Source organism: Ensifer sp. VA4, assembly GCF_055710065.1.
The window spans coordinates 223804-338869 of record NZ_JBVQPO010000008.1; the positions used below are offsets into that span (position 1 = coordinate 223804).

Annotated in this window: 98 protein-coding genes, 1 tRNA gene and 1 pseudogene (1 of these 100 cut by a window edge); 47 read left to right on the plus strand and 53 right to left on the minus strand. The window is 63.4% G+C overall.

Translation table 11 applies throughout. The features are described from left to right. Positions 1-874, minus strand: the 5' portion of a protein-coding gene (locus AC0C6X_RS16120; RefSeq protein WP_247959793.1) for a glutamate synthase subunit beta. 584 nt of this gene lie to the left of the window's left edge; the window shows 874 of its 1458 coding nt (coding positions 1-874); the start codon lies at positions 872-874; the stop codon falls past the left edge of the window. A gap of 108 nt (positions 875-982) precedes the next feature. Continuing rightward, the gene (gene gltB / locus AC0C6X_RS16125) at positions 983-5707 is read right to left on the minus strand and encodes a glutamate synthase large subunit (RefSeq protein ID WP_472953998.1); all 4725 of its coding nucleotides are present in this window, start codon (positions 5705-5707) and stop codon (positions 983-985) included. Positions 5708-6261: 554 nt separating this feature from the next. Between gltB and AC0C6X_RS16130 the strand changes: the two genes are divergently transcribed. Further along, a complete protein-coding gene (locus AC0C6X_RS16130; protein WP_173520380.1) occupies positions 6262-7308 on the plus strand; it encodes a threonine aldolase family protein in 1047 nt (348 codons plus the stop codon). 94 nt (positions 7309-7402) lie between these two features. On the opposite strand, the gene AC0C6X_RS16135 is transcribed toward AC0C6X_RS16130, so the two are convergent. Further along, positions 7403-8260, minus strand: coding sequence for a LysR substrate-binding domain-containing protein (locus AC0C6X_RS16135; protein ID WP_173520379.1), 858 nt, complete (start codon positions 8258-8260; stop codon positions 7403-7405). A 95-nt stretch (positions 8261-8355) separates the two neighbouring features. Between AC0C6X_RS16135 and AC0C6X_RS16140 the strand changes: the two genes are divergently transcribed. Beyond that, positions 8356-9345 carry a bile acid:sodium symporter family protein gene (locus tag AC0C6X_RS16140; protein ID WP_173520378.1) on the plus strand — a complete coding sequence of 330 codons (990 nt, stop codon included), beginning with the start codon at positions 8356-8358 and terminating at the stop codon, positions 9343-9345. A gap of 205 nt (positions 9346-9550) precedes the next feature. Here AC0C6X_RS16140 and AC0C6X_RS16145 read toward each other — a convergent pair whose 3' ends face one another. Beyond that, entirely contained in the window at positions 9551-10012 is a 462-nt protein-coding gene (locus tag AC0C6X_RS16145) for an Hsp20 family protein (protein WP_173520377.1), read from the minus strand. Between the two features lie 389 nt (positions 10013-10401). Here AC0C6X_RS16145 and AC0C6X_RS16150 point away from each other — a divergent pair, with 389 nt between their 5' ends. Then, entirely contained in the window at positions 10402-11367 is a 966-nt protein-coding gene (locus AC0C6X_RS16150) for an alpha/beta fold hydrolase (protein WP_472954003.1), read from the plus strand. A 67-nt stretch (positions 11368-11434) separates the two neighbouring features. On the opposite strand, the gene hisN is transcribed toward AC0C6X_RS16150, so the two are convergent. After that, complete coding sequence (gene hisN / locus AC0C6X_RS16155; protein WP_472954005.1) at positions 11435-12208, minus strand: histidinol-phosphatase; 774 nt, start codon at positions 12206-12208, stop codon at positions 11435-11437. Positions 12209-12594: 386 nt separating this feature from the next. Further along, a complete protein-coding gene (locus tag AC0C6X_RS16160; protein WP_472954007.1) occupies positions 12595-13476 on the minus strand; it encodes an N-formylglutamate amidohydrolase in 882 nt (293 codons plus the stop codon). A 199-nt stretch (positions 13477-13675) separates the two neighbouring features. Here AC0C6X_RS16160 and cpdR1 point away from each other — a divergent pair, with 199 nt between their 5' ends. From cpdR1 to AC0C6X_RS16175, 3 genes are all read left to right on the plus strand, one after another. Beyond that, a complete protein-coding gene (gene cpdR1, locus AC0C6X_RS16165; protein ID WP_173520373.1) occupies positions 13676-14041 on the plus strand; it encodes a response regulator CpdR1 in 366 nt (121 codons plus the stop codon). A 262-nt stretch (positions 14042-14303) separates the two neighbouring features. Beyond that, a tRNA-Val gene (locus AC0C6X_RS16170) sits at positions 14304-14378 on the plus strand. Between the two features lie 269 nt (positions 14379-14647). Then, positions 14648-15346 carry an alpha/beta hydrolase gene (locus AC0C6X_RS16175; RefSeq protein WP_246304730.1) on the plus strand — a complete coding sequence of 233 codons (699 nt, stop codon included), beginning with the start codon at positions 14648-14650 and terminating at the stop codon, positions 15344-15346. A 115-nt stretch (positions 15347-15461) separates the two neighbouring features. On the opposite strand, the gene AC0C6X_RS16180 is transcribed toward AC0C6X_RS16175, so the two are convergent. The 6 genes from AC0C6X_RS16180 to AC0C6X_RS16205 form a co-directional block, all read right to left on the minus strand. After that, entirely contained in the window at positions 15462-16142 is a 681-nt protein-coding gene (locus tag AC0C6X_RS16180; protein WP_173520371.1) for a peroxiredoxin-like family protein, read from the minus strand. Positions 16143-16265: 123 nt separating this feature from the next. Beyond that, positions 16266-19547 carry an adenylate/guanylate cyclase domain-containing protein gene (locus AC0C6X_RS16185; protein ID WP_247959798.1) on the minus strand — a complete coding sequence of 1094 codons (3282 nt, stop codon included), beginning with the start codon at positions 19545-19547 and terminating at the stop codon, positions 16266-16268. 252 nt (positions 19548-19799) lie between these two features. Further along, on the minus strand, positions 19800-20060 hold the full coding sequence (locus tag AC0C6X_RS16190) for a hypothetical protein (protein WP_173520369.1): 261 nt from the start codon (positions 20058-20060) through the stop codon (positions 19800-19802). Between the two features lie 33 nt (positions 20061-20093). Continuing rightward, complete coding sequence (locus tag AC0C6X_RS16195) at positions 20094-20288, minus strand: hypothetical protein (protein WP_173520368.1); 195 nt, start codon at positions 20286-20288, stop codon at positions 20094-20096. 81 nt (positions 20289-20369) lie between these two features. After that, positions 20370-21320 (minus strand): 4-hydroxy-tetrahydrodipicolinate synthase, encoded by a 951-nt coding sequence (gene dapA / locus AC0C6X_RS16200; protein WP_472954011.1) that lies wholly within the window; start codon positions 21318-21320, stop codon positions 20370-20372. A 12-nt stretch (positions 21321-21332) separates the two neighbouring features. Beyond that, a complete protein-coding gene (locus tag AC0C6X_RS16205) occupies positions 21333-21827 on the minus strand; it encodes a hypothetical protein (protein ID WP_472954014.1) in 495 nt (164 codons plus the stop codon). A gap of 301 nt (positions 21828-22128) precedes the next feature. On the opposite strand from AC0C6X_RS16205, the gene ilvD reads away from it, so the two are divergent. Next, the gene (gene ilvD, locus AC0C6X_RS16210) at positions 22129-23967 is read left to right on the plus strand and encodes a dihydroxy-acid dehydratase (protein WP_173520365.1); all 1839 of its coding nucleotides are present in this window, start codon (positions 22129-22131) and stop codon (positions 23965-23967) included. 160 nt (positions 23968-24127) lie between these two features. Beyond that, on the plus strand, positions 24128-24556 hold the full coding sequence (locus AC0C6X_RS16215) for a lipocalin-like domain-containing protein (RefSeq protein ID WP_247959802.1): 429 nt from the start codon (positions 24128-24130) through the stop codon (positions 24554-24556). A 21-nt stretch (positions 24557-24577) separates the two neighbouring features. On the opposite strand, the gene AC0C6X_RS16220 is transcribed toward AC0C6X_RS16215, so the two are convergent. Then, positions 24578-24982, minus strand: a complete 405-nt coding sequence (locus AC0C6X_RS16220; protein ID WP_173520363.1) for a GFA family protein — start codon at positions 24980-24982, stop codon at positions 24578-24580. A gap of 327 nt (positions 24983-25309) precedes the next feature. Between AC0C6X_RS16220 and AC0C6X_RS16225 the strand changes: the two genes are divergently transcribed. Next, complete coding sequence (locus AC0C6X_RS16225) at positions 25310-25774, plus strand: MarR family winged helix-turn-helix transcriptional regulator (protein WP_173520362.1); 465 nt, start codon at positions 25310-25312, stop codon at positions 25772-25774. A gap of 17 nt (positions 25775-25791) precedes the next feature. Here the strand turns inward: AC0C6X_RS16225 and AC0C6X_RS16230 are convergent, their stop codons facing one another. Next, positions 25792-26238 (minus strand): MarR family transcriptional regulator, encoded by a 447-nt coding sequence (locus tag AC0C6X_RS16230; protein WP_472954017.1) that lies wholly within the window; start codon positions 26236-26238, stop codon positions 25792-25794. Between the two features lie 61 nt (positions 26239-26299). Here AC0C6X_RS16230 and AC0C6X_RS16235 point away from each other — a divergent pair, with 61 nt between their 5' ends. From AC0C6X_RS16235 to AC0C6X_RS16250, 4 genes are all read left to right on the plus strand, one after another. Then, positions 26300-27022: a DUF899 domain-containing protein gene (locus tag AC0C6X_RS16235; RefSeq protein WP_472954019.1), complete on the plus strand. Its 723-nt coding sequence runs from the start codon at positions 26300-26302 to the stop codon at positions 27020-27022. Between the two features lie 126 nt (positions 27023-27148). Further along, entirely contained in the window at positions 27149-27625 is a 477-nt protein-coding gene (locus AC0C6X_RS16240) for a DUF1579 domain-containing protein (protein WP_472954021.1), read from the plus strand. Between the two features lie 128 nt (positions 27626-27753). Continuing rightward, positions 27754-28521: a VOC family protein gene (locus tag AC0C6X_RS16245; RefSeq protein WP_472954023.1), complete on the plus strand. Its 768-nt coding sequence runs from the start codon at positions 27754-27756 to the stop codon at positions 28519-28521. A gap of 304 nt (positions 28522-28825) precedes the next feature. Then, complete coding sequence (locus AC0C6X_RS16250; RefSeq protein WP_472954025.1) at positions 28826-30637, plus strand: diguanylate cyclase; 1812 nt, start codon at positions 28826-28828, stop codon at positions 30635-30637. Here the strand turns inward: AC0C6X_RS16250 and AC0C6X_RS16255 are convergent. After that, the gene (locus tag AC0C6X_RS16255; RefSeq protein ID WP_173520356.1) at positions 30609-31520 is read right to left on the minus strand and encodes a LysR family transcriptional regulator; all 912 of its coding nucleotides are present in this window, start codon (positions 31518-31520) and stop codon (positions 30609-30611) included. The two genes, AC0C6X_RS16250 and AC0C6X_RS16255, sit on opposite strands and share 29 nt — an antisense overlap. A gap of 132 nt (positions 31521-31652) precedes the next feature. Between AC0C6X_RS16255 and AC0C6X_RS16260 the strand changes: the two genes are divergently transcribed. The 12 genes from AC0C6X_RS16260 to AC0C6X_RS16315 all read left to right on the plus strand — a co-directional run bounded on the left by AC0C6X_RS16260 (position 31653) and on the right by AC0C6X_RS16315 (position 53076). Further along, on the plus strand, positions 31653-32687 hold the full coding sequence (locus tag AC0C6X_RS16260) for an aldo/keto reductase (protein WP_247959807.1): 1035 nt from the start codon (positions 31653-31655) through the stop codon (positions 32685-32687). A gap of 163 nt (positions 32688-32850) precedes the next feature. Continuing rightward, positions 32851-36177, plus strand: coding sequence for a transglutaminase family protein (locus AC0C6X_RS16265; protein ID WP_472954027.1), 3327 nt, complete (start codon positions 32851-32853; stop codon positions 36175-36177). Next, on the plus strand, positions 36178-38586 hold the full coding sequence (locus AC0C6X_RS16270; RefSeq protein ID WP_472954029.1) for a circularly permuted type 2 ATP-grasp protein: 2409 nt from the start codon (positions 36178-36180) through the stop codon (positions 38584-38586). A gap of 12 nt (positions 38587-38598) precedes the next feature. Continuing rightward, the gene (locus tag AC0C6X_RS16275) at positions 38599-39477 is read left to right on the plus strand and encodes a transglutaminase family protein (RefSeq protein WP_173520352.1); all 879 of its coding nucleotides are present in this window, start codon (positions 38599-38601) and stop codon (positions 39475-39477) included. A 176-nt stretch (positions 39478-39653) separates the two neighbouring features. After that, entirely contained in the window at positions 39654-40895 is a 1242-nt protein-coding gene (locus AC0C6X_RS16280; protein ID WP_173520351.1) for a VWA domain-containing protein, read from the plus strand. 222 nt (positions 40896-41117) lie between these two features. Continuing rightward, entirely contained in the window at positions 41118-43580 is a 2463-nt protein-coding gene (locus AC0C6X_RS16285; RefSeq protein ID WP_173520659.1) for a glycogen/starch/alpha-glucan phosphorylase, read from the plus strand. Further along, positions 43577-45787: a 1,4-alpha-glucan branching protein GlgB gene (gene glgB / locus AC0C6X_RS16290; RefSeq protein ID WP_173520350.1), complete on the plus strand. Its 2211-nt coding sequence runs from the start codon at positions 43577-43579 to the stop codon at positions 45785-45787. Before AC0C6X_RS16285 ends, glgB begins: the two co-directional genes overlap by 4 nt. Positions 45788-45907: 120 nt before the next feature. Next, positions 45908-47170, plus strand: a complete 1263-nt coding sequence (gene glgC, locus AC0C6X_RS16295) for a glucose-1-phosphate adenylyltransferase (protein ID WP_173520349.1) — start codon at positions 45908-45910, stop codon at positions 47168-47170. A gap of 11 nt (positions 47171-47181) precedes the next feature. Next, positions 47182-48624, plus strand: coding sequence for a glycogen synthase GlgA (glgA, locus tag AC0C6X_RS16300; protein WP_173520348.1), 1443 nt, complete (start codon positions 47182-47184; stop codon positions 48622-48624). Positions 48625-48630: 6 nt separating this feature from the next. Next, complete coding sequence (locus tag AC0C6X_RS16305; protein ID WP_173520347.1) at positions 48631-50259, plus strand: alpha-D-glucose phosphate-specific phosphoglucomutase; 1629 nt, start codon at positions 48631-48633, stop codon at positions 50257-50259. Positions 50260-50549: 290 nt separating this feature from the next. Then, complete coding sequence (glgX, locus tag AC0C6X_RS16310; protein WP_173520346.1) at positions 50550-52514, plus strand: glycogen debranching protein GlgX; 1965 nt, start codon at positions 50550-50552, stop codon at positions 52512-52514. Positions 52515-52587: 73 nt separating this feature from the next. Then, a complete protein-coding gene (locus AC0C6X_RS16315; RefSeq protein ID WP_173520345.1) occupies positions 52588-53076 on the plus strand; it encodes a MaoC family dehydratase in 489 nt (162 codons plus the stop codon). A gap of 104 nt (positions 53077-53180) precedes the next feature. On the opposite strand, the gene soxG is transcribed toward AC0C6X_RS16315, so the two are convergent. Genes soxG through AC0C6X_RS16335 form a run of 4 tightly spaced genes read right to left on the minus strand, consistent with a single transcriptional unit; the run spans position 53181 to position 58299 of the window. After that, positions 53181-53732, minus strand: coding sequence for a sarcosine oxidase subunit gamma family protein (gene soxG / locus AC0C6X_RS16320; protein WP_173520344.1), 552 nt, complete (start codon positions 53730-53732; stop codon positions 53181-53183). After that, entirely contained in the window at positions 53725-56718 is a 2994-nt protein-coding gene (locus AC0C6X_RS16325; protein WP_472954033.1) for a sarcosine oxidase subunit alpha, read from the minus strand. Before AC0C6X_RS16325 ends, soxG begins: the two co-directional genes overlap by 8 nt. Next, on the minus strand, positions 56715-57035 hold the full coding sequence (locus tag AC0C6X_RS16330) for a sarcosine oxidase subunit delta (RefSeq protein ID WP_173520342.1): 321 nt from the start codon (positions 57033-57035) through the stop codon (positions 56715-56717). Before AC0C6X_RS16330 ends, AC0C6X_RS16325 begins: the two co-directional genes overlap by 4 nt. A 10-nt stretch (positions 57036-57045) precedes the next feature. Then, the gene (locus tag AC0C6X_RS16335) at positions 57046-58299 is read right to left on the minus strand and encodes a sarcosine oxidase subunit beta family protein (protein WP_173520341.1); all 1254 of its coding nucleotides are present in this window, start codon (positions 58297-58299) and stop codon (positions 57046-57048) included. A gap of 327 nt (positions 58300-58626) precedes the next feature. Here AC0C6X_RS16335 and rpsU point away from each other — a divergent pair, with 327 nt between their 5' ends. The 3 genes from rpsU (at position 58627) to AC0C6X_RS16350 (ending at position 60727) form a co-directional block, all read left to right on the plus strand. After that, a complete protein-coding gene (rpsU, locus tag AC0C6X_RS16340; protein ID WP_034786884.1) occupies positions 58627-58839 on the plus strand; it encodes a 30S ribosomal protein S21 in 213 nt (70 codons plus the stop codon). A 365-nt stretch (positions 58840-59204) separates the two neighbouring features. After that, positions 59205-60092, plus strand: coding sequence for a tetratricopeptide repeat protein (locus AC0C6X_RS16345; RefSeq protein ID WP_173520340.1), 888 nt, complete (start codon positions 59205-59207; stop codon positions 60090-60092). A gap of 158 nt (positions 60093-60250) precedes the next feature. Then, the gene (locus tag AC0C6X_RS16350; RefSeq protein ID WP_173520339.1) at positions 60251-60727 is read left to right on the plus strand and encodes a DUF992 domain-containing protein; all 477 of its coding nucleotides are present in this window, start codon (positions 60251-60253) and stop codon (positions 60725-60727) included. 169 nt (positions 60728-60896) lie between these two features. Here the strand turns inward: AC0C6X_RS16350 and AC0C6X_RS16355 are convergent, their stop codons facing one another. From AC0C6X_RS16355 to AC0C6X_RS16380, 6 genes are all read right to left on the minus strand, one after another. Beyond that, positions 60897-62297, minus strand: coding sequence for an NAD(P)(+) transhydrogenase (Re/Si-specific) subunit beta (locus AC0C6X_RS16355; RefSeq protein WP_173520338.1), 1401 nt, complete (start codon positions 62295-62297; stop codon positions 60897-60899). Positions 62298-62307: 10 nt separating this feature from the next. Then, positions 62308-62718: an NAD(P) transhydrogenase subunit alpha part 2 gene (locus AC0C6X_RS16360; RefSeq protein ID WP_173520337.1), complete on the minus strand. Its 411-nt coding sequence runs from the start codon at positions 62716-62718 to the stop codon at positions 62308-62310. Further along, the gene (locus AC0C6X_RS16365; protein WP_247959817.1) at positions 62718-63863 is read right to left on the minus strand and encodes a Re/Si-specific NAD(P)(+) transhydrogenase subunit alpha; all 1146 of its coding nucleotides are present in this window, start codon (positions 63861-63863) and stop codon (positions 62718-62720) included. The genes AC0C6X_RS16360 and AC0C6X_RS16365 overlap by 1 nt, the downstream gene beginning before the upstream one ends. 454 nt (positions 63864-64317) lie before the next feature. After that, on the minus strand, positions 64318-64542 hold the full coding sequence (locus AC0C6X_RS16370) for an aa3-type cytochrome c oxidase subunit IV (RefSeq protein WP_173520335.1): 225 nt from the start codon (positions 64540-64542) through the stop codon (positions 64318-64320). A 236-nt stretch (positions 64543-64778) separates the two neighbouring features. Continuing rightward, positions 64779-65552 (minus strand): N-acyl amino acid synthase FeeM domain-containing protein, encoded by a 774-nt coding sequence (locus AC0C6X_RS16375; protein ID WP_173520334.1) that lies wholly within the window; start codon positions 65550-65552, stop codon positions 64779-64781. Positions 65553-65782: 230 nt separating this feature from the next. After that, entirely contained in the window at positions 65783-68092 is a 2310-nt protein-coding gene (locus AC0C6X_RS16380) for a putative bifunctional diguanylate cyclase/phosphodiesterase (protein ID WP_472954040.1), read from the minus strand. Between the two features lie 430 nt (positions 68093-68522). On the opposite strand from AC0C6X_RS16380, the gene AC0C6X_RS16385 reads away from it, so the two are divergent. Continuing rightward, positions 68523-69281 (plus strand): gamma-glutamyl-gamma-aminobutyrate hydrolase family protein, encoded by a 759-nt coding sequence (locus tag AC0C6X_RS16385; RefSeq protein ID WP_472954042.1) that lies wholly within the window; start codon positions 68523-68525, stop codon positions 69279-69281. A 44-nt stretch (positions 69282-69325) separates the two neighbouring features. Here AC0C6X_RS16385 and AC0C6X_RS16390 read toward each other — a convergent pair whose 3' ends face one another. The 3 genes from AC0C6X_RS16390 to AC0C6X_RS16400 all read right to left on the minus strand — a co-directional run bounded on the left by AC0C6X_RS16390 (position 69326) and on the right by AC0C6X_RS16400 (position 72024). Continuing rightward, positions 69326-70294 carry a 2-hydroxyacid dehydrogenase gene (locus AC0C6X_RS16390; protein ID WP_472954044.1) on the minus strand — a complete coding sequence of 323 codons (969 nt, stop codon included), beginning with the start codon at positions 70292-70294 and terminating at the stop codon, positions 69326-69328. 24 nt (positions 70295-70318) lie between these two features. Next, positions 70319-71341 (minus strand): LacI family DNA-binding transcriptional regulator, encoded by a 1023-nt coding sequence (locus AC0C6X_RS16395; protein WP_057254582.1) that lies wholly within the window; start codon positions 71339-71341, stop codon positions 70319-70321. A gap of 185 nt (positions 71342-71526) precedes the next feature. Further along, entirely contained in the window at positions 71527-72024 is a 498-nt protein-coding gene (locus tag AC0C6X_RS16400) for a MarR family winged helix-turn-helix transcriptional regulator (RefSeq protein ID WP_173520329.1), read from the minus strand. 114 nt (positions 72025-72138) lie between these two features. Here AC0C6X_RS16400 and AC0C6X_RS16405 point away from each other — a divergent pair, with 114 nt between their 5' ends. From AC0C6X_RS16405 to AC0C6X_RS16415, 3 genes are all read left to right on the plus strand, one after another. Next, positions 72139-72930, plus strand: coding sequence for a creatininase family protein (locus AC0C6X_RS16405; RefSeq protein ID WP_472954046.1), 792 nt, complete (start codon positions 72139-72141; stop codon positions 72928-72930). A 79-nt stretch (positions 72931-73009) separates the two neighbouring features. Next, complete coding sequence (locus AC0C6X_RS16410) at positions 73010-74413, plus strand: polysaccharide biosynthesis protein (protein ID WP_173520327.1); 1404 nt, start codon at positions 73010-73012, stop codon at positions 74411-74413. 78 nt (positions 74414-74491) lie between these two features. Continuing rightward, positions 74492-75370 carry a glycosyltransferase family 2 protein gene (locus AC0C6X_RS16415; protein ID WP_472954048.1) on the plus strand — a complete coding sequence of 293 codons (879 nt, stop codon included), beginning with the start codon at positions 74492-74494 and terminating at the stop codon, positions 75368-75370. A 24-nt stretch (positions 75371-75394) separates the two neighbouring features. Here the strand turns inward: AC0C6X_RS16415 and AC0C6X_RS16420 are convergent, their stop codons facing one another. Then, positions 75395-76486 (minus strand): glycosyltransferase family 4 protein, encoded by a 1092-nt coding sequence (locus AC0C6X_RS16420; protein WP_472954051.1) that lies wholly within the window; start codon positions 76484-76486, stop codon positions 75395-75397. 281 nt (positions 76487-76767) lie between these two features. Here AC0C6X_RS16420 and AC0C6X_RS16425 point away from each other — a divergent pair, with 281 nt between their 5' ends. Genes AC0C6X_RS16425 through cysE form a run of 3 tightly spaced genes read left to right on the plus strand, consistent with a single transcriptional unit; the run spans position 76768 to position 79695 of the window. After that, positions 76768-77868 carry a CobW family GTP-binding protein gene (locus AC0C6X_RS16425; RefSeq protein ID WP_173520324.1) on the plus strand — a complete coding sequence of 367 codons (1101 nt, stop codon included), beginning with the start codon at positions 76768-76770 and terminating at the stop codon, positions 77866-77868. Beyond that, positions 77868-78857 carry a WD40 repeat domain-containing protein gene (locus tag AC0C6X_RS16430; RefSeq protein WP_173520323.1) on the plus strand — a complete coding sequence of 330 codons (990 nt, stop codon included), beginning with the start codon at positions 77868-77870 and terminating at the stop codon, positions 78855-78857. Before AC0C6X_RS16425 ends, AC0C6X_RS16430 begins: the two co-directional genes overlap by 1 nt. Positions 78858-78867: 10 nt before the next feature. Next, on the plus strand, positions 78868-79695 hold the full coding sequence (gene cysE, locus AC0C6X_RS16435; protein ID WP_472954054.1) for a serine O-acetyltransferase: 828 nt from the start codon (positions 78868-78870) through the stop codon (positions 79693-79695). Here cysE and AC0C6X_RS16440 read toward each other — a convergent pair. Together AC0C6X_RS16440 and AC0C6X_RS16445 are read right to left on the minus strand one after the other, a co-directional pair. After that, complete coding sequence (locus AC0C6X_RS16440) at positions 79644-79844, minus strand: hypothetical protein (RefSeq protein WP_173520321.1); 201 nt, start codon at positions 79842-79844, stop codon at positions 79644-79646. The genes cysE and AC0C6X_RS16440 overlap by 52 nt on opposite strands. Positions 79845-79930: 86 nt before the next feature. Continuing rightward, positions 79931-80377, minus strand: a complete 447-nt coding sequence (locus AC0C6X_RS16445; protein WP_173520320.1) for a glyoxalase superfamily protein — start codon at positions 80375-80377, stop codon at positions 79931-79933. Positions 80378-80656: 279 nt separating this feature from the next. On the opposite strand from AC0C6X_RS16445, the gene AC0C6X_RS16450 reads away from it, so the two are divergent. Continuing rightward, entirely contained in the window at positions 80657-81292 is a 636-nt protein-coding gene (locus AC0C6X_RS16450) for a LysE family translocator (RefSeq protein WP_173520319.1), read from the plus strand. A 341-nt stretch (positions 81293-81633) separates the two neighbouring features. Here AC0C6X_RS16450 and AC0C6X_RS16455 read toward each other — a convergent pair whose 3' ends face one another. Both AC0C6X_RS16455 and odc2 read right to left on the minus strand, forming a co-directional pair. Continuing rightward, a complete protein-coding gene (locus AC0C6X_RS16455) occupies positions 81634-82224 on the minus strand; it encodes a GNAT family N-acetyltransferase (protein ID WP_472954057.1) in 591 nt (196 codons plus the stop codon). An 88-nt stretch (positions 82225-82312) separates the two neighbouring features. After that, complete coding sequence (gene odc2 / locus AC0C6X_RS16460; protein ID WP_246304729.1) at positions 82313-83452, minus strand: ornithine/lysine decarboxylase; 1140 nt, start codon at positions 83450-83452, stop codon at positions 82313-82315. Between the two features lie 693 nt (positions 83453-84145). Between odc2 and AC0C6X_RS16465 the strand changes: the two genes are divergently transcribed. The 3 genes from AC0C6X_RS16465 to AC0C6X_RS16475 all read left to right on the plus strand — a co-directional run bounded on the left by AC0C6X_RS16465 (position 84146) and on the right by AC0C6X_RS16475 (position 86850). Next, the gene (locus AC0C6X_RS16465; protein ID WP_173520316.1) at positions 84146-85039 is read left to right on the plus strand and encodes a LysR family transcriptional regulator; all 894 of its coding nucleotides are present in this window, start codon (positions 84146-84148) and stop codon (positions 85037-85039) included. A 117-nt stretch (positions 85040-85156) separates the two neighbouring features. Continuing rightward, complete coding sequence (locus AC0C6X_RS16470; RefSeq protein ID WP_173520315.1) at positions 85157-85801, plus strand: DUF1007 family protein; 645 nt, start codon at positions 85157-85159, stop codon at positions 85799-85801. Next, entirely contained in the window at positions 85795-86850 is a 1056-nt protein-coding gene (locus AC0C6X_RS16475) for a nickel/cobalt transporter (RefSeq protein ID WP_472954059.1), read from the plus strand. The genes AC0C6X_RS16470 and AC0C6X_RS16475 overlap by 7 nt, the downstream gene beginning before the upstream one ends. 83 nt (positions 86851-86933) lie before the next feature. On the opposite strand, the gene AC0C6X_RS16480 is transcribed toward AC0C6X_RS16475, so the two are convergent. The 4 genes from AC0C6X_RS16480 to AC0C6X_RS16495 form a co-directional block, all read right to left on the minus strand. After that, positions 86934-87140 carry a hypothetical protein gene (locus AC0C6X_RS16480; RefSeq protein ID WP_173520313.1) on the minus strand — a complete coding sequence of 69 codons (207 nt, stop codon included), beginning with the start codon at positions 87138-87140 and terminating at the stop codon, positions 86934-86936. Positions 87141-87180: 40 nt separating this feature from the next. Next, complete coding sequence (locus AC0C6X_RS16485) at positions 87181-87876, minus strand: GNAT family N-acetyltransferase (RefSeq protein WP_173520312.1); 696 nt, start codon at positions 87874-87876, stop codon at positions 87181-87183. Positions 87877-88127: 251 nt separating this feature from the next. Further along, a complete protein-coding gene (locus tag AC0C6X_RS16490; RefSeq protein ID WP_173520311.1) occupies positions 88128-88841 on the minus strand; it encodes a tellurite resistance TerB family protein in 714 nt (237 codons plus the stop codon). A gap of 204 nt (positions 88842-89045) precedes the next feature. Next, positions 89046-89684: a 2-dehydro-3-deoxy-phosphogluconate aldolase gene (locus tag AC0C6X_RS16495; RefSeq protein WP_472954061.1), complete on the minus strand. Its 639-nt coding sequence runs from the start codon at positions 89682-89684 to the stop codon at positions 89046-89048. Positions 89685-89886: 202 nt separating this feature from the next. Between AC0C6X_RS16495 and AC0C6X_RS16500 the strand changes: the two genes are divergently transcribed. From AC0C6X_RS16500 to trhO, 3 genes are all read left to right on the plus strand, one after another. Continuing rightward, on the plus strand, positions 89887-90360 hold the full coding sequence (locus tag AC0C6X_RS16500; RefSeq protein WP_173520309.1) for a CYTH domain-containing protein: 474 nt from the start codon (positions 89887-89889) through the stop codon (positions 90358-90360). Next, positions 90357-91265, plus strand: a complete 909-nt coding sequence (locus AC0C6X_RS16505) for a CHAD domain-containing protein (protein WP_173520308.1) — start codon at positions 90357-90359, stop codon at positions 91263-91265. The genes AC0C6X_RS16500 and AC0C6X_RS16505 overlap by 4 nt, the downstream gene beginning before the upstream one ends. 96 nt (positions 91266-91361) lie before the next feature. Further along, positions 91362-92306 (plus strand): oxygen-dependent tRNA uridine(34) hydroxylase TrhO, encoded by a 945-nt coding sequence (gene trhO, locus AC0C6X_RS16510; RefSeq protein ID WP_247959833.1) that lies wholly within the window; start codon positions 91362-91364, stop codon positions 92304-92306. Positions 92307-92509: 203 nt separating this feature from the next. Here trhO and AC0C6X_RS16515 read toward each other — a convergent pair whose 3' ends face one another. The 4 genes from AC0C6X_RS16515 to AC0C6X_RS16530 all read right to left on the minus strand — a co-directional run bounded on the left by AC0C6X_RS16515 (position 92510) and on the right by AC0C6X_RS16530 (position 95579). Further along, entirely contained in the window at positions 92510-92917 is a 408-nt protein-coding gene (locus tag AC0C6X_RS16515) for a GFA family protein (protein ID WP_472954063.1), read from the minus strand. Between the two features lie 110 nt (positions 92918-93027). Beyond that, a complete protein-coding gene (locus AC0C6X_RS16520; protein WP_247959835.1) occupies positions 93028-93804 on the minus strand; it encodes a MetQ/NlpA family ABC transporter substrate-binding protein in 777 nt (258 codons plus the stop codon). Positions 93805-93841: 37 nt separating this feature from the next. Further along, positions 93842-94507 (minus strand): methionine ABC transporter permease, encoded by a 666-nt coding sequence (locus AC0C6X_RS16525; protein ID WP_247959836.1) that lies wholly within the window; start codon positions 94505-94507, stop codon positions 93842-93844. Beyond that, positions 94497-95579 carry a methionine ABC transporter ATP-binding protein gene (locus AC0C6X_RS16530; RefSeq protein WP_173520304.1) on the minus strand — a complete coding sequence of 361 codons (1083 nt, stop codon included), beginning with the start codon at positions 95577-95579 and terminating at the stop codon, positions 94497-94499. Before AC0C6X_RS16530 ends, AC0C6X_RS16525 begins: the two co-directional genes overlap by 11 nt. Before the next feature lie 415 nt (positions 95580-95994). Here AC0C6X_RS16530 and AC0C6X_RS16535 point away from each other — a divergent pair, with 415 nt between their 5' ends. After that, entirely contained in the window at positions 95995-96864 is an 870-nt protein-coding gene (locus AC0C6X_RS16535; protein ID WP_247959838.1) for an NAD-dependent epimerase/dehydratase family protein, read from the plus strand. Positions 96865-96924: 60 nt separating this feature from the next. Here AC0C6X_RS16535 and AC0C6X_RS16540 read toward each other — a convergent pair whose 3' ends face one another. The 5 genes from AC0C6X_RS16540 to xylA form a co-directional block, all read right to left on the minus strand. Then, a complete protein-coding gene (locus AC0C6X_RS16540; RefSeq protein WP_173520301.1) occupies positions 96925-98292 on the minus strand; it encodes a GH1 family beta-glucosidase in 1368 nt (455 codons plus the stop codon). A gap of 147 nt (positions 98293-98439) precedes the next feature. Then, positions 98440-99621, minus strand: coding sequence for a Gfo/Idh/MocA family protein (locus AC0C6X_RS16545; RefSeq protein ID WP_247959839.1), 1182 nt, complete (start codon positions 99619-99621; stop codon positions 98440-98442). Positions 99622-99919: 298 nt separating this feature from the next. Beyond that, complete coding sequence (locus AC0C6X_RS16550; protein WP_472954067.1) at positions 99920-100972, minus strand: sugar phosphate isomerase/epimerase family protein; 1053 nt, start codon at positions 100970-100972, stop codon at positions 99920-99922. A 315-nt stretch (positions 100973-101287) separates the two neighbouring features. After that, positions 101288-102799, minus strand: coding sequence for a globin-coupled sensor protein (locus AC0C6X_RS16555; protein ID WP_173520298.1), 1512 nt, complete (start codon positions 102797-102799; stop codon positions 101288-101290). Positions 102800-103179: 380 nt separating this feature from the next. Further along, complete coding sequence (gene xylA / locus AC0C6X_RS16560; protein WP_173520297.1) at positions 103180-104490, minus strand: xylose isomerase; 1311 nt, start codon at positions 104488-104490, stop codon at positions 103180-103182. 142 nt (positions 104491-104632) lie between these two features. On the opposite strand from xylA, the gene AC0C6X_RS16565 reads away from it, so the two are divergent. Continuing rightward, positions 104633-104995, plus strand: coding sequence for a nuclear transport factor 2 family protein (locus AC0C6X_RS16565; protein WP_173520296.1), 363 nt, complete (start codon positions 104633-104635; stop codon positions 104993-104995). 38 nt (positions 104996-105033) lie between these two features. On the opposite strand, the gene xylB is transcribed toward AC0C6X_RS16565, so the two are convergent. The 5 genes and pseudogenes from xylB to AC0C6X_RS16590 all read right to left on the minus strand — a co-directional run bounded on the left by xylB (position 105034) and on the right by AC0C6X_RS16590 (position 110851). Further along, positions 105034-106488, minus strand: a complete 1455-nt coding sequence (gene xylB / locus AC0C6X_RS16570; RefSeq protein WP_472954071.1) for a xylulokinase — start codon at positions 106486-106488, stop codon at positions 105034-105036. A gap of 62 nt (positions 106489-106550) precedes the next feature. Next, a complete protein-coding gene (locus AC0C6X_RS16575) occupies positions 106551-107588 on the minus strand; it encodes a LacI family DNA-binding transcriptional regulator (protein WP_472954073.1) in 1038 nt (345 codons plus the stop codon). Positions 107589-107733: 145 nt separating this feature from the next. After that, positions 107734-107892: pseudogene (locus AC0C6X_RS16580) on the minus strand (metallophosphoesterase); the annotation flags it as partial. A 10-nt stretch (positions 107893-107902) separates the two neighbouring features. Then, a complete protein-coding gene (locus AC0C6X_RS16585; RefSeq protein ID WP_173520293.1) occupies positions 107903-109492 on the minus strand; it encodes a DHA2 family efflux MFS transporter permease subunit in 1590 nt (529 codons plus the stop codon). A 150-nt stretch (positions 109493-109642) separates the two neighbouring features. Continuing rightward, positions 109643-110851 (minus strand): HlyD family secretion protein, encoded by a 1209-nt coding sequence (locus tag AC0C6X_RS16590; protein WP_173520292.1) that lies wholly within the window; start codon positions 110849-110851, stop codon positions 109643-109645. Between the two features lie 209 nt (positions 110852-111060). Between AC0C6X_RS16590 and AC0C6X_RS16595 the strand changes: the two genes are divergently transcribed. The 3 genes from AC0C6X_RS16595 (at position 111061) to AC0C6X_RS16605 (ending at position 113623) form a co-directional block, all read left to right on the plus strand. Next, on the plus strand, positions 111061-111708 hold the full coding sequence (locus tag AC0C6X_RS16595; RefSeq protein WP_376741738.1) for a TetR/AcrR family transcriptional regulator: 648 nt from the start codon (positions 111061-111063) through the stop codon (positions 111706-111708). 111 nt (positions 111709-111819) lie between these two features. After that, positions 111820-112659, plus strand: coding sequence for an AraC family transcriptional regulator (locus AC0C6X_RS16600; protein ID WP_472954076.1), 840 nt, complete (start codon positions 111820-111822; stop codon positions 112657-112659). 214 nt (positions 112660-112873) lie between these two features. Next, on the plus strand, positions 112874-113623 hold the full coding sequence (locus AC0C6X_RS16605) for a TerC family protein (protein WP_247959845.1): 750 nt from the start codon (positions 112874-112876) through the stop codon (positions 113621-113623). A gap of 266 nt (positions 113624-113889) precedes the next feature. Here AC0C6X_RS16605 and AC0C6X_RS16610 read toward each other — a convergent pair whose 3' ends face one another. Next, positions 113890-114270 carry a VOC family protein gene (locus tag AC0C6X_RS16610; protein WP_173520288.1) on the minus strand — a complete coding sequence of 127 codons (381 nt, stop codon included), beginning with the start codon at positions 114268-114270 and terminating at the stop codon, positions 113890-113892. Between the two features lie 224 nt (positions 114271-114494). Then, entirely contained in the window at positions 114495-114842 is a 348-nt protein-coding gene (locus tag AC0C6X_RS16615; RefSeq protein WP_472954078.1) for an ArsR/SmtB family transcription factor, read from the minus strand. Positions 114843-115066: the final 224 nt, after the last annotated feature.

The following is a 115066-nucleotide window of genomic DNA, read 5'->3' on the forward strand; positions in this document are numbered from 1 at the left end:
CGTGCTTGCCGCCGGCAAGGATCGGTTGGGACGGCCAGCCGACGCTGTCGATGTTTTCGCGGCCGACGCGGCGGTTCTGCTGCACGAGATAGGGCATCGCGTCATGCACGCCGGCGAATTCGACACCGGGGATGCCCGCATCACGCGGCGTCTCCGAACCGCCGCAGTAGAGCACGGCATCGTAGTCGTCGAGCAGACGCTGCATCGGCAGGTCGACGCCGACATTGATGCCGCAGTGGAAGGTGACGCCTTCGCCCTTCATCTGTTCGACGCGGCGATCGATGAAGTTCTTCTCCATCTTGAAGTCCGGGATGCCGTAGCGCAGCAGGCCGCCTGGCTTCGTTTCACGCTCATAGACGTGGACCTCATGGCCGGCGCGGGCAAGCTGCTGGCCTGCCGCCATGCCGGCCGGGCCGGAGCCAATGATCGCAACCCTCTTGCCGGTCTTGATGACGGCCGGCTGCGGTACGATGTAGCCCATCTCGTAGGCCTTGTCGGCGATCGCCTGTTCGATGGTCTTGATCGCCACCGGCATGTCTTCGAGGTTCAGCGTGCAGGCCTCCTCGCACGGCGCCGGGCAGACGCGGCCGGTGAATTCCGGGAAATTGTTCGTCGAATGCAGGTTGCGGATCGCCTCGTCCCAGTTGCCGTTGTAGACGAGGTCGTTCCAGTCCGGGATCTGATTGTGCACCGGGCAGCCGGTCGGCCCGTGGCAATAGGGAATGCCACAGTCCATGCAGCGAGCGGCCTGCTTCTGCACTTCCGGCTCTGACATCGGAATGGTGAATTCGCGGAAATGGCGGATGCGGTCAGATGCCGGCTGGTACTTTGCCACTTGCCGGTCGATCTCGAGAAATCCAGTTACCTTACCCATCGTACTATCCTGAAAGCTTTGCGTCTGAACAGGCGCTTTTCCCAAGCGCGCGTGAGGGGCCCCCGAACCAGTCTGTGATGAATCGGGAGCCTTGGTCACCGGGGCCTCCTATTCGGCCGCCTCTGCCATTTTCATCCGTTCCATATCCTCGAGCGCACGGCGGTATTCGACCGGCATGACCTTGCGGAATTTCGGCCGGTAATCCGTCCAGCGATCGAGGATCTCCTTCGCCCGGGGCGAACCCGTGTGGTGAAGGTGGTTGGAGATCAGCTGATAGAGCCGCTCCTCGTCGTGGCGCGTCATGTCGCCGGAGACGTCGACCATGCCCTTGTGCATGATGTCGCCGCCGTGGTGATGCAGCTTCTCGAGCATGTCGTCCTCTTCCGGAACCGGCTGCAGCTCGACCATCGCCATGTTGCAGCGACGGGCGAAATCGCCTTCCTCGTCGAGCACGTAGGCAACGCCGCCCGACATGCCGGCCGCGAAGTTGCGGCCCGTGCCGCCGAGCACGACGACGACGCCGCCGGTCATGTATTCGCAGCCATGGTCGCCCACGCCTTCGACGACTGCGACCGCGCCGGAGTTGCGCACGGCGAAGCGCTCGCCGGCGACGCCGTTGAAGTAGCACTCGCCCGAGATCGCGCCGTAGAGCACGGTATTGCCGACGATGATCGATTCCTGCGCGACGATCTTCGCGTTTTCCGGCGGCCGGACGATGATGCGCCCGCCCGAAAGCCCCTTGCCGACATAGTCGTTGCCGTCACCCACCAGATCGAAGGTGATGCCGCGCGCGAGGAACGCGCCGAAGGATTGACCGGCCGTGCCCCTGAGGGTGACATGGATGGTGTCGTCCTTCAGGCCCTTGTGGCCCCAGCGCTTGGCAAGCGCGCCCGAGAGCATGGCGCCGGCCGAACGGTCGACGTTCTTGATCTCGGTGTCGATCTTGACCGGCGCCTTGGTTTCCAGCGCGACCTTGGCCTCCTCGATCAGCTTGCGGTCGAGAATGTCGTCGATCGGATGCTTTTGACGCGTGGTCCAGTAGGTCTCTTCCTTCTTGGCTTCCACCTTGTGGAAGATCTTCGAGAAGTCGAGGCCGTTGGCCTTCCAATGGGCAATCGCACCGTCCTTTTCCAGCAGCTCGGATGCGCCAATGATCTCGTCGAGCTTCCTGACGCCGAGCGAGGCGAGGATCTCGCGCACTTCTTCCGCAACGAAGAAGAAGTAGTTGATCACATGCTCGGCCGTGCCCTTGAAGCGCTTGCGCAGCACCGGATCCTGCGTCGCAACGCCGACGGGACAGGTGTTGAGATGGCACTTGCGCATCATGATGCAGCCGGCGGCGATCAGCGGCGCGGTGGCGAAGCCGAACTCGTCGGCACCGAGCAGCGCACCGATGATGACGTCGCGGCCGGTCTTGAGACCGCCATCGACCTGCAGCGCGACGCGCGAGCGCAGGCCGTTCAGCACCAGCGTCTGCTGGGTTTCGGCCAGGCCGATTTCCCACGGGCTGCCCGCATGTTTCAGCGAGGTGAGCGGCGAAGCGCCAGTACCGCCGTCGAAACCGGCAACGGTGATGTGGTCGGCACGCGCCTTGGCAACGCCGGCGGCAACCGTGCCGACGCCGACTTCCGAGACGAGCTTGACCGAAACGTCCGCTTCCGGATTGACGTTCTTCAGGTCGTAGATCAGCTGCGCCAGATCTTCGATCGAATAGATGTCATGGTGCGGCGGCGGCGAGATGAGGCCGACGCCAGGCGTCGAGTGGCGGGTCTTGGCAACCGTCGCGTCGACCTTGTGGCCGGGCAACTGGCCGCCTTCGCCGGGCTTGGCGCCCTGCGCCACCTTGATCTGCAGCATGTCGGCATTGACCAGGTACTCGGTGGTCACGCCGAAGCGGCCGGAGGCGATCTGCTTGATCGCCGAACGCTCGGGGTTCATCGAACCATCCGGCAGCGGCAGGTAGCGGTCGCTTTCCTCACCGCCTTCGCCGGTGTTCGACTTGCCGCCGATCCGGTTCATGGCGATCGCCAGCGTCGTATGCGCCTCGCGGCTGATCGAGCCGAAGGACATGGCCCCGGTCGAGAAGCGCTTGACGATGTCGGCGGCCGGCTCGACCTCGTCGACCGAGATCGGCTTGCGGCCGACAGCCTCGGCGCTCTTCACCGTGAAGAGGCCGCGGATGGTGTTCATGCGCAGCGCCGAGTTGTTCACCATCGCGGCGAATTCGCGATAACGGTCCTGGGCGTTGCCGCGAACCGCATGCTGCAGCGAGGCGATCGCATCCGGCGTCCAGGCGTGGCTCTCGCCGCGCATGCGGAAAGCATATTCGCCGCCGATGTCGAGCGTGTTGGCCAGAACCGGATCGGCACCGAAGGCCGCCTTGTGACGGGCGACGGTCTCGGCGGCGATCTCTTCGAGGCCGATGCCCTCGATCGTCGTCGCGGTGCCGAAGAAGAACTGGTTGACGAACTTCGACGACAGGCCGACCGCGTCGAAGATCTGGGCGCCGCAATAGGACTGGTAGGTCGAGATGCCCATCTTGGACATGACCTTGAGGATGCCCTTTCCGACGGCCTTGATGTAGCGATAGACGACCTCGCTCGCATCGACCTCCTTCGGGAAGTCGCCGCGCTTGTGCATGTCGATCAGCGTGTCGAAGGCGAGATAGGGGTTGATCGCCTCGGCACCGTAGCCGGCGAGCAGGCAGAAATGGTGCACTTCGCGCGGCTCGCCGGACTCGAGCACGATGCCGACCGAAGTGCGCAGGCCCTTGCGGATCAGGTGGTGGTGCACCGCGGCGGTCGCGAGCAGCGCGGGAATAGCCACGCGGTCCGGACCGACCTGACGGTCGGAGAGCACGATGATGTTGTAGCCGCCCTTCACCGCCGCTTCCGCGCGCTCGCAGAGCCGATCGAGCATTTCCGGCATGCCTTCGGCGCCGCGTGAAATGTCATAGGTGAAGTCGAGCGTCTTGGTGTCGAAGCGGTCCTCCGTGTGACCGATCGAGCGGATCTTTTCGAGATCGCCATTGGTCAGGATCGGCTGGCGCACTTCGAGGCGCTTGGCATGCGCCATGCCCTCGTGGTCGAGGATGTTCGGACGCGGGCCGATGAAGGAGACGAGGCTCATCACCAACTCTTCGCGGATCGGGTCGATCGGCGGGTTGGTGACCTGCGCAAAGTTCTGCTTGAAATAGGTATAGAGCAGCTTGCGCTTGTCCGACATCGCCGAGATCGGCGTATCGGTGCCCATCGAGCCGATCGCTTCCTGACCGGTCGTCGCCATCGGCGACATCAGGATCTTGGTGTCTTCGAGCGTGTAGCCGAAGGCCTGCTGGCGGTCGATCAGCGACACGTCGCGGCGCAGCGCGCGCGGTTCCACCGGCTTCAGCTCTTCGAGAATGAGCTGGGTGTCTTCGAGCCACTTGCTGTAGGGGTGCTTCTGGGCGAGCGAGGACTTCACCTCCTCGTCGGAGATGATGCGGCCCTGCTCCATGTCGATCAGCAGCATCTTGCCGGGCTGCAGACGCCACTTCTTGACGATCTTGTCTTCATCGACCGGCAGCACGCCGGCTTCCGAAGCGAGGATGACGCGGTCGTCGGAGGTGACGATATAGCGGGCCGGGCGCAGACCGTTGCGGTCGAGCGTCGCGCCGATCTGGCGGCCATCGGTGAAGGCGACGGCGGCCGGGCCGTCCCATGGCTCCATCAGGGCTGCATGGTATTCGTAGAAGGCCTTGCGTTCCGGCGACATCAACTGGTTGCCGGCCCAGGCTTCCGGGATCAGCATCATCACTGCATGCGACAGTGAATAGCCGCCCTGCACCAGGAACTCGAGCGCGTTGTCGAAACAGGCCGTGTCCGACTGGCCCTCGTAGGAGATCGGCCAGAGCTTGGAGATGTCCTCGCCGAAGAGCGGCGACGAGACCGAGGCCTGGCGAGCCGCCATCCAGTTGACGTTGCCGCGCAGCGTGTTGATTTCGCCGTTGTGGGCGACCATGCGGTAGGGATGCGCGAGCTTCCACGACGGGAAGGTGTTGGTGGAGAAGCGCTGGTGCACGAGTGCCACCGCCGTCTCGAAGCGCGGGTCGGACAGGTCCTTGTAATAGGCGCCGACTTGGTAGGCGAGGAACATGCCCTTGTAGACGATCGTCGAGGACGACAGCGAGACAGGGTAGAAGTTGCTCTCCTCGCCCTTGTATTCGTCATAGATACGGTTGGAAATCACCTTGCGCAGCGTGAAGAGGCGACGCTCGAACTCGGGGTTCGTGGCGGCATCGCGGCCGGCACCGATGAAGACCTGGATGTGGCGCGGCTCGGTCGCGGCGATTTCCGGCGCCTTCGAGAGCGACGAATTGTCGACCGGCACGTCGCGGTAGCCGAGCAGCACTTGGCCTTCCTCGGCGACAACGTCCTTGATCACCCGCTTGAAATGTTCGACCAGCGCATCGTCCTGCGGCATGAAGATATGGCCGACGGCATATTCGCCGGCCTTCGGCAGGGTGACGCCTTGCTTGGCCATTTCCTCGCGGAAGAAGCGGTCGGGAATCTGCACGAGAATGCCCGCGCCATCGCCCATCAGCGGGTCGGCGCCGACGGCACCACGGTGCGTCAGGTTTTCGAGCATGAAGAGGCCGTCTTGCACGATCTGGTGCGACTTCTGGCCCTTCATATGCGCGACGAAGCCGACGCCGCAGGCGTCATGCTCGTTGCGCGGATCGTAGAGACCCTGTTTTCGCGGCAGGCCAGTCGGGAATACGGGCGTTTTTTCAGCCGTCGCAACGCTGTGTGCGAGGTTGAGCCCAGATTGCTGTGATGGCGAATGATCCGTCATCGGTTTCCCTCCTGTTAAACCCGGCACCGCCGGGCATGGCACCGCCCGCACATAGCTCTTCGTTGCGCGCAAAGGCACGCCAAGAAGCCGGGGCACTCATCGTCTCATGATCCTGATCAGGTCGCAAATAAGCACGACATCATCAGGCACTGATGTCTGCGACCATCCTGACGGCAGGCGATAACAACCGGATGAAATCCGGCAAATCCCCCTGCTTCGCACGCCGGCTGCCGTTTTTTTAGGCACTCTCGGCGATTGTTCCGGTCCCTAGACCGAAATAGGACAGCAAACCTGTCCTATTTCATGTGCTCTATGCCAGAAACTACCCCCCTCCGCAAGGGGCATATCAGCAAATAATAGAGAAGATTTTGCCGAACATTGCCGGAAATTTCCGGCTTTTATAATTAAATTACGGCTTTCAAGCCTTTTCTTCCTTTTGGTTTCAAACTGGTCTCCTGTTGGCCTCTCGACCGCTGACCGTGATTGATCCGGCAGAGAACTCGGCTAAGGTCGGCAAAATCCGTCGAAAAGACTGTAATACGGGGTGGAAAGTGATGATTTTTTCGTCTGACAACTGGGCTGGCGCCCATCCAGTGATTGCCGAAAGCCTGACGGCGCATGCCGGCGGCTATGCGTCCGCCTATGGCACCAGCGATCTCGACCGGAAGGTGGAAAAGAAGTTCGCCGAGATCTTCGAAAGGGATGTCGCGGTCTTTTTCGTCGGCACCGGAACCGCCGCCAATTCGCTGGCGCTTGCGACCGCCAACCGCGCAGGCGGCATCACCTTCTGCCATCGTGAGGCGCACGTCATCGCCGACGAATGCGGCGCACCGGAATTCTTCTCGCACGGCGCCAGGCTGAAGCCCGTCGATGGACCATGGGGCAAGATGGAGGCGGTGCGGCTCGAAACCGAGATCCGGCGCTATCCGCTGGACAACGTTCATGGCGGCCAGCCGGCCGCGGTGACGCTGACCCAGGCGACGGAAAGCGGCACGGTCTATTCGCTCGCCGAGATCGAGGCGCTCACCGCCGTTGCCAAGGCGCATAAGTTGCCGGTGCATATGGATGGCGCCCGCTTCGCCAATGCACTTGTCAGCCTCGGCACGACGCCCGCCGAAATGACCTGGAAGCGCGGTGTCGATCTCGTCTCCTTCGGCGGCACCAAGAACGGCTGCTGGTGCGCCGAAGCGTTGGTGCTGTTCGATCTCTCCAAGGCGCACGAGATGCATTTCCTGCGCAAGCGCTCGGCTCAACTCTTCTCCAAGTCGCGCTTCGTCTCGGCCCAGTTCGACGCCTACTTTGCCGGCGATCTCTGGCTGAACCTCGCACGCCATGCCAATGCGATGGCCGCCCGCCTTGCCGAGGGCATTGCCGCCTCGAAGACGAGCCGGCTCGCCTGGCAGGCGGACGCCAATGAGGTCTTCCCCATCCTGCGGAAGGATGTGGCAGCGAAGCTTAGACAGCAGGGCGCCGTCTTCTATGACTGGCCCGTGCCGCACGACCTCGACGGCAGCCTCGCGGAGAATGAAGGCCTCTATCGTCTCGTCACCAGCTTCGCGACGAAGGCCGAGGACGTCCAGCGCTTCGTTGCCGCCTGCTGAGGGAGTTCAGGCAAACGGCAACGCTTTTCCGTCGGCAGTTGCGTTCTCGCAAGAAACTGGATCATCCCGCCGCCTGGGCGGGATGGTCTCCGCCTCAAGCCTGCCCCTGCAACGTCCGCACATTGGAGAGGATCTCCGCCGAAAGTGCTGCACTCAGCTTGCGGTCGGCGCCTTTGCTCGGCACCAGCACGAATTCAACGTCTTCGAGCGGCGGCAGGATACCGGCCGGTATCTCCTTCAGTCCCGGCGGCACCATGCTGCGCGGCTGCACGAGCACGCCCATGCCGGCGCGCGCGGCTGCCGTCAGCCCGCTGAGACTGCCGCAAGTGCAGACGATGCGCCACGGCAGGCGGTGCCGGTCGAGCACCTCGAGAGCGACGCTGCGGGTGATGCTCGGCGGCGGAAAGGCGATCAGCGGCAGGACCTTGTCACGCCTGATCCTTTCGGGATCGCGCGCCAGCCAGACGAGCGGTTCACGGTAGACGAGCTCGCCTCTGACATCGCCAAGCCTTCGTTTGGCAAGCACGAGATCGATCTCGCCATTATCCTGCATCTGATAGAGCACGCCGCTCAAGGCGACGGTCAGTTCGAGATCGACCGACGGGTGCGCCCGCACGAAATCTTCCAGCACCGCCGGCAACCGGCTCATGACGAAGTCCTCGGAAACGCCGAGACGCAGGCGCCCGCGCAGGCTGCTTTCGGCAAAGAGCGCCCGCACCTCGCCGTCGATCGCCAGCATCGACCGGGCATGGGCAAGCAGCGCCAGCCCATCCGCCGTCAGGGCCACCCGGTGCGTATCGCGGGCAACCAGGGTCCGCCCGAGCGAGGCCTCAAGCCTCTGAATGTGCTGGCTGACGGTCGATTGTCCGAGCGACAGTTTTTCCGCCGCCAGCGTGAAGCTGCCCATCTGCTCGAGGGCGACGAAGCTGCGCAACTGCACGAGATCCAGCATAACGCATCCCAAATCGCGATAACTGTTATTCCTTGCATCCTGCTTCATAATGAGCGATCCCGGCAAGACGTTTGATGACGAGCAAGTGACCTAATATGCGCCGCTACCTTCCCGATACCTTCACCATCCTGCTTCTGGCGACGGTGCTTTTGGCATCCGTCCTGCCGATCCATGGTGATGCCGCCGTCTGGTTCGGCATGGCGACGAAGGTGGCCGTCGGTATGGTCTTCTTCCTGCATGGCGCGCGGTTGTCGCGCGAGGTGGTGATCGCCGGCATCCTGCACTGGCGGCTGCACCTGACGATCCTTGCTTCAACCTTCGCGCTCTTCCCCCTGATCGGTCTTGCGATCGGCTTCGTCCCGAACTCGGTCCTGCCGTCGACGCTCTATACCGGCATCCTGTTCCTCTGCGTGCTGCCCTCGACGGTGCAATCGTCGATCGCCTTCACCGCGATGGCCGGCGGCAACGTGCCAGCGGCGATCTGCTCGGCTTCCGCTTCCAATATCTTCGGCATGTTCCTGACGCCGCTGCTCGTCGGGCTGCTTTTTTCCGCCGGCGGGCATGGCGGCGTGACGCTCGATGCGCTGGAGCAGATCCTGCTGCAATTGCTTGCACCCTTCATCGCCGGGCAATTGCTGCAACCCTGGATCGGCGGCTGGATCCGGGCGCGCAAGGGCCTGCTGGCCCCCGTCGATCGCGGTTCGATCCTGATGGTCGTCTATCTCGCCTTCAGCCAGGCAGTGACGTCCGGCCTCTGGCAGACCTACTCGCTGACCGATCTCGGCATCTTGGTCGCCATCGAGATCCTCATGCTGGCGCTCGTCCTCGCCATCACCATGTTCGGCAGCCGCCTGCTTGGCTTCGACAAGGCGGACGAGATCGCCATCACCTTCTGCGGCTCGAAGAAAAGCCTCGCAAGCGGCGTCCCCATGGCGAGCGCCATCTTCGCCGGGCAGAACATCGGCGCAATCGTGTTGCCTGTCATGCTGTTCCACCAGATCCAGCTAATGGCCTGCGCTGTCATCGCACAGCGCTACGCCGCCAAGAAGCAGGCGTCGGCAATGCCCGCACCGGCCAGATCCTAGAGCGCCCCGGCTTCAGGTGACATCACTGGAGCGGAAAGATACTCCAGAAACAAAGGGCTAGGGCGACTTAGTGCGTTCATCTGAACGCACGGCGCTCTGCCAGCAAAGTGGCGCGATTTCCGTCCGGAATCCGCATGATTGCCAAGAGCCAATAAAAAAGCGGCGCCCCTGGGGACGCCGCCTGTCTTGGGAGATGTCTTCGCGGTTAAAGGCTCTGAGCCTCGATCTGCTTCGGCTGCGAGCCGACGGACGAAATCTCGATCCGGCGGGGCTTGGCTGCTTCCGGGATCTCACGGGTGAGGTCGATGTGCAGCAAGCCGTTCTTCAGCGAAGCGGACTTGATCTCCACGTGATCGGCGAGCTGGAAGCGGCGCTCGAAGGCGCGCTTGGCAATGCCGCGATGGAGAAACTGGCTTTCTTCGCCCTTTTCCTCGGCCTTTTCGCCCTTGACCGTCAGCGTATGCTCACGGGCCTCGATCGAAAGCTCGCTCTCGTCAAAGCCGGCAACGGCCATGGTGATGCGGTAGGCGTTTTCGCCAGTGCGTTCGATGTTGTAGGGCGGATAGGTCTGAGCCTGATCCGGCTGGCCGAGGCTGTCGAGCATCGTGAACAGGCGATCGAAGCCGACGGTGGAACGGTAGAGGGGAGAGAAATCGAAGTGACGCATTGTGTCCTCCTTGGAGCAACGGTTTGCGATGTCTGGTCGGCCACCCCATTTTGGCAGCGGCAGGACCGGTGAACGGACCCGTCTTCGGCGCCCGTGACCCTGATTTGGGGAGGCGAAATCGCGACTTCAAGACGTGAGCGCTCACGATTTTCCCGTGAACCGGACATGAATGGTTGCTTTGGCTTCCGTTCAGCCGCGGGAGGCTAGAAGGAAACCCTGGGCGGCAACTCCCAGGCTGAAGTGATACGTCCCTTCCCCTTCAGCGGCCGGAAACGGTGATCGTCCGGATTTCACCCACCGTTTCCGGCCTTTTTTCTTTGACGGCGAAGACCCTGCCGCCTATCCCTTGATGATATCGATCAACCGCTCTTCTTGGCCGCTATGACGTCATGAGTTCGATCCTGCACTCGACACCGGACAATCCGATCCCGGAAAATTACGTGGCGGGCTTCTTCGATGGCGTCGGCGGCCGCAAGATCCGCTACGCGATCTTCAAAACGAAGCAGCCGGTCGCGCGCGGCACGGTCGTCCTGCTGCAGGGGCGCAACGAATCGATCGAGAAATATTTCGAGACGATCGCCGAACTCATGGCCGCCGGCCTCTGGGTCGCGACCTTCGACTGGCGCGGCCAGGCCGGCTCCGAGCGGCTCTTGCCGAACCCCGGACGCGGTTACGTCGAGCACTTCTCCGACTATGAGCGCGACCTCAGCACCTTCCTGGAACAGATCGTGCTGCCGGACACGCGCCTGCCCTTCTCGATCGTCGCCCACTCCATGGGTGCGCTCGTTGCCCTCTCGCTGGCACCGATGCTGGCAAGCCGGATCGATCGGCTGGTGGTGCTGGCGCCCTTCGTCGGTCTCGGCGGCCAGGCGCTCGGCGAGCGCAGCATCGCCACGGTTGCGACCCTTATGCGCTGCATCGGCCTCGGCACGCTGCCGGTGCATCCGGACAAGGGCAACCGCCCGTTCGAGAACAACGTGCTGACGGCGGACCGGCGCCGCTACCTGCGCAACATCGCGCTGACCGACACACATCCGGAACTGCGGCTTGGCCCGCCGACGGCGCGCTGGCTGAGCGAGGCCTTCCGTGCCATGCGCCGGGTCAACCGCCGCGAGCATCTGACCCAGATCACCCTGCCGACGATCATCCTTGCGCCGACTGCGGACCGTCTGGTGCCGCATCTCGCCGTTGAGTGGCTGGCGCGCAATTTCCGCGCCGCCCACATGATCCCGATCGATGGCGCCCGCCATGAACTGCTGCATGAAGCGGATCGTTATCGCGCCCAGGCGATGGCCGCGATCCTCGCCTTCGTCATCCCCGAAGAGGGCGACGAACGAGAAAATACCGCCGCCTGATACAGGCTTTCGCTATTCGTTTGATTTACGGGACTCTTCCGCACCGGCGCGAAAGTGCGTGGCGGCTTCAGCCTTTCAGGATTTCCAGCGCCTGCGCATGCAGTTCGGCACTGCCGGCAGCGATGACTTCGCCGCCCATTTCCGCCGGTCCGCCCTGCCAGTTGGTGATGATGCCGCCGGCCTGCTCGATCAGCGGGATGAGGCCGCCGACGTCATAGGGCTTCAGCCCGCATTCGATCACCAGGTCGACATGACCGGCGGCGAGAAGCGCGAAGGCGTAGCAGTCGCAGCCATAGCGGAAGAGCCGGACCTTGCTCTGCAGCGCCTCGTAGCGGGTCTTGAAATCGCCGGTATAGAGATGCGGCGACGTCGTGAAGAGCACCGCGTCCGAAAGCGATTTGCAGGCGCGCGTCGAAAGCACCTGCTCACCACCGGGCCCGCGGTAAACGGTCTCTCGGCCATCGGCGAAATAGCGCTCACCGGTAAACGGCTGGTCCATCAGGCCCATGACCGCCTCGCCATTGCGGTAGAGGCCGATCAGCGTGCCCCAGACCGGCAGGCCCGAAATGAAGGCGCGGGTACCGTCGATCGGGTCGATGACCCAGACATGTTCCCGGTCAAGCCCGACATTGCCATGCTCTTCGCCGAGGATGCCATGTTCTGGGAAATGCCTTTCGATCAGCGCACGGATCGCCGCTTCCGCCGACTGGTCCGCCTCCGTTACCGGATCGAAGCCGCCTTCGAGCTTGTTGGCCACGCTGGTGCCGATCCGGAATCGCGGCAGGGTCTCTGCCTTGGCAGCTTCGGCAAGGCGGTCGAAGAAGGCGCGGTCAGGCAGCATGGCTCTCTCTCAGGGAAGCATGGAGGAAGGTACGTCCTGCATAGCCGAAATTCACCGAAAGGCAAACGACCTGAACACGGCAAGCTGCTCGCTGTCGCTGGTGTCAAGGCTGCGACGAAGCCGCGAGCCCTTGGGCGCCGCAAGATCTCACTTCGCCCCGATCGCCGTTTTGGCGATTTCAATCGGTTGAGATGGTGCTTCGACTGAAAAACTTTTGATGCACCGCAAAAGTTTTCAGCGAAAAAACTTGACATTTGTGCAGTGCAAAATTAAGGTTTGGGTACAGTCACCTGTGACTGTAAATACCCTCCTTGGGTGTTTCCTCCCTAGACTTGACCGCGCCGATGGCGCGGTTTTTTTTGAAGCGCCCCGACAGAAATTCGATGTCATTCCGCTGCGAGCGGGAGGTAGGCGCCGTAGTCTTCGACATGGCGGGAAAGCGACGCGACGAAGGTCGTGAGATCCGCGACCAGCGCGCCGAAGCCGGGCTTGCGCACCAGCGTCGTCTCATCGACATAGAGCGCCCTATTGATCTCGATCTGCAGCGCATGCAGCCCGCGCGTCGGGCGGCCATAATGCTCGGTGATGAAGCCGCCGGCATAGGGCTTGTTGCGCACGACGCTGTAGCCGAGTTGCTGCAAGAGATCGACCGCGGCGCGCGAGAGTTCGCCCGCGGCACTCGTCCCATAGCGGTCGCCGATGATGAAATCGGGACGCTGGGCGCTGCCGGGCAGATGCATGTTCCCGGGCATCGAATGACAGTCGATCAGCACCGACAGGCCGAACTGGACGTGGGTGCGCGCGATCAGCTTGCGCAAGGTGGCATGGTAGGGCTTGTAGATCGTCTCGATCCGCGCCAGCGCATCCGCCACCGGGAACCGTCCGCGATAGATTTCCATGTTCTCGGCGACGAGCCGCGGTATCGTGCCGAGGCCGCCGGCGACGCGCATCGAACTGATGTTGGCATGGGGCGGCAACGGACCGTCGAACATGCGCGGGTCGAGCTCGTAGGGCTCGCGGTTGACGTCGAGGAAGGCGCGCGGGAAATGCGCCAGCAGCATCGGCGCTCCGAGAAAAGTCGCGTTCTGGAACAGCTCGTCGACATAATGGTCTTCGGACCGGCGAATTGAAACGGCGTCGAGCCGCGATTGATCGAGAAAGCTCTGGGGATAGGAACGGCCGCTATGCGGTGAATTGAACACAAAGGGAATGCGCTGGATTGGAGGTTCCAGGACCTCGAACAATTCCCTCTCCGCAATTTCCCCCATCTGAACCCTTTTTTACCATATGCGGTTCGTACAATTGTCATCATGTTGCCAGTTGGTCCGCTCTGTGTCCATAGTGACCAATCACAGCCCCCGGGGAATTGACGTCCCGCGTTCACGAGATATTTACCGCGTTGCGGTTTGGATAAACCGCCGCAATCTACGCGCAATGAACTGAAAAAAGAGAAGCACGGCCGAATTCATGACTGCGAAAATCCTTCTTGCCGAAGACGACAACGATATGCGCCGGTTCCTGGTGAAGGCGCTCGAAAAGGCCGGCTACAAGGTCATGTCCTACGACAACGGCGCCAGCGCCTATGACCGGCTTCGTGAGGAGCCCTTCTCACTTCTCCTCACCGACATCGTCATGCCCGAGATGGACGGCATCGAGCTGGCGCGCCGCGCGACAGAACTCGATCCGGACCTCAAGGTCATGTTCATCACCGGATTTGCCGCTGTCGCGCTCAACCCGGACTCCAGGGCGCCAAAGGATGCTAAGGTGCTTTCGAAGCCCTTCCACCTCCGCGACCTCGTCGACGAGGTCAACAAGATGCTGGCCGCCGCCTGAGCCACGACGGTTTTCCACAGCCTCTGCCGCTCGCGGCACGCAGTAGGAAGATTTCCGATCGACCGCCGCGATCCACAAGGGATCTGCGGCGGTCTTTTCGTTTCAAGGCCTTAGCGGGAATCCCGGAAATTCGGGCACTCGCTGGCTCGCCGCGACCGACCCTCGGACGGAAAAAACAGGCCTTCGAAATTTCTGTCAAAAAACCTTCGAAAACCCTATTGACGCGGCAACGGGTTTTGTGGTCTATGCGCCGACATCGGATGGGCGTGTAGCTCAGCGGGAGAGCACTACGTTGACATCGTAGGGGTCACAAGTTCGATCCTTGTCACGCCCACCATTCGAATTCCAAGGGCCTTTCGAGAAATCGAGAGGCCCTTTTCGTTTGCCCGTGACTCGCCGGCTGGCGACGTCTCCACTCGTTCCGATTCTCTACGAAGTTTAATGTCGTCCATCATGGAATGGCCGGGCTCCACGCCCTAGTTTGCATTCGCAATCTGATCGTATCCGCAGTCCATCGCATCCGTAGACCAACGGGCGGCAGCGCAACTCGCGCCCTGATGCGCGACGGCGACGTCGCCGGCCACATCTTCTCAGAATGAGAAAGGAATGGACAATGCCTGCCGTCAAAAACATCCTGCTCGTACACGGCGCCTGGGGCGATGCATCCCATTGGCGTCATGTGATCCCGCCGCTCCACGCCAAGGGCTACAGGATCGTCGCAGTGCAGAACCCGCTGACCTCGCTTGCCGACGACGTCGAGCGCACGCGCAAGCTGGCGGAGGCGCTCAAGGGCCCGACCCTGCCGTCGGCCACTCCTATGGCGGCGCGGTGATCAGCGGCGCTGGCCACGCATCCAATGTCGTCGGCCTCGTCTATATCGCGGCCTTCGCACCCGATGAAGGCGACAGCCTCGGCAGCATCTTTGCACGGCGCGACCCGCCCTCCGGTGCCGCCAGCATCCGACCCGACAAGGACGGGTTTCTCTGGCTGGCGCAGGACACCTTCCGCCAGAGCTTCGGCCAGGATTTGAACGAGACCGATGCACTGGTCATGGCGGTGGCGCAGAAGCCGATTGCCGGGCGTTGCTTCGAAGACAAGGCCGGGCCGCCGGCCTGGAAGACGAAGCCGAGCTGGTATCAGGTATCGCGCCACGACAACATGATCCCGCCGGAAACCGAACAGTGGATGGCCGAACGCATCAAGGCGAAGAAGATCATCACGCTCGACGCCAGCCACGCTTCGCTTGCATCGCATCCAAAGGAGATCGTCGCGCTGATCGACGAGGCGATCGCGTCGCTCGGCTAAAGCCTGAGGTGCAAAAGTGACGAAAAACCCCGTCGATCGCCGCATCGACGGGGTTCGTTCCAAGGCCGCCGCCGACGCCAACCGACGTCGACGCCAGCCATCCGAGGTCGGCGCCTCAATGCACCATGGCGGAGGCGACGGACATCAATTCGTCACGACGGGGAACGCCGAACAGGTTCTTGCCGCCATCCGGCACTTCCGTGAAGCTCCAGCGCACGACGCCGTCGCGATCGAGCAGGAATTCGCCGACGAGCTGCCCGGCCCCCGTCGCCATCATGCGTTCGTCCGCTTCCGTGACCTCATAGCCATCAGCCTTGTCGAGGAAGACCATCGCCGCCATCGGGTCCATCGGCTCCGGCATTTCGCCCGGCAGCTTCACCTTCATCGCCATCAACGTCGATTGCGCGATCTTGCGCGGCCACTCGTCCTCATCCGCCGTGAATTCGAGGTTGGGCAGCCCGAAGGCCCGATGCGAGACCCGCTCGGGATCGGAAGCGGCCAGCAGGTTCGGCACGGGATGATAGCGGAAATAGAGGCGGGCCCGCTCGATCGGCGTGTTGACCACCGTCAGGCTCTCGATGCCCCTCTCCCGCAAGGCGCCGTCGAGTTGCGCCATGGCAGCGATCTGCCGTCTGCAGAACGGACAATGCAGGCCGCGGAACAGGCCGACCAGGACCGGCTTGCGGCCACGAAAATCATCAAGTGCGATCTGACCTTCCTGCGTGATTGCGTCGAGCACCACATTCGGCGCCCGGTCACCCGGCTGCAACGGCCGTCCACTCATCGGCTCAACCATGTCTCGTCTCCTCATCCCGGCCGGAACGCTCCCGGTACGCCTGTGGCAGGGCGGGCGCTTTCTCTCCGGCAAGCCATGCGCGGCAACGCAAAGGCGGACGCTGCGCCCCACGCAACGGAAATGTCAGTCAAGAAACGGCAGAATCATCAACGCCTCAGGATCGAGACCATGTTGCGCACATATGTCTCGCGCCAAGGCGAAGTACCTTTCCGCTGCATCGAGATCGCCGGCGTCTAGGCAGAGCGTCGCCAAGCCATCATAACACGGAAACAGGAGCTGCGCCTCTTGCGTTTCTCCGCAAAGATCGAGCGCTTCCTGATAAAGGCTGCGGGCGACATCCGGCCGGCCATGACACTGATGGATCTGGCCGAGCACCAGCAGCGACACCGGCAGATGGTCGCGCTGGTCGAGTTCCCGGTCGATCGCGATCGCGCGCTCGGCTGCCGGCATTCCATCCGGCGCACAGCGGTCGGTGAAGGTGCAATAGGCGACCGCAAGGTTGGCGAGCAGACGCGCCTGGAAACCAAGGTCGCCGATGCGCCTGGCCATGTCGAAACCACAGCGGCATACCTCGATTGCACGTTTCGGATCGGTGATCGCGTAAAGCACCGCCAAATTGGTGTAGCCGCGACAGGCGGCATTCAACAGGTTCGCGCCTTCCGCCACCGCGACACTTCGCTCGACGATACCGATCGCTTCGGCGCTGCGGCCAAGGCGGGCCAGCGTCACGCCCTTGGTGTTCAGCGCTTCGGCCTTGACCCGCATCGCCTCCCGCTCGGTCTCCGGGTTGTCCGGGGTATAGGCCGCAATGCGATCCAGAGCGTCGTCCGCCGCCTTGAGGGCGCCGGCATAGTCGCCCATGCGGAAGGCGAGGTGGCCGCATTCCTGTGAAAGATGCGCACCTTCAATCGGCGCGTTCGCGCCTTCGAGCAGTTCGGCGGCTGCGGCGAAGGAAGCCAACGCCTCGTCACGCCGCCCGGCTTCCCACAGATGATGACCGAATTTGCGCCGGATCCGTGCCGATGCAACCCGGTCGCCCGTGGCGCCGTAAATCTCAAGAAGCGCGCCATAGTGCTGAACCGCCGCCTCGCGCTTCCCGGTCGGCCCCAGGAGATCGGCGACGCGTTCGCGTGCGGCCAGCCATTCAGGCCCCTCCTCGCCGGTGGCCGCCAGCGCCGCCATGGCCTGTTCGTAGAGCCGGATGGCATCGTCATTGGCGTAGAGCGCCCGCGCCCGGTCTCCGGCCGCGATCAGGTAACGAGCGCCCTTGGCCTTGTGTTCGGAGAGGCCGAAATGGTGGCCGAGCAGCGCCATTTCCTCGAGCCGTTCGGTATCCTCGCCGAACCGGCGCTCCAGCACTTTGCCGATCAACGCGTGCTCGTCCGTGCGCCGGCTGAGCAGCAGGTTGTTGTAGACCACCTCCTGCAACAGCGTCTGGGTAAACCGATAGGTCTGCGTGCCCATAAACCCGCCGCCGTTGCTGGTCTCTTCGATGATCTCCGCGTCGCAAAGCAGATCGAGAACCGCGTCCACCGGCGTGGGCCCCGAAACCGTTTGCAGCAGATCCGCATCGAAACGCGGCCCGATCACCGCAGCATGATGCAGCAATCGGCGGGCGTCCGGCGGCAGCCGATCGACGCGGCCGAGCAGCATCGCCTCGATGGTTACCGGAATCTCGGCCGCCACCTCGCGCTCCACCACCCGCCAGGCCGAGCCGACCTGCTGCATGGCGGAAACATCGATCAGGCCACGCACGATTTCCTCGATGAACAGAGGATTGCCGCCGGCCCGCGCCAATATGCGGCCGGCGAGCGCGTGATGCAGCCCGTCCCCGCCGAAGAAGGCCGCAAGCAGCCGTCGCCCGTCGGCTTCTGAAAGTGGCGCGAGGCGCAGCGCGGTCAAGCTTGTACGGCCCGGCTTCAGCCGATCGGCATCGGCGTCGGGCCGCTGGGTGGTCAACAGCATCAACGGGCTGGCTTCCATCCGGTCGAGGACGAAGGACACGGCCTCGAGCGAGGCAGCGTCGGCCCAATGCAAGTCCTCGATGACGAGCAGCAAGGGCGTTCGTGACAGGCGCCGTTCAAATATCGCCCTCACCGCCGCAAAAAGCTGCCGGCGCATCTGTTCCGGCTCCACATGGCGCAACAGCTCATCCTGGGAACTCATGCCCAGAATCCGCAGGAACAGCGGCACCAGCTGTTCGAGCTTATCCTGCGCAAAGCCGATCTCGGCCAGTCCGGCGGCAAGCAGCTCTGTCGTCCGCTGCAGGCTGTCACTCATCGAGATCCCATAGGCACCGCGCAACACCGCCGCGAGAACGCCATAGGACGGTTCTCCGAGCGAGGAACTGACGGCGCGGCGAACGACGACGTTCGAAAAGCGCGGATCGGCGGCCACCCGTTCGAGAAATTCGTTGACCAGCCGCGACTTTCCGAGCCCAGCCTCTCCCGTCAGCCGCACGAGTTGCGCCGCCCCGCCGCAGGCGAGCTCAAGGCAATCAGCGAGGCGCTTCATCTCCGTCTCGCGCCCGATCAGCGGCGCGCCGAGCCCCAGCGCCTCGAGACCACGTGCCCGGCGCGGCGCCTCCAGCGACTGCGTCAGCCTGTAGACCTCGACGCTGCCCGCCTTGCCGCGCAGCGTCATCGCGCCAAGCGCCTCGTAGACAAAGGCGTGGCAGGTCAACCGATAGGTCACCGGTCCGACGAGGATCTCCCCGGGGCCCGCCAGCGACTGCAGCCGCTGCGCCGTATTGACTGCGTCGCCGGTCACCGAATAGCCCTTGCCCTCCCCGGCGCCCAAATGCCCCGCCACGACCGTTCCGGTGTTCAGCCCGATATGGAGGTCCAGTGGCTCGCCGATCCGCCGCTGCCAGCGCTCGCCGACCCGCCTTGCCCGGCCAGCCATGTCGAGCGCGGCACGAAGCGCCCTCTCGGGGTCGTCCTCGTGCGCCACCGGCGCGCCGAAGAGGGCAAGCAGCGCGTCGCCGATGAATTTATCTACGAAGCCGCCGTAAGCCTCGACCGCTTCGGTCAGTTCTTCGAAGAGTTCGTTCTGGAATGCCCTGAGGACTTCCGGGTCCACCTGTTCGCTGAGACCGGTAAAGCCACAGAGGTCGGCGAAGAGAATGGTGGCGGTGCGGCGGTCGGCGCCCGCCTCCTCCGGCAAAAGCGGTGCGAGCGCCTCTCTGCCGGATCGCCCCGGAGGCGTCTGCACCGCCGCCGGTCGCGAAACCGTCGGCTTTACCGGGGCCGGGGCTGCAAGCCTGGTGCCGCAGGTGGGGCAAAACGAGAAGTGTGGCGGACAGAGTGCGCCGCAACCGGGGCACGGGCTATGCTGCTTGGCACCGCAATTCGGGCAAAACGCAAACCCGTCTTGAATCTCACAACCGCACTCGTGGCAGTTCATCGAGGGCGAACCTTCGGACGAGCCCCGGATCGCACGGCAAGCGCTGTGCCAACCGGGGCATGGTGGCTTCAAAAGAATGAACCTGCGCCAACTGCTTTGCAAGCAACAGCAAAAATCTCGGTGGAAGACCGCCGATGCCGCCTCGTCCAAGGCTCTGCCACGCCTCGTCTCCGACGGCAGTTTCCCGATCGGTCAGTTGGGGCTTACGGATGAGCGACGATGCATCATCGGCAATGTCAGTCTCGGGCGCGGTCAAGAATGGACGCGGCCCGCCTTTGGTGGGCGTGAAAACGTATCGAGATCGATGGCTGCACCTTCCGGCGCGCGGCATACCTCTTCCGGATGCCTGTCGCTGGCCTCGACCGCGAAGTGGATGGCCGCCGTCTCGCTGGTGAAGAGGCCGCCGACGACCCCTTTGCGATCGGAAACGACCCACCAGCCGTGCCGGTCACGGCCGACGACGAAACGTGCGCGTGCGCGAAGACCGCGCCGGATCTGCTGCGTACTGCCCATGATGGAATGATCCTCGTTGATGGGAAGGAAGACTTAACCGGCAATCCACGAAATGGCGGCCTGAATGCCATAGGCGAGGCCAAGGACGATACCGAGGCGGATGCCGATGCCGAGAAAGGCGTCGCGGACCGCGCCGTCGTTATCGCGGCGGTTCTCGATGTTTTCGTTGGCTTGGGCGCGTCGGCGCGATTCGGCCTGAGCGGCCAGATGCGGCAAGCGTGAAATCATCTGTCTCCTTTAGACGTAATTTCCGGCCGCCCGCTGATCCCCCATTGCGGGAGCGCCACAGACGGAAATCGTTCAGGGAACTCAGCTCGCGAGCGTGATGCGGACGCCACGGCGGACGCCACGGCCGATGTGAGTGGAGGACGGAAATTCGGTGAGCGGCTCGAGAGCCGCACGAATCTCCGCCGCCGTTTCAGGCGCAACCGGGGTCAGCGGCAACCGCACATCCGGGCGGAGCGCGCGCACCAGATGCAGCGCATATTTGATCGGTCCCGGATTGGTCTCGCGCTCCAGCGCCACCAGCAACGGCCTTAGCCGTTCATGGATGCCAAGCGCAGCGCCTGCGTTCCCGGTTTTGATCGCCTGATGCATCCCCACCACCAGCCGCGGAACGACATTGGACGCGACCGAAATGGTGCCGTGACCGCCACAGAGATTGAACGGCAGCGCCGTCTGGTCATGGCCGGAGAACGGGTGAAGGCGGCTCTTCAGCGCAGCAGGCAGGGACAGGATCCGCCCGATGTCGCCGGTTGCATCCTTGATGCCGATAATGCCCGGAAGCTCTGCCAGCCGTTCGAGCGTGCGCGGCATGAGATCGACGCCGGTGCGCGAAGGGACGTTATAGACGATGACGGGCAGGTCGACCGCCTTCGCGACTGCCTCGAAGTGGCGGTAGAGCCCCTCCTGCGACGGCTTGCTGTAATAGGGCGCAACGATGAGCGCCGCATCGGCGCCAAGCGCCTTGGCTTCCGCCGTCAGCGCGATCGTCGTCTCGGTGCTGTTGGTGCCGGTTCCGGCGATGACCGGCACCTTCCCCTCGGCGACCTCGACGCAGCGCTCGATCACCACGGCCCGCTCGGTGCGCGACAGCGTCGGCGCCTCGCCGGTGGTACCGCAAGCGACGAGGCCGGAGATGCCGTGGCGAATCTGCCATTCGACCAGCGACATCAGGCCGGCGGTATCGATCTTGCCGTCACGAAACGGCGTGATGAGCGCCGTGATCGCCCCTTCGAGGCGCAGCGAATGCATGCTCATGAATGTAATCCTTCAGGTGGGAAACTGGCCGCGCCCGGCGGCACCGGCGGCAAGCTGGTAGCAGCGGCAGGAACGCAGGAAGGCGCCAAGGATCGCAGTTGCCAGATCGGGATGCCGTGCCTTGAACGTGACCCGGCCGGCACCCGGTGGCTGATAGCGCAGCGTACAGGTCCAGAGCCCGAGTTCATGGCTGAGCCTGCGCAGGCAAAGTTTTGCCTCGGTCGTGGACGTCAGGTGGATGACCGCATCGACCAGGGCATCGGCCGCCATCAAATCGCGGAACCGGCGCGACGGCCACTCGTCGACGGCGAGACCGGGCAGTTCCCGGATTACTCGGACAGCTTCCCAGACGTGATGCTCACGCAGCCGGCGAACGGCCGTCAACCGCAGCAGCAGCCCCTCCAGTTCATCCGCATTCGCTTCGACAGTATCGGGCCGCTGACGCAAACCTGGCCCGGGCAGGAGGCTCCGAGCATGACGGCGCAGGCTGAAATCATGAAGAGACATGGAACTCATCCGCATTCGATGAGGAGAGCCTAGCTGCACCAGACGTCCAGATTCGATTCCGACTTCGGGCGCCTGGCATAAGATTTCCGTAAAGCTTCCCGATCGGCGCTGTCCAAGACATCCATGCGCGGCTAGATTGACCTTCGGAGGGACTAAAACCCCGTGAAACGCAGGCGCGCAGCGTCGAAATAATCTGACGCAAAAGATGACGTGCACGCAATTTTGCGCTAGGTAGCCCCTTCTGTGGCGATAAGGATCGCCATATTTCGAGCAATGCCCCCTGTCCGTGAAGGAACATGCCATGCCTGCCTATCGCTCACGTACCACCACCCACGGCCGTAACATGGCCGGTGCCCGCGGCCTCTGGCGCGCGACGGGCATGAAGGACAGCGATTTTGGCAAGCCGATTATTGCGGTGGTGAACTCGTTCACCCAGTTCGTGCCGGGCCACGTGCACCTCAAGGATCTCGGCCAGCTCGTCGCCCGCGAAATCGAGGCGGCCGGCGGCGTCGCCAAGGAATTCAATACGATCGCCGTCGACGACGGCATCGCCATGGGTCACGACGGCATGCTCTACTCGCTGCCGTCGCGCGAGATCATCGCCGACTCGGTCGAATACATGGTGAATGCCCACTGCGCCGACGCCATGGTCTGCATCTCGAACTGCGACAAGATCACGCCCGGCATGCTGATGGCGGCGCTCCGCCTCAACATCCCCGCGGTCTTCGTCTCCGGCGGCCCGATGGAAGCCGGCAAGGTCGTGCTGCATGGCAAGACGCATGCGCTCGATCTGGTCGATGCCATGGTCGCCGCGGCCGACGACAACGTCACCGACGAGGACGTCAAGGTCATCGAGCGCTCCGCCTGCCCGACCTGCGGCTCCTGCTCCGGCATGTTCACCGCCAATTCGATGAACTGTCTCACCGAAGCACTGGGCCTGTCGCTCCCCGGCAACGGCTCGACGCTGGCAACCCATGCCGACCGCAAGCGCCTCTTCGTCGAAGCCGGCCATCTGATCGTCGATATCGCCCGCCGCTACTACGAGCAGGAAGATGAAAACGTCCTGCCGCGCAGGATCGCCTCCAAGCAGGCGTTCGAAAACGCCATGGCGCTCGATATCGCCATGGGCGGCTCGACCAATACCGTGTTGCACATCCTCGCCGCCGCCTACGAAGGCGAGGTCGATTTCACCATGGACGATATCGACCGGCTCTCGCGCAAGGTTCCGTGCCTGTCGAAGGTCGCGCCCGCCAAGAGCGACGTGCACATGGAAGACGTGCACCGCGCTGGCGGCATCATGTCGATCCTCGGTGAGCTGGACAAGGGCGGGCTCATCAACCGTGATTGCCCGACGGTTCACAGCACCACGATCGGCGACGCCATCGACCGCTGGGACATCACCCGCACGACGAGCGAAACGGTGCGCAACTTCTTCCGCGCGGCTCCTGGCGGCATTCCGACCCAGGTCGCCTTCAGCCAGGAGGCGCGCTGGGACGAACTGGACACCGACCGCGAAAAGGGCGTCATCCGCTCCGTCGAACATCCCTTCTCCAAGGACGGCGGCCTCGCCGTCCTGAAGGGCAACATCGCGATCGACGGCTGCATCGTGAAGACCGCCGGGGTCGACGAGAGCATCCTGAAATTCTCCGGTCCGGCGCGCGTCTTCGAAAGCCAGGACGCATCGGTGAAGGCGATTCTCGGCAACGAGATCAAGGCCGGCGACGTCGTCGTCATCCGCTATGAAGGCCCGAAGGGCGGCCCGGGCATGCAGGAAATGCTCTATCCGACGAGCTACCTGAAATCGAAGGGCCTCGGCAAGGCTTGCGCCCTGATCACCGACGGCCGCTTCTCCGGCGGCACCTCCGGTCTTTCGATCGGCCACGTTTCGCCGGAAGCGGCCAACGGCGGCACGATCGGCCTGGTGCGCGAAGGCGACATGATCGACATCGACATCCCGAACCGTACCATCAGCCTGCGCGTCGACGAGGCGGAGCTTGCCAGCCGCCGCGCCGAACAGGATGCCAAGGGCTGGAAGCCGGCCGAACAGCGCAAGCGCAAGGTGACGACGGCGCTCAAGGCCTACGCCGCCTTTGCAACCTCCGCCGACCGCGGCGCGGTGCGCGACCTCGGCGAACGCTGAGCCGTAAGCAAGCTACGACGCCAAAAGGCTCCCGCGCTCCGGGAGCCTTTTTTCTTGGGCTGGTTTTGCGCTCGCCCGGCCGCGTTCAATACTGCGGCCTCCTTTGCCGGATGAAGTGTATCTGCTACTTTAGCCAACCCTAAGGTTAAGGGGGTGGATCATGGCAAGCACATCCGAACTGCTCGGCACGTGGAAGATGCTCTCCTGGAAGCGCGAGGTTGTCGCCACCGGCGAAACCAGCGACGCCATGGGCGCCGATCCGATCGGCTACCTCTCCTACAACCGGGATGGCCGCGTCAGCGCCGTCGTGGTGAAGCGCGACCGCCCGAAACTGAAGGGGCCCGTGCCGACGGACGACGAAAAGGCGGCGCTCTTCGATACGATGCTCGCCTATGCGGGAACCTACACGCTGGAAGACGGTCGGATCATCCACCACCTGGATGCGAGCTGGAATCCGGCATGGGGCATGTCCGATCTCATCCGCCCCTTTTTCGTGGAGGGCGACAAGCTGGTGATCTACGGCGCACCGGCCATCGACCCCAGGACCGGCGAGGAGGTCACATACCATCTCGAATTTCGCAGGCTTTGACCGACGACCGATTTCCAGGCGTCAGAGATGGCGCGTCTCAGCGGGCGCGTGGAACCAGTTGTTGTTGCGTCCGTCCATGTATTGCACCGGCGCCTCGGCGAGCACCGCCGGATCGAGGTCGTCGAGGCAGGCGACGTTGACCGAGTAGTAAGCACCACCGATTTCCTCGATATAGCCATGGCCGAAAGCGGCAACGCCGCAGGTCTTGCAGAAGCGGTGATGCACGCTATCGCTGCCGAACTGGTAATCGGCGATATTGGCCTCGTCGCATTGCAGGCGAAAATCGTCGGGCTTGACGACCGCGCCCCAGTAGCGCCGCTTCCAGCAGATCGAGCAGTTGCACTTGCCGGTGCCGGCATCGAGGTCGACATCGGCCTCATAGCGGATATTTCCACAGTGGCAGCTTCCCTTATAGGTCAGTTTCATCGCCGTTCCTCCTGCTTGCCGAACCCCGATGGGTCTGTTTAGCGCCTGTCCAGAATGACAGCATGCTGTCATGACGGGCCTGCTCAGTGCATTTGCCATATTGACAATATGTTGTCAATATCGAATGAGATCCGGATCCACCGATCAGCAATGGCCGAACCTCTGCAGACCGCAGATCTCAATCCACTGTAAACCGAAGCATGGCAAGTTCCCTCCATGTACGCTTGCCGCGCTCACCTCTCCTTTGCTGAGACGGCTTGTCGACATCAACGTAAACTGACAATATAATGTCATATTAGTGCATCCAGAAAGAGGTGACGTGTCAACATGAAGGACCCTGAACGGACGCCCGCCGGCGACGCCTTTGCCGAGTTTTCGATAACGGCGCTGCGGCTTGCCGGTCCGCTGACGCAAGCGGGTGACGCGCTTGCCAAACCTTCCGGACAGACGAGCGCGCGCTGGCAGGTGCTGGCCGCAGCAAACCATGCGCCCATGTCGGTCGCCGATGCGGCACGCGCACTCGGGCTCGCACGCCAGGGCGTGCAGCGCATCGCCGACCTGTTGGAAGCGGACGGCCTGATTACCTACAGGGACAATCCGACCCACCAGAGGGCAAAGCTCATGGTCCTGACGGCGGCCGGCGAAACGGCACTGCACGAGATCAAGGAGCGGCAGGCAGCCTGGGCAGACAGGCTCGGCGCCGAGTTGGGCGAAAGACGCCTGCGACAGGCCTCGGCCCTGATGGCGGAGATCATCGAAGTCCTCAGGGAACGATCCTCAGCCGCAGATTAGCCCCTCAGCAACCCCGTTCAAGCCAGCGCCAGGAGATCCGCGCGCAGCCGGTCCGGCCCCCCTTCGCCAAGCACCGGATCGAGCGCCTCATGCAATGCCTTCCAGATGGGAAGGGCACGCGAAAGCAGCGCTTCGCCCTCCTGCGTCAGCCGCAATCGCCGTGTCCGCCGGTCCTCCGGGTCAGGAAAGCTCTCGACCAGGCCGCGCCGTTCCAGGGGCTTCAGCGCCGCGGTCAGTGTCGTCCGATCCATGGCAAGCAGCGACGCAACCGACCCCATGTTCGGCGGCGCCGGACGGTTGAGCGACATCAGCAGGGAGAACTGCCCGTTGGTGATATCGAGGGGCCGCAGCGCCTCATCGAATCGGCGGGCTATGGCGCGAGCGGCACGCTGCACATGCAGACAGAGGCAGGTATCTTTCACATGCAGGGTGGTCTCGAACGGAATTGACGGCATCTTTGACATAGTTGATTAATGTTGATATCAACGTAATTAGTCAAGTGCAACGTTGGAAGGAGGAACGGGCATGAGACAGGACCACGCAGTCGTATCGCCTCAGGAGTGGTTGAAAGCGCGCAGGGAACTGCTCGCGCAGGAAAAGGAACACACCCACGCACGCGACAAGGTCAATGCTGCCCGGCTGGCGCTGCCCTGGGTGAAGATGGAAAAGACCTATGTTTTCGACACTTTGGCCGGGCGCAAGTCGCTGTCCGAACTCTTCGACGGCCGTAGTCAATTGATCGTCTACCATTTCATGTTCGGCCCCACCTGGGAGGCCGGCTGCCCCGGCTGCTCCTTCCTGGCCGATCACTTCGCCGGCATGCGGCCGCATCTCAACCACCATGACGTGACGCTGATCGCCGCATCGAATGCACCGCTTGCGAAGATCGAAGCTTATAGAAAGCGCATGGACTGGCACTTCCCATGGGTATCGGCGGCGGGCAACGGATTCAACCATGACTTCCACGTCGCCTTTTCTCCCGACGAACTCGCAAGCGGCAAGGTCGCCTACAATTTCACCGAGATCGACAGCGCCAACGCGCATGAAGAACTGCCGGGACTGAGCGCTTTCCAGAAAAGCGAAGATGGCGCGATCTATCACACCTATTCGTCCTATGCCCGCGGTCTCGAGGAACTGATCGGCACGCTGATGCTGCTCGATCGCGCGCCGAAGGGCCGCAACGAAGACGGGACGATGAGCTTCGTCCGGCGCCACGACGAGTACGAACAGGAACGCAAGGCAGGCTAGACGGGCGACATTCGCGCAGGCGGAACCTTTCGCCTGCGAAAGCGTTTCGTGAGCGCTCGCGCGTCAAGCCGATGATCTGCGCCCGCCAAAAATGATCTGCGCCCACCACAAAGGACAAGCAAAACTGTGAGAGCAGAACCGGAAGAAGCGCATCGCTGGCTCGAACAAATGCTGGGCGACTGGCAGGTTCGCACCTCTGGGCCGGGCAACGAAGCCGATGGAAGCGGCCCCTGGAGCGAACATGTTCGCTCGCTTCAGGGCCTCTGGATCGTCTGCGAAGGTCAGGGAACGATGCCGGGCGGCAACTTTGGCGAGACGCTCATGACGCTCGGCTACAATCCCGAGACAAAACGCTACGTCGGCACCTGGGTCGGCTCCATGCTGACCCATATGTGGGTCTATGACGGCGAACTGGATGCGGACGGCAGGTCCCTGTCCCTCTATTGCGAGGGACCGGATTTCGAGAATCCCGGCAAGACCGCGCGGTACCGGGACATCATCACGCTCATCGACCAATCCCGGCGCCTGCTGACTGCGCAGGTGCAGGCACCGGACGGCAGTTGGAAAGACATGATGACGGCTGAATACGTACGCCGGGATTGAACGCGGGTTGGGCGATCTGTCCTTGGTCTTCCTGCCGCGCCGCTAAAACCTCATCCGACGACGATCCATTCGAGCATGCAACCAAGCGGCGCAAGACGCGTCGCGCCAAAGCAAACTGGAGCAAGGCAATGGCAGATCACGGCAAATTCGTTTGGTATGAATTGATGACGACGGACATGGCCGCGGCGGAAACGTTCTACAAGGACGTTGTCGGCTGGAGTGCCCGCGATTCCGGCATGTCCGGTATCAGCTACACGCTGTTCAGCGTCGGCGAACTTCCGGTCGCCGGACTGATGACGATGCCGGAAGGCGCGCTCGAAATGAAGGTCCCCCCCGCCTGGCTCGGTTATGTCGGCGTCGACGATGTCGATGCGACCGCCGCCAAGATTGCGGCCAAGGGCGGGAAGGTTCACCGTGCGCCCGATGATATCCCGGGCATCGGGCGTTTCGCGGTCGTTACCGACCCGCACGGCGCCGTGTTCGCCATCTTCAAGGGAACGGGCGAGCCGCCGCCGGCCACCGATCCGATGGCGCCGGGCTTGGTCGGCTGGCATGAGCTCGCATCCGGCGACCTCGATACCGCCTTCCCCTTCTATGCCGAGCTCTTCGGCTGGACGAAGGACAAGGGCATGGACATGGGCGAGATGGGCACCTACCAGATTTTTGCCCATGGCGGCGCCCCGATCGGCGGGATGATGACCAAGCCGAAGGAAGTGCCTGCGCCCTATTGGCTCTACTACATCAACGTGCCTGCGCTCGACGCGTCGATCGAGCGCATCCAGACCGGTGGCGGAAAGGTCGTGCTCGAGCCGATGGAGGTGCCCGGCGGCGCCTGGATCGTTCAGGCGCTCGACCCACAAGGCGCGCTTTTCGCGCTGGTCGCGCCGAAGCGCTGAACCGGCCGTACGTATCGCCAACCGACAAGCGTTCGCAGGAAACAGGGCCCGCCTCCCTTGGGAGGCGGGCTTCATTCAATCCGACGGGTGGAGCGCGCTGGCGGACCGCTGCCCTGCGCCGCACGCATCCCTCGGTTGCGGCGCAACCCCTGGTAATTCAGGGTATTTCAAGCTTATTTAACACCTTATACGATAACAGGGGCAACGAGCACACTGATTTCGGATGGGTTTCTTGTCGCACGACAAGAATTGTCGCGACAGCCAAAGTGATGAGCGGCGACATGGGTGGAGCAACTTCGCGTAAATGAAGAGCAAAGGCGGCAGCCATGCGCCCCCAGAGACGGGCGTTGCGAAAGCGCGTACCGCAAAGGCGCTGCGCCGCAAGCTCCAATGGCTGCTCGCCATCGTCGTCGCCTGTACCGGTGTGCTCGCGACCGAAATCATTGTCGCCTCCTATAGCGATTTCGTCATCGCCCGCCGCAACCTGATCGAAGTCTTGGCGTTCTGCCGCGTGCTCGACGCCGCAAACTATCTCTCGGCCGAGCGCGGACCTTCCAATGGCGTGCTCGGCATCGGCGTGGCGCCCGGTTCACCGGTCCAGGCCCGCCTTGCCGAGTTTCGCGCCCGCAGCGACGAGGCGCTCGCAAAGCTCACCGAAGACATCGACAATGCCAGCCGCACGGAGCCGGCCGGTGCCCTCTCCCCCATTCTCGTCGAAGTCCGCCGCCGCCTGGTGCTGGCGCGCGCCGAGGTCGACCGCATTGCCGCACTTCCGCCCGAACGACGGGACCTGACAGAAATCCAGGCAACGATTGAGGCGATGTTCAGCGTCATCGATGCCATTCGCCCGGCAATCGACTGGAACGTTCAACGCCTGACCAACACCGACCCGAACCTTGCCGGCATTGCGCTTGCGGCACAGATGCTCGCCAATCTGCGCGAAGACGGCGGCCGCCTCGGATCCCAGGTCATGGCCCCGGTTGCCGTCGGCCAGCCGCTCGAAGCGAAGAACATCGCCGACAGCGAGCGTACGCGCGGCAGGCTGCAGGAAACCTGGTCCATTGTCGGCAAGCCCGGTGCCCTTCCCGGCCTGAAACCGGCCAATATCGCAGATCTCGCCAGGATCGACCGCGAGTTCTTCGGCGAAGGATTTGCAATCATCGACAGCATCGTCGCGATCGGCAGACATTCGGGCGCTTACCCGATGACCGCGGAGCAGCTGACTGACCGCTTCGTCCCGAAGATGAAGCCGCTCGAGGATCTTCGCCGCGCCTTCATGGATGCGACCGTCGAGCGGCTCGCGGTGAACAAGACGCGGGCTTCGGTCAAGCTGGCGGTCGCCAGCCTCGCGACCTTCGCCCTGTTCCTGGTCCTGCTGGTTCTGATGCGCCGCGCCCGCTCGCTGGTCTTCGAGCCGCTGCTCATTGCACGCCATAGCATCATCGAACTCGCCAACGACCGCCCGATCGCGCGTCTTCAAGGCAAGGGCGGCGAAGGCGAGATGGGGCGCTTGTTCGATGCGATCGACGTGCTGCGCAAACGCCTCGACGAACGCGCGCTGTTGATGCGGCACCTCGAACGCCAGGCCGAAACCGACGAACTGACCGGCTTGCTCAACCGCCGGGCCTTGGAGCTCATCGGTGGCGCTGAAGACGCTGCCGATAGCAACCAGGATGCCTGTCTGATCCTGATGGACATCGACCATTTCAAGCAGATCAACGATACCCACGGTCACTTGGTCGGCGACATCGTGCTCAAGGAAACCGCCCGCATCATCCGCAACTCCGTGCGCAACTCCGATCTTGTCGCCCGTTTTGGCGGCGAGGAGTTCGCGATCATCACCCCGGGCGACAGCATCGAGTCGGCCCTTGCACTTGCGGAACGGATCAGGGCCAATCTCGCCCATGAACCGATCGTCGTTGCGGGCGGACAGGAGCTGAACGTCACCGCCAGCTTCGGCGTGGCCGAGGGACGAACCGCAAACGGCGGCTGGAAGCACCTGATCGAGGATGCCGACACAGAGCTCTATCGCGCCAAGTCGGAGGGTCGCAATCGCGTCTGCGGCCGTCCTGCGGACCTTGCCCCCTTCACAAAGACGAAATCCGCGCGCGCGTAGCCAGAAAGTCGAGCACGACCCGCACGCGGGCAGGCAGAGCCCCGCCCGGACCGTGGAACACGGCGTGGAAGGCTTCGGTGTCGCCGGGGTTCAAGTGTTCGGCGACCGGCAGCAGCCGGCCGGCCTCGATATCCTCTCTGACCGTGAAGGTCGGCAGCCGGGCGAGGCCCACGCCCGCAAGCGCGAGCCGGCGCAAACCCTCGCCATCACTCACCCGCACCCGTTCCGTCGGCGGCAGAGCGATCCGTTCTGCATTCGAAAGGAGCGGCCAGCCATCGAGCGCCCGAACGTAGCTGTGGCTCAGCCGGTTATGCGCCTCGATATCCCCTATGGTCTGAGGCACGCCGAAACGATCGAGATAGGATGGGGCGCCGACGATCGTCATCGACGTGCTGCCGAGCTTGCGGGCAATCAGGCTCGATGTCTTCAGCGGGCCGGCGCGCACGGCGATATCAACCCGCTCCGCCATCAGATCGACGACGGCGTCCGTCTGCAGGATATCGAGGGAGACCGACGGAAACGCCGCCAGGAATTCGGGCAACACCGGCATCAGCGCATGCGTCGCATAGGAAGCGCTGACATTGAGGCGGACCCGGCCCTCCGGCGTCTCGCCGGCACCGGCCGAGCGCTCCGCTTCGTCGATGTCGGCGAGGATCCGCACGGCCCGCTCATAAAAGGCGCAGCCTTCCGCCGTCAATTGCAGCCGCCGCGTCGAACGGTTGACGAGCCGGACACCAAGCCTTTCCTCCAGTCGCTGGACGAGTTTGCTGACGGCCGACGGTGTCATGCAGCAGACCTTGGCCGCGGCCGAGAAGCCGCCAAGCTCCACCACCTTGGCAAAAACCGCCATCTCCCCCGAACGATTGACCGTCAAGCGCGACATGTGACTTCAACTCACAAATGATGTTCCTTCGTGAGGTCTACATCGCAAATGAACCCAACACCACCTTCTCCTTGAAGCGAGCGCCGGCGCCCGGTGTCTCGCACGAACGAAGCCAACGAGGAGCTTGCAGACATGGAATACAGACGGCTTGGATCATCGGGACTGAAGGTGCCGGCCTTGAGCTTCGGCGCAGGAACCTTCGGCGGCAAGGGGCCGCTCTTCAGCGCCTGGGGCAACAGCGACGCAGCCGAAGCGCGACGCCTGATCGACATTTCGCTGGAGGCCGGTGTCAATCTCTTCGACACGGCCGACGTCTACTCGGACGGTGCTTCCGAGACCGTACTCGGTGCCGCGATCAAGGGAAGGCGTGATGCCGTCCTGCTCTCCACCAAGATCGCGCTGCCGATGGGCGATGGCCCGAACGATGCCGGCACATCGCGTTCGCGTCTGACGAAGGGCGTCGACGACGCACTCAAGCGGCTCGGCACCGACTATATCGACCTCCTGCAACTTCACGCCTTCGACGCGGGGACACCGGTCGAAGAGGTGCTCTCAACGCTCGATGGCCTCGTTGCTGCCGGCAAGCTGCGCTACGTCGGCGCCTCCAATTTCGCCGGCTGGCAACTGATGAAATCGCTGGCCGTCTCCGAGAAGCACGGCCTCGTCCGCCATGTCGCCCACCAGGTCTACTATTCGCTGGTCGGACGCGACTACGAGTGGGAACTGATGCCGCTTGCGGCCGATCAGGGCGTCGGCGCGCTTGTCTGGAGCCCGCTCGGCTGGGGCCGTCTCACCGGCAAGATCAGGCGCGGCCAGCCCTGGCCGGAGGGCAGCCGCCTGCACGATACCGCGGCCTTCGGCCCGCCGGTCGACGACGAAAAGCTCTACGACGTCGTTGACGTGCTCGATCAACTCACCGAGGAGACCGGCAAGACGATCCCGCAGATCGCCATCAACTGGCTGCTGCAGCGCCCGACCGTCTCGAGCGTCATCATCGGCGCCCGCAACGAGGAGCAGCTTCGACAGAATCTCGGCGCCGTCGGCTGGTCGCTGTCGCTGGAGCAGATCGCCCGCCTCGATGAGGCAAGCAAGACGACGCCGGCCTATCCCTATTTCCCCTATTATCGCCAGGAGGGCTTTGCGCGGATCAACCCGCCGATCGTCTGACCGGCATAACGCCCGCCTTTCGCACGCCCCGCCCAGGCGTGCGAAAGTATTGCGGCGCCTCGATTTTCCTTACGCGCTTTCGCGCTTGCATTCTCGATTTGCATTGCACAAACTTCGTGGCGATGGGGGCGCCAGACCTCCCACGAAGGGGACCAAATCCGGCATGTCGATCAAGGCCAGCATCTATCACCTGACCCACTACACCTATGACCGTCCCGTAAGGCTGTCGCCGCAGATCATCCGGCTGAAGCCTGCGGCCCATTCCAAGACCAAGGTCATCAGCCACTCGCTGAAGGTTTCGCCCGCCAATCATTTCGTCAACCTGCAGCAGGATCCCTACGGCAACTACCTTGCCCGCTTCGTCTTTCCCGATCCGGTCAGCGAACTGAAGATCGAGGTCGATCTCGTCGCCGACATGACGGTCTATAATCCCTTCGACTTCTTCGTCGAAGAGGAGGCCGAGCACTGGCCCTTCCCCTATCCGGAAGACCTCAGCGACGATCTCAGGATCTACATGACGCCGGAGCCGGTCGGTCCGGCGCTTGGCGCCTTCCTCGCGACGGTCGACCGCTCGCGCCAGCGCGCCGTCGACATGGTCGTCGGGCTCAACACGCGCCTGCAGCAGGAGATCGGCTACGTCATCCGCATGGAGCCCGGCGTACAGACGCCGGAGGAGACGCTGACTTCGGCCCGCGGGTCCTGTCGCGATTCGAGCTGGCTTCTCGTCCAGATCCTGCGCAATCTCGGTTTCGCCGCCCGCTTCGTCTCCGGCTACCTCATCCAGTTGACCCCCGATCTGAAGGCGCTCGACGGCCCCTCCGGCACTGACCACGACTTTACCGACCTGCATGCCTGGGCCGAGGTTTACCTGCCGGGCGCCGGTTGGGTCGGGCTCGACCCGACCTCCGGCCTCCTGACCGGCGAAAGCCACATCCCGCTTGCCGCCACCCCGCATTTCCGCAACGCCGCGCCGATCTCCGGCGGTTTCTTCGGCGACCCCGAAACCCGCACCGATTTCGCCTTCGATATGAAGGTAGCGCGGGTCGCCGAACACCCGCGCATCACCAAGCCCTTCTCCGACGAAAGCTGGGACGCACTGAATGCGCTCGGTGAGAAGGTCGATCAGGTGCTCCAGGAAAACGACGTCCGGCTGACGATGGGCGGTGAGCCGACCTTCGTCTCGATCGACGATTTCGAGTCCGAGGAATGGAACACCGCCGCCGTTGGCCCGACCAAGCGCGAAAAGGCGGACGCGTTGATCCGGCGCCTGCGCGAGCGCTTCGCCCCCGGTGGCTTCCTGCATTACGGCCAGGGCAAATGGTATCCCGGCGAAAGCCTGCCGCGGTGGACCTTCTCGCTCTATTGGCGCAAGGACGGCGTACCGATCTGGCGCCGGCCCGATCTCATCGCCGAAGAGGCGGGCAGCCACGATGTCACCGAGAAGGACGCCGAACGCCTGCTCCAGGCAATCGCCGGCGAGTTGGACCTTGCGGCCGACATGGTCGTGCCCGCCTTCGAGGACCCGGCCGAATGGTTGCTGAAGGAGGCGAACCTCCCCGACAATGTCGATCCGGCCAACTCCAAGCTCAAGGATCCGGAAGAACGCAGCCGCATGGCGCGTGTCTTCGAGCGCGGGCTGACGACGCCCACGGGCTACGTGCTGCCGGTGCAGGCCTGGAATGCCCGTGCATCGGGACGGAAGTGGATGAGCGAAAAGTGGAGCACCCGCCGGGGTCGTCTCTTCCTCGTGCCCGGCGACAGTCCCGTCGGCTATCGCCTGCCGCTCGGCGCCCTGCCCTATATCGCGCCCTCCTGGTTCCCCTACATCAACCCGGTCGATCCGACAGTGCCGCGCGACGGCCTGCCCGATTTTTCCGAAGAGATCAGCCGGCCGCAGCAGGCGCGTTTCCAGCCCTCGGAGGTTCCGGAAACCCCGCTGCCGGTGGCGCGCGACGAGATCGCCGGCCTGGTGCGCACTGCCATCAGCGTCGAGCCGCGCGACGGTCGGCTTTGCGTCTTCATGCCGCCGACGACGAGCATCGAGGAGTATCTCGACCTCATCGCGTCTGCGGAACGGGCTGCCGCCAACGTCGGCCTGCCCGTCCATATCGAAGGCTATGCCCCGCCGCAGGATGAGCGCATCAACGTCATCCGTGTTGCGCCGGACCCCGGCGTGATCGAGGTCAACATTCATCCCGCATCGCACTGGCGCGATTGCGTCGACATCACCACCGCGATCTACGAAGAGGCGCGCCAAAGCCGGCTTGGTGCCGACAAGTTCATGATCGACGGGCGCCACACCGGCACCGGCGGCGGCAATCACGTGGTCGTCGGCGGCGCCAATCCCAATGACAGCCCGTTCCTGCGCCGTCCGGACCTCTTGAAAAGCGTCGTGTTGCACTGGCAGCGGCACCCCTCGCTCTCCTACCTGTTTTCGGGCCTCTTCATCGGCCCGACCTCGCAGGCGCCGCGCATCGACGAGGCCCGGCATGATTCGCTCTACGAGCTCGAAATCGCGCTCGCCCAGGTGCCGATGCCGGGCTCGGCGACTGCGCCTCCCCTGCCCTGGCTCGTCGACCGTCTGTTCCGTAACCTGCTCGTCGACGTGACAGGGAATACGCACCGGGCGGAAATCTGCATCGACAAGCTGTTTTCGCCTGACGGGCCGACCGGGCGTCTGGGCCTCGTCGAGTTCCGCGGCTTCGAGATGCCGCCGAACGCCCGCATGTCGCTCGCCCAGCAATTGCTGGTGCGCGCCCTCATCGCCCGCTTCTGGAAGCATCCGATCGACGGCCGGTTCGTGCGCTGGGGCACGGCGCTGCACGACCGCTTCATGCTGCCGCACCACGTCTGGCAGGATTTTCTCGAAGTGCTCGCCGACCTCCGCGCCCACGGCTTCGACTTGAAGCCGGAATGGTTCGAGGCCCAGCTCGAGTTCCGTTTCCCCTTCTGCGGCGAGGTCGAATATCAAGACGCCAGGCTCGAAATCCGTCAGGCGCTCGAACCTTGGCACGTGATGGGCGAGCAGGGGGCGATCGGCGGCACCGTGCGCTATGTCGACAGTTCGGTCGAGCGCCTGCAGGTCAAGCTCGATACCGCCAATCCCGAGCGCTATGCGGTTGCCTGCAACGGCCGGCCGGTACCGTTGACGCGCACCGGCTCCAACGGCTCGGCCGTTGCCGGCGTGCGCTACAAGGCCTGGCAGCCGGCCTCGGGCCTGCATCCGGTCCTGCCGGTCAACACTCCCCTCACATTCGACATTTATGATACATGGTCGAATCGGGCGATTGGCGGATGCGTCTACCATGTCGCCCATCCGGGTGGGCGAAGCTACGATACGTTTCCAGTCAACGGCAACGAGGCCGAAGCGCGGCGCCTGGCGCGGTTCGAGCCCTGGGGTCATACGTCAGGAGGTTACCCGCTTCGCCCGGAAAGCCCGTCTATAGAATTCCCGATGACGCTTGATCTCAGGCGTCCGCCAGGAGCGTAAATGGCGAAAAAGCAGACAGCCGCCGCGAACCATCGGGGCACCGACGACGATCCGGTCTTCGGCTACCGCGCCCTTCCTGGTATCGCCGACGAGATGCTCGACCGGGAGGGCAATGTCCGCCCGGTGTGGCAGCGGCTACTCGCGACGCTCGGACGGCTCGATGAAACGGAACTCGCCAACCGCTTCGCCCGCGCCGACCGCTACCTGCGCGACGCCGGCGTTTTCTACCGGGTCTACGGCGCCAAGGAGAGTACCGACCGAAGCTGGCCATTGTCCCATATCCCGGTCCTGATCGACGAGAAGGAATGGGCGACGGTTTCGCAAGGGCTCGTCCAGCGCGCCGAGCTTCTGGAGAAGGTGGTTGCCGACATCTATGGCGAGAACCGGCTGGTGCGCGAAGGCCTGCTGCCGCCGGCGCTGGTCGCCTCCAATCCGGAATTCCTGCGGCCGCTCGTCGGCGTGAAGCCGGCCGATGGTCACTTTCTGCACTTCGTCTCCTTCGAAATCGGCCGCGGGCCCGATGGCAACTGGTGGGTCCTTTCGGACCGCACCGAAGCGCCCTCCGGGGCCGGCTTCGCGCTGGAGAACCGGGTCGCGACCACGCGCGCCTTCTCCAATCTTTATGCCGAAACCCACGTACACCGATTGGCCGGCTTCTTCGGCGAATTCCGCGATGCGCTCCAGAGTCGCAAGCTGCATCCGGACGACCGCATCGCCGTGCTTTCGCCCGGCATCGCGAACGAGACCTATTTCGAACATGCCTATATCGCCCGCTATCTGGGCTTCATGCTGCTCGAAGGCGAAGACCTGACGGTGGTCGGCGGCCGGGTGATGGTACGCACAGTCGCCGGCCTCAAACCCGTGGGCGTGCTCTGGCGCCGCCTTGACGCGGCCTTCGCCGACCCGATTGAACTGAACCAGTCCTCGCATATCGGCACGCCCGGCATCGTCGAGGCGCTTCGCGCCGGCTCCGTCTCGATCGTCAACGCGCTCGGAAGCGGCATCGTCGAGACACGCGCCTTCCTCGCCTTCATGCCGGCGATCTGCCGCCACCTGCTCGGTGAGGAGCAGCAGCTGCCCTCGATCGCCACCTGGTGGTGCGGCCAGCCGGGCGAGCGAGAACAGGTCGCTGCCAATCTCGATCGCATGGTCATCGGCCCGGCCTATGCGACGCGCCCCTTCTTCGATGACAACGGCCAGTCCGTGCTCGGCGCAACGCTCGGCGAGGAGGCTCGCGCCTCGATCGCCGATTGGCTTGGCACCGAAGGCGGCAAGCTCGTCGGCCAGGAGGTCGTCACGCTTTCGACTACCCCGGCCTGGGTTCGCGGCCGGTTGACGCCGCGCCCGATGAGCCTGCGCGTCTTCGCGGCACGGACCCGCGACGGCTGGCAGATCATGCCCGGCGGTTTCGCCCGCATCGGCTCCGGCGACGATGTGGCCGCCATCGCGATGCAGGCGGGAGGCACCGCCGCCGACGTCTGGATCGTCAGCGACCGTCCGGTGGAACGCACGACTTTGCTTCCGGCGGAGGAGAGCTTCACCCGCAACATGCCCGGGAGCCTGCCGAGCCGGGCGGCCGACAACCTCTTCTGGCTCGGCCGTTACATCGAGCGCGCCGAAGGGGCGCTGCGCATCCTGCGCGCCTGGCACGGTCGCTTCGCCGAAACCGCCGATCCGGACCTGCCGCTCCTGAGGGATGTCAGCGACTATCTCGCCGCGCTCGACATCGACACGCGCCAGCCGGTGCCCGACAGCCTGCTTGCCAATATTGCCAGCGCCCTCTTCAGCGCCGGCAACATCCGCGACCGGTTCTCGCCGGACGGCTGGCTGGCGCTGAACGACCTGTCGCAGACGGCGCGCAAGTTCCATGCGACGGTGCAGGCCGGCGACGATGCGACCCGCGCGATGACCGTGCTTCTGCGCAAGCTCGCCGGCTTTGCCGGTCTCGTGCACGAAAACATGTACCGCTTCACCGGCTGGCGCTTTCTTTCGATCGGCCGCTATCTCGAGCGTGGCCTGCACATGACGCGGCTGCTCGGCCATATGTCGGGACCGGATGCGCCTGACGGCGCCTACGATATGCTGCTCGAGATCGGCGACAGCGTCATGACCCACCGCCGGCGCTACAATGTCAGCACCGCCGCATTGACCGTAACGGACCTGTTGGCGCTCGACCCGCTCAACCCGCGCTCGGTGCTCTACCAGTTGAACGAGATCAAGACCGAGGTGGAATTGCTGCCGAACGCTTTCGTCAATGGGCAGATGTCGCCCTTCTATCGCGAGGCGATGCGCCTGCATTCTGGCCTTGCGGTGATGACGCCGGAAGCCATGACTCTCGGCGTTTACAATCGGTTGGAGGGGGATCTCGAAGGCCTGTCCGACCTGCTCGCGCGAACCTATCTCGGCTAAGGGGCGCGACCATTGCTTTACGATATCAGCCTGAAGATCACCTATGACTACGAAGTGCCGGTCTCCGGCGGTCGCCACCTCGTGCGCGTCATGCCGGCAACCCTTCAGGGCCGCCAGCGTCTCATCGTCGGTTCGTTGAGCTGCCAGCCGATGCCGGCCGAGCGCGCCGAAAGCATCGACTTTTTTGCCAACCCGTTCACGTCGATCCTCTTCCGCTCCTCCCATGCCGATCTGACGATCCGCATGCAGGCGCGCGTGCAGGTGGAGCCACAGCCGCTGACGGCGGATTTCTCGCCTCATCTCGCCGGCCTGCCGGCCGAACTCGCCGCCTGCTGGTCGGTCGACGCCGAGGCGCCACACCACTTCACCGGGCCAAGCCCGCTCCTGCCGGAAGTCCCCGAAATTGCCGCCTACGCGCAGGATATCGTCACCGACGCCATGACGGTCCGGCAGATCGCCATCGCCGTGTGCGAGCGCATCCACCGCGATTTCACCTATGACGGCGAGGCAACCACGGTGAACACGACACCGGGTGAGGCGTACAAGCTGAAGCGCGGCGTCTGTCAGGACTTCGCCCATGTGATGATCGTGGCACTGAGAAGCCTCGGCATCCCCGCCGGCTATGTCAGCGGCTTCCTGCGGACAATCCCTCCGCCCGGCAAGGAGCGCCTCGAGGGTGCCGATGCCATGCACGCCTGGGTGCGGATCTGGTGCGGCACCACAGGCGGCTGGTTCGAACTCGATCCGACCAACAATATTCCGGCGGGAACCGACCATATCGTCGTCGGCCACGGCCGTGATTACGGCGACGTCGCCCCCGTCATCGGGGTCCTGAAGAGCTATGGCAGCCAGACGACGAAGCAGGCCGTGGACGTCATTCCGGTGCCCTGATCCGATTTGGTACAGGCCATTCCCGTTTCCGGACAAGGCCACAATTGCGGAACCCTCTGTAAGCACTGGTTTTCCTGAGTTCCGTTAAAATTGCAGCGATTGCCGCAACGATATCGTAAGCCATCGACGCTATTTGTGCCCCAAGCTTGCAACGTGTTCCTCTGGGGTGTGCAAAGATGGGAAGACGATACACTGTAGGCCGGTCCCTTGTGGCGATGCTCAAGGACCGGGGTGGTAATTTCGGTATCATGGCGGCGCTTGCGACGCCTTTGCTGCTGGCGGCCGGCGGCGTCGCCATCGACTTGGCCAGCATGATGACGGCCAAGAACCAGATGCAGGATGCAGCCGACGCGGCGGCGCTCGCGGCGGCCTCCTCTCTGGTCTCAAAGGATCCGCCAACGATCGCCAAGGCAAAGGAAATTGCCGCGGCCTTCCTCAAGACGCAGTCGGGCGGCACCGCCGTCGACGTTCCCGGCGGGAACGATCAAAGCGGCACGAGCTCGTTGGCCAAGACCGCTTCGGCGGACGCGTCGACGGGCAGCCAGCCGACCATTGACATCATTGAAAGCACCAATGGTCCTACCGGCAAGGCCTACAACGTCACCGTCCTGAACAAGCAGACGTTCCAGTTCAACGCGATGACACGCCTGCTCGGGAAGACATCAATCGACATCGAAACCCGTGCCACCGCAGAAAGCGCGACAGAGAGCAAGAATGCGCTCTCGATGTATCTGGTGCTCGATCGCTCCGGCTCGATGGCCTGGAAAACCAATACGCTGAACGCCACGAAGACATCCTGCCCGAACTACACAGAGTCGAATTGGGGCAGATATCCAAACCTGGCAGCAACCAGCCCCTGCTATGTAACCAAGATCGACGCGCTGAAGACCGCCGTCAGTGATCTGCTCAAGCAGCTGAACACCGCCGACCCGAGTAGTTTGTATGTCCGCACCGCGGCTGTTTCCTACAACTCCGCACAGGATGCGGCGGGCAACCTCAATTGGGGCACGACCGGAACCTCCACCTATGTGAACGCCCTTATCGCGACCGGCGGCACCGCATCGGGTAACGCGTTCAAGACAGCCTACAGCCGCGTAGCGGCGACGACCGAGGATACGGCCCACAAGGCCAAGAACGGTCAGGTCCCGACAAAATACATCGTCTTCATGACCGACGGCGCCAACAACAACACGAGCGACGACACGACAACCCTGGCGTGGTGCGACACCGCCCGAAAGAACAACGTGCAGGTCTACACCGTCGCCTTCATGGCGCCCGATCGCGGCAAGGCCTTGCTGAAGTCCTGCGCCACAACCGAGGCAAATTACTTCCAGGCGGAAGAAGCCGCCGATCTGATCGCAGCCTTCAAGGCGATCGGCGAAAAAGCCTCGGCCATGGCTACCCGCCTGACGAAGTAAAACGTCAGAACCTGCATCCTTCAAGCCGCCCGGTCACGCCAGGCGGCTTTCGCGTTTAGGTATTGCGGCTCCGTTCCGCCAGCGAGTTCCGTAGCTTGAGACAATTCTAATCCATTTAAAAACATCTGTTGCAAGCGCTTCGGATCGATGCATAAATTGCCCTATCCCCGGTCGGTTCCGGCCTGCGACCTCCCAACGCAAAAGGGTAAAGACAGTTTCATGATGAACAGGCTCTCCACCAACGAAGTGCCGCAGCCCGCCCCAAGGTCGTCTGAACCCGGCCAGCTCGCCGTCGAAATCCTCGAACGTCTGAAGTATCGTATCGGCAAGGATCCGAAGGTCGCTAAGCCCCATGACTGGCTGACGGCGGCGATCCTGGTCGCCCGCGACCGCATCACCGACAAGTGGATGGATTCCACCCGCAAGACCTACGCGACCGGTGCCAAGCGCGTCTATTACCTGTCGCTCGAATTCCTCATCGGCCGGCTGATGCGCGACGCGATGACCAATATCGGCCTGATGGACGAGATGCGCGACGCACTCGCCTCTCTCGGTGTCGATATCGACGTCATCGCCGAGCTCGAGCCGGACGCAGCACTCGGCAATGGCGGTCTCGGCCGTCTCGCCGCCTGTTTCATGGAATCGATGGCGACCGTCGACGTGCCCGCCTATGGCTACGGCATCCGCTATATGCACGGCCTGTTCCGCCAGCAGATGGCTGACGGCTGGCAGGTGGAACTGCCGGAGACCTGGCTCGCCCACGGCAATCCCTGGGAATTCGAGCGGCGTGAAAGCTCCTACGAGATCGGCTTCGGCGGCGTGGTCGAAACGGCCAACATCGACGAGGAGATCCAGCGCTTCGTGTGGAAGCCGGCCGAGCGCGTCATCGCCACCGCCTTTGACACGCCCGCCGTCGGCTGGCGGGCAAAGCGCGTCAACACGCTTCGCCTCTGGACGGCGCAGCCGATCGACCCGATCCTGCTTGCGGCCTTCAACGCCGGCGACCACATCGGCGCGCTGCGCGAGAGCAACAAGGCGGAAAGCCTGACCCGCGTGCTCTACCCTGCCGACGCTACGCCGGCTGGCCAGGAACTGCGGTTGCGCCAGGAATACTTCTTCTCTTCCGCCTCGCTGCAGGACATCCTGCGCCGGCACCTGCAGCAATATCCGGATTTCAACTCGCTGCCGGACGCCGTTGCCATTCAGCTGAACGACACCCACCCGGCCATTTCCGTGGCGGAGCTGGTGCGGTTGCTCACCGACGTGCACGGTCTCGATTTCGAGCGGGCCTGGGACATCACCCGCCGCACGATCTCCTACACCAACCATACGCTTCTGCCGGAAGCGCTCGAAAGCTGGCCGGTGCCGCTCATCGAACGGCTGCTGCCGCGCCACATGCAGATCGTCTATGCGATCAACGCCAAGATCCTGATCGAGGCGCGCAAGCAGAAGGGCGCCACCGACGACGAGATCCGCAACATCTCGCTGATCGACGAGAGCGGTGAGCGGCGGGTGCGCATGGGCAACCTCGCCTTCGTCGGCTCGCACTCGATCAACGGCGTTTCGGCGCTGCATACGGAGCTGATGAAGGAAACGGTCTTTGCCGACCTCCACAAGCTCTACCCCGAACGCATCAACAACAAGACCAACGGCATCACCCCGCGCCGCTGGCTGATGCAGTGCAATCCCGGGCTCTTCGGGCTGATCCGTGACGCGATCGGCGATGAGTTCATGGACAATACCGAGGCGCTGCAGGCGCTCGATGCCTTCGCCGACAAGGCGGATTTCCAGGAGCATTTCGCTGCCGTCAAGCGTGCCAACAAGGTCCGCCTCGCCCAGCTCGTCCAGAGCCGGCTCGGCATCAGGCTCGATCCGTCGGCGATGTTCGACATCCAGATCAAGCGCATCCACGAATACAAGCGCCAGCTCCTCAACATCGTCGAGGCCGTCGCGCTCTACGACCAGATCCGCTCGCATCCGGAGCGGGACTGGGTGCCGCGCGTCAAGCTCTTTGCCGGCAAGGCGGCGCCGAGCTATCACAACGCCAAGCTGATCATCAAGCTCGCCAATGATGTCGCCCGGGTCGTCAACAACGATCCGGCGGTACGGGGCCTACTCAAGATCGTCTTCGTGCCGAACTACAACGTCTCGCTCGCCGAAATCATGGTTCCGGCCGCCGATCTGTCCGAGCAGATCTCGACCGCGGGCATGGAAGCCTCGGGCACCGGCAACATGAAATTCGCGCTGAACGGCGCGCTGACGATCGGCACGCTCGACGGCGCCAATGTCGAGATGCGCGACTGGATCGGCGAGGAAAACATCAAGATCTTCGGCATGACCGCCGAGGAAGTGGCGAAGGCGCGTGCCGAAGGCCACAATCCGCGCGCCATCATCGAGGGCTCGCCCGAACTGTCGCAGGCCCTCCAGGCCATCGCCTCGGGCGTCTTCTCGCCCGATGACCGCAACCGCTTCTCCGGCCTCGTCGACGGCATCTACAATCACGACTGGTTCATGGTTGCCGCCGATTTCGAAGCCTATGCCAAAGCGCAGCGCGAGATCGACCAGCTCTGGACGAATCCATCCGACTGGTATGCGCAGGCGATCCGCAACACCGCACGGATGGGCTGGTTCTCGTCCGATCGCACCATCCGGCAATATGCCGGGGAAATCTGGAGAGCTGGATGACGCCTTCGGCCGGCAAGGACCCGGAACCCGCAGCTTCAGGTCTGCTGTCAGCGCCGGAAATCGCGGCCATTCTTTCGGGTACGCACGATGATCCTTTCGCGGTCCTCGGCGTACACTCCGCCGGCAAGGCCATCCTTGCCCGCTGCTTCATCCCCGATGCCGAGACCGTTGCGGTGGAAACGCTCTCGGGCAAGGAACTCGGCACGCTCGAACGCCGTGACGATGCCGGTTTCTTCGAAGGTCCCATCTCTCTGAAGAAACCCCAGCCCGTGCGCTATCGCGCCCGCAACCAGGGCGGCGAATGGGTCGTCATCGACCCCTACAGCTTCGGGCCGGTCCTCGGGCCGATGGACGACTATTACATCCGCGAAGGTTCACACCTCCGGCTCTTCGACAAGATGGGCGCACATCCGATCCATCACGATGGCGCCGACGGCTATCACTTTGCCGTCTGGGCGCCCAATGCCAAGCGCGTTTCCGTCGTCGGCCAATTCAACAATTGGGATGGCCGGCGCCACGTCATGCGGCTGCGTGCCGACACCGGCATCTGGGAGATCTTCATCCCAGGCGTCGAGGCCGGCCTTGCTTACAAGTACGAGATCCTCGACCGCAATGGCACGCTGCTGCCGCTGAAGGCCGATCCTTTTGCCCGCAGGTCCGAGCTTCGTCCCAACACCGCTTCGGTGACGACGCCGGAGATCGCGCAAACCTGGGAGGACGAGGCGCATCGCAAGCACTGGGCGACGGTCGATGCGCGGCGCCAACCGATCTCGATCTACGAGGTCCATGCGGGCTCCTGGCAGCGCCGCGACAATGGCGAGATGCTTACCTGGGACGAACTCGCCGACCGGCTGATCCCCTATTGCGTCGATATGGGCTTCACCCACATCGAGTTCCTGCCGATCTCGGAGTTTCCCTTCGACCCGTCCTGGGGCTACCAGACGACCGGCCTCTATGCACCGACCGCCCGCTTCGGCGAGCCCGAGGGCTTTGCCCGCTTCGTGAACGGCTGCCACAAGGTCGGCATCGGCGTCATCCTCGACTGGGTGCCGGCGCATTTCCCGACGGACGAGCACGGGCTTCGCTGGTTCGACGGCACCGCGCTCTACGAGCACGAGGACCCGCGCCAGGGCTTCCACCCCGACTGGAACACGGCGATCTACAATTTCGGCCGGCAGGAGGTGCTGTCCTACCTCGTCAACAACGCGCTCTACTGGGCCGAGAAGTTCCATGTCGACGGACTACGCGTCGATGCGGTCGCCTCGATGCTCTACCTAGACTATTCGCGCAAGCATGGCGAATGGGTGCCGAACGAGTATGGCGGCAACGAGAACCTCGAAGCGGTTCGCTTCCTGCAGACGATGAACACCCAGATCTACGGCATCCACCAGGGCATCCTGACGATCGCCGAGGAATCGACCTCCTGGCCGAAGGTATCCCATCCGGTTCATGCTGGCGGCCTGGGTTTCGGCTTCAAGTGGAACATGGGCTTCATGCACGACACGCTGCAATACCTGTCGCGCGAGCCGGTGCACCGCAAGTTCCACCACAACGACCTGACCTTCGGCCTGCTCTACGCCTTCAGCGAAAACTTCGTGCTGCCGCTCTCCCATGACGAAGTGGTGCATGGCAAAGGCTCGCTGATCGCCAAGATGGCCGGCGACGACTGGCAGAAGTTCGCCAATCTCAGGGCCTATTACGCCTTCATGTGGGGCTATCCCGGCAAGAAGCTCTTGTTCATGGGCCAGGAATTCGCGCAATGGCGCGAATGGTCCGAGGACCGCGCGCTCGACTGGAACCTGCTCGAATACCACCTGCACGAAGGCATGCGCCGGCTGGTGCGTGACCTCAACGGCACCTATCGCGCCAAGCCCGCCCTGCATGCGCGCGATTGTGAAGGCGACGGCTTCGAGTGGCTGCTTGCCGACGACCGCGACAATTCGGTCTTCGCCTGGCTGCGCAAGGCGCCCGGTGAGAAGCTCGTCGCCGTCATCACCAATTTCACGCCCGTCTACCGGGAGAGTTACGCCATCCCGCTGCCGGTCCAGGGTCGCTGGAAGGAGATCCTCAACACCGACGCGGAAATCTACGGAGGAAGCGGCAAGGGCAACGGCGGCGCCGTCTACGCCGAGAAGAGCACCACGGGAGCGACAATCGCCAACATCACGCTGCCGCCTCTGGCGACACTGATGCTGGAGCAGGAATAGACTTCATTCGGTCCGCCAGCCGAAATCGGCAGGCGGCATGAGACTGTAAGATTCGAGGGTCGCAAGGCGTCGCCAAAAGCCGCCGTGACGACCCCGGAAGTCAATGATTGGGGAGGACAAATGGTGGAAAAGCGTACGCAACCTCTGGCACGTGATGCCATGGCCTATGTTCTCGCCGGCGGTCGCGGCAGTCGCCTGAAGGAGCTGACCGATCGGCGGGCGAAGCCGGCGGTCTACTTCGGCGGCAAGGCCCGTATCATCGACTTCGCGCTTTCGAACGCGCTGAATTCCGGTATCCGCCGTATCGGCGTCGCCACCCAGTACAAGGCGCACTCGCTGATTCGCCACCTGCAGCGCGGCTGGAACTTCTTCCGTCCGGAACGAAACGAAAGCTTCGACATCCTGCCGGCCAGCCAGCGCGTTTCCGAGACGCAATGGTACGAAGGCACCGCCGACGCCGTCTACCAGAATATCGACATCATCGAAGACCACGGCGTCGAATACATGGTCATCCTCGCCGGCGACCACATCTACAAGATGGACTATGAATTGATGCTGCAGCAGCACGTCGATTCCGGCGCCGACGTCACCATCGGCTGCCTCGAAGTGCCGCGCATGGAGGCGACCGGCTTCGGCGTCATGCATGTCGACGACAAGGATCGCATCATCGCCTTCGTCGAGAAACCGGCCGATCCGCCCGGCATTCCCGGCAATCCCGACATGGCGCTCGCCTCCATGGGCATCTATGTCTTCCACACGAAGTTCCTGATGGATCTTCTGCGCCGCGACGCCGCCGATCCGAAATCGAGCCGCGACTTCGGCAAGGACATCATCCCCTACATCGTCGACAACGGCAAAGCGGTCGCGCACCGGTTTACCCAGTCCTGCGTGCGCTCCGATTTCGAGCGCGAGGCCTATTGGCGCGACGTCGGCACCATCGATGCCTATTGGCAGGCCAATATCGACCTCACCCATGTGACGCCGGAACTCGACATCTACGACAGCACCTGGCCGATCTGGACCTTCGCGGAGATCAAGCCGCCGGCAAAGTTCGTGCACGACGATGAAAACCGCCGCGGCTCGGCGACCTCGTCGCTCATCTCCGGCGACTGCATCATCTCGGGCGCAGCACTCAACCGCAGCCTGTTATTCACAGGCGTCAGAGTAAATTCATATTCCCGTCTGGAGAATGCCGTAGTTCTTCCCGATGTGAAGATCGGTCGCCACGCGACGCTGCGCAACGTGGTCATCGACAGCCGTGTCGTGATCCCGGAGGGCCTCGTCGTCGGCGACGATCCGGAGCTCGATGCCAAGCGTTTCCGGCGCTCGGAAAACGGTGTCTGCCTGATCACGCAAACGATGATCGACAAGCTGGGGATGTAGGTCTGCCTTCCATGAACGTCCTGTCCGTTGCGTCCGAAGTCTATCCGCTGGTCAAGACCGGGGGGCTCGCCGATGTCGCCGGCGCGCTCCCGACAGCGCTTGCGCCGCACGGCATCAAGACCCGCACCCTCCTGCCCGGCTATCCCGCCGTGCTGCAGAAGCTGAAGAAGAAAAAGAAGGTCGGCGCCTTCGAGAACCTGTTCGGTAATCCGGCCACGATCCTCGCCGCTGAGATCGATGGCCTGGACCTCCTGGTTCTCGACCAGCCGGCGCTCTACCAGCGAGACGGCGGTCCCTATGTCGATGCCACCGGCCGCGACTATGCCGACAATTTCCGTCGCTTCGCCGCACTCTCGCTTGCAGCAGCCGAGGTCGCCGCCGGCGATGTCGTCCCCGGCTGGAAGCCCGACATCGTCCACGCCCATGACTGGCAGACGGCGCTGACGCCGGTCTACATGCATTTTGGCCGCGCCCCCGCGACGCCGACGGTCATGACCATCCACAATATCGCCTTTCAGGGCCAGTTCGGCGCCTCAGTCTTCCCCGAGCTCGCTCTTCCTCCGGAAGCCTTCTCGATGCAGTTCGTCGAGTATTACGGCGATGTCGGCTTCCTAAAGGGCGGGATGCAGACGGCAAGCGCGATCACCACCGTCAGCCCCTCCTATGCCCAGGAGATCCTGACGCCCGAATTCGGCATGGGCCTCGAGGGTCTGTTGAAGAGCCGCGTTTCCGACTTGAGCGGCATCGTCAACGGCATCGACGCCGACATCTGGAACCCGCAGACCGACCCGCACATTGCGCAGAACTTCAGCGCGACGACCCTGAAGCAGCGCGTCGGCAACCGTCGAGCGCTGGAAGAACGCTTCGGTCTCGAGAAGGGCAACGGTCCAATCTTCTGCGTCGTCAGCCGGCTCACCTGGCAGAAGGGCATGGACCTCGTCGCCGAGGTCGCGGACGAAATCGTCGCGATGGGCGGCAAGCTCGTCGTGCTCGGCTCCGGCGATGCGGCGCTCGAGGGTGCGCTTCTGGCGGCTGCCTCCCGTCACCGCGGCCATATCGGCATGGTCACCGGCTACAACGAGCCGCTCTCGCACCTGATGCAGGCAGGCTCGGACGCGATCCTCATTCCGTCGCGCTTCGAACCCTGCGGCCTGACCCAACTCTACGGCCTGCGCTACGGCTGCGTGCCGGTCGTCGCCCGCACAGGCGGACTTGCCGATACGATCATCGACGCCAACGAGGCCGGGCTTTCGGCCAAGGTCGCCACCGGTTTCCAGTTCACCCCGGTCACCGCCGACGGGTTGCGGCTTGCGGTGAGGCGCGTATTGCGCGCATACAACGAGCCCAAGGTCTGGGCGCGAATTCAGACCCAGGGCATGAAATCGGACGTTTCGTGGGCCACAAGTGCCGAGCGTTACGTCTCTCTATATTCCGGTCTTCTCGGGAAAGGTTAAGTCAGCATGATAAGAACGGTTACCACAACCCCCTATGGCGACCAGAAGCCTGGCACGTCAGGGCTGCGCAAGAAGGTCCCGGTCTTCCAGCAGAAGAACTATGCCGAGAACTTCATCCAGTCGATCTTCGATTCGCTCGAAGGCTTTCAGGGCGAAACACTGGTGATCGGCGGCGACGGCCGCTACTACAACCGCGAAGTCATCCAGATCGCCATCAAGATGGCGGCGGCCAACGGCTTCGGCCGCGTGCTCGTCGGCCGCGGCGGCATCCTGTCGACGCCGGCCGCCTCCAACGTCATCCGCAAATACAAGGCCTTCGGCGGCATCGTGCTTTCGGCCAGCCACAATCCCGGGGGCCCGACCGAAGATTTCGGCATCAAGTACAATATCGGCAATGGCGGCCCGGCGCCGGAAAAGGTCACCGACGCGATCTTTGCCCGCAGCAAGGTGATCGACAGCTACAAGATCGCCGACGTCAGGGACATCAACCTCGACCTCGAAGGCACGCAGGAGATCGAAGGCATGACCGTGACGGTCATCGATCCCGTCGCCGACTATGCCGAACTGATGGAGAGCCTGTTCGATTTCGCAGCCATCCGCAAGCTGATTGGCGGCGGCTTCCGCGTCGTCTTCGACGCGATGAGCGCGGTCACCGGCCCCTATGCCAAGGAGATCATCGAGAAACGCCTCGGCGCGCCCAAGGGTTCGGTGATGAACTTCATGCCGCTGCCGGACTTCGGCGGCCACCATCCGGACCCGAACCTGGTGCATGCCCGCGCGCTCTACGAGACGATGATGGCGCCCGACGCACCGGACTTCGGCGCCGCATCGGACGGCGACGGCGATCGCAACCTGATCATCGGCCGCGGCATCTTCATCACCCCTTCGGACAGCCTGGCGATGCTCGCCGCCAATGCGCATCTGGCGCCCGGTTACGCCAAGGGCCTCGCCGGCATCGCCCGCTCGATGCCGACCAGCGGTGCGGCCGACCGCGTCGCCGAGAAGCTCGGCATCGGCCTCTACGAGACGCCGACCGGCTGGAAATTCTTCGGCAACCTGCTCGACGAAGGCATGGCGACGATCTGCGGCGAGGAAAGCGCCGGCACCGGCTCCAACCACGTGCGCGAGAAGGACGGCCTCTGGGCAGTCTTGCTGTGGCTCAACATCCTCGCCGTGCGCAAGGAAAGCGCCCTCGACATCGTCCAGAACCACTGGGCGACCTACGGCCGCAACTACTATTCGCGCCATGACTACGAGGAGGTCGATACCGACGCGGCCAACGGCCTGATCGCCAACCTGCGCGACCAGCTCGCCACGCTTCCAGGCAAGTCCTTCGGTGCGCTCAAGGTCGCAACCGCCGACGACTTCGCCTACAACGATCCAGTCGACCATTCGGTCAGCAAGAACCAGGGCATCCGCATTCTCTTCGAGGGCGGCTCCCGCGTCGTCTTCCGCCTCTCCGGCACCGGCACTTCGGGCGCGACGCTGCGCGTTTACATCGAGCGCTTCGAGCCGGACCCGGCGCGCCACGACATCGAGACGCAGGAAGCGCTCGCCGATCTCATCGCCGTCGCCGACGAGATCGCCGGCATCAAGGCGCGCACCGGCCGCACCGAGCCGAGCGTCATTACCTGAGATACTGAATGATCGGGCCGCTTCATGCGGCCCTTTTTCTTTTGCCGCTTTACCCCCCTCTGCCCTGCCGGGCATCTCCCCCACAAGGGGGGGAGATCGATTTGTGGCACCGCCCTGCCCGACGATGGCACCGACGTTGCAAGAGCCACGGCACCGGTGAACCAAGACATCGGGTCGCCGGAGAAATAGGAGGCTGCCGCATCCAATCTCCCCCCTTGTGGGGGAGATGCCCGGCAGGGCAGAGGGGGTGAACCGGATACGACTTCGATATCAAGAAGAGGGCCGCCTTCATGCCGACCACCGGATTGCCACCGCTCGGTGCCACGATCACCTCAGAAGGTACGCAGTTTGCCGTCTGGTCGCACGATGCCGCCCGCATCGACCTCTGCCTTTTCGACAAGACCGGCGCCCGGCAATTGCGGCAGTTACCCATGCTGCGGAACGGCGACGTCCACACGCTGACGGTTGCCGACGCGCCGAAGGGAACGCGCTACGGCTTTCGCGCCGACGGCGTCTATTCGCCCGACCATGGGCTCTGGTTCGATCCCTCCAAGCTGCTGGTCGACCCCTATGCCGTCGAACTCGACCGGCCTTTCCGGCATGATCCGCGCCTGACGATTTTTGGCGAGGACACCGCCGATCTGGTGCCGAAGGCCATCGTCACCGAAGTGAAGGCAGTCAAAGTGAAGGCGCCGCTCTTTCGCGCCGGCGGCCTCATCTACGAGATCGCCGTCAAGCCCTTCACCATTCTCCATCCGGATGTCCCGAAGGCGAAGCGCGGCACCGTGGCGGCGCTCGCCGAGCCCGCCGTCATCGAGCATCTGAAGCACCTCGGCGTCTCTGCGGTCGAATTGATGCCGATCGTCGCCTGGATCGACGAGCGCCACCTGCCGCCGCTCGGGCTGAAGAACGGCTGGGGCTACAATCCGATCGCGCCGATGGCGCTCGACCCGCGACTGGTGCCGGGCGGCGTCAAGGAATTGCGCAAGACGGTCGAGGCGTTGCGCAAGGAAGGCATCGGCGTCATCCTCGACCTCGTCTTCAACCATTCCGGCGAGAGCGATCGCTTCGGCACCACGCTGTCGATGCGTGGCCTCGACAACCTCACCTATTACCGTCACGTCACCGGCCAGCCGGGCGACCTCATCAACGACACCGGCTGCGGCAATACGATTGCCTGCGATCACCCGACCGTCGAGACGCTGATCCTCGACAGCCTGCGCCATTTCGTTCGCGCCGCCGGCGTCGATGGCTTCCGCTTCGATCTCGCCTCGATCCTCGGGCGCGACATGGGCGGCTTCCACCGCGATGCCAGACTCTTCCAAGCGATATCAGCCGATCCGCTGCTTGCCGACCGTGTGCTGATCGCCGAGCCGTGGGACGTCGGCCCCGGCGGCTACCAGCTCGGCAATTTCCCCTCTCCCTTCCTCGAATGGAACGACCGCGCTCGCGACGACATCCGCATCTACTGGCGCGGCGACCGCCACGCGATCGGCGCTCTGGCAACGGCGCTTGCCGGCTCGTCGGAGAGCTTCGCCCGCTGGGGCGAGAGCGGCACGCGCACGGTGAACTTCATCGCCGCCCATGACGGCTTCACGCTCGCCGACATCGTTTCCTACGCTGGCAAGCACAACGAGGCCAATGGCGAGGAGAACCGCGACGGCCACAACGAGAACCACTCCTGGAACAATGGCGCCGAAGGTCCGACCACCGATCCGGAAATTCTGGCAGCCCGACGCCATGACGTGATGGCGCTCATCGGCACGCTGTTTTCTTCACGCGGAACGATCATGCTGACCGCCGGTGACGAAGGCGGCCGGAGCCAGGGCGGCAACAACAACGCCTATTGCCAGGACAACGCCATAACCTGGCTCGACTGGACCGCGATGGATGACGAGATCGTCGCCCACACGGCGGCACTCTCGGCAATGCGCCACCGCTTCGACGTGTTCGACCAAACCACGTTCCTCACCGGGAACGGCGATGTCGAATGGCGGCGCCTCGACGGGCAACCGATGACGACAGGCGATTGGGAACACCCGGCAACGGACAATCTGATGATGGTGCTGACCACCCGCGACCGTCTCCAGAAGCGGGTGGCGCGCCTCGCCGTGGTCATCAATCGCAGCCATGCGCCGCACCCCTTCCGCTTGCCCGACAGCATCGACGGAAAGTGGCAAGACGCGCTGACGGCGTCATTCCCCGCCGATCACGTCGCGCCGCGCTCGGTCTCCTTCCTCGTCGAGGTTTTCTAAAGCTTTTCCACCACTTGCAGGTTGCAACGGGCGAGCCTATAGAACGCTCGGGGGCTTGTTTCGAGGCGTTCACATGCTGCAGGACATTTCACTTTCTGAGATCAAGGGACTGGTCGGCAAGGAGGTCGGCGTTTCCGACTGGATCACGGTCACCCAGGAAACGATCGACAAGTTCGCCGAGGCAACCGGTGACTATCAATACATCCATGTCGACCCGGTCCGCGCCGCCGCCGAGACGCCCTTCGGCGGCACCATCGCGCACGGCTTCCTGTCGCTCTCGCTGCTCTCGGCGATGAACTACAATTGCCTGCCGAAGATCCGCGAACAGACGATGGGCATCAACTACGGCTTCGAGAAGGTGCGCTTCGTCGCGCCGGTGAAGAGCGGCGCCAAGGTGCGCGGCCACTTCACCATGGCCGATGCCCGCTTCCGCGGCGCCAGCATGCTGATGATTACCTACGACGTCAGCGTTGAGATCGAAGGCGAACGCAAGCCGGCGCTCACCGCCACCTGGCAGACGATCATCCAGTTCGATCCCAAGGACCGACCCGCCGATGCCTGAGAAGCGTGACCGGATCGTCCGATCCGGAACGCCCTGCTGGTACTTACGTCTCGCCTGAAAAATCGAAAGCCGGGAAGCGCTTGCGCACCTCCCGGCCTTTGCATTCAATGGCTCGCGTCGGCAGCGCCTTCCGACAAGAGCCCGAAGACGAAGGGCGAGAAGGATCGCCAGCACTCGACACGGAACTGATCCTCAGCCGTACGGAAGAGGATGATCTCCGCCTTGCCGAAGATCGTGCGCGAGCAGGCGCCGACCGGAAAGATCGCTGGCGACAGATCCTGCGGGCAGCCGCTGTTGATCGCCACGTCCGCGCCCGGACCGCTGACGATGACGGCAACGTTGCGGTGCGAGATGTCGACCGCCGAATGCAGCGTACCGCTCGAGGCAGCGGCTCCCATCAGGTCGGCCTCGCTCTCGTCAAACACCAGCCACTCGTCTGGACCGATCCATAGCGCATGGCGCTGGCCGCTCGAGGCCGAGGTCTTCGGCCGCGTCGGAAGTGTCACGCCGAGCGCCGCCGAGAGTGCCGGCAGCGCATCGGCGCCGGCCCTGAGCGAGATGCGCGTTGCCGCCGGTGCCGGCGTCAGGATCGCCTCGGCCGAACCGCCGCGCGAGGTGAGCGCCGCCCTGCGGCTTGCAATTGCCTGGTCAGCCATGGAGGCGGCCCCCTTCCTTGTCAAAGAACACCATGTCGCTCACTTCGACGGCGATGGTGCGATCGGTCATCGGCACATAGAGCGTCTGGCCGAGGCGCTCGCGGCCGCCGGCAACCATTGCCAGCGCGATCGAGCGACCGCAGTTTTCCGACCAGTAGGACGACGTCACGTGACCGAGCATGGTCATCGGCTTCGGCTGGTTCGGGTCGGCAACGATCTGCGCGCCTTCCTCCAGCACCACCTTCGGATCCTTGGTCAGCAGGCCGACCAGTTGCTTGCGCCCCGACTTGACGAGATCCGGCCGCTTGAGACCACGGATACCGACGAAGTCGGGCTTCTTCTTCGAGACAGCCCAGGAGAGGCCGGCATCGTCGGGCGTCAGGGTGCCGTCGGTGTCCTGGCCGACGATGATGTAGCCCTTCTCGGCGCGCAGCACGTGCATGGTTTCCGTGCCATAGGCGCAGGCGCCCATCGGTTCGGCCCGCGCCCAGATCGCTTCCCAGACCGCCTGGCCGTAATCGGCAGGCACGTTGACTTCGAAGCCGAGTTCGCCGGTGAACGACATGCGGAAGAGCCGGGTCGGCACGCCGCAGATCTTGCCCTCGGCAACGCTCATATGCGGGAAGGCCTCGTTGGAAAGGTCGATGCCCTCGACGAGCGGTGCGATGATCTCTCGCGCCTTCGGACCCTGCACGGCGATGACGGCCCATTGCTCCGTGGTCGAGGTCAGCCACACCTTCAGGTGCGGGAACTCGGTCTGCAGATAGTCTTCCATGTGGTTCATGACGCGCGGCGCACCGCCGGTCGTCGTCGTCACGTGGAAGCGGTCCTCTGCCAGGCGGCCGACCACGCCGTCGTCATAAACGAAGCCGTCGTCGCGCAGCATGATGCCGTAGCGGCAGCGGCCGGGCTTCAGATTGTCCCAGGCGTTGGTGTACATCAGATTGAGGAACTGGGCGGCGTCCGGGCCGACGACCTCGATCTTGCCGAGCGTCGAGGCATCGAAGACACCCGCGACATCACGCACCGTCTTGCATTCGCGCGCGACCGCCTCGTGCATGCCCTCGCCGGAGCGCGGGTAGAACCAGGCGCGCTTCCAGTTGCCGACATCCTCGAATTCGGCGCCATGCGCCTCCTCCCAGGCATGCATCGGCGTCTTGCGCGCCGGATCGAAGAGGGGCCCACGCGAATGGTTGACGATCGTACCGAATGTCACCGGCGTGTAAGGCTGGCGGAAGGTAGTGAGCCCCACCTGCGGGATGTCCTTGCCGAGCGCTTCGGCGGCAATCGCCAGGCCATGCATGTTGGAAAGCTTGCCCTGGTCAGACGCCATGCCGTTGGTGGTGAAGCGCTTGATGTGCTCGATCGAGTGCATGCCTTCACGCACCGCCAGACGAATATCCTTGGCGCAGACGTCGTGCTGGAAGTCGATGAAGGCCTTGACGGTCGTGTCCGGCCCTGCGCCTTCCGCAGCGCCGATCATGCCGCCGGTCCAGCCGAAGCGGTTTTCACCCGAAAGCGTCACCTGCGTGCCGCCTTCGGCACCGGCAGCGCGGGCCGTCAGTTCACCCGCGGCAAGCGCTTCGTCGATCGTTGCCTGCAGGTCGTCGGTACCGTTGCAGGCGCCGATCGAAAGGCAATCCTGCAGGTAGGTGCCCGGCAGGAAGCGCTGCGTCGCCGCATCGAACTTCACCTTGCCGCGCGACTGCGAGAACAGGTGCACCGACGGCGTCCAGCCGGCCGAGACCAGGAGCGCATCGACGGCGATCTTGCGTGCCGAGCCGCCGCCATTGCGGGCGACGCTGATCGAGTTGACCCGCAGCTTGCCGCCGGCCTTGATCACCGAGTGCCCGGTCAGCACTTCGATGCCGAGCTTGCGTGCTTCGGCAAGCACCGCCTCGCCCGGATTTTCGCGGCAATCGACGATGGCCGCTACCGAAACACCGGCCCGCTTCAGGTCGAAGGCGGCTTCATAGGCCGAGTCATGGGCGGTGTAGACGCCGACCTTCGAGCCGACGGCAACGCCGAAATGGTTGAGATAGGTGCGGCCGGCCGAAGCGAGCATGATGCCCGGACGGTCGTTGTTGGCGAACACCATGTGCCGCTCGATCTGGCCGTTGGCGAGGATCACCTTCTTGGCGCGGACCTGCCACAGCCGCTCGCGCGGCAGCGACTTGTCGAGGGCGGCCAGATGATCGGTCACGCGTTCGACGAGACCGACGAAATTGTGGTTGTAGTAGCCGAAGCCGGTGGTGCGGGTAAGCACGGTGACGTTGTCCATCTCAGCCAGCGTCCCCGCGGTCTGCTGCGCCCAGTCCCAACCGTCCTTGCCGTCGATCGTCGTGCCGCTTTCATAGCGAAGCGCGCCACCCATTTCCGGCTGCTCGTCGCAGATGATCACCTTGGCACCGGCCTTGGCGGCCGCGAGTGCAGCCGAGAGGCCGGCGACGCCGCCACCGATGACGAGCACGTCGCAATGAGCATAGCGGCTGGCATAATGATCCGGATCGGCTTCCGTCGGCGCGACGCCGAGGCCGGCGGCACGGCGGATGAAGGGTTCATAGATCGCGTGCCAGGCAGCCTTCGGCCACATGAAGGTCTTGTAGTAGAAGCCGGCGGCGAAGAACGGCGACAGCAGATCGTTGAAGCCACCGACGTCGAAGGCGAGCGACGGCCAGCGGTTCTGCGATTCCACCTTCATGCCGTCGAAGACTTCCTGCACCGTAGCGCGTACGTTCGGCTGGCGACGGGCGGCGTCGCGCGCGACGTCGATCAGCGCGTTCGGCTCCTCGGCGCCGGCCGAAAGAATGCCGCGCGGGCGGTGATACTTGAACGAGCGGCCGACGAGATGAATGCCGTTGGCGAGAAGCGCCGAGGCGACCGTGTCGCCTTCGAGCGCCGTCAGCGTGCGGCCGTCGAAGGTGAAGCGCGCGGTGCGTGCCGGTGTCAGGCGGCCGACGCCTGGAATGCGATTGGCCCCCATCATTTTGCGGCTCCCTTGTCCTGCTCGCTCTGAAGAATGGCTGATATGTCGGGCTTAGGCTCGCCAGCCTTGTAGGTGGTGTAGAAGCGGTCGCTGACCGTGTCGCGGGCGGCGTTGAAGAAACGGCCGCAGCCATGGATATGGCGCCAGCGCTCGAAGATTAGACCCTTCGGGTTCTGACGCAGGAAGAAGTATTCCTCGAATTCCTCGTCGGTGATGTCGGCGATATTGGCCGGGCGGGCGATATGGGCGTCGCCGGCGCCGCGGAATTCGAGCTCGGAGCGCTCTTCCTCGCAATAGGGGCAGTAGATCAGAAGCATCTCGAAATCCTCAGTGCGCAACAGCGGCGGCTGCCGCTTCGTCGATGAGCCGGCCGGTGCGGAACCGCTCGAGCGTCAGCCCGGCGGCCAGACGATGCGGCTCGCCCCGCGCGATCAGATGGGCGAAGAGGTTGGCCGAGCCCGGCGTCGCCTTGAAGCCGCCCGTACCCCAGCCGGCGTTCAGGAACAGGCCGGGTACCGGCGTGACGCCCTGGATCGGCGAGCGATCCTGGGTGACGTCGACGATGCCACCCCACTGACGCATCATCTTGACGCGGCGGAACATCGGGAAGAGCTCGCAGATCGCATCCAGCGTATGGGTGATGATCTGCAGGCCGCCGGTCTGCGAATAGGAATTGTACTGGTCGGTGCCGGCGCCGATGACGAACTCGCCCTTGTCGGACTGCGAGATATAGGCGTGCACCGAGTTCGACATGACGACGCAGGGGAAGATCGGCTTCAGCGGCTCGGAGACGAGCGCCTGCAGCGGCTGGCTCTGCAGCGGCACGCGGACATCCGCCATCTGCATCAGCACCGAGGTATGGCCGGCGGCGGAAATGCCGACCTTCTTGGCGCCGATATGGCCGCGATTGGTGTCGACGCCGACGACCCGGCCGGTTTCGTCGCGACGGATGCCGGTCACCTCGCAGTTCTGGATGATATGGACGCCACGGTCGGAAGCCGCACGCGCATAGCCCCAGGCAACCGCATCGTGGCGTGCCGTGCCGCCGCGGCGCTGGAGTGCTGCACCATTGATCGGGTAGCGCGCCGTCTTGGCGATATCGAGCGGCGGGCAATAGGCCTTGGCCTGCTCCGGCGTCAGCCACTCGTTGTCGATGCCGTAGAGACGGTTGGCATTGATATGGCGCTTGAACGACTGCTGGTCGTGGATGTTGTGCGACAGCATCATGACGCCGCGCGGCGAATACATGACGTTGTAGTTCAGATCCTGCGACAGGTTTTCCCAGAGCTTCAGCGAATGCTCGTAGATGTCCATGCTCTCTTCATAGAGATAGTTGGACCGAATGATCGTCGTGTTGCGGCCGGTATTGCCGCCGCCGATCCAGCCCTTTTCGAGCACCGCGACATTGGTGATGCCGTGTTCCTTGGCGAGGTAATAGGCAGCGCCGAGGCCATGGCCGCCGCCGCCGATGATGATGACATCATATTCCTTGCGCGGCTCCGGCGACGCCCAGTGCGGGCCCCACCCCTTGTGGCCGCGCAACGCCTCGCGCGCCACGGCGAAAACTGAATATTTGCGCATCGGCCTCTACTCCATGAACCCCGATCTCATTGGCGTTAGAAATCGCAAATCCGGAGCCTGCGCAACGTTTCTTTTGCGACGCAATTGAGTAGACTTGCGCGCAGTTGCGACATGGCCCCGGATCGGTTGCTTTCGGCGCGGGAACGGCCGCCGCAAACCGCATCCGAGGATTTTTCAGCGCTTCCTCATGTCGTCGCTGGACTTTCGCCTGATGATCTGGTATCCGCTCGTCTAATCGTAAAGCTTCCAGCTTAGCGAATGTCATTCTTTTGCCTCCGGCACCTGACGGAGCTGCAAACAACTCGAACCAAAGGAACGGGATTTCACGTGCAGGTACTTGTCCGCGATAACAATGTCGATCAGGCGCTCCGCGCTCTCAAGAAGAAGATGCAGCGTGAAGGCATTTTCCGCGAAATGAAGATGCGCGATTACTATGAAAAGCCGTCCCAGAAGCGCGCCCGCGAAAAGGCTGAAGCCGTTCGCCGCGTCCGCAAGCTGGCACGCAAGCGTGCACAGCGCGAAGGCCTCCTGGCCCGCTGATTTGTCGTTTTTTCGACGCTTTCCGATGTAAGTCGTGGCGGGGGCGAATTATCGCCACCGCCTTTTTTGGTATGGACATCTTTTCCGACGACAGGTTAGCGTGATCGACGCTGCCGGTGACGGATGGCCGACCGGAGCGTTTGACCGGACGGTTTGCCGAGGCACGATGAAGCCCGGCTGCGGAGCCCGCGGGGAGTTTCAGCGGCTCTGCTGCATAATTCCTTAAATCGGAATCGATTTGAGGACAAAATTATGCAGAAACTCAACGTATTGCAGCGACTTCGGCGTCCTCGAAAGACACGCGGCGCTGTAAGGAACGGAAAGCCGACGGCTTTCGAGACCTTGTCGATTTGAGGGATCAACCTTTGACACTTGCTGCCATGACTGCGGACGTCTCCGGTTTTACTGTCCATGAGGCGTCTCGCCGCCACCAGCGCAAGCCGAGGCTTGCCGCCATGCTGCTCCTCGGTTCGGCCCTTCTTCTCGCAGGCTGCACGACCGACGGCCCGGACTCGATGACCAACAAGGTCGAGCGCGAACAAGGCTCGCAGGAAAACATCGCCTCGCTCTCGAGCGTGATCGCCTCGAACCCGAGCGATCCGGAAGGCTACAACGTCCGCGGCTCCGCCTATGGCCGCGCCGGCGAATACCGCCGGGCGATCGCCGATTTCGACCAGGCGATCCAGCTCAACCCACGCTTCTACCAGGCCTATGCCAATCGGGCGCTCGTCCATCGCAACATGGGCAACACCCAGGCAGCGCTTGCCGACTACAACATGGCGCTGCAGCTGAACGCCAACTACGATGTCGCCTATATCGGCCGCGGCAACCTCTATCGTCAGGCCGGCCAGCTCGATTCCGCCTTCAACGATTTCAACAAGGCGATCCAGCTCGACACGACCGATCCCCGTGCCTATCACAATCGCGGCCTGATCTATCAGGCACGCAACCAGCACGGCCAGGCGATCGAAGACTTCTCGACCGCGATCTCGCTGTCGCCGAGCTCGCCGGAACCCTATAACGGCCGCGGCATTTCCTATGTCGCCCAGGGTGACGACGACAACGCCTTCTCCGACTTCAACACCGCGATCAACCTGAACGGCAAGGTCGCCGAATCCTGGGCCAACCAGGCATTGATTTATGAGCGCAAGGGCGACAAGGTCAAGGCGTCGAAGTCCTACGCGCACGCCTTGCAGCTCGACCCGAAGTATGAGCCGGCGCGCGCAGGCCTTGCCCGCGTGAAGGCTTCGTAAGCCTCCCATCCAAGCTCTCTGAAACGCCCGCGACCGCATCGCGGGCGTTTTCATTTGTAACGTCTGCTTCTTCGCTTTTCGCGGGGCCGTCAGTCGCGGCGGAACCTTCCCGGCCACCATCCGTTTGCCCAAAGGCGTTATAGAACGGAGACAGAGCCATGATAAAACGAACCTTCGTCACGGTGCTGGCGCTGGCTGCGCTTGCCGCAGGCCCCTCCGCCGCCCAGAACTACACCACGCTCGGCCGGCTCGTCTGCGGTTCGGAAGGCGGCACCGGCCTGATCGTGACCTCGACCAAGAACCTGATGTGCACCTTCACGCCCGCCAATGGCGGCCCTCGCGCCGTCTATGCCGGCAAGATCCGCAAGATCGGCATCGATATCGGCCAGACGGGAAAAACCACGATGATCTGGGACGTGCTGGCCAAGACCGGGACGCCGTTGACCGAGTATGCCTTGGCCGGTGAATATGTCGGCGTCGGCGCTGATGCGAGCGTTGCCGTCGGCGGCGGCGCCAAGGTGATCGGCGGCGGCACCAACAAGGCCTTCATGCTGCAGCCGGTCAATGTCCAGGTCCAGGAAGGCCTCAACGTCGCCATTGGCATCGACGCGTTGACCTTGGTGCCGGCTGGCTAGAACATCCCGCTTTCAAGTGGCATCACTGAAAGCGGATAAGATGCTCTAAAATTAAAGTGCTAGAGCGTCCTTTGTGCGTTCACTTGAACGCACGGCGCTCTAGGGTGTGACATAGACGAAAACGCCCGCCGGAAGGCGGGCGTCCTTGTATCGTGGTTCGGGATGAACCTCAGTGGTTCAGCGCCTTGACGATGTCTTCCGTCACCTTCTTGGCGTCGCCGAGCAGCATCATCGTGCCGTCCTTGTAGAACAGCGTGTTGTCGATGCCGGCATAGCCGGAGCCGAGCGAGCGCTTGACGAAGAGGCAGGTCTTGGCCTTGTCGACGTCGAGGATCGGCATGCCGTAGATCGGCGAGGACTTGTCGTCGCGGGCTGCCGGGTTGGTGACGTCGTTGGCGCCGATGACATAGGCGACATCGGCCTGCGCGAACTCGGAGTTGATGTCCTCGAGTTCGAACACTTCGTCATAGGGGACGTTCGCTTCCGCGAGCAGCACGTTCATGTGGCCGGGCATGCGGCCCGCGACCGGATGGATCGCGTATTTGACCTCGACGCCGGCCGCTTTCAGCTGGTCGCCCATTTCGCGCAGCGCATGCTGCGCCTGGGCGACCGCCATGCCGTAGCCCGGCACGATGATCACCTTCGAGGCATTCGCCATCAGGAAGGCGGCATCGTCAGCCGAGCCCTGCTTGACCGTGCGCTGGATGCCGTCGTCAGCGGCCGCCGCACCGTTTTCGCCGCCGAAGCCGCCGAGGATGACGGAGATGAACGAGCGGTTCATGCCCTTGCACATGATGTAGGACAGGATCGCACCGGAGGAGCCGACGAGCGCGCCGGTGATGATCAGCGCCAGGTTGCCGAGGGTGAAGCCGATGCCGGCCGCGGCCCAACCCGAATAGGAGTTGAGCATCGACACGACCACCGGCATGTCGGCGCCGCCGATCGGGATGATGATCAGCACACCAAGCACCAGCGAAAGCGCGACGATCAGCCAGAAGACCGTCGTGCTCTGCGTCAGCACCAGCATGACCACCAGCACGACCAGCGCCGCAGCGAGACCGGCGTTGATGACGTGGCGTCCCGCCAGCATGATCGGCTTGCCGGACATGCGCCCATCGAGCTTCAGAAAGGCGATGACCGAACCCGTAAAGGTGATCGCGCCGATCGCGACGCCGAGCGACATTTCGACCAGCGCTTGCGCATGGATGTCGCCGACGGTGCCGATACCGAAGCTTTCCGGCGCATACATCGCGGCAGCCGCCACCAGGACGGCGGCGAGACCGACCAGCGAGTGGAAGGCCGCGACGAGTTGCGGCATCGAGGTCATGGCGATGCGCCGGGCGATGACGGCGCCGATGCTGCCGCCGATGGCAAGACCGACGACGATCAGCATCAGGCCGCCGAAGGACGGCAACGCCAGCAGGAGCGTCGTGACAATGGCAATGCCCATGCCGATCATGCCGTAGACATTGCCCCTGCGGCTGGTGGTCGGGTGCGACAGGCCGCGCAGCGCCGTGATGAACAGGACGCCGGAGACGAGGTAGAGGAAGGCTGCGAAGTTAGCGTTCATCGGGCCGGCCTCACTTGTCTTTTTTCTTGTACATGGCCAGCATGCGCTGGGTGACGAGGAAGCCGCCGAAGATGTTGACGGCGGCAAGCACCAGCGCCACGAAGCCAAAACCCGTCGCCAGCCCCGAGGCCGAGATGCCGACGGCAAGCAGAGCGCCGACGACGATGACCGAGGAAATCGCGTTGGTGACCGCCATCAGCGGCGTATGCAGCGCCGGCGTAACCGACCAGACCACGTAGTAGCCGACGAAGATCGCCAGGACGAAGATCGCCAGGCGGAAGACGAAGGGATCGATCGCGCCGCCGGTGGCACCATGGGCGATGGCGCCGGCCGTGTCGGGCACGTATTCCGCAGCGGTGCGGACCGCTTCCACTGCCCGGTCGAGATCGGCGAGCGCCTTGTCGAGAAGTTCATTCGCCATCACTTGTCCCCCTTGCTGGCGCCGAAGTTCGGATGCACGACCTCACCGCCATGGGTGAGCGCCGTCGCCTTGACGAGCTCGTCCTCCATGTCGAGCGCAAGCGCCTTGGTTTCCTTGGAGACCATGGTTTCCAGGAAGGTGACGAGGTTCTTGGCGTAGAGACCGGACGCGGAAGCCGCGATGCGGCCCGGCACGTTGAGATGACCGATGACCTTCACGTCCTCGACCTGCGTGACCTTGCCGGGCTCGACACCCTCGACGTTGCCGCCGCGCTCGACCGCAAGGTCGACCGCGATCGAGCCGGGCTTCATGCTCTTCAGCATCTCACGGGTAACGAGCCGCGGCGCCGGGCGCCCAGGAATCAGCGCCGTGGTGATGACGATGTCCTGCTTGGCGATATGCTCGGCAACGAGTGCCGCCTGCTTGGCCTGATACTCCTTGGACATCTCCTTGGCGTAACCGCCGGCCGTTTCGGCCGCCTTGAACTCCTCGTCCTCGACGGCGATGAACTTGGCGCCGAGCGAAGCGACCTGTTCCTTGGCGGCCGGACGCACGTCCGTCGCCGAAACCACGGCACCGAGACGGCGGGCGGTCGCGATCGCCTGCAGGCCGGCAACGCCCGCACCCATGACGAAGACCTTGGCGGCGGGAACGGTGCCGGCCGCGGTCATCATCATCGGCAGCGCACGGTCATATTCGCAAGCGGCGTCAATCACGGCCTGGTAACCCGCGAGGTTCGCCTGGCTCGAGAGCACGTCCATCGACTGCGCCCGAGTGATGCGCGGCATCAACTCCATCGCGAACGCAGTCAAGCCCGCCTTGGCCATCTCGGCGATCGCCGCCTCGTTGCCATAGGGATCCATGATGGCCAGCACGATCGCGCCCGACTTGTAGCCGCCGATTTCGGCAGTCGTCGGCCGGCGCACCTTTAACACCACGTCAGCCGTCTTGGCGTCGGCAATCGCCCCGATCCGGGCCCCGACCTTTTCGAACTCAGTGTCCGGAATGCGCGACAGCGATCCGGCGCCCGCCTCGACGACGACGTCGAAGCCGAGGCTTTTCAGTTTCTTCACTGTGTCCGGCGATGCGGCAACGCGACCCTCGTTCGGGTCCGTTTCCTTGGCGACAAAGACAATCTCGCTCACAAATCCCCCTCCTTGGCCGCAATCGAGCCAAGGCCGGAATGCGGGCATTCTCTCCGACTGCAAAGCGTGCGACCAATCGAGCCTACACGCCCCCATATGCGAGGCACTGGGGTGCCAAGCACATATTTTCTGGAAACAGACACCCAAAGTGTTCGAACCGTAGGCGGTCCGGCCGCCGATCGACGCCCGAGCCTCGCCCGGCATCGCGGGTCTGCTTTCCACTCCCCCCTCACGCAGTGAGGAAACATGTCCCGTTGCAGCGAATGCCCGGGACATGGAGATCTCCAAGCCTTACAGCGCCGCGCATCCTATTGGGTGCACAACGGTCGCTGCAGCGTTTTGAAGTGCCGTGCAGCGTCAACGCCTCCAGTCGACGGCATGCAACTTCGTCCGGGCTCGCGCCCGGTGGCCGAGGAAGCGTCCAGCTCCTCGGCAATCAGTCCGATGACGCGGATTAGCGCAGGAAGAAGAAACCTGCGACGTTGAGCAGAATGAAGAGCACGAGCGAGGAGAAGAAGCCCATCGTCGTGAAGAATGCGGCAGCCATCGCAATCAGCAGCGCCACGCAAAACAGCGTGCCGTACTTCGATGCGCTCAGGAACATGCGGTAGGTTTTCTCGTGCTCCGGATAGTCCATCGGGGCTCCCACATCGACCGGTCCAGAATGATGCTCAGCCATCGTTCAAATTCTCCCTGAATGCCACGGCGTAACCCTTGGTCATCGCCGCTCCTAATCGAAGCATGGCTCCCGCGAAAAGTCGCGAAAACCCTTATAGCTGCCCTTACACAATGCTTGGGCCGGGCGCAACGAAAACCCGTCCTTTAGCGGTATCTGATGGGGCGATATGTCGCGGCCAGCAGCAAGGGCGGCGCACACGGGCGCGCTCCACCCTCCGATGTCGATATCGAAGACCGTCAGCGGAAGACGGAAGTTCGGTAGGAGCGACCATAGCCGGTTTGCGCCATGCGCGCGGTCGGCAGGATCGTCAACGGCGCGAACGGCACCTCACTGCGATCGGCAAACATCATGCGGCGTTCGAAAGGCTCTGAATCGAAGATCGGATAGCGGTCGAGGATCGAAGGCCGCTGCCCCCTCACCTGCGCCACGAGCAAGGCACCGTCGGCATTGTAGACCCCCAGGTTCTCGCGCTTGGCGACCACGGTCTCCGAGGCGAAAATGCGCTTGTAGAAGGCGGTGTGGCGCGGCCGGCAGGCCGTCAGGCAACGGTCGGCGGAAAAGTATTCGCAGGCCATGGCGACCGGGCGAAGCGTCAGGTAGGGAAGCGCCCGCATCTCGTCACCGATGACATCTGGATCGACGGCCAATCGGCCCGGATCGACCAGGACCATGCCGGCATCGAGGAACGCATCGATCTCCGCGCCGAAGATCAGGCCCGACGTGCTGGCGCGATGCGCCGGCGTCACGTGATGTACGCGCACGGTGCTGACGAGGCTCTCGTCGAGATAGATGCCGAAGACATAGGCGTGACTGTCGAAGTCGAGATCATCGATCAGCGTCGAGCCCGTCAATTCCATCAGATTGACGGACTTGTAGGCCTTGTAGCGCAGCCGCGCGATGTCCTCCATGTCCTCGCCGGTTTCGACCCGCCGATATTCGACACGATCGAGCAATTGCATCAGCTTTTCAGAAAAACGCCCAGGCTCCGCCTGGCGAACCGTCTCATCCATATTCCAGACCTCAATGGTTAACAAATCGTTAACCTATTGACGGGAAATGGGGCGGCAACCGCAAAACGGAACAGTTCACCGTTAACTTTCTGTTAACCCTAATAATTCGTGAATTAAATCGATCGACGTAGAGCGATGCGCGTCAAAATGGGATGTATTTATCCTTCCTAATCAAAAACTTGCTGTGGAATGGGCAGCGTCAGAACAGGACGGAATTTGGGGTCGCAGCGTCAGGCGATGCGCTTGCTGCCGGGTTTCGCGCCTCGTTTTGGCACACCGTTCTTGCAAAGCGTCGCAATGGCAGAGGCAGGCATGGGGGCGGCAAAGATAAAGCCCTGTATCAAATCGGCGCAATTGTGCTCGGTGATCAGCTGTAGCTGATCGGCCGTCTCGACCCCTTCGACGACGATGCGCAGGCCGAGGGCACGGGCAAGATTGGCCGTCCCGCGCAGGAGCTTGAAGCGGCGCGAATCCTCGCGGATGTTGCGCACGAAGGAGCGATCGATCTTGATGATGTCGACCGGGAGGGCATCGAGATAACTGAGGCTCGAATAACCGGTGCCGAAATCGTCGATGGCAATGGTGATGCCGAGGCCACGCAGCTCGCGCAGGATCGCCTGCACCTTGAGGGGCTCGTCCATCAGGCAGCTTTCAGTCACTTCCAGATGCAGCCGCGAAGCATCGAGGCCGGTTGCCTGAAGGGCATCCGTGACCATCGTGACGATCTCGCTGCTGCGAAGGTCGAGAACCGAGAGGTTGACGGAGACGGACACATCGTTCGGCCAGTCCATGCAATCCCGGCAGGCCCGATCGAGCACGAAACGTGTGATCTCCGTGACCAGCCCCAATTCCTCGGCGAGCTGGATGAAGACGTTCGGCGGCACGGGCCCGCGCTCCGGATGTGTCCAGCGCGCCAGCGCCTCGCAGCACTCGACCCGGCCGCCGCCCGGCGCGAACATCGGCTGGTAGGAGAGTGTCAGGCTCTGCGCATTGATCGCCTCACGCAGGTCGGCCTTGAGCTTCTGACGGTCGACATAGCGGGCGTCCATCTCGGCTTCGAACGCTGTGCAGCCGCCCCGGTTGCGCAGCTTGGTTTCCGAAAGCGCAAGATCCGCCTTGATCTGCAGGTCTTCGAGTTTCAGATCCACGTTCGATGCGATGACGAAGCCCGCGCTCACGGTCATGTTGAAGGTGAAGCCGCCGGCAACGTAGGTGCCGCGCAGATCCGTGTGAAGCCCACGCATCTGCTCTTCCAGATCGGCCACGCCGGCCTTGTTCGGAAAGAACACGACGAACTCGTCGCCCATCAGTCGCGCCGCAATCGCATCGTCGCCGGCGAGCGCCTTCAACCGGCTGGCAATCGCCTGCAGCAGCTTGTCGCCGACGATGTGGCCGCGCATGTCGTTGACATGCTTGAACTCGGTGACGTCGAGGACCATCAGCCCGACGAGGCGGTCCTCCTTCTCGTCGCCGCTTGCGGCCGCCGCGGCCAGCTCTGCGAAATAGTCGCGGCTCGGCAGCTCCGTCAGCTTGTCGAAACGCACCATGTGCAAGATCTGCTTGTCCGCCTGCACGCGCGCCGTCACGTCCTCGAAGATCAGCACGATATCGCCATTGTCGCGGCGGCTGGCCGAAAATTCGAGATGCAGTTCCTCGCTGACCGGGATCAATACCCGTGGGCGCTTGCCCTTGAGCAGCAGGTCGAGCTGGCGCGAGATCGCCTTGGTCTTCTCCGCACCGAGCCGCATGCGCCGCCCGCCGCGGCGGATCACGTCATCGAGCAGCCAATCCTTGAGTTCGGTCCTGTCGCCAAGCGCCAGCAATTCGCTCGCACGCTCATTGGCCACCACCACGCGGCCGTCGCCATCCAGCATGAACAAGCCATGCGTCATATTGTTGAGCGCGGCGTCGAACTGGCCGGCAATGGTCGCGATCTCGCGCGCCGCCAACACGTTTTCATAGAGGAAGGCGCGCACGTTGTTGGCCATCATCCAGGTGGAAAGGATGAACGGCAGGATCAGCAAGGCGAGCACCAGCATGAACACGTCCTGCAACGTGATCAGGCCGATAACGATCGGCAGGCACGCAGACGACGATAGGAGAAGCACGGCCCGCTCCGAGCCGTAATTGCGCCCAACGAGCGAGATCATCGAGGCCAGTGTCACCGAGATGGTGGCAAGCTCGGAAAAGGAATCCCGGCTGACGGCAATGGCATAGCCGCAGGCGATGCCGCAGGTGAGCGTGACGCTGACGCCACCGACGATGTAGCGGTTCTCCCATTTGCGCACCATCGCCCGGTCGGCACTGGCGAAATCCTGCCGGTCGAACCGCGCCATATCGAGATTGCGCAGCGCCCAGAACACGAAGATCGCGCCGGAACAGGCGAGATAAAGCGGATCACTGGTCTTGAGATAGACGAGCAGGAACGTCACGACATGCGACAACATGCCGATCAGCAACGTCTTGCGATGTTCGTAGAGCGAGCTCACGGATGACAGATACACGTCAGTCGGAAGAGCGCTCTGTCCAGGTCGCATCATGAACCAAGCTCCGGTTTACCGGATTGTTAAGGGTGATGACTTAACGAATGATTTCGTCTAACGCCCCGAAAAAAGTATCGAATCCCAGAAAAATCGCCGGGCGCGCCGGTAAGACCCAAGAGTTCAACTCAGTAGTGCGAAGCGCGCTGAACAACAGTCGGTTTCTGCAACCAAACATAGGTATCCGCACAATAAAGGGGCGCGGCTGCAACTTTGGCAATTCTACGATAATGGCGGACGATCCCAAACTTGCGTGCAGGATGGTTACTCGAACTTAAAGAATTACCTGCGATTTCCTGCCCTTTTCAGAGGGCGTTTCCCTGGCGATCGGCCCTGGATCGGCGCAGCGATCCAGCCCGCCACCTTCCCAGTTGACTTTCATCCACATCTGACGGCAAGGCTTTTCTCGAGCCTGTTACGGAGCCTGACGATGTCGAAACCTGTCGTTGCCATCCCCTGCGATTTCCGCGAATTCGACGGCAATGTCTGGCATGTCGTTGCCCATCAATATGTGCGCGCCGCCGTCGAAGGCGCCGGCGTCATGCCCTTCCTCATTCCGGCGCTCGAAACTGGAAACGACACCGACGAAATCCTCGACCGCGTCGACGGCGTGCTTGCAAGCGGAGCCCGTTCGAACGTTCATCCATCACTCTATGGCCGGAAGGCCAAGGACACGGATGGTCCCTTCGATCCCGGCCGAGACGCGACCAGCCTGCCGCTGATCCGCCGGGCGCTGGAGCGCGGCGTGCCGCTGCTCGCCATCTGTCGCGGCATTCAGGAGCTGAACGTCGCGCTCGGCGGCACGCTGGCAACCGAAATCCAGGACCAGCCGGGAATCTGGGATCACCGCAAGCCCGACGTGAAGGAACTCGACGTTGCCTATGGCATCCGCCAGGACGTCATCGTCAAGGAAGGAAGCTGCCTCGCTCCGGTGCTTGGCGCCGGCCGCATCCGCGTCAACTCGTTGCACCGGCAGGCAATCGGTGCCGCGGCTCCGCGCCTGGCTGTCGAGGCGGTAGCCGACGACGGCACGATCGAAGCGGTTTCGGTGATCGGCGCCAAGGCCTTTGCCGTTGGCGTACAATGGCATCCGGAATACTGGGTGCGCACCGACACCCCCTCGGCCAGCCTGTTCAAGGCCTTCGGCGACGCCGTGCGGACTTACGCCGCTGCTCGCCTGGCCGCCTGACGCTTCTGCCTCCCTATCGTCGCCTGAGGCAACGATGCCGGGTGTCAACCCGCGCGCCGCGTGAACGACGTTTCCGGCACCGGCGTCAACGCCTTTCCGGCCGCAAACCAGGCTTCGATATTGTCGACGACGAGATCGGCCATGGCGTTGCGTGTGAACACCGAGGCCGAGGCCACATGCGGCAGGAGCGAAACGTTCGGCAGCGCCAACAGCGCATCCGGCACGTGTGGCTCGTTCTCGAAGACATCGAGGCCGGCACCGGCAATCACCCCGCCCTGAAGCGCCGCGATCAGCGCCGGTTCGTCGACCGTCGAGCCGCGGCCGACATTGACCAGCACGCCGTCACTGCCCAGCGCGGCAAGCACATCGGCATTCACCGTCCGCCGCGTCGCCTCGGTGCCGGGCACGATGACAATGAGCGTATCGACGGCCGCCGCGAGGCCGACGAGCGTCGAATGGTAGGCATAGGGCAGGCCTTCGCGCGGGCTGCGCGTGTGATAGGCAATCGACACACCGAAGGCTTCGAGCCGCCTGGCGATCGAGAGGCCGATGCGCCCGAGGCCATAAAGACCGACGCTTCGGCCGCGCAGGGACAGCGGCGACAGAGGAAACGCGCCCTCGCGGCTCCAGCGCCCCTGGCGCAGCCATTGTTCTGCCTGAGGCAGTTGCCGGAGCGTGTTCAGCAGCAGGCCAATCGCAGTATCGGCCACCTCTTCGGTCAGAACATCCGGTGTATTGCTGACGGCAATGCCCTTGGCGGCGGCATGTGCGACCTCGACGCCATCGTAGCCGACGCCGAAATTGGCGATGATCTCGAGCTGCGGCAGGGCATCCATCAGGGCTCCCGGCAATCGGCCGGCGACGGCAACCGCCTTCACGTCCTGCATGTCCGGCGTCACCAATGCCGGATCGGCGCTCTCTATCCTGGCGACGTCGAACTGCCCGGCCAATCGATCGATCACCCGTTGATGGATCTTTCCCGGCACGAGAACGCGCGTGCGGCTCTTGGACATGGGCAACTCCTGGCGGGAGGGGTCTCAAGCGATGACGCGCAACGGGCCCGTCGACTGGCGGATGCGCATTTCCGGCTTGATCAGATGGATGCCGTCGGGTTCGTGGCTGCCGGAAAGCTTGTCGAGGAGCGCGCGGGCAGCACTGCGGCCGACATCGGCTTGGCCGTTCCAGACGGTGGTGAGCGCCGGCGTGGCGATCGACGCTTCTTCGAGGTCGTCGTAGCCGGTGACCGAAATGTCGACGCCGGGCACCAGACCGGCGCGGGCAATGCCGTTCATCATGCCGATCGCCACCAGGTCGTTCCAACACACGACCGCCGTCGGCTTTTGCGGCAGGGAGAGCAGATGCACCGCCGCCTCGAAACCACCCTGCTTCGTGCGGGGGCCGGGAATGCGCAGTTCCGGATCGACCTCGATATTGGCCTTGCGCAGCGCGTTGACATAGCCCTGATAGCGGTCGCGCCCCGTCGAGGTCTGGTCCGTGCCGCCGACCATGGCGATGCAGCGGTGGCCGAGGCCGATCAGGTGATTGGTGGCAAGCGAGATGCCGTAGGCGTCGTCGCCGCGGAAAATCGGCACGTCAACGCCCTCGATCGAGCGGGCGATCAGGATTGCCGGCATGCCGTTGTCCTCGGCAAGCTGGATGTCCTCCAGCGGCGTGCCGATCGCCGGCGACATGATCACGCCGTCGCCGCCAAGCTGCAGCAGCGTCTCGATGAAGTCGCGCTGCTTGTCGACCGAGTCATAGTGGTTGGAGAGAATGAAGGTCTGCTTGTCACGGTCGAGCTCGGCCTCGATCGCTTTCAGGATTTCCCCGTAGAACGGGTTCATGATGTCGTGCACGACGACGCCGATGATGCCTGAGCGGGATGTTCTGAGACTGGCGGCGCGGCGGTTGTAGATATAGCCGAGCGCGCGCGCCTGTTCCTTGATCTTGTCGCGAGTGACGGTTGCGACCAACGGACTGTCGCGCAGGGCCAGGGATACCGTTGCCGTCGATAGACCAAGTGTTTCCGCGATCGTCGAAAGCTTGACCTTTTGCGCCACGATGCCCCCTGTAAGCCCTGTTCCGCCCCCGGCCACATCAACCCCACGATCCAATCCGAATGAGGTTGTTGCGGCATGCCTTGCGGCACTCTTCGCGCGTCTCAGTGGACGCACGCGTGCCATAAATTTAAATCCCTATTTAAACTGTTTAAATCGCCACGGCAATATGCGGCGAACAAGGGGGGTCAGTCGGCGGCCCGGGCGGCCTGGAGATTGCTGTCGACGGCGCGCAGCAGTTTCATCAGGGTGCGCACCTGCTTCTCGGTCAGGCCGCGTGTCGCGAGCTTTTCCGAATGCTGGCCGGCTTCGGCGATGATCTGCAGGCGGTTGCGGCCGGGCTCAGTGAGATAGACCTTGGTGAGCCGCGCGTCGTCCTCGTCCGGCCGGCGCTCGAGGAAGCCCTGCGCCTCCATCCGGCCGATCGTGCGGGTCATGGTCGGCGCCTTGACCCCAAGCCTGGCGGCAAGGCCCCCCGCGGTCATGCCGTCGGTTTCGGCCAGCGCCAGCATCACGCCGTCCTGTCCGGCGTAGAGACCACTTTCGAGCAAATTACGGGAAAGTACGGTGCGCATGGACCGCGCAGCCTGGACAAGGATAGCAGCAAGATCGTGCGGCTCTGTCAGGAGCTCGTCCTTCTTCTTGCCGTTCTTGCCTTTCTTTTCGGCCTTGTTCTTCTTGCCCATTGGACCTCCTGCCGAATCTCTGCGTCGAACACTTATAACAATACAGCTTGCGATTACGAACTGTATGACTCAAATAACAATTTTACGACAATTGACGTGGAGGATCGAAGAGAAATGTCGATGCCTGAACCGCGATGGCAGGACAATCCGGCCGACCTTCCGGAGGGCGCCCGCCGTGACTGGATTGCCGTGCTGCCGCTCGGCGCCCATGAACAGCATGGCCCTCACCTGCCCTTCGAAACCGACACCCTGATTGCAGAAGGCATCGTCTCCCGCACGATCGCGGCGCTCCCCGCCGACCTGCCCGTCACTTTCTTGCCGGCCGAGCCGGTCGGCTACTCGATCGAACACATGGATGTCGCCGGCAGCAGAACGCTTGCCTATGGCGAGGCGGTCGAGCGCTGGCTCGGCATTGCCGGTGATCTTCATAGGCAGGGCATCCGCAAATTCGTGATGCTGAACGCCCATGGCGGCAACTCGCCGTTGATGACGATCGTCGCCACCGAAGCACGCGTGCGCTTCAATATGCTGGCCGTCGCAACGAGCTGGACCCGATTCGGCCAACCGGACGGCTGGATCAGGCCGGAGGACAAGGCGCTGGACATCCACGGCGGCGATATCGAGACATCGGTCATGCTGGCACTCCATCCCGACAAGGTCGACATGGCGAAGGCGTCCGATTTCCGCTCCCGCCAGGAGGAATTTGCCGCGCGCTTCAAGCATCTGCGCGCCTACGGCCCGCATGCCTTCGGTTGGAAGATGCGCGACCTCAACAGCGAGGGTGTTGCCGGAAACGCCGCCGCCGCCACGGCAGCACGGGGTGATGTCTTGATCGCCCATGCGGTCAAAGGCTTTATCGAACTGCTGGAAGACATGAGGGATTTCGACCCGGTCGACCTCGACTGAGGACGGAGGCGGCGGTCCGGCAAACACTTTGTTTGCGGTTTTGCGCTATCACGAGCGCGAAACGGAAGGGCAGAACCCCATGGCGAAGATCGTTGCGCTCGGCGCCTATTTCTACCAGGCCGTCATCGCCTTCGGTCTGCTGATCATCGTCGCCCATTGGCTGGCGCCGGCCGACTATGCCAGCTACTCGCTCTTCATCTCGATCTGTCAGTTCGCAGCGATCGCCGCCTTCGAATGGGTGCGCTTTGCCTGCACGCGCTTCTACCCGGGACCAGACGCGGAGAGCGAAGCGGCGGAACGACGCACAATCCTGATCGAAGCCGTGGCCTGCGCCGTCCTGTGCCTGCTCGCGGCGGGCACGTCCCTGCTCTTCGGTGTGCCGCCCGTCGTGGCGCTTGTCGGCGGTCTGGTCTCGATTGCGCAAGGCGGCAGCGACCTGCACCTGACCATGCTGCGTTTCCGCCAGGACTTTCGCGCCTTCTCGGTGTTGCAGGGATCGCGCGCCACCATTCTTGCCGCGGGAACCTTGGCCGGAGCGCTGGTTTCGCCGAGCTTTCTTTCGACCGTTACCGGCCTTTTCGCCGGCTACGCTGCCTATGGTCTGCTTGCATTCCTGCTCTCACGCCGCGCGGCCACGCGTCCTGCCGCTGCGCTCGACGGTGCCCGTTTCCGCAAGCATCTGGTCTATGGCAGCGTCTCGGCCGGGGCCGCCACCGCCGCCATGTTCGCGCCCCTGGCGCTGAAAGCGATCCTCACTTCGGCGCTCGGCGCGACAGGCGCCGCAGGCGCCCTGCTCGCGCTCGACCTGCTGCAACGCCCATTCGTGCTCATCGTTTCGGCCCTTCAGGCGATCCAGTATCCGGAGATCGTCACTGCGCATGACCGCGCCGGCGATGGCTCGGACCTGGCCCGACAACTCGGGCGATATTACGCGCTGCTGACGAGCTTCGCGCTGATGATGGCAGCCGGCATCTTCGCCGTCCTTCTGCCCGCTGCCTGGCTTGTCGTCAGCCCGGATCTGCAGCGAGGCTTCCTCGCCACCGCACCGGCCATCATCATGCTCTCGCTTGTTCGCACGCTGACGCAGATCATGCTGCCGACGCCATTGCATCTGAGGCAACGCCTGGCACTGATCCTGCTGCTCGCCGTTGCCGACTGCGCGCTTCTGAGCCTTGGAGCACTGGCAGCCCTGACCGTGACCGGGGCTTACGATGCGGCACTCGCCTGGGGCAGCGCCATCGGCGCCATCCTCGCCGCTCTGGTCGGCCTGCGCCTGATGTCCTCGCTTGCCTTCGATTTTTCCTGGCCACCCGTGCTCTTCGCCGCCGCCGGACTTGGTGCGGCCGTTTTGGCCTTCTCCTTCTCCGGTGAAACCGGCTACGTCACGATCGGTGCCGGCATTGTCTTCGGCGGTCTGCTCTGCTTGCTCGCGCTCAACCAATTGCGGCTGATGATGCGGGCGCCGAGAACGAACACTGCCTAGGCGCAAAGAAGGTAGGGCGCTAAGAGAAACTGCACGAATTTCCGGTTAGATCGCGCCCAAAAGAGCGGAGAGCGCCCCATGAACATCGTCGTCGGCATAGCGACCGCGGGCCGCCGCGAGGTTCTATCCGAAACCCTGCAGCACCTGACGCGGCAGACGCGGCTGCCGGACGCCGTCCTGATCTGCCCGAGCGCGGCGGAGGACGTCGACGAGGCCAGCATCGGCGCGCTGCCCCTGGAGATCCGTATCGTCGCCGGCAACAAGGGCTCCAGCGCACAGCGCAACGCCATTCTCGACCAAGCGAAAACCGCCGATCTGATCGTCTTTTTCGACGATGATTTCCTGCCGCGCAGCGATTTTCTCGCCGAGGCGGCAGGACTGTTCGAGCGCGAGGCGGATGTCGTCGTGGCAACCGGCCTGGTTCTGGCCGACGGCATTCATGGCCCGGGCATATCGGTTGCCGATGCCAGAGCGATCCTCGACGCGGACCCAGGCGCTCGGCCGGACAATGTCGCGCAACCGGCGTTCAACGCCTATGGCTGCAACATGGTCTTCCGCGTCTCGGCGATTGCCGCCGAACGCACCCGCTTCGACGAGCGGCTGCCGCTCTATGGCTGGCAGGAGGATGTCGACTTCTGCCGGCGTCTGGCTTCGCGCGGCCGGATCGTGAAGTCGCCTGCGCTCCGCGGCGTCCATCTCGGCAACAAGCGCGGCCGTACCTCGGGCCTGCGCTTCGGCTATTCGCAGGTCGCCAACCCGCTCTATCTGCGCAACAAGGGCACGGTCGGGCTGAAATGGGCGCTGCGCCTGATGGGCGGCAACATCGCCGCCAACATCCTGGGCAGCCTCAAACGACAGGGCCTGGTCGATCGCCGCGGCCGCCTCAAGGGTAACCTGATCGCCCTTGGCGATTTTGTCCGCGGGCGACTGGACCCCATGCGGGTTCTCGATCTCTGACGCGCCAAGCTCGCGCAGAATGGATCAGCCCTGCCGCGCGGCCAGCATGTTGAGCAACACCACGGCGCTTCCCTCCCAGGAAAAGCGCCTGGCGTTGTCGAAGCCGGAACGACGCAACGCCTGGCGAAGAGCCTCGTCGGCGGAGATCGTCCGCATCGCTTCGACCAAGGTCTCCGTCTTCGCGGGATCGAAGTAGCGCACCGCATCGCCGCAGGCCTCGCGGACCGGCGGGATATCGGCCGCAAGAACCGGACACCCTTGCGTCATTGCTTCGAGCGGCGGAATGCCGAAGCCCTCGTAGAGGCTCGGAAAGACGAAGGCGACGGCGCGCCGTTGCAGCCCGGCGATCTCCTCGTCCGTCAGGCGGCCGGGAAAAATCAGGTTGCCCTTCGACGTCGGCGCAACGTCGCGAAACACGGTCGGATCGGTCCCGCCCACGACGACGAGCTTGTGGTTGCCGGCGCCAAGGGCCTCGAAAGCGCGGACTGCGAACTCGACGTTCTTGTTGGGCTTCAGCGTGCCGACGAGCAGGAAGAACGGCGTGTCGCCAAGCCCCAGCCGCTCGATGATCCCCTCGTCCGGCCGAAGCGCTGCGAAATGGTCCGTCGCATTGTAGATCACGTCGATGCCGGCGGCCGGCACGCGGAAGACGTCGGCGAGTTCGTGGCGCGAGAAGTTCGAGACCGTTCCGATCTTCGCCCGCCGCGTGAGAAGGTGGCCGAGCGTCCCGTGGAACAGCCGGTAGCCGCGGCCGAACGAGGCTGGGTGGCGAAACAGGGTGACGTCATGGATCACCACCACCTGGTCGCCGTGTAGTACCGGACCGCTGCCGCCGAAGCCGATGAGCGTGTCGCGCCGCGCCCGCCAATAGAGCGCTCCCTGCTCCCAGACATGGCCCGGACCCGAGCCGAAGGACTCGACCGAGATCGCCTCGAGACCGAGGTCGTCAGCCGGCTTGCCCGGTATCAGCAGCCGCCAGCGCACTCCCTTCAGGCCATGCGGCACCTGGCCGGAAGCAATGCGCGCGTCGAGCGCCCGGGTCATCTCGCGGGCAAAGCGCTGCACGCCGGTAAGCGGCTGGGTCAGGAACCGGCCGTTGATGGAAATCGTCTTCACCTGCGCACCCCTACGATGTGGCGCGCACTCTCGCCGATTTTGATGAAGGGAGGGTTATCGGGTGCTCGGGCGACCCCGTCTCCCCCTCGGCAAAATCATCAGCGCCATTTGCGCATCGTCGCTGCATCTCCTATATGAGACGCGACCACAGCGCCGCGCGTCTGACCAGACGCGCAAAGGTCGCTGTAGCACTTTGAACTGCTGCATGTTTTTGTCCTTTAATCAGCGGCGATTAAAGGAAACATGCAGTAGGGCCGCATCCGGAAATCCCAGAGGTTCCCATGACCGAAACATCCCCGCAGAAGCCGATCCCCGTCACCGTGCTCACCGGCTATCTCGGCGCCGGCAAGACGACGCTCCTGAACCGCATTCTCAGCGAGAACCATGGCCGCAAATACGCTGTCATCGTCAACGAGTTCGGCGAGATCGGCATCGACAACGACCTGATCGTCGAGTCCGATGAGGAAATCTACGAAATGAACAACGGTTGCGTCTGCTGCACCGTGCGCGGCGATCTGATCCGCGTGGTGGAAGGCCTGATGCGCCGCCCCGGCCGTTTCGACGCGATCATCGTCGAGACCACCGGCCTTGCCGATCCGGTACCGGTCGCCCAGACCTTCTTCATGGACGATGACGTGCGCGCCAAGACCGAGCTCGACGCCGTCGTTGCACTTGTCGACGCCAAGCACCTGCCGCTCCGCCTGAAGGACAGCCGCGAGGCGGAAGACCAGATCGCCTTTGCCGACGTCGTGCTGCTCAACAAGACCGACCTTGTCACCCCGGAGGAACTGGAGCGCATCGAAGCGACCGTGCGCGTCATCAATCCGTCGGCCCGTATCTACCGCACGCAACGCTCCGACATCGATCTGGCGAAGGTCCTCGACCAGGGCGCCTTCAACCTCGAAAAGGCGTTGGAAAACGATCCGCATTTCCTCGATCAGGACGAGCATGACCATGATCATGCCTGCGGTCCGGACTGTAATCACGACCATCACCACCATCATGATCACGATCACCACCACCATGATCATGACCACGATCATCATCACCACGATCACGCGCCCTCGCCGATCCATGACGTGACGGTGCAGTCGATCTCGCTCCGCGGCGGCGAGATGAACCCGGACCGCTTCTTCCCCTGGATCCAGAAGATCACCCAGACGGACGGCCCGAACATCCTGCGCCTGAAGGGCATCATCGCCTTTGCCGGCGATGCCGAGCGTTATGTCGTCCAGGGCGTGCACATGATCATCGAGGGCGACCATCAGCGCGCCTGGAAGGATGGCGAGAAGCGCGAGAGCCGCCTCGTCTTCATCGGCCGCGATCTCGACCGTGAAAAGCTCGAGCGCACCTTTAAGGCATGCGAGGCGCAGCCGAACTGATGCCGACCGTCGCTCCTCTCGATCTCGAAGGTCACGTCGTCGGCGTGGCCTTTCTCAAAGGCGTTCCCTTCTTCGCCGAAGCCATCGGCGCCGTTCACCGCCTCGACCTCGGCCACAAGACGACGGAGGTTCACGAGGGCCTGCTGTCGCTCGTCGTCGACGAGGCGAACGATACGCTGCTGACCGGCGGCGAAGACGGCAAGGTGATGCGTACGGCCGCCGACGGCACCACATCGCTGGTGGCCGAAGCGCCACGCAAGTGGATCGCGCAAGTTGCCGCGGGTCCGCAAGGGTCTGTCGCCTACGCCTATGGCAAGACCACCCATGTGCGCCTCGCCGATGGCACGACGAAGGAATTCACGGAAGAGCGCACCGTCGAGGGCCTCGCCTTCGCGCCGAAGGGTCTGCGCGTCGCCGCGGCCCGCTACAATGGCGTTTCCTTGCATTGGGTCGGGACCTCGGGCCAGCCGATCGATCTGGAATGGAAGGGCGCCCACACCGGCGTGACCTTCTCGCCCGATGGCCGCTTCCTCGTGACGACGATGCAGGAAAACGCGCTGCATGGCTGGAAGCTCGATGCCAAGCCCGGCACCGAGGCGCGCCACATGCGCATGACCGGCTATCCGGCAAAGGTGAAGTCGCTCTCCTGGTCGGCCAAGGGCAAGTGGCTTGCGTCCTCGGGTGCGCCGGCGGCAATCGTCTGGCCCTTCCAGGGCAAGGATGGGCCGATGGGCAAGGCGCCGCTGGAACTCGGCACCCGCGCCAACATCATGGTGACCTCGGTCTGCTGCCATCCAACCGAAGACATCGTCGCCATCGGTTATCAGGACGGCATGATCCTGGGCGCCCGCTTTGCCGACGGCAAGGAAGTGCTGCTGCGCCGCCCGGGCAAGGGCGCCATCACCGCCATGGCCTGGAACAAGAATGGCCGGCAGCTTGCTTTCGGTTCGGCCGAGGGCGACTGCGGCGTCGTCGATATCGCGGGATAACAGGCGAACAATGACCGCAGGCGCCGAAGCTCCACTCTATGCTGGCTCGACCGTTGTGCCGCTGGCGGACGGTGAGGTCTGGAACCTCATCCGTGCGGAAGGCCGGGCGCTCGCGATGCGCGAACCGGTCATGGCGCAAACGTTGCGACTGGTCACCGAGGACCGGTCGGATGCAGCGGCGCTCGCAGCCGTTCTCGCCAATCGTCTTTCCGTCGCCCGCGTCGACGAACGATCGCTGGCACAGCTTCTTTCGGATGTTTTCCAAGCGGACGCCGACGCTCTCACCGCCGCCGAGGCGGACCTTCAGGCGGTGATGGAGCGCGATCCCGCCTGCCCGGGCCTGCTGCATGTCCTCCTCAACCTCAAGGGCTTTCAGGCGCTGCAGACCTATCGCGCCGCCCATCGGCTCTGGATCGATGGCCGCAGGGACGTCGCCAACTGGCTCTCGAACCTCGCCTCCCTCGTTTTCGGCCCCGATATCCACCCGGCGGCCCGGATCGGGCGCGCCGTCATGCTCGACCACGGTTCCGGCATCGTCGTCGGCGAAACCTCGGTCATCGAGGACCAGGTCTCGATCCTTCAGAACGTCACGCTCGGCGGCACCGGCAAGGAAACCGGCGACCGGCATCCGAAGATCCGCCGCGGCGTCATGATCGGCGCCGGCGCCAAGATCCTCGGCAACATCGAGGTCGGCGCATTCAGCAAGATCGCCGCAGGCAGTGTCGTGTTGAAGCCTGTCCCGCCCCGCACAACGGTCGCGGGCGTCCCGGCAACCGTCGTGCGCATTCACCGCGTCGACGAGGTACCTGCAGCGGAGATGGACCAGACGATCGTCTGATCCATGACGCCGGAGGTGCCGCTGCGGGTCGGCACGCGAGGTGTGAAGAAGACGTCGCGCAGCCAATCGCTTCGGCGCATCAGGTAGACGCCGAGCCCGACGATCAGCTGCAGGATATCGCGCCTGCCCCGACCGCGAGCGTCGACCATCGTGCCGGGGCCGCAAGGTCAGGTTCTTCGGAACGGCGTGCGAGGAAAAGAGGGGCGCCCCTCGGACCGTTTTCGGCAGCGCAGCCTCACCATTCGAGTTCGAGTTGAGCAAGGCCGTTCGAGGTTTTTTCGATCGTCCTTCCCGTCTCGTCCACCGTCGCGGTCACCCGCTGGCGAAAAGCGGAAAAGCTCTCGAAGGTGACGACGTCGACCGGTTCGTCGAATTTCATCGTCAGGCGATACCGTCCGGGCTGCGCCGTCAGCGCCTGCACCGACAGGATCTCGCCTTTGAAGGCCTGGCCGAGATAGCGCCCCTTCACCCGCGCGCCCAGCATCCAGGGATTGAAGGGCGGCCGGTTGCCGACGGCCGCATGCAGCGTGTTCCAATCGCGATAGCCGTATTGGGCCGCGATCAGCTCGAGCGATCGGGAATGGCCGATGGTTTCGCCTTCGGCAGCAAGGCGGGTGCGCAGGCGTTTCGCCTGGTCTTTCAGGGCATCAAGTGAGGGAAGCGTGGTTGATCCGCGCGTCATGAGAGGGTCTCCTGCAGCGGCATGCATTCCTTGGAGATGGGAGTCCGCATTACCACCGGTTCGCATGCCGTTTCGGCTGACCGTGTCTCGAAGAAGGATTTCACCAAAGCTTGACGCTCGCGGACGGCAGGGACCTTCACCCTGCCGTCTCCATAGGGGATGCCGGCTACGCTGTCAAACTCGGCCTGGAAAGGCGGCAATCGCGCAAGCGCAGAAGAGGATTGCGCACGCGCAAAAGCTGTGGGACGACTACGGCGCGGAAGACGCAGGGAGGATATCATGACCGACATGACGATACTCGCATTCGCGCTGGTTGCCTTCATCGGCATCGCGACGCCCGGCCCCACGGTCCTGCTCGCACTCACCAACGGCTCACGCTACGGCGTAAAGCGCGCAACCGCCGGCATGATCGGCGCGGTTCTCTCCGATTTCGTGCTGATCGGTGCGGTCGCACTCGGTCTTGGGGCGCTGCTCGCCGCCTCCGAATTCTGGTTCACCGTCGTCAAATGGCTGGGCGCGGCCTATCTCGCCTTTCTCGGCATCATGCTGTTGCGGTCGAAAGGCTCGATCCAGGTCGCAACCGAAGCAAGCGGCTCCGATCATCCCGTCTCCTCTGTCGCCATCTTCCTCAAGAGCTTCCTCGTCGCGGTGACCAACCCCAAGGGCTACCTGTTCTTCACCGCCTTCCTGCCGCAGTTCATCGACGCCGCCGCGCCGCAAGCGCCGCAATATGCCATCCTGGCACTCGTCTTTGCCTCGGTCGATCTTGCCGTGATGTTTGGTTATGCGCTGCTCGGTGCGCAGGCCACCGCCTTCCTCAAGCAATCCGGCGCCGTGTGGCTCGACCGGCTCTGTGGCGGCGCGCTACTGGCGCTTGCCGGTTCGCTCGCCCTCTATCGCCGCGCGACTGCCTGACAGGCTGCCCCCGAAGGAGGCGGCGACGCCCACCGACTGCCAGACCAAGCGCCACGCCGGCGACAGACGCGATGCCGGGCCGACGCCCCCCGAGGCCGCAACCGTCGCGAGATAGGCCATGTTCTGCCCCGCGAATGAACGGATCCATGCGGGAGGTTTCCATCCGGGTACACGAGTCCTTGCCCGCAAGGACGGGCCAGCGACGCCGCGTTGTCAGGGAGGCTCACAAAATCATCGGGAAAAAGCGCCCCCCTCGGGCGTCTGCTCCCTCGCCGATCGCATCGGACCAGCAAGGGAGCAGCGAAAGATCCGCCGCCGCAGGGTTGGCGGCGGAAAGAGGCTCAGGCGGCGCGGCGGACCGGCGGCATCGCCAGCTTGCGGCCGCTGGCGACGATCATGCCGGCAGCGCCTTCAAGCCAGTTATCCCTAAGCTCGAGCGCCAGGAACCGGTTGCGCTCGAATGGACCGGGCATGACGAGATGCTGGGTGCGGCTCGCAAAGAAGCCGAAGCGCTCGTAATAGGCCGCGTCGCCCACGAGCAGGATCGCACCATGGCCACGGTTCTTGGCCTCTTCGATTGCCGCGCGCATCAGCATGCCGCCGATACCCTTGCCCTCGTGCGCCGGATCAACGGCGAGCGGACCGAGCAGCAGCGCCGGCACGGCATGGCCTTCGCGGCTGACGCCGGCTTCGACATTCCAGAGACGCACCGTGCCGATCACGTGACCGTCGATGTCACGCGCGACGAAGGCGAGGCCTTCAGCCGGCAGCCGACCGCTGCGCAGCTTTTCCGACGATTTGCGGCGGCGCTCCGGCCCCATGGCACGGTCGAGCAAGGTCTCGCGAGCGACGACGTCGCCCGGATTTTCGGCATCGATTACAAATGTGGTGGGCGCGAAGAATGCGCGCAGGGCGTCAACAACAGCGGCCATCGGGGCCTCCCGTCATCAAAACCGCTTCAGGCGGACCGAATGAAAATTGTGAGATGGCGCTCCCGTCCAAGGACGGGAGCAAGCCGGATCAGATCACGTAGGCCTTCAGCGGCTCGAAGCCGTTGAAGGCGACGGCCGAGTAGGTCGTCGTATAGGCGCCGGTGCCTTCGATCAGAACCTCGTCGCCGATCGAAAGCGAGATCGGCAACGGATACATGTTCTTTTCATAGAGCACGTCGGCCGAATCGCAGGTCGGGCCGGCGAGCACGCAAGGCTCCATGTCATCGGTATCGCGCGCCGTGCGGATCGGGTAGCGGATCGCCTCGTCCATGGTTTCGGCAAGGCCGCCGAACTTGCCGATGTCGAGGAACACCCAGCGATGGGCGTCGTTGTCCGACTTCTTCGACACGAGAACGACTTCTGCCTTGATCACGCCGGCATTGCCGACCATGCCGCGACCGGGCTCGATGATGGTCTCCGGGATGTTGTTGCCGAAGTGCTTCTTCAGCGCACCGAAGATCGCCTGGCCGTAGGCTTCCGCCGTCGGGACGTCCTTCAGATACTTCGTCGGGAAGCCGCCACCCATGTTGACCATCTTCAGCTCGATGCCGCGCTTGGCAAGCTGAACGAAGACGCGCTTGGCATCCGAGAGAGCCGCGTCCCAGGCGTCGAGCTTCGTCATCTGCGAACCGACATGGAACGAGACGCCGTAGGAGACGAGGCCGTGCTGATGGGCGTAGACGAGAACGTCGACGGCCATCTGCGGGACGCAGCCGAACTTGCGCGACAGCGGCCATTCGGCGCCTTCGCCATTGGTCAGCACGCGGCAGAACACGCGGGCGCCGGGGGCTGCACGCGCGATCTTCTCGACTTCCTCGTGGCTGTCGACCGCGAACAGGTTGACCCCAAGCGCATGGGCGCGGGCAATGTCGCGCTCCTTCTTGATGGTGTTGCCATAAGAAATGCGGCTCGGGGTCGCACCGGCATCGAGCGCCATTTCGATTTCAGCGACGGACGCGCAATCGAAAGAGGAGCCGAGACCGGCGAGAAGGCGCAGGATTTCCGGCGCCGGGTTGGCCTTGACGGCATAGTAGATCGCGCTGTCGGGCAGCGCGTGGCGGAATGCCCTAAAGTTGTCGCGCACGACGTCGAGGTCGACAACGAGGCACGGACCTTCGGGTCGTCGGGTGTTGAGGAAGTCGATGATGCGTGCGGTGGTCATGGCCATATTCCCCTGATCCAAAATGCTCCGCTTTCACGGAGGACAAAGGGCATACGCGCACATGCGCTGGAACCAGCCGGTGGAGACCCCGGAACCATGCATGCGCTCGATGCGCGAACGATGAATCAAAGCCCGCCTAGGCTTCAATTCGGCTTTGTCTGCCATGGATTGGAGGGGATAACCCAACCGCACTTCCGGCAATGAAGGTGTGCCTCTTCAGTAACCCCGGCTGTTGGAGAGCCGGCAGACACCAGAAAGGCCCGCACCGTCGTTGCTTCAAGATGTCCTCGCATTTCCCGGTTGGCCGGAATAGCGACTGGAGGGGTTAGTTCCAGGTACCTTACCGATACCCTCACCTAATCGAGGGTCGGCGGACACCCACAGGCACGTGCGACTTTGGGCAAGGGCGTAGGTAAGAAAAAACCCTGTCGTAATCAAGAGTTTTTTCGCACTGGCAGTTGAATTTTTTCCCACACGGGCAAAACTGCTGATGTTCACAATCATTGAACGATTTTCGCCAGATCGATCACCGACGCAAACTGTTGAAAAGGCTGGAGTTAATAGGACGTTCGTCAGCGTTCGCTGAAGCCGGAGCAAGAGACGCAAGCGACGGACAATCTGGTGCCTGTATCGTCGCGAATGTGAAACCTTCGATGACGAATCAAGGACGTGCCCCGAGAGCAAGAAAGAAAGACCGCCATGGACACACTCACCCGCATCCGCGCCTTTATCGATGTCGTGGACGCCGAGGGGTTTTCGGCCGCCGCACGGCGCGTCGGCAAGTCGAAGGCGCTGCTTTCGAAATACGTGCGTGAGCTTGAGGACGAACTCGGCGCGCTGCTGCTCAACCGCACCACGCGGCAGTTCTCGCTGACGGAGGCGGGCCATACCTATTATCGCACGGCATCGGAAATCCTGAAGGAGATCGACAACCTTGCCGATCTCGTGCGCGCCAACAATTCCGACCTGAAAGGGCGGCTGCGCATCACCGCACCGCGCACCTTCGTCGATGCGGAGATCGGCCAGTCGCTCGTGGACTTCGGCAAACAGCACCCGGAACTTTCACTTGAGATCGTCTCCGATGACCGCTTCGTCGATCTGGTCGAGGAAGGTTTCGATGTCGCCATCCGCATCACGCGGCTGGAGGATTCGACGTTGATCGCCCGCAAGCTCGATGATTTCCAGGTGCTGATCTGCACCGCCCCGGAGTTCCTGGAAAAATCCGGTCCGATCGAGCACCCGACCGACCTTTCCAAGATCCCCTGCATCCTCGACACCAATGGCCGCTCCTATTCGAACTGGCGCTTCGTCGAGGCCGATGGCTCGGCCTTCACCGTCCCGGTAAGCGGCCCGATCGAGGTCAACAGTCCGCTCGCCGCTTTACGGGCCGCCGTCTCCGGCATGGGCATCGCCGTCATTCCGGACTTCATCGCACGGCCGAAGATCGCGACAGGCGAACTCGTGACGTTGTTCGACGATTTCCTGCCGCGTGACCGCGGCATCTATGCGATCTATCCGCATCGCCGCTATCTGCCGGCCAAGGTCCGGACCTTCGTCGATTTCCTGCACGCCTGGTTCCGCAGGCCGCACTGACAGAAAGGGCCATCAACGAACGACGCGATCGGCCAAGTCCCAATTCCGTCCCATTTCCGGTACATTCCCGGATACGAATCGCGGGACGGTTGCCCCGGTCGAAAGGATTGCCGCCTCATGAAAATCAAGCGCCTCGCCACGGTCGGCCTTGCCACCCTGCTTGCACCGTCGCTGGCCTTTGCCCACCCGCATATCTTCGCGGAAGCGCGGCTCGAGGTGGTCTCCGACGACAAGGCCGAAATCAGCGAGCTCCGGAACGTCTGGCGTTTCGACGAGCTGTTCTCGTCGAGCGTGGTCCTCGATTTCGACAAGAACTCGAATGCGATGCTCGATCCGGACGAGTTGAAGGAAGTCGGCCAGACCGTGCTGGAGTCGCTCTCCGAGTACAATTACTACACGACGATCCTCGACAACGGCAAAACCATCAAGGTCAACAAGCCGCAAAGCATCAACGTCGACTACAAGGACGGCCAGCTCTTGATGATGTTCGCGGTCAAGCCGGCCGAGCCGATGCCGCTCAAGGGCAAGCTTTCCTTCGGCGTCTACGATCCGACCATGTATACGGCGATGGATTTCCCGACCGACAACGACCTGACCGTCGTCGGCGACAAGATCAGCGCCTGCGAACACAAGGTCGTCCGCCCCGACCCCGACGAGGTTCTCGCCGAGAACAAGGACACCCTGACCGATGCCTTCTGGAACGATCCGACAGGCACGGACATGTCGAAGCTCTTCGCAACCAGGATAGAGATCTCATGCTGAACTCCCGCAGCATTGGACGTCTGGTCACGGCAGCGCTCATCGTCACGGCGCTTTCCGCTACCTTCGCTGCGGCCCAGTCGCCGCTCGGCATAGGCACAGCCGAACCTGCGTTCAAGACGACCGGCTTCCTCGGCGGCTTCTTCGCCTGGGTGAACATGGAGCAGCAGGGCTTCTACCGCATGATGACCAGCGCGCTGAAGGGCATGCGGGAGAACCCCTGGCAGCTCTGGTCGCTGGTCGGGCTTTCCTTCACCTATGGCGTCTTGCACGCCGCAGGCCCCGGCCACGGCAAGGCAGTCATCTCCTCCTACATGATCGCCAATGAGACGGAACTGAAGCGCGGCGTGATGCTCTCCTTCCTGTCCTCGATCCTGCAGGGGATCGTCGCGATCCTCTTGATCGGCGCCGTCTACCTGCTGCTGCGCGGCTCTTCGATCAACATGACCGTCGCGACCCGTTGGCTGGAGATCGCCAGCTACGCCTTGATCACCGCTTTCGGCTTCTGGCTGCTCCTGCGCAAGCTGCGGTCGATTCTGCGTCCTGTCGCCGTGGCCTCAGTTGCCGGCGGCGGGCATATCCATCTCGCGCACGATCACGACCATCATCATCACGATCATCACGATCACCACGAACACGGCGGGCACCATGGGCACAGCCATGGCCCGGGCGAAGTCTGCGCCAGCTGCGGGCATGCACATGCGCCCGATCTGTCGCTGCTGAAAGGTGATCGTTTCGCGCTTCGAGAAGCCTGGTCGGCCGTCATCGCCGTCGGCCTGCGGCCCTGCTCCGGCGCGCTCATCGTGCTTTCCTTCGCGCTCCTGAACGGGCTCTATCTCGGCGGCGTGCTCTCCGTCTTCGCCATGTCGCTCGGCACGGCGATCACCGTCTCGATCCTTGCAACCATGGCCGTGACCGCCAAGGGCTTTGCGCTCCGTTACGCTTCGAGCGGCACCGCCGCCGCCCGGATCTCGCATGGCATCGAGATCGCCGGTGCAGCCTTGGTTCTGTTGCTTGGATTGGTGCTACTCGGCGCGGCGCTGCAGAGCTGACGCTCCGGCATTTCGTTTCTACGCCATCCTTCCGCTGCCAGTGATGCCACTTGAAAGCGGGATGCTCGGGCAGGAAGCGATCGTCAAAGTCCGCGCTTGCGCTGGTAGCGGGCCCGGAGCCAGAACAGCAGGAAGAAACCCAGGACGAAGATCACGCCGAAGGCGACGGCCAGCCAAGGCGAGATGTCGCCGAGCCTCAGCATGATCGACGGCAGCACGAAGAAGCCGAGGCCGGCGACGACGAGAATGATCGCAGCCGCGATCGCCGGTGACTTTTCCTTGTTCTGCATGATTTCCCTGCTGTTGTCCGGTGCGACGAGCGTCAGGCGCTTACTTGGCCGCCTGCCGCTCCAGGTCCGCACGTATATCTTCAAGCCGCCGTATCTGGCGACCATCCTCATCGAAATTATCAACTGCGAGCCAGGTTTCGAATGCGGCATTGAGCAGCGGCCACTCGCTGTCGATCATCGAGAACCAGGCCGTGTCGCGGTTTCCGCCCTTGGAGATCATGTGCTGGCGGAAGATGCCCTCGAAGGTAAAACCGAGGCGCGCCGCCGTGTTGCGGCTCGCCATGTTCTCGCTGTGGCATTTCCATTCGTAGCGACGATAGCCGAGGTCCTCGAAGACGTGTTTCGCCATCAGGTAATGGACTTCGGTGGAGAGCGGTGAGCGCGCCATGGCGGCGCCATGGGCCACGGCTCCCACTTCAACGACGCCATTGGCGGGATCGGCACGCATGTAGTTGGCCATACCGACGACGATGCCGGTCGCCTTGTCGCGAAAGACCTCAGTGACCCAGCCGGATTTCTCCTGCGCTGCCGTCAGCCACGCGTCGAAATCCTCGATATCCCTAAAATCCGGCTGCGTGAAATATTTGAGCAGCGGATTGATCGCCATGCCGCCGAGACCGTCCCAGAGGTCCTGCAGATGCCGGTCGCGCTCATAAGGCTCGAGCTTGACGAAGCGCCCTTCGAGCGCGACGCCCTTCGGCGCCGGGCATCCCTTCCAGTTCCTGAGATCACGCATCGGCCGCTCCTCTGGACCACGACGGTTTCGGGCCGATCGATCCCCAAACCATAACCGTGATCGATTACAATAAGTTAGAGCGGATCCGGGCGGAAACCACATACATCTTCCCGATCGCGCTCTCATCCTCGTCATCTGGCATAGGCCAGAGCGGCGGCCGATACAAATTCAAACTGGTTATGAACCCTGTTCAAACCGGTTATGAACGCTGTTCAAACCGGTGATACACCCATGAGCGCTCACCCGATGTGCTAGGCCGTGGCCGGCACCTTGGCGGCCGATACCGTCGCCTCGATGTGATCGACCAGCGCGTCCGGAAGACCGAGGCGGCCGGCGAGCAGGTCGAGATAACCGCGCTCCGCACGTGTCTCCGGCTCGATCGTCAGGCGCGATGCGGTATAAATCTCGACGCGCTCCTCCTCGGTCTTTGCGGCGCCGACGATCGCGTCGATATCGACGGGGTTGGCAAGCTCACTCTCCAGGAAGGCGGCGGCATCGGCCGAAAGGCCGGAAACCGACAGCTTGTCCATGATGTGCCGGCGCTCGGCCTCATCGATATGGCCATCGGCGCGCGAGGCCGCGATCATGGCGCGCACCAGCGTCAGCGCGAAATCGTCGCTGACGGCCTCCGGCGCAGATGCGAAGCCGGAATCGGCCGGTGGCGGCAGGAGTTCCGGTTCACCCTTGGCAACCGTCGCGCCGCCCGGCGTGTTGCCGGCCTGATAATTCTTGTAGGCCTGGTAACCGAGACCCGCGATCGCCGCGAGGCCGCCGAGCACCGCGGCATTGCCGGCAAGCTGGCGACCCGATTTGGTTCCGAGCAGGACGGCGGCGATGGCGCCGGTCGCCAGCGGATTGTCCTTGGCAAGCTGCGTCACTTGGGTCGCGCGATCGCGCACCGTGCCGCCGGCACCGGGCACCTGCGATCCCAGAAACTGATCCAGCAATTTCTTCGCGTCGAACATCGGGTTTCGCTCCTTCTCGGTTCCGGACGGTCGGGGACGGGCGAAAGGGAGCGCCGCCCGCGCGCCCATCGCTGAATGGATTGAGACATAGGAACGTTGCAGGGAAAATACAAATTCGCGCCAGAGGCGAGATGGTCGAGGCGTACCAACGAAAAAGGCCGGGCGTCGGCCCGGCCTTCGGAACTGGACATCGGTGCGTCGCACTCAGCCCTTGAGCGCGAAGGCTTCCGCCGCGAGCTTGGTGATGCCGGCCCAGGCGCCCTTGGCGACCAGATCCTTCGGCGCAACCCAGGAGCCGCCGACGCAGACGACGTTCGGCAGCGTAAGATAGTCGCGCGCGTTCGAAAGCGAGATGCCGCCGGTCGGGCAGAAGAGCGTGCCGGCAAGCGGCGAGGACAGCGACTTGAGATAGGCTGCACCGCCGGCCTGCTCAGCCGGGAAGAACTTCATGACGTCGTAGCCTTCTTCGCGCAAGCCCATGACTTCGCTCGCCGTGGCGGCACCCGGCAGCAGCGGCACTTCGTGGTCGTTGGCGACGTCGATCAGTTCCTGCGTCGTGCCGGGGCTGACGATGAACTTCGAGCCGGCTTCGACCGCCGCCTGGAACTGTGCGGCATTGAGGATCGTGCCGGCACCCGCAACCGCGCCTTCGACTTCCTGGGCAACGGCACTGATCGCTTCGAGCGCAGCCGGCGTGCGCAGCGTGATCTCGATCGCCTTCAACCCACCGGCAACCAGGGCGCGCGCCAGCGGCACGGCGGTCGCGACGTCGTCGATCACCAGAACCGGAACGACCGGCTGCAATTTGAGGATGGAAAGAAGCCTGTCGGTTTTCGCGCTCATGCCGATCGTCCTTTTTAAAACGATTGAATATGCCTTCCGCATACTCCGCCGGCCATCGGTTGTCGAGACCCAAGGGCGCAAGTGTGCGGCATTCTCATATAAGTCGAAGATAAAATATTACCTACAACAAAGAGATGACTTGAGCCTTCGCGCGAAAGCGATAGTTTGATGGCGGCGAGCCTATCGAAATGGCGGATTATCCATGGCGAAGGAAATAGAACGCAAGTTTCTGGTCGCTTCCGACGGGTGGCGAGAGCATGCGGACAAAGGCATCGACCTCAGGCAAGCCTATGTCGTGACCATGGACGACCGCTCGCTGCGCGTGCGTATCCACGGCAACAAATGGGCCCGCCTCACCATAAAGATCGGCAAGTCGGCGCTCGTCAGAAACGAGTATGAGTACGACTTGCCTTTGGACGACGCCCGCGAGATGCTGACCCAGGCGATTGGCATCATCATTGAAAAACGGCGCTACCGCGTGCCGCACAAGGGCTTCATCTGGGAAGTGGATGTCTACGAAGGCGCGCTCAAGGGCCTTATCGTTGCCGAAGTGGAGATGAAGCGCGAGACCGACATACCGGCATTGCCCAGTTGGATCGGTCGCGAAGTCACCGGCGACCGTCGTTACTCCAACCAGGCGCTTGCCACAGAGGGGCTGATGGAACCCCAGTCATGACCTACGCCTTCCGGCCCGGACGGCCGTTTACTGACGATTTCCGTGCCATTGCCGCCGAACAGCTCACCGAGGCGGTCATGATCCTCGAAGACCGCCCTCAGGGCCTGCACGAGGCCATCCATGACGCCCGCAAGAACTTCAAGCGCCTGCGCTCGCTCTACCGGCTCGTCGCCGCCGACGCGCCGCAATTCCAGAAGTACGAAAACGCGCGCATTCGCGACATGGCCCGCAATCTCTCGAGCGTCCGCGATGCCGCCGCCCTCGTCGAAAACGCCCACTATCTCAGGGCTGGGGCTTGCAGTGAGGAGGAAGAAAGGGCGCTTGCCCATGTCTGCGAACGGCTAACGGCCCGTCGCGACCACATCGCCGCCCGCGAGACCGACATCGAGGATCGCGTCGCCGGCACCATCGTCAATTGCGAGCAGGCACTGCAGGCACTGGGCCAGGTATCTTTCGATGACCGCCGCAACAAGACGGCGGCCCGGTTGACGAAAGGCTGGCGCCGGACACTCAAGCGCGCCGCCCGCGCCAAGGAGGCATGCGGATCGAGCACGGAGGCGGACCCGTTCCACGAATTGCGCAAACGGGCACAGGACTACCGCATGCATCTCGGGCTTATGCGCGAGACCTGGCGGTCCGCCATGCAGGCCAAACGCAACGAGACCAAGACGCTGGTCGACATACTCGGCCACCTCAACGATCTCGCCGTCCTGGTCCAGTTGATCAACGAGGAGCCGGGCCTCGCCGGTAACAGCCAGGACCAGGCCCATCTCATCGCCGCCGTCATTGCAAGGCAGGAAACCTTGCGCGGCGACGCTTTGAAGCTGGCTGCAACGGTCTTCCAGGAGCAGCCTGACGAAGAGAGCCGGACGATCCGGCTGCTTTGGCTGGACGCCGCGCGTTAACAGGGCCGCTCCGGCCGATCGTCCGCGGCGCGACAGAGTGCCCCTCTCGGCCGCCGCGATTGCGCTTGCGGCGCGAAAGCTGTATTTGCACGGGCCATGACCGACATTTCCACGACCCCGCGCCCGCAGACGCATGGCCAGTTCCTCGTCGCCGCGCTCTATCATTTCGCAAGCTTCCCGCGCTTCGCCGAATTCCGCGCACCGTTGCAGGCCGTCTGCGACGAAAACGGCGTCAAGGGTACACTGCTGCTCGCCCACGAGGGCATCAACGGCACGATCGCCGGCACGGATGCCGGCATCGCCGCCGTCCTTGCATTCTTGCGTGCGCAGCCGGAGCTTGCGGCGTTGGAGCATAAGGAAAGCCGAGCGTCTTCGATGCCGTTTCTGCGCATGAAGGTGCGGCTGAAAAAGGAAATCGTCACCATGGGCGTCGAGAACATCGACCCCAACAAGATCGTCGGCACCTATGTCGATCCCAAGGACTGGAACGCGTTGATCTCCGATCCCGATACGATCGTCATCGATACACGCAACGATTACGAGACGGCGATCGGCATCTTCAAGGGCGCGGTCGATCCGCAGACCAAGACCTTCCGCGAGTTTCCGGACTGGGTGCGCAACCACACCGGTCTGCACAACAAGCCGAAGATCGCCATGTACTGCACCGGCGGCATCCGCTGCGAGAAGGCGACCGCCTTCATGAAGGAGCAGGGCTTCGACGAAGTCTACCACCTCAAGGGCGGCATTCTGAAATATCTCGAAGAGGTGCCGCAGGAAGAAAGCCTGTGGGAGGGCGCCTGCTTCGTCTTCGACGAACGCGTCTCCGTGACCCACGGCCTGAAAGAAGGCGAACACACGCTCTGCCACGCCTGCCGCCAGCCGCTTACCCCGGCCGACCTCGCCTCGCCGCATCACGAGGAAGGCGTCTCCTGCATTCACTGCTATGAGATCCGCACCGACGAGGACCGCGAACGCTACCGCCAGCGCCAGAAGCAGATCGAGTTGGCGAAGAAGCGCGGCGAGCGCCACCTCGGAAGCTGACCTGCTCCGCAGAAATGCCCCCTCATCCGCCTGCCGGCACCTTCTCCCCGCAATGGGGCGAAGGGACTTGCGACACCGCCCGTTCCACAGATCAAGCTCCAACTCGTGACGGCCGCTTTCGGGCACGTCCCCTCGCCCCGCCTGCGGGGAGAGGGTTAGTCCCCGGGTTAAACCCGAGGAGAGGGCAAATCTTGCTGTTGCGGTTAGCCCGGCAACGCCTCGCATTCCTCGAGCGACAGCGCGCTGCGGTCCCATTCGTGCCGGCTGCGGGTGAAGATCGCGTCAGTCGGGCGAAACACCGAGGGATCGTCGAGCGTGCCGGCATAGATCGATAAGCGCGGATCGCCTGGAGGACCGGAGCCGAAGATCTGGCTGCCGCAGGTTTCGCAGAAATAGCGGATCGAGGGATTGCCGTTTTCGGCGCGCGTTTCGTAGCCGCGGCATGTACCTGATACCGCAACGTCCTCGCGGTCGAAGATCATGTAGCAGCAATGACCGGTTCCGGTCGTACGCTGGCAGTCGCGGCAATGACAGAAGCCGGAATAGAGGGGTTGCCCCTTCGCCTCATACCGGATTGCGCCGCAGAGGCAGCCGCCATTCATCACACTCATGTTGCATCCTCCTCGAAGCGCCCGGAGGATAGCCAAGCGAGCCTTGCGGTCAAAGAAAAACCGCGCGCCGCGATTGCAGCGCGCGGGTTCGTGTTCTTTTTGAGAGAAGCTTACCAGCTCGGGATCAGCGCGCCCTTGAAGGTGTCGTTGATGAAAGCCTTCACCTTATCGTCATGGTAGGATTCGACCAGCGTCTTCACCCACGGCGCATCCTTGTCGGCTTTGCGTACGGCAATGACGTTGGCGTAGGGCGACTTCTCGCCTTCGATGGCGATCGCGTCCTTCTTCGGATGCAGGCCGGCTTCCATGGCGTAGTTGGTGTTGATCACGGCCGCATCGACGTCCTGCAGCGAGCGCGGAAGCTGTGCTGCATCGAGCTCGGCAAAGGTGATGCTCTTCGGGTTTTCGGTGATGTCGGCGGGCGTTACCTTCAGGCCGGCCTCTTCCTTGACCTTGATCAGACCCTTGGAGGCGAGAACGAGCAGCGCGCGGCCGCCATTGGTCGGGTCGTTCGGGATGGCGATCGTCGCGCCGTCCTGAAGCTCGTCGAGGCTCTTCACCTTGTTCGAATAGACGCCCATCGGCGTGGTGATGGTGGTGCCGACGCTGACGATGTCGAAACCGCGATCGGCGATCTGGTTGTCGAGATAGGGCTGGTGCTGGAACGAGTTGGCATTGAGATCGCCATCGGCCAGCGCCTGGTTTGGAACGACGTAGTCGGAGAATTCGAGGATCTCGATGTCGAGGCCCTTCGGTGCCGCGATTTCCTTCACCTTCTCCATGATCTGGGCATGTTCGCCCGGCGTTACGCCGACCTTGATGGTTTCGGCAAGCGCCGTACCGGCCGTAAGAGCGGCAATCGCCGCTGCGATGATGAGCTTCTTCATGGATGTCTCCTTGTTCACGTTCAAGTCTTGGGAGGAATCAGGTCTTGCGGTTCTTCTTGTCGAAGCGCCGCGCCAGGCCGTCGCCGGCGCTCTGGACGAGTTGCACCAGCACGATGAGCACGATGACGACGACGAGCATCACGTCGGGCATGAAGCGCTGGTAGCCGTAGCGGATGCCGAGGTCGCCGAGCCCGCCGCCGCCGACGGCCCCGACCATCGCCGAATAGCCGATGAGGCTGACGGCGGTCATGGTGAGCGCCAGCGTCAGCGCCGGCCGCGCTTCGGCAAGCAGGACCTTGAAGACGATCTGCATCGGCGTTGCGCCCATCGCTCGCGCCGCTTCGATCAGCCCCTTGTCGATCTCGCGGATCGCCGCCTCCACCAGACGCGCGACGAAGGGGATGGTCGCGATCGTCAGCGGCACGATCGCCGCCTTGGTGCCGATCGAGGTGCCGGTGAGCAGCCGGGTGAAGGGAATGATGGCAACGACGAGGATGATGAACGGCGTCGAGCGCGTGGCGTTGACGATCAGCCCGACGATACGGTTGAGCGTCGGCGCCGGGAACAACTCGCCCTTGCCGCTGGTGGCGAGGAAGATGCCGATCGGCAGGCCGATCAGCGAGCCGATCAGACCGGCGACAGCGACCATGTAGATCGTGTCGATGGTGGCGCTGCCGATGCGCAACAGAAGATCAGGCGACATAGCCGAGCACCTCCGTGACCAGACCATTTTCGGTGAAGAAGCGCTCGGCGCGACCGGATGTCTCCGCATCCGCGCCATAGGCAACGACCAGCGAGCCATAGGGCGCGCCGCCGATCTCGTCGATCGTGCCGGCGATGATGTTGACCTCGGCGCCGACGGACTTGATCAATTGCGAGATCAGCGGCTTCTCGGCCGCAGCGCCGAAGAAGGTGAGCCGCACCACGGCACGGTCGCCAGCGGCCGGCTGCGGCTTCAACGCACGGACCACCGCATCGGGAAGCTTCGAACCCGCCAGGCCCGAAAGCAGCGCCCGCGTCGTCGCGTGCTTCGGATGAGTGAAGACGTCGAAGGTATGGCCACGCTCGACGATGCGGCCGTGATCGATGACCGCGACATCGGAGGTCACTGCCTTCACCACTTCCATCTCGTGGGTAATGAGCAGCACCGTCAGCCCGAGTTCGGCATTGATGCGCTTCAGGAGTTCGAGGATCGACTGGGTCGTCTCGGGGTCCAGCGCCGATGTCGCCTCGTCGGAGAGCAGCAGCTTCGGCTCGGTCGCCAGCGCCCGGGCAATGCCGATGCGCTGCTTTTGACCACCCGAGAGTTCGGCCGGATAACGTCCATGCTTGTCGGCAAGGCCGACGAGATCGAGCAGCGGCCGCACGCGCTGTTCGATCGCGCGCTTGTCCATGCCTGATATCTCCAGCGGCAGCGCGACGTTGCCGAACACGGTGCGCGACGAAAGCAGGTTGAAGTGCTGGAAGATCATGCCGACCGAACGGCGAAGCGCGCGCAGCGCCGCCTCGTCGAGCGCGCCGACGTCGACGCCATTGACCAGCACCTTGCCGCCCGTCGGCTTTTCCAGGCCGTTGACCAGCCGGATCAGCGTCGACTTGCCGGCGCCGGAACGGCCGATGATGCCGGTGATCGAGCCGCGATCGACGGTCAGCGAGACATTGTCGAGCGCGGTGAAAGCGCCGCTGTTGCCGGAGGCGGGGAAATGCTTGGAAACGCCGTCGAAGACGACGGCCGCGTCGGCCGATGGCGTGGCGCTTTGGGCGGAAACGCTCATCGTTCGGAGATCCCCGAAAGAGGCGCAGTCAAAATGTGCGGATACATAGGTGCTCTCGGAATGTTCAAAACTCATGATCCCGACGGAAGACGGGATGGAAGGCGCGTCCGGTCAGGCCGACATTCGACAACGCATTCGGAACAGGGAGCACTTCTCTAGCATCAAGCAACCAGTCAGTTCAACTTTGGCGCCGCATGGCCCGCATGCGACATAATCTACGGCTCTTATGGAGAACTGCCGTCCGATTTCACAGGCATGATTTTCCGTGATCGACGAGAGAATGGCAAAACCATGCTCTTTTACTGCAAAGCCTGCCTGCAGCGGGCAAATCCCCGCCTTGGATATCCTTGTTCGAACGGACTGCACCCGATCTCGTTTCATGCTAACGGGCAGGAACAGGGTTACGAGGTAGAACATGCGCATCGTCTTGACCGGAAGCTCGGGCCGTATTGGCCGAGCCATCTACAACGCACTCGCCGCCGACCACGACGTTATCGGCGTCGACCGCATACCCTTCGGCACGACGACCGTTGTCGGCGATCTCGTCGATGGCGAATTGCTGGAGCGCGCGATGGAAGGCGCAGATGCCGTAATCCATACGGCCGCACTGCATGCGCCCCACGTCGATACGGTTGCCGATCAGGAATTCGAGCGCGTCAACGTGATGGGCACGCATCTGGTGATTGCCGCGGCGCAGGCCGCGGGCGTCGGCCGCATCGTCTTTACCAGCACGACGGCGCTCTATGGCCACGCGGTGACGGAGAGAGGCTGCGCCTGGATCACCGAGGAAACGCCGCCGAAACCGCACACGATCTATCACCACACCAAGCTTGCGGCCGAAGCCCTGCTCGAAAACGCCGCGGATCGTGCCCTGCATGTGCGGGTGCTGCGCATGTCGCGTTCTTTCCCGGAGGCCGCGGACCGGGTCGCAAGCTATCGCCTGCACCGCGGCATCGATGCGCGCGACGTGGCTGCGGCGCATGTGGCGGCGCTCGACAATGGCGGCCCCACCTTCCAGCGCTACATCATCTCGGGCGAAACACCGCTGCTTCCGACCGATTGCCGCCGTCTGGCAGAGGATGCGGCAGGTCTCCTGCGCGAGCGGGCGCCCAAACTGTCCCAGGCCTTCGCCGATCGCGGCTGGACGCTGCCGGAGACGATCGATCGGGTCTACGACCCGAGCGCCGCAATCGAAAAGCTCGACTGGAAGCCGCGCTACGGTTTCAAGGAAGTGCTGGCCCAACTCGACCGGCAGAGCCTCGAAGTCCTGCCGGTTCGCCGGTAAGACTGCGCACTGCGGTATCTCTTGGCGTGGTGGCGGGTTGACCCCACCTACCCCGATCCGTCAGACGTGGTTGCCCTTCGGAAACTCTTCGGCGAGCGCCTTGTACCAATGGCCGCTCTTCTTGATGGTGCGCACCTGGGTGTCGTAGTCGACATGGACGATGCCGAAACGCATCTTGTAGCCTTCGGCCCATTCGAAATTGTCCATCAGGCTCCAGGCGAAATAGCCGCGCATCGGATAGCCCTCGGCAATCAGGTCCGCCGTCACCGACAGGTGGTCGGCGATGTAGTCGAGCCGCGGCTGGTCGTCGACGACACCGTTCTCGACGCCCATGTTGTAGCAGGCGCCGTTCTCAGTGATGTAGCATTCCGGAAGCTGGTAGGTCGCGTTCAGCGTCTTGACCAAGGCTCCAAGCGCCGGCGCATGGACTTCCCAGCCGATATCCGTCCTGGTCTCGCTCACCGGCTTCGCATTGATCGTCGCCGGGTATTCCGCGCCCTTCGCCGGATCGTTGCTGACCCGCATCGGCGTGTAATAGTTGAGGCCCCACCAGTCGAGCGGGCGCGAGATCGTCTCCATGTCGCCGTCCTCGATCAGAGGCATGCGGTGGCCGAGCGCGCTCATGAAGCTCTCGGGATACTCGCCCCTGAAGATCGGGCCGAAGAAGACGCCATTGTGGAAGTCGAAGGCGCGCTCGGCGGCCGCCTTGTCTGCCTTGCTGGCGCTGCCGGGATAGACCGAGTGGGCGTTGATGACGATACCGACAGGCAAGTTCAGCCGCTCGGAGCGGATGGCATCGACGCCGAGGCCGTGCGCCAGATTGGTGAAGTGCAGCGCATGGAGCGCCGCATCCATGTTGCGCTCGCCCGGCGCATGGATGCCGTAGAGGTGGCTGAGCCAGACCGAGCACCAGGGTTCGTTGAAGGTCGCAACCGCATCGAGCCGATCGCCGAGGCGGGCGATCACCGTCTTGGCGTAACGCTGGAAGGAGTAGGCCGTCGTGCGCGCCGTCCAACCGCCGTCCCCCATCAATGCCAGCGGCAGGTCCCAATGGTAGAGCGTTGCGAAGGCCTTGATGCCACGCGCCTTCAGGCCGTCGACGAGGCGATCGTAGAAGTCCAGCCCCTTTTCGTTGATCGGCCCGGTACCCTCCGGGATGATGCGCGGCCAGGCGATCGAGAAGCGATAGGCATCGACGCCGAGGCTCTTGATCAGGTCCAGATCCTCGTCCAGCCTGTTGTAGTGGTCGCAGGCGACATCACCATTGTGACGCCCGAAGACGCGCCCCGGCATGTTGGAAAAGGCATCCCAGATCGACGGCTTGCGACCGTCGGCCTTGGTGGCGCCCTCGATCTGGAAGGAGGCGGTTGCCACCCCGAACACGAAATCGCCAGGGAAGCGCTGGGCCAGGATCTTGGGATCGGTCATCTCTCTGTCTCGTCTCGTTCCGGCCCCGCGTCGAGCGGGGCCCCGTTGTTTTCTCGCCTTTGGCGGGCCGGCCTAAAACCTTGCCGGCAAATGTCAATTCGCGAAAAGGCGGGAGAGTCCCCGCCCTTCCGCCGGTTTGGCGGTTCGTTACACCTTTACCCAGGCACCATTTCGTTTGGATGACTGGACGCAGGCATCGACGAAGACCATGCCCTTCATGCCGTCGTCGATGGTCGGATAGGTGACCGCCGGATCGACCTTTTCGCCCTTGCGCTTGGCGAAGATGGCGCGCGCCGCTTCGCTGTAGATGTTGGCGAAGCCTTCGAGATAGCCCTCCGGATGACCGGACGGGATCCGGCTGACGCGGTTGGCCGCCGCGCCCGCGCCCGCACCTGCCCGAGTCAGCAGCCGCTTCGGCTCACCGAACGGCGTGAACCAGAGATAGTTCGGATCCTTCTGCGTCCATTCGAGCCCGCCCTTGGTGCCGTAGACGCGCACCATCAGGCCGTTCTCGTGGCCGGGCGCCACCTGGCTGCACCAGAGCAGGCCCTTGGCGCGTTCACCGTCCTTCGCCTTGAAGCGCATCATCACATGGGCATTGTCGTCGAGCTGGCGGCCGGGAACGAAGCTGTCGAGATCGGCCGAAAGCTCCTCCAGTTCGAGACCGGAGACGAAGGCGCCGAGATTATAGGCATGGGTGCCGATATCGCCGGTCGAGCCGCCGGCGCCGGAGCGTGCGGGATCGGTGCGCCAGGCCGCCTGCTTCTGGCCGGACTGCTCGATATTCTCCGTCAGCCAGTCCTGCGGATATTCCATCTGCACCAGCCGCACCGCGCCGATCTCGCCATTCTCGACCATCTGGCGCGCCTGCCGCACCATCGGATAGCCGGTGTAATTGTGCGTGAGCACGAACAGCGCGTCGCTGTCGTCAGCCGCCTTCTTCAGCTTCTTCGCGTCTGCCAGCGTCGAGGTCAGCGGCTTGTCGCAGATCACATGGATGCCGCGCTTCAGGAACTCCTTTGCCGCGGCATAGTGCACGTGGTTGGGCGTGACGATCGCCACCGCCTCGATGCCGTCCTTCAGCTTCGCCTCGCGGATCGCCATCTGCTTGAAGTCGGAATAGACGCGCGACGGATCGAGCCCGAGCTCGCGCCCCGAGCTTTCCGCCTTTTCCGGCGTCGACGACAGCGCGCCGGCGACCAGCTCATAATGATCGTCGAGGCGAGCGGCGATGCGGTGCACCGCGCCGATGAAGGCGCCGGAGCCGCCGCCCACCATGCCGAGCCGGATGCGGCGCTCGCGCTTCTCGCTCGTTCCTTCGATTGCCATAATCTTCTCCCCTGTTTCCGTTCGTAACTTCGGTTTTTGTCGCGCGATTTGCCCCTCATCCGCGCGGTGAGGGCTGCCCCTCATCCGCCTGCCGGCACCTTCTCCCCGCACGCGGGGAGAAGGGATATGCCGCACCCGCTCGCACGCCTGTGACCGCAACACCAACCTCAACAATTCGAGGCCCGCTGCAATCCGCGTCCCCTCTCCCCGCCTGCGGGGAGAGGGTTAGTCCTCGGGTTAAACCCGAGGAGAGGGGCTGTCTGCCCCTCAGGCCCCGCCCTGCCTCAGGTCATGTCGTTCAGATCCCGAGCATGCGCCGGTTGGCCGCCTCGTCGCTGCCGGCGCCGGCGAAATCGTCGAAGGCCTTCTCGGTGACGCGGATGATGTGGTGCCTGACGAAGTCGGCCCCCTCGCGCGCGCCGTCCTCCGGGTGCTTCAGCGCGCATTCCCATTCGACCACCGCCCAGCCGGCAAAATCGTTGGCCGCCATCTTCGAGAACACCGCGCCGAAATCCACCTGGCCGTCGCCGAGCGAGCGGAAGCGGCCGGCGCGGTTGACCCAGCCCTGATAGCCGCCATAGACGCCCTGGCGTCCGCTCGGGTTGAACTCCGCGTCCTTGACGTGGAACATGCGGATGCGGTCCTTGTAGATGTCGATGTTGTCGAGATAATCGAGGCACTGCAGCACGTAGTGCGACGGGTCGTAGAGCATGCAGGCGCGGGCATGGTTGCCGGTGCGCTCGAGGAACATCTCGTAGGTGATGCCGTCGTGCAGGTCCTCGCCCGGATGGATCTCGTAGCAGATGTCGACGCCGCAATCCTCGGCGTGATCGAGGATCGGCTTCCAGCGCCTTGCCAGTTCGTCGAAGGCGGTCTCGACGAGGCCGGCCGGCCGCTGCGGCCAGGGATAGACGAAGGGCCAGGCGAGCGCGCCGGAGAAGCTTGCCATCGCCTTCAAGCCCAGGTGCTGCGACGCCGTCAGCGCCAGCTTCACCTGCTCGACCGCCCATTGCTGGCGTGCCTTGGGATTGCCGCGCACCTCCGCTGCGGCAAAGCCGTCGAAGGCCTCGTCATAGGCCGGGTGCACGGCCACGAGCTGGCCCTGCAGATGGGTCGACAGCTCCGTCACCTCGACGCCGTTTTCGCGCGCCGTGCCGGCAAACTCGTCGCAATAGGCCTTCGAACTCGCCGCCTTCTTCAGGTCGATCAGCCGCCCATCCCAGCTCGGGACCTGTACGCCCCTGTAGCCGCAATCCGCTGCCCATTTGGTGATCGCGTCCCAGGAATTGAACGGCGCCGCATCGCCGGCAAATTGCGCAAGAAAGAGCCCTGGCCCCTTGATGGTCTTCATCCCGATTTTCCTCCCGATGGAACGGCATCGGTCCGCCCGGACAGTCAGCGACCAGTGGTGCAAAGCACCCGATTTCTGCTCAAACGGATGGACCTGAAACGTTGCAGGCGCCGAAGCTAACAGATTTTCGGCAGGGGGCAACAGGCAAGGACGCAGATTCGCGGAAGATCTGTAATCGATTTCATCTCGCAACGCCACCGACCTCCTCAAACGCATGGAAGCGCTGAGTTGGGCGTCTCGACGGATGGCGCGACAAAGAGAAAGGGGGGCCATCATGGCGCCCCCCTCCCCTCGTCCGCCGCTCTCTACAGACGATCATCCGTAACGCCGGTTCGTTGCCACCAGGCTGGGTTTCCCTTGCCGTCCGGCCGATACGGAGAATTGATCGACAAGCCCCTTGAGCGTGGTGCTGACCTGCATGAGCGTATGTGTTGCGGCGCTGGTTTCCTCGACCATTGCCGCATTCTGCTGCGTCATCTGATCCATGTTGGTGACGGCGGTGTTGATCTCCGCGATACCCGCCGACTGCTCGCGCGCCGAGCCGGCGATCGCGTCGATATGACCGTTGATGTTGATCACCTGGTCGCCGATGTGGTGCAGCGCCTCGCCGGTCTTGTTGACCAGCGACACACCCATCAGCACGTCCTCGAACGACTTGTCGATCAACTCCTTGATCTCGCGCGCCGCTTCCGCTGACTTCTGCGCCAGTTCGCGCACCTCCTGCGCGACGACCGCAAAGCCCTTGCCGGCCTCGCCTGCCCGCGCCGCCTCGACCCCGGCATTCAGCGCCAAAAGGTTGGTCTGGAAGGAGATCTGGTCGATGACGCTGATGATCTGGGTGATCTTGCGCGACGAGTCCTCGATCGCGCTCATCGCCGCCACCGCCTGCTCGACGATGGCGCCGGATTTGCGCGCCTCGTCGGTGGCATTTCCGACGACCCGCCGCGCCTCTTCCGCACGTGACGCCGCTTCCTTGGAAATGGTGGTGATCTCTTCGAGTGCCGCCGCCGTTTCCTCGAGCGAGGCCGCCTGCTGCTCCGTGCGCCGCGCCATGTCGTCGGTGGCCGATACCAGTTCGCCGGCATTGTTTGCCGTCTCCTCGGAAGCCCCGACGATCGCACCGAAGGTCTGGTCGAGCTTGCCGAGCGCGGCATTGAAATTGGATCGAAGGCTTGCGAATTGCGGTGCGAGTTCGCTGGTAATGACGGCGGTCAGGTCGCCGTCGGCCAAGCGTTTCAGACAGTCTTCGAGCGCCGAAAGCGCTTCCTCCTGCTGGCCGTTCAAAACCTGCCGCTCCGCTTCGGAGCGTTCACGTTCCTCCTGCAGCGCGTCGAGATAAACGGAGATCGCATAGTCCATATCGACCATCGCAGCTTTGACGACGGCTGCCACGTCGGTGCCGATCTCCTTCGCCTTGTTGCGATGCAGGAAGCCTTTCAGGTGACTCTCGATGACGCTCTTCAGAATGGATTCGATGATCAGTGCATAGCCGCCGATATACCAGCGCGGCTCCAGGCCGAGACGCGCATGGGTCTTGCCGATGGTGGTGACGGCATCGACATATTGCGCATCGAACCTGCCGGAGGCGATCAGTTCCCAGTGCTTGGCCTGCCTGGCCTTGGCGCCCTGCACATGCGCTTCGCTGGCAAAGAAACGCGCCGTTTCCGGATTGGCGCGCGCCTTGGCGTAGAACTTGTTCAGCGCCGTATCGAGCGAAGCGGAGATGACGGGCAGCGAGCGGGCAAGCGCGGTCCGCTGAGCGTCGTCGAGGTCGACGAACTGCAGACGCTCATTGAGAAGTTTGGTTTTCGAATCGAAGCTGGTCATACGGATTGTCCCCCTGGCGCCGCGACAGCACGCGTAACAAGTGGCCGCTGCAGCTCAAGGTACGGCGCACCCTGCACCGAAGGTTTACCATATTATAATACAGAAATAACTGTAAATTGTGTATCACTAATTATGCTATCGAAGATTGAAATCCGACAGCCCAAGCAATCTCGTCGCCGAAGACACCCGGTGTCCGCGGCCATGCGATCACTTCAGAATCATCGGATATAGAATTTCATCAAGCGCATCCGCCGGCAACAACCAGAAAGCGTCATGGATTTTTTACGCGCAGAAGATGCAAGCTGCAGTGGCAGAGCCTCCCAAACGAACGGCGGCTCGAAGAACTCCGAGCCGCCGCACGAACCAATTCAGGAAAGCGTTTAGACGTAGCGGTTGACGACGTTTTCGAGCAGTTCCTGCTTGCCGGACTTCGGCTGTGGGTTGAGGTCCGATTTCAGCACCCAGGCTTCGATCTCCTCGAGCGAGAATCCGCCGTCGAGCATCTTCTTGGCTTCCGGCACCTGCCAGCCGGCGTAGCGGCTTTCGAGCGGAGCGGAGAGCGCCTTGTCCTCGATCATCTTCGCCGCCGCCTTGAGGCCACGGGCGCAGCAGTCCATGCCACCGATATGGCCGATCAGCAGGTCTTCCGGATCGAGCGACTGACGGCGCAGCTTCGCATCGAAGTTGGTGCCGCCGGTGGTGAAGCCGCCGCCCGAGAGAACCTGGTAATAGGCAAGCGCCATCTCCGGCACGTTGTTCGGGAACTGGTCGGTATCCCAGCCGGACTGGTAGTCGTTGCGGTTCATGTCGATCGAGCCGAAGATGCCGAGTGCATTGGCGAGCGCCAGCTCATGCTCGAAGGAATGGCCGGCAAGGATCGCGTGGCCCTGCTCGATATTGACCTTCACCTCGTTTTCGAGGCCGTAGTTCTTCAGGAAGCCGTAGACCGTCGCGACGTCGTAATCATACTGGTGCTTGGTCGGTTCCTGCGGCTTCGGCTCGATCAGGATCGCGCCCTTGAAGCCGATCTTGTGCTTGTACTCGACGACGAGATTGACGAAGCGGCCGAGCTGGTCGAGCTCGCGCTTCATGTCGGTGTTGAGCAGCGTCTCATAACCTTCGCGCCCGCCCCAGAGCACGTAGTTCTGGCCGCCGAGACGCTTGGTGGCGTCGAGGCAGGTCTTCACCGTCGCCGCCGCGAAAGCAAAGACATCCGGATCCGGATTGGTCGCCGCACCCGACATGTAGCGGCGGTTGGAGAAGAGGTTTGCCGTGCCCCAGAGCAGGTTGACGCCGGTTTCGGCCTGCTTCTTCTCGAAGTGATCAACGATCTCGTTGAGGTTCTTCGTGTTCTCCGCAAAAGTCTTGCCTTCCGGGCGCACGTCCGCATCGTGGAAGCAATAGAAGGGAACGCCGAGAAGATCGAAGAATTCGAAGGCGACGTCGGCCTTCAGCTTCGCCGCTTCCATGTTGTCCTTGAACCAGGGGCGCTCGAAGGTCTGGCCGCCGAAGGGATCGCCGCCCGGCCAGACGAAGGTATGCCAGTAGGCAACCGCAAAGCGCAGGTGGTCTTCCATGCGCTTGCCGAGAACGATCTCGTCCTTGTTGTAGTGGCGGAAGGCGAGCGGATTGGTGCTCTCCGGCCCTTCATATTTGATCTTGGCGATATCGCCGAAAAATCCTGTGCTCACGGGTCTTGCTCCTCTTTCAAGAGTGGTTTCGGCCGGCATCGCCTATCCGATGGGTCCGGCCACTACGTGGAAGGTAATTGGTTTCATTCCCTCGTCCGGCGATACGGACAGCATCGAAACGCCGAAGGAAAGGAACACTTCGATGCACGACTTCAACGCCATCGCCGAAGGTTACATCGCCGCCTGGAACACGACGGATGCCGCAAGCCGCGCGCCCCTGGTCGAGAAGGCCTTCACCGCCGACGTTGCCTACCGCGACCCGATCATGCAGGGCGACGGCCACGCCGGCATCGATGCCCTGATTGCCGGCGTGCACGGACAGTTTCCCGGCTTCCGCTTCACGCTGAAGGGTGCGGCGGACGGTTATGCCGACACGCTCCGCTTCTCCTGGGCGCTCGGCCTGGACGGCGCTCCCTCGGTCATCGAAGGCACCGATGTCTGCCAGATCGAGAACGGCCGCCTGAAGGCGATCACCGGCTTCCTCGACAAGGTTCCGGCCCGCTGAGCGACCGGCACTGGAGCCGGACTTGCGGCGCAGCGCGGTCACGACGTGGTGCCCTTTATCGCCGGATAGAGCCGCCGGTAGCGCTGGTAGCTCTCCTCATAGGCCGAGACCAGCGACGCTTCCGGCGCGATGGTTTCGGCAGTACGCGGGGCATAGCAGGTCGCCACCGGATCCGCGCCCGTCGCGGCGATCAGGCCAAGGCGGGCGGCCCCGAAGGCTGCGCCGAAATCGCCATCATCAGGCAGGTCGACCGGCAGATTGAGCGCAGTTGCGATCGATTTCAGCCAATAGCGCGAGCGCGAGCCGCCGCCGATCGCCGTCACGCGCGAAAGCGTCGTGCCGGCGGCGCGAAGAGCTTCCAGACTGTCACGGATGGCAAAGGACACGCCTTCCATGACCGCCTGCGTCAGCACCACACGGCTGCTTTCATGGCCGAGCCCGACGAAGGCGCCGCGGATCGCCGCGTCGTTGTGCGGCGTGCGCTCGCCCGAAAGATAGGGAAGGAAGGTCACGCCCGAGGGGGCCTTGATGGTGTCGCCGAGTTCGCTGCTCAAGTCCGCAGCACTCTGCCCGGCAATGCCGGAATACCAGTTGAGCGCGTCGGTCGCCGAGAGGATGACACCCATCTGGTGCCAGGTGTTCGGCAGGGCGTGGCAGAAGGCATGCACGGCGCTTTCGGGGTTCGGCAGGTAACTCGCATTCGCCGCGAAGAGAACGCCCGAGGTGCCAAGCGACACGAAGGCGTTCCCCTCGCCGACCGTGCCCATGCCGCAGGCAGACGCCGCATTGTCGCCGGCACCGCCGGCAACCACGACATCACCCGAGATGCCCCAGCGGGCCGCGAGCTCCGAACGCAGCTTCCCGGCCGGGTCGGTTCCCTCGACCAGGCTCGGCATCTGCTTTTCGTCCATGTTCGTGGCGGCAAGCAGGCTTTCCGACCAGCGCCGCTTGCCGGTATCGAGCCAGGAGGTGCCGGCCGAGTCCGACATTTCCGACATGTGCTCGCCGGTCAGCCACAGGCGCAAATAGTCCTTCGGCAGCAGCACCCAGCGCACCTTGGCGAAGATTTCGGGCTCGTTGGCCCGCACCCAGGCGAGCTTCGGCGCGGTGAAGCCGGGGAAGACGATATTGCCGGTGATCGCGCGGAACTGCGGATCGGCATCGAGTGCCGCCGCCTCGCGGAAGCTGCGGGTGTCGTTCCAGAGAATGCAGGGCCGGAGCACCCGGTCGTCGGCATCGAGCAGCGTCGCGCCGTGCATCTGGCCGGAAAGGCCGATGCCGCTGACCGCCGCAAGCTCCGCCGAGTGCGCCGCCTTCAGCCCGGCGATCGCCTCTTCGGCCGCGCACACCCAGTCCGCCGGATCCTGTTCCGACCAGCCAGGATGCGGACGCGAGACGTCGAGCGCGCTCGAGGCCGAACCGACGATGCGCTGGTCGCCATCGATGAGCATTGCCTTGACGCCCGAGGTGCCGAGATCCAGTCCGAGATACATGCTTGCCTCCATTCGGCAATTCCAACCCGGCTTCCCGTCTGGAACTGCGTCGTTCCAAATCGTTACGCCGGTTCGACCGGCAGGTTGTCCTTCAGGAAAATCTCGATGCGGATGCGCTCCTGTGCTCCGATCACGGCGAGACCATCGGCGCGGGCCTTGAGTACGCGGATGGCGCTGCGCACCTCATGACCGGCATCCTGGTTCAACAGCGCGTCCAAGGTGCCGGACGAGAGTGCCCGGCGGCTATGCGGCGTGAGTTCATGCGCGATGGCGCAAACATCCGCCTGGCGCCCGGCCTTTTCGAGTGCCGTGATCAAGCCGCGATTGCCGGCGCCGAGACTGTAGATGCCGGCGAGGTCTGCATGATCGACGACGAGCTTCGAGATGAGTTGCTCGACCTCGGCGGGATCGTCGTGGCCCTCGACGACCGGCAGCAGCCGGCGGCCGGGCGCGCTTTCGGCCATCGCTGCGCTGAAGCCTTCGAGCCGATCGCGATGGTCGCGCACCAGCATCGAGCCGGCGACGATCGCGACCGGCCCTTCGCGACCGCCGAGGAAGCGCCCCATCAAGCTGCCTGCGGTCCGGCCGGCGGCGATGTTGTCGACGCCGGCAAAGTGATCCCGCGACGATCCCGGCAGATCGGAAACCAGCGTTACCACGGCGATGCCGTCTTCACGAAGCCGATCGACAGCCGCAACGACCTCGGGCGCATCGATCGCAACCACGGCGACGCCGGCCGGGCCGAGAGTCCGCGCCTTTTCCAGCGCCGCGGCAAGGGCCGCCGCATCAAAGGCCGGCACGGAGAGCACGGTGATTGCCGTGCGCTCGACTGCCGAGCGCGCCCTTGCCGCCTCCACCTCGGCGGCGAGGCCGCGCATGAAGGTGTTGTCGCCCTCGGGCAGGACGAAGACCAGCGGGTAGCTGCGGCTCTTGGCGAGATTGGCGGCGGCGACGTCGCGCACATAGCCGAGCGTCGCAATGGCACGCTCGACCTTGTCGCGGGTGACACCACGCACGCCGGGACGGTTGTTCAAAACCCGGTCGACGGTCGCGAGGCTGACCCCCGCTTCGGCAGCGATATCGTGAACTGTCGGGCGCATGTTTTCCTCCGGGCTCTGCCTTTAGAGGATTTTTTGATGTACGTAAATCAGGAATCGGCAGAACGCGGAAAACAGAGCTCCGCATCCCGTGCAGAGACAGCGGAGTACACGCATTAACTGTTTGATTTTGGTTGTATTTCCCGGACTATCCGAGGCGCTTGCTGAAGGCCGCAGTAAAGGCAACCTCGCCAGCCTCTGCAAGCACCACATCCATGAAGCCGTCCGTGACACGCACGAACGCAAAGCCGCCCATATAGGCCGCCTTCGGCTTGATGATGTCGAGTCCGTTCTGTCGGTCGATCATTGCCGCCGTTCTAATGGCCGCCGCCGCTGGGGCCGACGCCCTTTGGCTTGCTGATCATCATCACGCCGAGGATCAGCGACAGGAACAGCACCGTCAAAAGCACGAAAATATCGCTGAAGGACAGGATGACCGCCTGCTTCTGCGCCATGGCGGCAAGCTGCTTGATCGCGATCGTCGCGCCGTCGAGGCCGTGCGCATTGAAGCTGGCGGCCAGGTTGCCGAACCGCTCCATCGCTTCCGGATTGCCCCACTGCACGTGCTCGGCAAGGCGCGCATAGTGGAAATCCTGGCGCTGGGTCAGGATCGTGTTGATGATCGCAAGCCCCACTGCGCCGCCGAGGTTTCGCGTCAGGTTGAAAAGGCCAGAGGCGCCACGCATGCGCGCCGGCGGCATGGTGCCGAGCGCGATGTTGTTGATCGGCACCATGCAGAGCATCAGCCCGACGCCGCGCAGGATCTGCGGAATGAACAGCTCGTAGAAATCCCAGTCGGCGGTCAGGTGGCCCATGATCCAGGTGCCGCCGGCAAAGCTGGTGAACCCGATCGTCATCAGCACGCGCGGATCGAGCTTGCCCGAGAGTATGCCGGCGACCGGCGCCGTGAAGAACATCGCAAGGCCCGATACGAACATCGTCTCGCCGATCATCAGCGAATCGTATCCGCGGATACGGCCGAGATAGAGCGGATAGAGATAGGTGAGGCCGTAGAGACCGATGCCCATCACGAAGGAGAACATCGAGCCGAAGGCGAAATTGCGGTTGGCAAAGGCCCTGAGGTCGACGACCGGGAATTCGACCTTGAAGGCGCGATAGAAGAACACGATCGCCGCCAGCACGGTCGCGACCGCGCCCATGACGATGTGGTCGTCATTGAACCAGTCGTTGGCATTGCCTTCCTCCAGCACGTATTCGAGCGAGCCGAGGAAGATCGCCATCGATGCTAGGCCCCACCAGTCGAATTTCTTCATCAGGCCGAGTTCCGGCTTGTCGAAGTCGATGAAGCTCCAGGTGAGCGTCGCGACAATGATGCCGGGGATGACGTTGACCAGGAACAGCCAGTGCCAGGAAAAGGCGTGGCTGAGGTAGCCGCCAACCGTCGGGCCGATCGTCGGCGCCAGCGTCGCGATCAGGCCGATGATCGGCGAGACGACGTTGCGTTTCGACGGTGGGAAGATGGTGAAGGCGGCTGCAAAGACGGACGGGATCATGCCGCCGCCGATGAAGCCCTGGATGGCGCGATAGACGATCATCTGATCGATGTTGGTCGCGGTTGCCGCAAGCGCGCTCGCCGCGGTGAAGCCCGCGGCCGATACCGAGAACAGGACGCGCGTCGAGACGATGCGCGCCAGCGTTCCCGACAGCGGGATCATGATGACTTCAGCGATGAGATAGGAGGTCTGCACCCAGCCGATCTCGTCCGAGCCGGCCGAGAGGCCTGCCTGGATTTCGGCGAGCGAAGCCGAGACGATCTGAATGTCGAGGATCGCCATGAACATGCCGACGACCATGGCGAAGAAGGCGATCAGCCTCTTCGGGTCCATATGTTCCTCGACCTTCGGTGCGGCGGCCGCCACCGAAGCTGCTGTTGCCGTTGCGGCCATCTCAGCCACTCCTTGCATGGGCGCCGTTGGCGCCAGCGTTCTGGACATGCGCGTTTCGCCGCGCCGGCGTTCCGGACTTGAACGCGCTCCATGGCGCGCTGGGGTCTCGACAGTAAGGCGCGCCCAGGAGCGCGCCGGCATTTCGTCCGCTTACTTGGTGGCGGCGACCTTCGTCGCATCCGGCGCCGTGCGCGTGTCGACATCGACGACGACGCTCAAGCCCGCACGCAGGTGACCTTCGGCCAGCACGTCGGCCGGCAGGGTGATGCGCACCGGCACGCGCTGGATCACCTTGGTGAAGTTGCCGGTGGCGTTTTCCGCCGGCAGCAACGAGAAGACCGAACCGGAGGCCGGCGAGATCGAGGCAACCGTGCCTTCGATCGCATGGTCCTCATAGGCGTCGACGTGGACCTTGACCTTGGAGCCCGGCACCAGATGGGCGATCTGGGTCTCCTTGAAGTTGGCGTCGATATAGAGCTGGTCGACCGGAACGAGGGCAGCGAGCCGCTGGCCGGCAGAAACGAGGTCGCCGACCTGAACCGCGACGTTGCCGACGACGCCGTCATAGGGCGCCTTCAGCACCGTGAAGCCGAGGTCGCGATTGGCCTTGTCGCGCGCAAGCTCAAGCGAACGGATCTCGCTTTCCGCTTCCGTGCGCTGCGCTTCGAGGACGGTGATGCTTGCCTTGGCGGCCGCGATGTTGGCATCGGCGCCCGCAAGGTTTGCCCTCGCCTGATCGAGCGCGACGTCTGCGTTGTCAAGCGAGGCGACGGTGCCGACGGCCTTGGACTGGAGGTCGCTCGCGCGCTTCTGCGCGAGCTCGGCGCCACGCACCGTCGCTTCCAGAGCCTTTTTCTGCGCTTCGGTCTGGGCAAGGCTCGCCTTCGCGCCGGCAATCTGCGCATCGAAACGGCTGAGTGCCAACTTCTGGGTGGCAATTTTTGCCTCGGCCTGCTCGGCCGCGATGCGGTAATCGCCATCGTCAAGGGTGACGAGCGGATCGCCGGCCTTCACCTTCTGGTTCGCGACGGCGTCGACCTTGGCGACGTAACCCGAGACCTTGGGCGAGATCGTCGCGATGTCGCCTTCGATATAGGCATCATCGGTCGAGACCATGAAGCGGCCATTGGTCCACCAGTCGTAGCCGAACCACGCGCCGGCGGCCAGAAGTGCCAAACCGAGCACGGGGAGGATGGGCTTGCGCGCCTTCTTCGGCGGCTGCACCGCTTCTGCAGGAGCCTGGACAGCGGTCTGCTCCGCGGCAGGCGTCTTTGCCTCAAGCGCGGTTTCCTGCTGCACTTCGAAATTCTCGTCGACGGGACGGACGCGAGCAACGCTGGATGTGTTGGATGCGGACATTGGGCACCGGCCTGGTTAAAGATTACTGAACGAACTGAACCGTTCGGTTCGATCCGAACTTGACATAAGCCCTTTCTGGTCGCATATCAAGAGGAAATCGAACCACGCGGTTCGATGGGTGAAAATTAATGCGAGCAGGACGGAAACAAGCGACCATCATGAGTACGGCGAAGACCGGGAAACGGGACATCGTGCAGCCGGCAGCCGGCATGGAAGAAGATCTCTGTCCGGGTGGCGGTCGCCACGCCGCCGGTGAGGACCCGGTCAAGCGCGAGCAGATCCTCGAAGGTGCAAGGCGTGCCTTCCTGAGCCACGGCTTCGACGCCGCCAGCATGAACGACATCACTCGCGAGGCTGGCGTCTCGAAGGGCACCCTCTACGTCTATTTCGAGAACAAGGAAGACCTTTTCAAGGCGCTGATCATCAAGGGCAAGACCCGGGTGGTCCAGACGGCCAAGCACGCGCTCAATGATCATGACGACGTCGAGGAATCGCTCTACGATTTCGGCGTGACGCTGACGACCAGCATGACGGCCGAGGAAACGATCCGCTCCATGCGCATGGTGATCGGCGTGATCGACCGGATGCCGCACCTGGCCGAGCGCTTCTTCAGCGAGGCACCGGAAAACGGCTACACGGTGCTCAAGGCCTATCTCGACCGGCAGGTTCCCGCCGGCACGCTCAATATCGACAACACCGAGATGGCTGCCCGCCAGTTCATCGAAATGGCGCAGGCCGGCCTCTTCAAGCACCGTCTGTTCGGCGGCATGTGTTCTGCACCGCCCAAGGAACAGATCGAGGCTACGGTCACCGCCGCCGTCCGCGTCTTCATGGCCGCCTACGGACCGAAGAAATAGAGCGGCCGACGCCGAACTCTTGGCGGCCGCCGGGCGTTACAATCCAGCAATTGCGATCAAGCGCGCCTTGAGGCAACACCCTATCACCAGGGCGTTGCCAAGGGAGTGATGATGAGTGCCATCGGACGGGCGGTCTGGTTCATCGAGAGCCATTTCGCAAAGGACATATCGCTGGATGAAATCGCCGGGGCCGCAGGCCTCTCGCGCTTCCATCTGTCGCGCGTTTTCGGGCTGGTCACCGGCCGCTCGATCAGCGCCTATATTCGCGGCCGACGGCTGACCGATGCCGCCTACGCCCTGGCCGATGGCTCCCTCAGCATTCTTTCGGTGGCCCTCGAAGCGGGCTACAACTCGCACGAGGCCTTCACCCGCGCCTTTCGCGACCAGTTCGGCGTGACGCCCGAGACGGTCCGCAAGCAAAGGCACGTTCGAAACATCGAACTGATGGAGCCTATCAGGATGGACGACACCCGCCTTCTCAAGATCGACCCGCCACGCTTCGAAGACAGCCCGCCCCTGCTGTTGGCCGGATTGGCGGAAACCTATGCCTATGGCCGCACCGAGGGCATTCCGTCGCTCTGGCAGCGGTTCAACCGCCATTTCGGCAACATACCCGGCCAGAAGGGCGACATCGCCTATGGCGTGTGCAGCCAAAGCAATGGCGAAGCCGGAACCTTCCGTTACATGGCAGCCGCGGAAGTCAGCGAAGCCGACGAACTGCCCGATGGCTTTTCGACGCTGAAACTGCCGAAGCAGCGCTACGCTGTCTTCCTGCATCGCGGCCACATTTCCGCGATTGCCAAGACCGCGGACCACATCTTCGGCACCTGGCTGCCGGAGTCCGGCCTGCAGCATGGGGAGACGCCCGATCTCATCGAACGCTACGACGAGCGCTTCGACCCGCATTCGGGCATGGGCGCCGTCGAACTGTGGATTCCGATCAAATCGTAAACGGTAAAGCGCCGCCGCAAGAGGCCGGCGGCGCTTGTCACCTCCGCGATGTTACTTAAATACTGCGGCGATTCTTGCGCGACGACGCGCCACCTACAGCGCCGCGCGTATTTTCAGATGCGCAAAGGCCGCTGTAACACTTTGAAGCGCTGCATGTTTCCTTAAATCGGAGGGCGATTTAAGGAAACATGCAGCAAAAAAGGAAAGATCGCCGATGCAGGATATCCTGTTGCTTGCCCAAGACCCCGCCGCCTGGGTCGCCCTCGTTACTCTCGTCGTCATGGAGGTGGTTCTCGGCATCGACAACTTGATCTTCATCTCGATCCTCACCAACAAGCTGCCAATCGCCCATCGCGAGAAGGCCCGACGCGTCGGCATCGGTCTCGCGCTCGTCATGCGCCTCGCTCTCCTCGGCACCGTCGCCTGGATCGTCAAGCTGACGACGCCGGTCTTCGAGGCCTTCGGCCACGGCTTCTCCTGGAAGGACATGATCCTGATTGCCGGCGGCCTGTTCCTCGTCTGGAAGGCAACCAAGGAAATCCATCACAATGTCGATCCGAGCGATCACGGCGAAGATTTTATCGCCTCCTCGGCGATCAACAGCTTCGGCGCCGCGATCGGCCAGATCCTGCTGCTCGACCTCGTCTTCTCCGTCGACAGCATCATCACCGCCGTCGGCATGACGCCGCACCTGCCGATCATGGTCATCGCCGTGATTGCCGCCGTGACCGTGATGCTCGTCGCCGCCAGTCCGCTGGCGAACTTCATCGAGAAGAACCCGACGATCGTCATGCTGGCGCTCGCCTTCCTGCTGATGATCGGCACGACGCTGATCGCCGAAGGCATGGGCCTGCATGTGCCGAAGGGCTACATCTACGCCGCCATGGCCTTCTCGGCGCTCGTCGAAATCCTCAACATGGTCGCTCGCAACGCACGACTCAGGAAGGAAGGCAAGCTCGACTGAAGCCTGTCGCGCAAAAGTGCGCCGCGGCTTGCGATAACAGGCGAAAGATCAGGAAAATCACGCCCTCCATCACAGGTGAAGGGCGTGATACTGCGGGAGATCACGAAAACGCGGAGCCGAACCGACCGGCCGTCGACCGCGAGCCCTCAGCGAAAAACAGGATCATTCCTCCTCTCTCGCTGAGTCATGCCGGCGGCCCGGCCCCACGCCTTCTGGTTGGAGAACGCCTCGCCACAGGAAACGTTCCGCCGGCCTTCCGGTCTCGTTCAGAGGTCCGCGCGGTGGCCGACCTCGACCAGAATGTTGCCGGGAATGACCGCGTAGAAGACATAGGCGCCATGCCGGTCCTGCGGCGCCATCACCTGGACGCCGGCTCCGTGCACCCGCCGATAGGCGTCGTCGACCTCGGTCCGCGCCGGCAGCAGGAAGCCGATATGGTAGGTCTGGGCGCCGAGCTTTACCTGGTCGCCGCCGCCGAGCGCCTCGATCGGCGGGCTGACGACGAGCACCAGGCCGGCCCCGTCGGTCAGACGATAGAAGGCGTCCTTGCCGCGCTTTTCGACCAGCGTCAGGTCGAAATGGTCGATGAGGAATGAAGCCGTTTCGGCGACGACGGGGCTATAGAGATCGATATGATTCAGTCGCATGTTCACAGTCTCCGTGTTCGAGAAACGCGGCGGACTGCGTCGATGTGCACACCCCGCCGCGGACCGATGCGATTGCATCGGAACCACGTCGTGGGTTCGAACGGGACGTTCGAGCAGAGCTTCGTTGGAAAACCGAAGGGACCGGGCTTACCATATCCGGTCCTGCCTTTTTCGACGCGTTCTGCTTACCGCAGAACGGCCGGGGACGGAAGAGGCGACGGCGATCAGTTCTTTCCGGCGTCCGGATCGATGCGCTGCAGTTCCTGCAGATAGGCGTCGAGACGGTCGAATTTCTGCTCCCAGAAGCGGCGATAGCCGTCGAGCCAATTGTTGACGTCTTTCAGCGCCGCCGCCTCGAGCCGGCACGGGCGCCATTGCGCTTCGCGGCCGCGGCTGATCAGCCCGGCGCGCTCGAGGACCTTGAGATGCTTGGAGACCGCCGGCAGGCTCATTTCGAAGGGTTCCGCCAATTCGCCGACCGAGGCCTCTCCGAGGGCGAGGCGGGCGAGAATCGCCCTTCGCGTCGGGTCGGCCAGGGCTGAGAGCGTCGTCGACAAGCGATCTTCCGGCATATTCTAAAAAACCTTTCAGTTAAATAACCTTTTGGTTCATTATCGCTCGGGGCAGGCAGTGTCAACAAAAACCGGCGTGATCCGGTTTCCGTTGACATGATCGGCGTTCTATGGTCTCACGCGAGCCGACTGGAATAGCCTGCCGATACCGTTGTTGCGGCACCCTTGCGGGCCTTTCCTTCCCATAAAATGCGCGCCCGACGGCCGGATATCTTCCTCGGCAA

Bases quoted from the DNA above. Each gene is read 5' to 3' on its own strand.
- AC0C6X_RS16360 (WP_173520337.1), bottom strand. From the start codon at position 62,718: ATGGCGAATGAACTTCTCGACAAGGCGCTCGCCGATCTCGACCGGGCA.
- AC0C6X_RS16150 (WP_472954003.1), top strand. From the start codon at position 10,402: ATGAGTTCGATCCTGCACTCGACACCGGACAATCCGATCCCGGAAAAT.
- AC0C6X_RS16405 (WP_472954046.1), top strand. From the start codon at position 72,139: ATGTCGATGCCTGAACCGCGATGGCAGGACAATCCGGCCGACCTTCCG.
- AC0C6X_RS16330 (WP_173520342.1), bottom strand. From the start codon at position 57,035: ATGCTTCTGATCTACTGCCCCTATTGCGAGGAAGAGCGCTCCGAGCTC.
- AC0C6X_RS16305 (WP_173520347.1), top strand. From the start codon at position 48,631: ATGATAAGAACGGTTACCACAACCCCCTATGGCGACCAGAAGCCTGGC.
- AC0C6X_RS16595 (WP_376741738.1), top strand. From the start codon at position 111,061: ATGGAAGAAGATCTCTGTCCGGGTGGCGGTCGCCACGCCGCCGGTGAG.
- AC0C6X_RS16335 (WP_173520341.1), bottom strand. From the start codon at position 58,299: ATGCGCAAATATTCAGTTTTCGCCGTGGCGCGCGAGGCGTTGCGCGGC.
- AC0C6X_RS16615 (WP_472954078.1), bottom strand. From the start codon at position 114,842: ATGCCGGAAGATCGCTTGTCGACGACGCTCTCAGCCCTGGCCGACCCG.
- AC0C6X_RS16195 (WP_173520368.1), bottom strand. From the start codon at position 20,288: ATGATTTCACGCTTGCCGCATCTGGCCGCTCAGGCCGAATCGCGCCGA.
- AC0C6X_RS16500 (WP_173520309.1), top strand. From the start codon at position 89,887: ATGGCGAAGGAAATAGAACGCAAGTTTCTGGTCGCTTCCGACGGGTGG.
- AC0C6X_RS16180 (WP_173520371.1), bottom strand. From the start codon at position 16,142: ATGGTTGAGCCGATGAGTGGACGGCCGTTGCAGCCGGGTGACCGGGCG.
- AC0C6X_RS16525 (WP_247959836.1), bottom strand. From the start codon at position 94,507: ATGTCGCCTGATCTTCTGTTGCGCATCGGCAGCGCCACCATCGACACG.
- AC0C6X_RS16415 (WP_472954048.1), top strand. From the start codon at position 74,492: ATGAACATCGTCGTCGGCATAGCGACCGCGGGCCGCCGCGAGGTTCTA.
- xylB (WP_472954071.1), bottom strand. From the start codon at position 106,488: ATGTATCTCGGACTGGATCTCGGCACCTCGGGCGTCAAGGCAATGCTC.
- AC0C6X_RS16485 (WP_173520312.1), bottom strand. From the start codon at position 87,876: ATGCGTGATCTCAGGAACTGGAAGGGATGCCCGGCGCCGAAGGGCGTC.
- AC0C6X_RS16285 (WP_173520659.1), top strand. From the start codon at position 41,118: ATGAACAGGCTCTCCACCAACGAAGTGCCGCAGCCCGCCCCAAGGTCG.
- gltB (WP_472953998.1), bottom strand. From the start codon at position 5,707: ATGACGGATCATTCGCCATCACAGCAATCTGGGCTCAACCTCGCACAC.
- AC0C6X_RS16565 (WP_173520296.1), top strand. From the start codon at position 104,633: ATGCACGACTTCAACGCCATCGCCGAAGGTTACATCGCCGCCTGGAAC.
- AC0C6X_RS16440 (WP_173520321.1), bottom strand. From the start codon at position 79,844: ATGGTCGACGCTCGCGGTCGGGGCAGGCGCGATATCCTGCAGCTGATC.
- ilvD (WP_173520365.1), top strand. From the start codon at position 22,129: ATGCCTGCCTATCGCTCACGTACCACCACCCACGGCCGTAACATGGCC.
- AC0C6X_RS16270 (WP_472954029.1), top strand. From the start codon at position 36,178: ATGGCGAAAAAGCAGACAGCCGCCGCGAACCATCGGGGCACCGACGAC.
- AC0C6X_RS16550 (WP_472954067.1), bottom strand. From the start codon at position 100,972: ATGAAGACCATCAAGGGGCCAGGGCTCTTTCTTGCGCAATTTGCCGGC.
- AC0C6X_RS16225 (WP_173520362.1), top strand. From the start codon at position 25,310: ATGAAGGACCCTGAACGGACGCCCGCCGGCGACGCCTTTGCCGAGTTT.
- AC0C6X_RS16375 (WP_173520334.1), bottom strand. From the start codon at position 65,552: ATGGATGAGACGGTTCGCCAGGCGGAGCCTGGGCGTTTTTCTGAAAAG.
- AC0C6X_RS16590 (WP_173520292.1), bottom strand. From the start codon at position 110,851: ATGTCCGCATCCAACACATCCAGCGTTGCTCGCGTCCGTCCCGTCGAC.
- AC0C6X_RS16185 (WP_247959798.1), bottom strand. From the start codon at position 19,547: ATGAACTGCCACGAGTGCGGTTGTGAGATTCAAGACGGGTTTGCGTTT.
- hisN (WP_472954005.1), bottom strand. From the start codon at position 12,208: ATGCTGCCTGACCGCGCCTTCTTCGACCGCCTTGCCGAAGCTGCCAAG.
- AC0C6X_RS16545 (WP_247959839.1), bottom strand. From the start codon at position 99,621: ATGGCAATCGAAGGAACGAGCGAGAAGCGCGAGCGCCGCATCCGGCTC.
- AC0C6X_RS16370 (WP_173520335.1), bottom strand. From the start codon at position 64,542: ATGGCTGAGCATCATTCTGGACCGGTCGATGTGGGAGCCCCGATGGAC.
- cpdR1 (WP_173520373.1), top strand. From the start codon at position 13,676: ATGACTGCGAAAATCCTTCTTGCCGAAGACGACAACGATATGCGCCGG.
- AC0C6X_RS16410 (WP_173520327.1), top strand. From the start codon at position 73,010: ATGGCGAAGATCGTTGCGCTCGGCGCCTATTTCTACCAGGCCGTCATC.
- AC0C6X_RS16235 (WP_472954019.1), top strand. From the start codon at position 26,300: ATGAGACAGGACCACGCAGTCGTATCGCCTCAGGAGTGGTTGAAAGCG.
- AC0C6X_RS16175 (WP_246304730.1), top strand. From the start codon at position 14,648: ATGGACAATGCCTGCCGTCAAAAACATCCTGCTCGTACACGGCGCCTG.
- AC0C6X_RS16260 (WP_247959807.1), top strand. From the start codon at position 31,653: ATGGAATACAGACGGCTTGGATCATCGGGACTGAAGGTGCCGGCCTTG.
- glgA (WP_173520348.1), top strand. From the start codon at position 47,182: ATGAACGTCCTGTCCGTTGCGTCCGAAGTCTATCCGCTGGTCAAGACC.
- AC0C6X_RS16475 (WP_472954059.1), top strand. From the start codon at position 85,795: ATGCTGAACTCCCGCAGCATTGGACGTCTGGTCACGGCAGCGCTCATC.
- AC0C6X_RS16520 (WP_247959835.1), bottom strand. From the start codon at position 93,804: ATGAAGAAGCTCATCATCGCAGCGGCGATTGCCGCTCTTACGGCCGGT.
- AC0C6X_RS16350 (WP_173520339.1), top strand. From the start codon at position 60,251: ATGATAAAACGAACCTTCGTCACGGTGCTGGCGCTGGCTGCGCTTGCC.
- AC0C6X_RS16380 (WP_472954040.1), bottom strand. From the start codon at position 68,092: ATGATGCGACCTGGACAGAGCGCTCTTCCGACTGACGTGTATCTGTCA.
- AC0C6X_RS16610 (WP_173520288.1), bottom strand. From the start codon at position 114,270: ATGCGACTGAATCATATCGATCTCTATAGCCCCGTCGTCGCCGAAACG.
- AC0C6X_RS16130 (WP_173520380.1), top strand. From the start codon at position 6,262: ATGATTTTTTCGTCTGACAACTGGGCTGGCGCCCATCCAGTGATTGCC.
- AC0C6X_RS16425 (WP_173520324.1), top strand. From the start codon at position 76,768: ATGACCGAAACATCCCCGCAGAAGCCGATCCCCGTCACCGTGCTCACC.
- AC0C6X_RS16280 (WP_173520351.1), top strand. From the start codon at position 39,654: ATGGGAAGACGATACACTGTAGGCCGGTCCCTTGTGGCGATGCTCAAG.
- AC0C6X_RS16250 (WP_472954025.1), top strand. From the start codon at position 28,826: ATGAAGAGCAAAGGCGGCAGCCATGCGCCCCCAGAGACGGGCGTTGCG.
- AC0C6X_RS16600 (WP_472954076.1), top strand. From the start codon at position 111,820: ATGAGTGCCATCGGACGGGCGGTCTGGTTCATCGAGAGCCATTTCGCA.
- AC0C6X_RS16540 (WP_173520301.1), bottom strand. From the start codon at position 98,292: ATGACCGATCCCAAGATCCTGGCCCAGCGCTTCCCTGGCGATTTCGTG.
- dapA (WP_472954011.1), bottom strand. From the start codon at position 21,320: ATGAGCATGCATTCGCTGCGCCTCGAAGGGGCGATCACGGCGCTCATC.
- AC0C6X_RS16160 (WP_472954007.1), bottom strand. From the start codon at position 13,476: ATGGGGGAAATTGCGGAGAGGGAATTGTTCGAGGTCCTGGAACCTCCA.
- AC0C6X_RS16245 (WP_472954023.1), top strand. From the start codon at position 27,754: ATGGCAGATCACGGCAAATTCGTTTGGTATGAATTGATGACGACGGAC.
- AC0C6X_RS16135 (WP_173520379.1), bottom strand. From the start codon at position 8,260: ATGCTGGATCTCGTGCAGTTGCGCAGCTTCGTCGCCCTCGAGCAGATG.
- AC0C6X_RS16530 (WP_173520304.1), bottom strand. From the start codon at position 95,579: ATGAGCGTTTCCGCCCAAAGCGCCACGCCATCGGCCGACGCGGCCGTC.
- AC0C6X_RS16555 (WP_173520298.1), bottom strand. From the start codon at position 102,799: ATGACCAGCTTCGATTCGAAAACCAAACTTCTCAATGAGCGTCTGCAG.
- AC0C6X_RS16505 (WP_173520308.1), top strand. From the start codon at position 90,357: ATGACCTACGCCTTCCGGCCCGGACGGCCGTTTACTGACGATTTCCGT.
- glgC (WP_173520349.1), top strand. From the start codon at position 45,908: ATGGTGGAAAAGCGTACGCAACCTCTGGCACGTGATGCCATGGCCTAT.
- AC0C6X_RS16490 (WP_173520311.1), bottom strand. From the start codon at position 88,841: ATGTTCGACGCGAAGAAATTGCTGGATCAGTTTCTGGGATCGCAGGTG.
- glgX (WP_173520346.1), top strand. From the start codon at position 50,550: ATGCCGACCACCGGATTGCCACCGCTCGGTGCCACGATCACCTCAGAA.
- AC0C6X_RS16455 (WP_472954057.1), bottom strand. From the start codon at position 82,224: ATGGCCGCTGTTGTTGACGCCCTGCGCGCATTCTTCGCGCCCACCACA.
- cysE (WP_472954054.1), top strand. From the start codon at position 78,868: ATGACCGCAGGCGCCGAAGCTCCACTCTATGCTGGCTCGACCGTTGTG.
- glgB (WP_173520350.1), top strand. From the start codon at position 43,577: ATGACGCCTTCGGCCGGCAAGGACCCGGAACCCGCAGCTTCAGGTCTG.
- AC0C6X_RS16265 (WP_472954027.1), top strand. From the start codon at position 32,851: ATGTCGATCAAGGCCAGCATCTATCACCTGACCCACTACACCTATGAC.
- AC0C6X_RS16605 (WP_247959845.1), top strand. From the start codon at position 112,874: ATGCAGGATATCCTGTTGCTTGCCCAAGACCCCGCCGCCTGGGTCGCC.
- AC0C6X_RS16145 (WP_173520377.1), bottom strand. From the start codon at position 10,012: ATGCGTCACTTCGATTTCTCTCCCCTCTACCGTTCCACCGTCGGCTTC.
- AC0C6X_RS16205 (WP_472954014.1), bottom strand. From the start codon at position 21,827: ATGTCTCTTCATGATTTCAGCCTGCGCCGTCATGCTCGGAGCCTCCTG.
- AC0C6X_RS16255 (WP_173520356.1), bottom strand. From the start codon at position 31,520: ATGTCGCGCTTGACGGTCAATCGTTCGGGGGAGATGGCGGTTTTTGCC.
- AC0C6X_RS16450 (WP_173520319.1), top strand. From the start codon at position 80,657: ATGACCGACATGACGATACTCGCATTCGCGCTGGTTGCCTTCATCGGC.
- AC0C6X_RS16315 (WP_173520345.1), top strand. From the start codon at position 52,588: ATGCTGCAGGACATTTCACTTTCTGAGATCAAGGGACTGGTCGGCAAG.
- trhO (WP_247959833.1), top strand. From the start codon at position 91,362: ATGACCGACATTTCCACGACCCCGCGCCCGCAGACGCATGGCCAGTTC.
- AC0C6X_RS16480 (WP_173520313.1), bottom strand. From the start codon at position 87,140: ATGCAGAACAAGGAAAAGTCACCGGCGATCGCGGCTGCGATCATTCTC.
- AC0C6X_RS16515 (WP_472954063.1), bottom strand. From the start codon at position 92,917: ATGAGTGTGATGAATGGCGGCTGCCTCTGCGGCGCAATCCGGTATGAG.
- AC0C6X_RS16390 (WP_472954044.1), bottom strand. From the start codon at position 70,294: ATGTCCAAGAGCCGCACGCGCGTTCTCGTGCCGGGAAAGATCCATCAA.
- AC0C6X_RS16495 (WP_472954061.1), bottom strand. From the start codon at position 89,684: ATGAGCGCGAAAACCGACAGGCTTCTTTCCATCCTCAAATTGCAGCCG.
- AC0C6X_RS16575 (WP_472954073.1), bottom strand. From the start codon at position 107,588: ATGCGCCCGACAGTTCACGATATCGCTGCCGAAGCGGGGGTCAGCCTC.
- AC0C6X_RS16400 (WP_173520329.1), bottom strand. From the start codon at position 72,024: ATGGGCAAGAAGAACAAGGCCGAAAAGAAAGGCAAGAACGGCAAGAAG.
- AC0C6X_RS16140 (WP_173520378.1), top strand. From the start codon at position 8,356: ATGCGCCGCTACCTTCCCGATACCTTCACCATCCTGCTTCTGGCGACG.
- soxG (WP_173520344.1), bottom strand. From the start codon at position 53,732: ATGGCTGACCAGGCAATTGCAAGCCGCAGGGCGGCGCTCACCTCGCGC.
- AC0C6X_RS16385 (WP_472954042.1), top strand. From the start codon at position 68,523: ATGTCGAAACCTGTCGTTGCCATCCCCTGCGATTTCCGCGAATTCGAC.
- AC0C6X_RS16470 (WP_173520315.1), top strand. From the start codon at position 85,157: ATGAAAATCAAGCGCCTCGCCACGGTCGGCCTTGCCACCCTGCTTGCA.
- odc2 (WP_246304729.1), bottom strand. From the start codon at position 83,452: ATGGCCATGACCACCGCACGCATCATCGACTTCCTCAACACCCGACGA.
- AC0C6X_RS16190 (WP_173520369.1), bottom strand. From the start codon at position 20,060: ATGGGCAGTACGCAGCAGATCCGGCGCGGTCTTCGCGCACGCGCACGT.
- AC0C6X_RS16585 (WP_173520293.1), bottom strand. From the start codon at position 109,492: ATGGCCGCAACGGCAACAGCAGCTTCGGTGGCGGCCGCCGCACCGAAG.
- AC0C6X_RS16445 (WP_173520320.1), bottom strand. From the start codon at position 80,377: ATGACGCGCGGATCAACCACGCTTCCCTCACTTGATGCCCTGAAAGAC.
- AC0C6X_RS16465 (WP_173520316.1), top strand. From the start codon at position 84,146: ATGGACACACTCACCCGCATCCGCGCCTTTATCGATGTCGTGGACGCC.
- AC0C6X_RS16535 (WP_247959838.1), top strand. From the start codon at position 95,995: ATGCGCATCGTCTTGACCGGAAGCTCGGGCCGTATTGGCCGAGCCATC.
- AC0C6X_RS16215 (WP_247959802.1), top strand. From the start codon at position 24,128: ATGGCAAGCACATCCGAACTGCTCGGCACGTGGAAGATGCTCTCCTGG.
- AC0C6X_RS16220 (WP_173520363.1), bottom strand. From the start codon at position 24,982: ATGAAACTGACCTATAAGGGAAGCTGCCACTGTGGAAATATCCGCTAT.
- AC0C6X_RS16430 (WP_173520323.1), top strand. From the start codon at position 77,868: ATGCCGACCGTCGCTCCTCTCGATCTCGAAGGTCACGTCGTCGGCGTG.
- AC0C6X_RS16325 (WP_472954033.1), bottom strand. From the start codon at position 56,718: ATGATGGGGGCCAATCGCATTCCAGGCGTCGGCCGCCTGACACCGGCA.
- AC0C6X_RS16355 (WP_173520338.1), bottom strand. From the start codon at position 62,297: ATGAACGCTAACTTCGCAGCCTTCCTCTACCTCGTCTCCGGCGTCCTG.
- AC0C6X_RS16230 (WP_472954017.1), bottom strand. From the start codon at position 26,238: ATGTCAAAGATGCCGTCAATTCCGTTCGAGACCACCCTGCATGTGAAA.